This window comes from Thalassospira sp. CA1 (genome assembly GCF_059052855.1).
This window is the reverse complement of record NZ_JBZCIA010000007.1, coordinates 1-115,343: the sequence shown is the minus strand read 5'-3', so window position 1 is coordinate 115,343 and position 115,343 is coordinate 1. Positions and strand designations below refer to the sequence as shown.

101 protein-coding genes are annotated in these 115,343 nt (G+C 55.4%); 38 read left to right on the top strand and 63 right to left on the bottom strand.

The features are described from left to right. Positions 1-21 precede the first annotated feature (21 nt). The 5 genes from AC5Q5A_RS13230 to AC5Q5A_RS13210 all read left to right on the top strand — a co-directional run bounded on the left by AC5Q5A_RS13230 (position 22) and on the right by AC5Q5A_RS13210 (position 3,454). Positions 22-816: a thymidylate synthase gene (locus AC5Q5A_RS13230; RefSeq protein ID WP_063090308.1), complete on the top strand. Its 795-nt coding sequence runs from the start codon at positions 22-24 to the stop codon at positions 814-816. Further along, on the top strand, positions 816-1,376 hold the full coding sequence (locus AC5Q5A_RS13225; protein WP_493895562.1) for a dihydrofolate reductase: 561 nt from the start codon (positions 816-818) through the stop codon (positions 1,374-1,376). The genes AC5Q5A_RS13230 and AC5Q5A_RS13225 overlap by 1 nt, the downstream gene beginning before the upstream one ends. Before the next feature lie 81 nt (positions 1,377-1,457). Further along, a complete protein-coding gene (locus AC5Q5A_RS13220) occupies positions 1,458-2,039 on the top strand; it encodes a TetR/AcrR family transcriptional regulator (RefSeq protein ID WP_493895561.1) in 582 nt (193 codons plus the stop codon). 109 nt (positions 2,040-2,148) lie between these two features. Continuing rightward, the gene (locus AC5Q5A_RS13215; protein ID WP_493895560.1) at positions 2,149-2,772 is read left to right on the top strand and encodes a class I SAM-dependent methyltransferase; all 624 of its coding nucleotides are present in this window, start codon (positions 2,149-2,151) and stop codon (positions 2,770-2,772) included. Positions 2,773-2,896: 124 nt separating this feature from the next. Beyond that, a complete protein-coding gene (locus tag AC5Q5A_RS13210) occupies positions 2,897-3,454 on the top strand; it encodes a peroxiredoxin-like family protein (protein ID WP_008892058.1) in 558 nt (185 codons plus the stop codon). A gap of 92 nt (positions 3,455-3,546) precedes the next feature. Here AC5Q5A_RS13210 and AC5Q5A_RS13205 read toward each other — a convergent pair whose 3' ends face one another. After that, positions 3,547-4,185 carry a glutathione S-transferase family protein gene (locus tag AC5Q5A_RS13205; protein WP_493895559.1) on the bottom strand — a complete coding sequence of 213 codons (639 nt, stop codon included), beginning with the start codon at positions 4,183-4,185 and terminating at the stop codon, positions 3,547-3,549. A gap of 269 nt (positions 4,186-4,454) precedes the next feature. Between AC5Q5A_RS13205 and AC5Q5A_RS13200 the strand changes: the two genes are divergently transcribed. Next, positions 4,455-5,708, top strand: coding sequence for a T6SS phospholipase effector Tle1-like catalytic domain-containing protein (locus AC5Q5A_RS13200; RefSeq protein ID WP_493895558.1), 1,254 nt, complete (start codon positions 4,455-4,457; stop codon positions 5,706-5,708). Positions 5,709-5,716: 8 nt separating this feature from the next. Here the strand turns inward: AC5Q5A_RS13200 and AC5Q5A_RS13195 are convergent, their stop codons facing one another. The 5 genes from AC5Q5A_RS13195 to cyoA all read right to left on the bottom strand — a co-directional run bounded on the left by AC5Q5A_RS13195 (position 5,717) and on the right by cyoA (position 10,824). After that, complete coding sequence (locus tag AC5Q5A_RS13195; protein ID WP_493895557.1) at positions 5,717-6,415, bottom strand: SURF1 family protein; 699 nt, start codon at positions 6,413-6,415, stop codon at positions 5,717-5,719. A 170-nt stretch (positions 6,416-6,585) separates the two neighbouring features. Further along, entirely contained in the window at positions 6,586-6,966 is a 381-nt protein-coding gene (locus AC5Q5A_RS13190; protein WP_120225290.1) for a cytochrome o ubiquinol oxidase subunit IV, read from the bottom strand. Continuing rightward, positions 6,963-7,583 (bottom strand): cytochrome o ubiquinol oxidase subunit III, encoded by a 621-nt coding sequence (gene cyoC, locus AC5Q5A_RS13185; protein ID WP_493895556.1) that lies wholly within the window; start codon positions 7,581-7,583, stop codon positions 6,963-6,965. The genes AC5Q5A_RS13190 and cyoC overlap by 4 nt, the downstream gene beginning before the upstream one ends. 10 nt (positions 7,584-7,593) lie before the next feature. Beyond that, the gene (gene cyoB / locus AC5Q5A_RS13180) at positions 7,594-9,603 is read right to left on the bottom strand and encodes a cytochrome o ubiquinol oxidase subunit I (protein WP_210520496.1); all 2,010 of its coding nucleotides are present in this window, start codon (positions 9,601-9,603) and stop codon (positions 7,594-7,596) included. A gap of 90 nt (positions 9,604-9,693) precedes the next feature. Then, complete coding sequence (gene cyoA / locus AC5Q5A_RS13175; RefSeq protein ID WP_246879228.1) at positions 9,694-10,824, bottom strand: ubiquinol oxidase subunit II; 1,131 nt, start codon at positions 10,822-10,824, stop codon at positions 9,694-9,696. Positions 10,825-11,273: 449 nt separating this feature from the next. On the opposite strand from cyoA, the gene AC5Q5A_RS13170 reads away from it, so the two are divergent. Then, positions 11,274-12,614: an MFS transporter gene (locus AC5Q5A_RS13170; protein ID WP_063090329.1), complete on the top strand. Its 1,341-nt coding sequence runs from the start codon at positions 11,274-11,276 to the stop codon at positions 12,612-12,614. An 80-nt stretch (positions 12,615-12,694) separates the two neighbouring features. Here the strand turns inward: AC5Q5A_RS13170 and AC5Q5A_RS13165 are convergent, their stop codons facing one another. Next, positions 12,695-13,387: a glutathione S-transferase family protein gene (locus AC5Q5A_RS13165; RefSeq protein ID WP_493895555.1), complete on the bottom strand. Its 693-nt coding sequence runs from the start codon at positions 13,385-13,387 to the stop codon at positions 12,695-12,697. Positions 13,388-13,541: 154 nt separating this feature from the next. On the opposite strand from AC5Q5A_RS13165, the gene AC5Q5A_RS13160 reads away from it, so the two are divergent. Then, positions 13,542-14,243 (top strand): glutathione binding-like protein, encoded by a 702-nt coding sequence (locus tag AC5Q5A_RS13160; protein ID WP_120225292.1) that lies wholly within the window; start codon positions 13,542-13,544, stop codon positions 14,241-14,243. 86 nt (positions 14,244-14,329) lie between these two features. On the opposite strand, the gene AC5Q5A_RS13155 is transcribed toward AC5Q5A_RS13160, so the two are convergent. Beyond that, positions 14,330-16,021, bottom strand: a complete 1,692-nt coding sequence (locus AC5Q5A_RS13155) for a methyl-accepting chemotaxis protein (RefSeq protein ID WP_493895554.1) — start codon at positions 16,019-16,021, stop codon at positions 14,330-14,332. A 343-nt stretch (positions 16,022-16,364) separates the two neighbouring features. Here AC5Q5A_RS13155 and AC5Q5A_RS13150 point away from each other — a divergent pair, with 343 nt between their 5' ends. Both AC5Q5A_RS13150 and AC5Q5A_RS13145 read left to right on the top strand, forming a co-directional pair. Beyond that, the gene (locus AC5Q5A_RS13150) at positions 16,365-17,540 is read left to right on the top strand and encodes an alpha/beta hydrolase (RefSeq protein WP_493895553.1); all 1,176 of its coding nucleotides are present in this window, start codon (positions 16,365-16,367) and stop codon (positions 17,538-17,540) included. Positions 17,541-17,561: 21 nt separating this feature from the next. Then, positions 17,562-18,086 (top strand): TspO/MBR family protein, encoded by a 525-nt coding sequence (locus tag AC5Q5A_RS13145; RefSeq protein WP_493895552.1) that lies wholly within the window; start codon positions 17,562-17,564, stop codon positions 18,084-18,086. Here the strand turns inward: AC5Q5A_RS13145 and AC5Q5A_RS13140 are convergent. Both AC5Q5A_RS13140 and AC5Q5A_RS13135 read right to left on the bottom strand, forming a co-directional pair. Then, a complete protein-coding gene (locus tag AC5Q5A_RS13140) occupies positions 18,083-18,925 on the bottom strand; it encodes a DUF3750 domain-containing protein (protein ID WP_493895551.1) in 843 nt (280 codons plus the stop codon). The genes AC5Q5A_RS13145 and AC5Q5A_RS13140 overlap by 4 nt on opposite strands. 137 nt (positions 18,926-19,062) lie before the next feature. Beyond that, positions 19,063-20,037: a helix-turn-helix domain-containing protein gene (locus tag AC5Q5A_RS13135; RefSeq protein ID WP_493895550.1), complete on the bottom strand. Its 975-nt coding sequence runs from the start codon at positions 20,035-20,037 to the stop codon at positions 19,063-19,065. Positions 20,038-20,429: 392 nt separating this feature from the next. Here AC5Q5A_RS13135 and AC5Q5A_RS13130 point away from each other — a divergent pair, with 392 nt between their 5' ends. After that, positions 20,430-21,887, top strand: coding sequence for an aldehyde dehydrogenase (locus AC5Q5A_RS13130; protein WP_493895549.1), 1,458 nt, complete (start codon positions 20,430-20,432; stop codon positions 21,885-21,887). A gap of 131 nt (positions 21,888-22,018) precedes the next feature. Here the strand turns inward: AC5Q5A_RS13130 and AC5Q5A_RS13125 are convergent, their stop codons facing one another. The 6 genes from AC5Q5A_RS13125 to AC5Q5A_RS13100 all read right to left on the bottom strand — a co-directional run bounded on the left by AC5Q5A_RS13125 (position 22,019) and on the right by AC5Q5A_RS13100 (position 26,765). Further along, the gene (locus tag AC5Q5A_RS13125; protein ID WP_008892041.1) at positions 22,019-22,492 is read right to left on the bottom strand and encodes a YaiI/YqxD family protein; all 474 of its coding nucleotides are present in this window, start codon (positions 22,490-22,492) and stop codon (positions 22,019-22,021) included. 38 nt (positions 22,493-22,530) lie between these two features. Further along, on the bottom strand, positions 22,531-23,787 hold the full coding sequence (locus AC5Q5A_RS13120) for an MFS transporter (protein WP_493895548.1): 1,257 nt from the start codon (positions 23,785-23,787) through the stop codon (positions 22,531-22,533). 127 nt (positions 23,788-23,914) lie between these two features. After that, the gene (locus AC5Q5A_RS13115; protein ID WP_493895547.1) at positions 23,915-24,643 is read right to left on the bottom strand and encodes an amino acid ABC transporter ATP-binding protein; all 729 of its coding nucleotides are present in this window, start codon (positions 24,641-24,643) and stop codon (positions 23,915-23,917) included. Further along, a complete protein-coding gene (locus tag AC5Q5A_RS13110; RefSeq protein WP_296991986.1) occupies positions 24,630-25,283 on the bottom strand; it encodes an amino acid ABC transporter permease in 654 nt (217 codons plus the stop codon). Before AC5Q5A_RS13110 ends, AC5Q5A_RS13115 begins: the two co-directional genes overlap by 14 nt. Beyond that, the gene (locus AC5Q5A_RS13105) at positions 25,276-25,947 is read right to left on the bottom strand and encodes an amino acid ABC transporter permease (RefSeq protein WP_338182860.1); all 672 of its coding nucleotides are present in this window, start codon (positions 25,945-25,947) and stop codon (positions 25,276-25,278) included. Before AC5Q5A_RS13105 ends, AC5Q5A_RS13110 begins: the two co-directional genes overlap by 8 nt. Before the next feature lie 35 nt (positions 25,948-25,982). Next, positions 25,983-26,765 carry a transporter substrate-binding domain-containing protein gene (locus AC5Q5A_RS13100; protein ID WP_064789896.1) on the bottom strand — a complete coding sequence of 261 codons (783 nt, stop codon included), beginning with the start codon at positions 26,763-26,765 and terminating at the stop codon, positions 25,983-25,985. A gap of 209 nt (positions 26,766-26,974) precedes the next feature. Here AC5Q5A_RS13100 and AC5Q5A_RS13095 point away from each other — a divergent pair, with 209 nt between their 5' ends. Next, positions 26,975-27,652, top strand: coding sequence for a FadR/GntR family transcriptional regulator (locus tag AC5Q5A_RS13095; protein WP_493895546.1), 678 nt, complete (start codon positions 26,975-26,977; stop codon positions 27,650-27,652). Between the two features lie 92 nt (positions 27,653-27,744). Here AC5Q5A_RS13095 and AC5Q5A_RS13090 read toward each other — a convergent pair whose 3' ends face one another. The 5 genes from AC5Q5A_RS13090 to AC5Q5A_RS13070 all read right to left on the bottom strand — a co-directional run bounded on the left by AC5Q5A_RS13090 (position 27,745) and on the right by AC5Q5A_RS13070 (position 33,963). Next, on the bottom strand, positions 27,745-27,954 hold the full coding sequence (locus tag AC5Q5A_RS13090; protein ID WP_008892034.1) for a cold-shock protein: 210 nt from the start codon (positions 27,952-27,954) through the stop codon (positions 27,745-27,747). Between the two features lie 78 nt (positions 27,955-28,032). Then, a complete protein-coding gene (locus AC5Q5A_RS13085; RefSeq protein WP_493895545.1) occupies positions 28,033-29,850 on the bottom strand; it encodes a DEAD/DEAH box helicase in 1,818 nt (605 codons plus the stop codon). A 965-nt stretch (positions 29,851-30,815) separates the two neighbouring features. Then, positions 30,816-32,027 carry a YeeE/YedE family protein gene (locus AC5Q5A_RS13080; RefSeq protein WP_064781933.1) on the bottom strand — a complete coding sequence of 404 codons (1,212 nt, stop codon included), beginning with the start codon at positions 32,025-32,027 and terminating at the stop codon, positions 30,816-30,818. A gap of 106 nt (positions 32,028-32,133) precedes the next feature. After that, a complete protein-coding gene (locus tag AC5Q5A_RS13075; RefSeq protein ID WP_493895544.1) occupies positions 32,134-33,057 on the bottom strand; it encodes a sulfurtransferase in 924 nt (307 codons plus the stop codon). A gap of 171 nt (positions 33,058-33,228) precedes the next feature. Beyond that, the gene (locus tag AC5Q5A_RS13070) at positions 33,229-33,963 is read right to left on the bottom strand and encodes a TetR/AcrR family transcriptional regulator (RefSeq protein WP_493895543.1); all 735 of its coding nucleotides are present in this window, start codon (positions 33,961-33,963) and stop codon (positions 33,229-33,231) included. A gap of 213 nt (positions 33,964-34,176) precedes the next feature. Here AC5Q5A_RS13070 and AC5Q5A_RS13065 point away from each other — a divergent pair, with 213 nt between their 5' ends. Beyond that, positions 34,177-34,944: an NAD kinase gene (locus AC5Q5A_RS13065; protein ID WP_493895542.1), complete on the top strand. Its 768-nt coding sequence runs from the start codon at positions 34,177-34,179 to the stop codon at positions 34,942-34,944. Then, complete coding sequence (gene argE, locus AC5Q5A_RS13060; RefSeq protein ID WP_493895541.1) at positions 34,941-36,119, top strand: acetylornithine deacetylase; 1,179 nt, start codon at positions 34,941-34,943, stop codon at positions 36,117-36,119. Before AC5Q5A_RS13065 ends, argE begins: the two co-directional genes overlap by 4 nt. A 5-nt stretch (positions 36,120-36,124) precedes the next feature. Here argE and AC5Q5A_RS13055 read toward each other — a convergent pair whose 3' ends face one another. Genes AC5Q5A_RS13055 through AC5Q5A_RS13040 form a run of 4 tightly spaced genes read right to left on the bottom strand, consistent with a single transcriptional unit; the run spans position 36,125 to position 41,176 of the window. Then, entirely contained in the window at positions 36,125-36,667 is a 543-nt protein-coding gene (locus AC5Q5A_RS13055) for a sarcosine oxidase subunit gamma (protein WP_493895540.1), read from the bottom strand. Then, positions 36,660-39,635: a sarcosine oxidase subunit alpha family protein gene (locus AC5Q5A_RS13050; protein WP_493895539.1), complete on the bottom strand. Its 2,976-nt coding sequence runs from the start codon at positions 39,633-39,635 to the stop codon at positions 36,660-36,662. Before AC5Q5A_RS13050 ends, AC5Q5A_RS13055 begins: the two co-directional genes overlap by 8 nt. Continuing rightward, a complete protein-coding gene (locus AC5Q5A_RS13045) occupies positions 39,632-39,910 on the bottom strand; it encodes a sarcosine oxidase subunit delta (RefSeq protein WP_493895538.1) in 279 nt (92 codons plus the stop codon). The genes AC5Q5A_RS13050 and AC5Q5A_RS13045 overlap by 4 nt, the downstream gene beginning before the upstream one ends. 12 nt (positions 39,911-39,922) lie before the next feature. Then, entirely contained in the window at positions 39,923-41,176 is a 1,254-nt protein-coding gene (locus AC5Q5A_RS13040) for a sarcosine oxidase subunit beta family protein (protein WP_493895537.1), read from the bottom strand. 151 nt (positions 41,177-41,327) lie between these two features. On the opposite strand from AC5Q5A_RS13040, the gene AC5Q5A_RS13035 reads away from it, so the two are divergent. The 4 genes from AC5Q5A_RS13035 to AC5Q5A_RS13020 all read left to right on the top strand — a co-directional run bounded on the left by AC5Q5A_RS13035 (position 41,328) and on the right by AC5Q5A_RS13020 (position 46,742). Further along, positions 41,328-42,338 carry a GlxA family transcriptional regulator gene (locus AC5Q5A_RS13035; RefSeq protein ID WP_493895536.1) on the top strand — a complete coding sequence of 337 codons (1,011 nt, stop codon included), beginning with the start codon at positions 41,328-41,330 and terminating at the stop codon, positions 42,336-42,338. A gap of 292 nt (positions 42,339-42,630) precedes the next feature. Then, positions 42,631-43,977: an ammonium transporter gene (locus tag AC5Q5A_RS13030; RefSeq protein ID WP_493895535.1), complete on the top strand. Its 1,347-nt coding sequence runs from the start codon at positions 42,631-42,633 to the stop codon at positions 43,975-43,977. A 36-nt stretch (positions 43,978-44,013) separates the two neighbouring features. Beyond that, positions 44,014-44,178 carry a hypothetical protein gene (locus tag AC5Q5A_RS13025; protein WP_165374900.1) on the top strand — a complete coding sequence of 55 codons (165 nt, stop codon included), beginning with the start codon at positions 44,014-44,016 and terminating at the stop codon, positions 44,176-44,178. A gap of 179 nt (positions 44,179-44,357) precedes the next feature. Then, complete coding sequence (locus tag AC5Q5A_RS13020) at positions 44,358-46,742, top strand: trimethylamine N-oxide demethylase (RefSeq protein WP_493895534.1); 2,385 nt, start codon at positions 44,358-44,360, stop codon at positions 46,740-46,742. A 126-nt stretch (positions 46,743-46,868) separates the two neighbouring features. Here AC5Q5A_RS13020 and AC5Q5A_RS13015 read toward each other — a convergent pair whose 3' ends face one another. The 5 genes from AC5Q5A_RS13015 to AC5Q5A_RS12995 form a co-directional block, all read right to left on the bottom strand. Next, positions 46,869-48,230, bottom strand: a complete 1,362-nt coding sequence (locus tag AC5Q5A_RS13015) for a trimethylamine monooxygenase (protein ID WP_417837533.1) — start codon at positions 48,228-48,230, stop codon at positions 46,869-46,871. Between the two features lie 75 nt (positions 48,231-48,305). After that, positions 48,306-49,346, bottom strand: coding sequence for a heme-dependent oxidative N-demethylase family protein (locus AC5Q5A_RS13010; protein WP_493895533.1), 1,041 nt, complete (start codon positions 49,344-49,346; stop codon positions 48,306-48,308). Positions 49,347-49,360: 14 nt separating this feature from the next. Continuing rightward, entirely contained in the window at positions 49,361-50,326 is a 966-nt protein-coding gene (locus tag AC5Q5A_RS13005; protein WP_493895532.1) for a PDR/VanB family oxidoreductase, read from the bottom strand. Further along, a complete protein-coding gene (locus AC5Q5A_RS13000) occupies positions 50,323-50,934 on the bottom strand; it encodes a dimethylamine monooxygenase subunit DmmA family protein (RefSeq protein ID WP_493895531.1) in 612 nt (203 codons plus the stop codon). Before AC5Q5A_RS13000 ends, AC5Q5A_RS13005 begins: the two co-directional genes overlap by 4 nt. A gap of 81 nt (positions 50,935-51,015) precedes the next feature. After that, on the bottom strand, positions 51,016-52,149 hold the full coding sequence (locus AC5Q5A_RS12995; RefSeq protein ID WP_008892015.1) for an aminomethyl transferase family protein: 1,134 nt from the start codon (positions 52,147-52,149) through the stop codon (positions 51,016-51,018). A 394-nt stretch (positions 52,150-52,543) separates the two neighbouring features. On the opposite strand from AC5Q5A_RS12995, the gene AC5Q5A_RS12990 reads away from it, so the two are divergent. From AC5Q5A_RS12990 to purU, 6 genes are all read left to right on the top strand, one after another. Then, a complete protein-coding gene (locus AC5Q5A_RS12990) occupies positions 52,544-53,248 on the top strand; it encodes a helix-turn-helix domain-containing protein (RefSeq protein ID WP_338186067.1) in 705 nt (234 codons plus the stop codon). 118 nt (positions 53,249-53,366) lie between these two features. Next, positions 53,367-54,263 (top strand): class II glutamine amidotransferase, encoded by an 897-nt coding sequence (locus tag AC5Q5A_RS12985; RefSeq protein WP_064781945.1) that lies wholly within the window; start codon positions 53,367-53,369, stop codon positions 54,261-54,263. An 83-nt stretch (positions 54,264-54,346) separates the two neighbouring features. Next, on the top strand, positions 54,347-55,033 hold the full coding sequence (locus AC5Q5A_RS12980; protein ID WP_063090378.1) for a GltB/FmdC/FwdC-like GXGXG domain-containing protein: 687 nt from the start codon (positions 54,347-54,349) through the stop codon (positions 55,031-55,033). Between the two features lie 66 nt (positions 55,034-55,099). Further along, a complete protein-coding gene (locus AC5Q5A_RS12975) occupies positions 55,100-56,428 on the top strand; it encodes an FMN-binding glutamate synthase family protein (RefSeq protein ID WP_063090379.1) in 1,329 nt (442 codons plus the stop codon). Positions 56,429-56,515: 87 nt separating this feature from the next. Beyond that, a complete protein-coding gene (gene glnT / locus AC5Q5A_RS12970; RefSeq protein ID WP_063090381.1) occupies positions 56,516-57,820 on the top strand; it encodes a type III glutamate--ammonia ligase in 1,305 nt (434 codons plus the stop codon). A gap of 82 nt (positions 57,821-57,902) precedes the next feature. Then, positions 57,903-58,787, top strand: a complete 885-nt coding sequence (purU, locus tag AC5Q5A_RS12965) for a formyltetrahydrofolate deformylase (protein WP_008892009.1) — start codon at positions 57,903-57,905, stop codon at positions 58,785-58,787. Positions 58,788-58,870: 83 nt separating this feature from the next. On the opposite strand, the gene AC5Q5A_RS12960 is transcribed toward purU, so the two are convergent. After that, the gene (locus AC5Q5A_RS12960; protein ID WP_493895530.1) at positions 58,871-61,033 is read right to left on the bottom strand and encodes a dihydroxy-acid dehydratase domain-containing protein; all 2,163 of its coding nucleotides are present in this window, start codon (positions 61,031-61,033) and stop codon (positions 58,871-58,873) included. Between the two features lie 72 nt (positions 61,034-61,105). Beyond that, entirely contained in the window at positions 61,106-61,867 is a 762-nt protein-coding gene (locus AC5Q5A_RS12955) for an SDR family NAD(P)-dependent oxidoreductase (RefSeq protein WP_008892007.1), read from the bottom strand. A 241-nt stretch (positions 61,868-62,108) separates the two neighbouring features. On the opposite strand from AC5Q5A_RS12955, the gene xylF reads away from it, so the two are divergent. From xylF to AC5Q5A_RS12930, 5 genes are all read left to right on the top strand, one after another. Continuing rightward, entirely contained in the window at positions 62,109-63,140 is a 1,032-nt protein-coding gene (gene xylF / locus AC5Q5A_RS12950; RefSeq protein ID WP_336233591.1) for a D-xylose ABC transporter substrate-binding protein, read from the top strand. Positions 63,141-63,241: 101 nt separating this feature from the next. Continuing rightward, the gene (locus AC5Q5A_RS12945; protein WP_081579325.1) at positions 63,242-64,507 is read left to right on the top strand and encodes a sugar ABC transporter permease; all 1,266 of its coding nucleotides are present in this window, start codon (positions 63,242-63,244) and stop codon (positions 64,505-64,507) included. A gap of 11 nt (positions 64,508-64,518) precedes the next feature. Beyond that, entirely contained in the window at positions 64,519-65,346 is an 828-nt protein-coding gene (locus AC5Q5A_RS12940) for an ATP-binding cassette domain-containing protein (protein WP_008892004.1), read from the top strand. A 17-nt stretch (positions 65,347-65,363) separates the two neighbouring features. Next, positions 65,364-66,545 carry a fumarylacetoacetate hydrolase family protein gene (locus tag AC5Q5A_RS12935; protein ID WP_008892003.1) on the top strand — a complete coding sequence of 394 codons (1,182 nt, stop codon included), beginning with the start codon at positions 65,364-65,366 and terminating at the stop codon, positions 66,543-66,545. A gap of 58 nt (positions 66,546-66,603) precedes the next feature. Then, positions 66,604-67,863 carry an ROK family protein gene (locus AC5Q5A_RS12930; protein WP_493895529.1) on the top strand — a complete coding sequence of 420 codons (1,260 nt, stop codon included), beginning with the start codon at positions 66,604-66,606 and terminating at the stop codon, positions 67,861-67,863. A gap of 91 nt (positions 67,864-67,954) precedes the next feature. Here the strand turns inward: AC5Q5A_RS12930 and AC5Q5A_RS12925 are convergent, their stop codons facing one another. From AC5Q5A_RS12925 to araD, 3 genes are all read right to left on the bottom strand, one after another. After that, complete coding sequence (locus AC5Q5A_RS12925; RefSeq protein ID WP_120225326.1) at positions 67,955-69,469, bottom strand: aldehyde dehydrogenase (NADP(+)); 1,515 nt, start codon at positions 69,467-69,469, stop codon at positions 67,955-67,957. A gap of 69 nt (positions 69,470-69,538) precedes the next feature. After that, positions 69,539-70,258, bottom strand: coding sequence for a ribonuclease activity regulator RraA (locus tag AC5Q5A_RS12920; protein WP_064781953.1), 720 nt, complete (start codon positions 70,256-70,258; stop codon positions 69,539-69,541). Between the two features lie 11 nt (positions 70,259-70,269). Further along, positions 70,270-72,003 carry an L-arabinonate dehydratase gene (gene araD / locus AC5Q5A_RS12915; protein WP_008891999.1) on the bottom strand — a complete coding sequence of 578 codons (1,734 nt, stop codon included), beginning with the start codon at positions 72,001-72,003 and terminating at the stop codon, positions 70,270-70,272. A 227-nt stretch (positions 72,004-72,230) separates the two neighbouring features. Between araD and AC5Q5A_RS12910 the strand changes: the two genes are divergently transcribed. Then, positions 72,231-72,941: a GntR family transcriptional regulator gene (locus AC5Q5A_RS12910; RefSeq protein ID WP_493895528.1), complete on the top strand. Its 711-nt coding sequence runs from the start codon at positions 72,231-72,233 to the stop codon at positions 72,939-72,941. A gap of 25 nt (positions 72,942-72,966) precedes the next feature. On the opposite strand, the gene AC5Q5A_RS12905 is transcribed toward AC5Q5A_RS12910, so the two are convergent. The 8 genes from AC5Q5A_RS12905 to AC5Q5A_RS12870 form a co-directional block, all read right to left on the bottom strand. Continuing rightward, the gene (locus AC5Q5A_RS12905) at positions 72,967-73,878 is read right to left on the bottom strand and encodes a dihydrodipicolinate synthase family protein (RefSeq protein WP_493895527.1); all 912 of its coding nucleotides are present in this window, start codon (positions 73,876-73,878) and stop codon (positions 72,967-72,969) included. A gap of 237 nt (positions 73,879-74,115) precedes the next feature. Then, positions 74,116-74,925 carry a formate dehydrogenase accessory sulfurtransferase FdhD gene (gene fdhD / locus AC5Q5A_RS12900; RefSeq protein WP_493895526.1) on the bottom strand — a complete coding sequence of 270 codons (810 nt, stop codon included), beginning with the start codon at positions 74,923-74,925 and terminating at the stop codon, positions 74,116-74,118. After that, a complete protein-coding gene (locus AC5Q5A_RS12895) occupies positions 74,922-75,146 on the bottom strand; it encodes a formate dehydrogenase subunit delta (protein ID WP_493895525.1) in 225 nt (74 codons plus the stop codon). The genes fdhD and AC5Q5A_RS12895 overlap by 4 nt, the downstream gene beginning before the upstream one ends. A 93-nt stretch (positions 75,147-75,239) precedes the next feature. Continuing rightward, the gene (gene fdhF, locus AC5Q5A_RS12890) at positions 75,240-78,119 is read right to left on the bottom strand and encodes a formate dehydrogenase subunit alpha (RefSeq protein ID WP_493895524.1); all 2,880 of its coding nucleotides are present in this window, start codon (positions 78,117-78,119) and stop codon (positions 75,240-75,242) included. A gap of 4 nt (positions 78,120-78,123) precedes the next feature. Continuing rightward, positions 78,124-79,680 (bottom strand): formate dehydrogenase beta subunit, encoded by a 1,557-nt coding sequence (locus AC5Q5A_RS12885; RefSeq protein WP_493895523.1) that lies wholly within the window; start codon positions 79,678-79,680, stop codon positions 78,124-78,126. Further along, positions 79,677-80,141: a formate dehydrogenase subunit gamma gene (locus tag AC5Q5A_RS12880; RefSeq protein WP_064781958.1), complete on the bottom strand. Its 465-nt coding sequence runs from the start codon at positions 80,139-80,141 to the stop codon at positions 79,677-79,679. Before AC5Q5A_RS12880 ends, AC5Q5A_RS12885 begins: the two co-directional genes overlap by 4 nt. Before the next feature lie 111 nt (positions 80,142-80,252). Continuing rightward, positions 80,253-81,146: a LysR family transcriptional regulator gene (locus tag AC5Q5A_RS12875; RefSeq protein WP_493895522.1), complete on the bottom strand. Its 894-nt coding sequence runs from the start codon at positions 81,144-81,146 to the stop codon at positions 80,253-80,255. 307 nt (positions 81,147-81,453) lie between these two features. Continuing rightward, positions 81,454-83,178 carry an OFA family MFS transporter gene (locus tag AC5Q5A_RS12870; RefSeq protein WP_493895521.1) on the bottom strand — a complete coding sequence of 575 codons (1,725 nt, stop codon included), beginning with the start codon at positions 83,176-83,178 and terminating at the stop codon, positions 81,454-81,456. A gap of 408 nt (positions 83,179-83,586) precedes the next feature. Here AC5Q5A_RS12870 and AC5Q5A_RS12865 point away from each other — a divergent pair, with 408 nt between their 5' ends. Then, complete coding sequence (locus tag AC5Q5A_RS12865) at positions 83,587-84,153, top strand: GNAT family N-acetyltransferase (protein WP_493895520.1); 567 nt, start codon at positions 83,587-83,589, stop codon at positions 84,151-84,153. 23 nt (positions 84,154-84,176) lie between these two features. On the opposite strand, the gene AC5Q5A_RS12860 is transcribed toward AC5Q5A_RS12865, so the two are convergent. From AC5Q5A_RS12860 to AC5Q5A_RS12845, 4 genes are all read right to left on the bottom strand, one after another. Next, positions 84,177-86,189: a sensor histidine kinase gene (locus AC5Q5A_RS12860; RefSeq protein WP_493895519.1), complete on the bottom strand. Its 2,013-nt coding sequence runs from the start codon at positions 86,187-86,189 to the stop codon at positions 84,177-84,179. Further along, positions 86,186-87,619: a sigma-54-dependent transcriptional regulator gene (locus tag AC5Q5A_RS12855; RefSeq protein WP_120225335.1), complete on the bottom strand. Its 1,434-nt coding sequence runs from the start codon at positions 87,617-87,619 to the stop codon at positions 86,186-86,188. Before AC5Q5A_RS12855 ends, AC5Q5A_RS12860 begins: the two co-directional genes overlap by 4 nt. 138 nt (positions 87,620-87,757) lie before the next feature. Next, on the bottom strand, positions 87,758-88,516 hold the full coding sequence (locus tag AC5Q5A_RS12850; RefSeq protein WP_493895518.1) for an SDR family oxidoreductase: 759 nt from the start codon (positions 88,514-88,516) through the stop codon (positions 87,758-87,760). 39 nt (positions 88,517-88,555) lie between these two features. Beyond that, the gene (locus AC5Q5A_RS12845; protein WP_493895517.1) at positions 88,556-89,290 is read right to left on the bottom strand and encodes a TSUP family transporter; all 735 of its coding nucleotides are present in this window, start codon (positions 89,288-89,290) and stop codon (positions 88,556-88,558) included. A 196-nt stretch (positions 89,291-89,486) separates the two neighbouring features. Here AC5Q5A_RS12845 and aptA point away from each other — a divergent pair, with 196 nt between their 5' ends. Continuing rightward, positions 89,487-90,806, top strand: coding sequence for an omega-aminotransferase AptA (gene aptA / locus AC5Q5A_RS12840; protein ID WP_493895516.1), 1,320 nt, complete (start codon positions 89,487-89,489; stop codon positions 90,804-90,806). Between the two features lie 70 nt (positions 90,807-90,876). Here the strand turns inward: aptA and pdxR are convergent, their stop codons facing one another. Beyond that, the gene (pdxR, locus tag AC5Q5A_RS12835) at positions 90,877-92,391 is read right to left on the bottom strand and encodes a MocR-like pyridoxine biosynthesis transcription factor PdxR (protein ID WP_493895515.1); all 1,515 of its coding nucleotides are present in this window, start codon (positions 92,389-92,391) and stop codon (positions 90,877-90,879) included. 234 nt (positions 92,392-92,625) lie between these two features. Here pdxR and AC5Q5A_RS12830 point away from each other — a divergent pair, with 234 nt between their 5' ends. The 4 genes from AC5Q5A_RS12830 (at position 92,626) to AC5Q5A_RS12815 (ending at position 97,115) form a co-directional block, all read left to right on the top strand. Beyond that, positions 92,626-93,768 carry a substrate-binding domain-containing protein gene (locus AC5Q5A_RS12830; RefSeq protein WP_493895514.1) on the top strand — a complete coding sequence of 381 codons (1,143 nt, stop codon included), beginning with the start codon at positions 92,626-92,628 and terminating at the stop codon, positions 93,766-93,768. Positions 93,769-93,926: 158 nt separating this feature from the next. Continuing rightward, positions 93,927-95,024, top strand: a complete 1,098-nt coding sequence (locus AC5Q5A_RS12825; protein ID WP_064789941.1) for an ABC transporter ATP-binding protein — start codon at positions 93,927-93,929, stop codon at positions 95,022-95,024. Between the two features lie 13 nt (positions 95,025-95,037). Continuing rightward, positions 95,038-95,958 (top strand): ABC transporter permease, encoded by a 921-nt coding sequence (locus AC5Q5A_RS12820; protein ID WP_064781968.1) that lies wholly within the window; start codon positions 95,038-95,040, stop codon positions 95,956-95,958. Further along, the gene (locus AC5Q5A_RS12815) at positions 95,955-97,115 is read left to right on the top strand and encodes an ABC transporter permease (protein ID WP_493895513.1); all 1,161 of its coding nucleotides are present in this window, start codon (positions 95,955-95,957) and stop codon (positions 97,113-97,115) included. Before AC5Q5A_RS12820 ends, AC5Q5A_RS12815 begins: the two co-directional genes overlap by 4 nt. A gap of 85 nt (positions 97,116-97,200) precedes the next feature. Here the strand turns inward: AC5Q5A_RS12815 and AC5Q5A_RS12810 are convergent, their stop codons facing one another. From AC5Q5A_RS12810 to AC5Q5A_RS12740, 15 genes are all read right to left on the bottom strand, one after another. Continuing rightward, entirely contained in the window at positions 97,201-97,596 is a 396-nt protein-coding gene (locus AC5Q5A_RS12810) for a RidA family protein (protein ID WP_063090420.1), read from the bottom strand. Continuing rightward, on the bottom strand, positions 97,589-98,065 hold the full coding sequence (locus tag AC5Q5A_RS12805; RefSeq protein ID WP_493895512.1) for an acyl-CoA thioesterase: 477 nt from the start codon (positions 98,063-98,065) through the stop codon (positions 97,589-97,591). The genes AC5Q5A_RS12810 and AC5Q5A_RS12805 overlap by 8 nt, the downstream gene beginning before the upstream one ends. Then, complete coding sequence (locus tag AC5Q5A_RS12800; RefSeq protein WP_120225342.1) at positions 98,022-98,711, bottom strand: ABC transporter ATP-binding protein; 690 nt, start codon at positions 98,709-98,711, stop codon at positions 98,022-98,024. The genes AC5Q5A_RS12805 and AC5Q5A_RS12800 overlap by 44 nt, the downstream gene beginning before the upstream one ends. Before the next feature lies 1 nt (position 98,712). Beyond that, a complete protein-coding gene (locus AC5Q5A_RS12795; protein WP_493895511.1) occupies positions 98,713-99,462 on the bottom strand; it encodes an ABC transporter ATP-binding protein in 750 nt (249 codons plus the stop codon). Further along, positions 99,455-100,441, bottom strand: coding sequence for a branched-chain amino acid ABC transporter permease (locus AC5Q5A_RS12790; protein ID WP_493895510.1), 987 nt, complete (start codon positions 100,439-100,441; stop codon positions 99,455-99,457). The genes AC5Q5A_RS12795 and AC5Q5A_RS12790 overlap by 8 nt, the downstream gene beginning before the upstream one ends. Next, positions 100,441-101,358 (bottom strand): branched-chain amino acid ABC transporter permease, encoded by a 918-nt coding sequence (locus AC5Q5A_RS12785; protein ID WP_008891972.1) that lies wholly within the window; start codon positions 101,356-101,358, stop codon positions 100,441-100,443. The genes AC5Q5A_RS12790 and AC5Q5A_RS12785 overlap by 1 nt, the downstream gene beginning before the upstream one ends. A 78-nt stretch (positions 101,359-101,436) precedes the next feature. Beyond that, complete coding sequence (locus AC5Q5A_RS12780) at positions 101,437-102,576, bottom strand: ABC transporter substrate-binding protein (RefSeq protein WP_008891971.1); 1,140 nt, start codon at positions 102,574-102,576, stop codon at positions 101,437-101,439. A 137-nt stretch (positions 102,577-102,713) separates the two neighbouring features. Further along, positions 102,714-103,562, bottom strand: a complete 849-nt coding sequence (gene kynA, locus AC5Q5A_RS12775; protein ID WP_493895509.1) for a tryptophan 2,3-dioxygenase — start codon at positions 103,560-103,562, stop codon at positions 102,714-102,716. Between the two features lies 1 nt (position 103,563). Then, positions 103,564-104,757, bottom strand: a complete 1,194-nt coding sequence (gene kynU / locus AC5Q5A_RS12770; RefSeq protein WP_493895508.1) for a kynureninase — start codon at positions 104,755-104,757, stop codon at positions 103,564-103,566. Then, positions 104,754-106,379 (bottom strand): AMP-binding protein, encoded by a 1,626-nt coding sequence (locus AC5Q5A_RS12765; RefSeq protein WP_008891968.1) that lies wholly within the window; start codon positions 106,377-106,379, stop codon positions 104,754-104,756. Before AC5Q5A_RS12765 ends, kynU begins: the two co-directional genes overlap by 4 nt. A 25-nt stretch (positions 106,380-106,404) precedes the next feature. Further along, on the bottom strand, positions 106,405-107,556 hold the full coding sequence (locus tag AC5Q5A_RS12760) for an acyl-CoA dehydrogenase family protein (RefSeq protein ID WP_493895507.1): 1,152 nt from the start codon (positions 107,554-107,556) through the stop codon (positions 106,405-106,407). Beyond that, complete coding sequence (locus AC5Q5A_RS12755) at positions 107,556-108,368, bottom strand: enoyl-CoA hydratase family protein (RefSeq protein ID WP_493895506.1); 813 nt, start codon at positions 108,366-108,368, stop codon at positions 107,556-107,558. Before AC5Q5A_RS12755 ends, AC5Q5A_RS12760 begins: the two co-directional genes overlap by 1 nt. Further along, positions 108,361-108,855, bottom strand: a complete 495-nt coding sequence (locus AC5Q5A_RS12750; RefSeq protein WP_245227956.1) for a MarR family winged helix-turn-helix transcriptional regulator — start codon at positions 108,853-108,855, stop codon at positions 108,361-108,363. The genes AC5Q5A_RS12755 and AC5Q5A_RS12750 overlap by 8 nt, the downstream gene beginning before the upstream one ends. 2 nt (positions 108,856-108,857) lie before the next feature. Next, a complete protein-coding gene (locus AC5Q5A_RS12745; RefSeq protein ID WP_493895505.1) occupies positions 108,858-109,616 on the bottom strand; it encodes an SDR family NAD(P)-dependent oxidoreductase in 759 nt (252 codons plus the stop codon). Positions 109,617-109,622: 6 nt separating this feature from the next. After that, complete coding sequence (locus tag AC5Q5A_RS12740) at positions 109,623-111,917, bottom strand: bifunctional salicylyl-CoA 5-hydroxylase/oxidoreductase (RefSeq protein WP_493895504.1); 2,295 nt, start codon at positions 111,915-111,917, stop codon at positions 109,623-109,625. Between the two features lie 180 nt (positions 111,918-112,097). Here AC5Q5A_RS12740 and AC5Q5A_RS12735 point away from each other — a divergent pair, with 180 nt between their 5' ends. Together AC5Q5A_RS12735 and AC5Q5A_RS12730 are read left to right on the top strand one after the other, a co-directional pair. After that, the gene (locus AC5Q5A_RS12735; protein WP_493895503.1) at positions 112,098-112,934 is read left to right on the top strand and encodes a hormone-sensitive lipase; all 837 of its coding nucleotides are present in this window, start codon (positions 112,098-112,100) and stop codon (positions 112,932-112,934) included. 1 nt (position 112,935) lies between these two features. Then, a complete protein-coding gene (locus AC5Q5A_RS12730) occupies positions 112,936-114,897 on the top strand; it encodes a 3-hydroxyacyl-CoA dehydrogenase NAD-binding domain-containing protein (RefSeq protein WP_493895502.1) in 1,962 nt (653 codons plus the stop codon). Positions 114,898-115,343: the final 446 nt, after the last annotated feature.

The window sequence follows — 115,343 nt, the reverse complement described above, 5'->3', positions numbered from 1 at the left end:
TCTTAAAATGCAGGACTGAGCATGCAGCAATATCTTGATCTGATGCGTCTGGTGCGTGACACCGGCACGCGCAAGGAAGACCGGACGGGTACTGGCACGGTTTCGATCTTTGGTCACCAGATGCGCTTTGACCTTTCCAAGGGCTTCCCGCTGGTCACCACCAAAAAGCTGCATCTGAAGTCGATCATTCATGAATTGCTGTGGTTCCTTGATGGCGACACCAACGTCAAATACCTGCAGGATAATGGTGTGCGCATCTGGAACGAATGGGCCGATGAAAATGGCGACCTTGGCCCGGTTTATGGTGGCCAGTGGCGTTCATGGCGCGGCGCGAACGGCGAAACCATCGACCAGATCACCGGCCTAATTGACCAGATCAAAAACAATCCCGATTCCCGCCGCCTGATCGTATCGGCCTGGAACGTTGCAGACGTGCCCAACATGGCGCTGCCACCATGTCACTGCCTGTTCCAGTTCTATGTTGCTGATGGCAAATTGTCCTGCCAGCTCTATCAGCGCAGTGCGGATATTTTCCTGGGTGTGCCGTTCAACATTGCATCCTATGCGCTGCTGACCATGATGATTGCGCAGGTCTGTGATCTGGACGTGGGTGATTTTGTCCATACCCTTGGCGATGCGCACCTCTACACCAACCACCTTGATCAGGTCGAAGAACAGCTGTCGCGTGATACCCGCCCGCTTCCGACCATGAAGATCAATCCCGCCGTCAAATCGATCTTTGATTTCAAGTATGATGATTTCGAACTGACCGGCTATGACCCGCATCCGCACATTGCTGGCAAGGTTGCTGTCTGATGTCGGGTCCGAAGATTGAACGGGTTGCCGTGGTTGCGGCGGCCGCCAATGGCGCAATTGGCAAGGATGGCTGGATGCCGTGGGAACTGCCCGAAGACCTCAAACGGTTCAAGGCGCTCACCCTTGGCAAACCAATGATCATCGGGCGCGTAACGTTCGAGGCGATCGGTCGCCCCCTTCCGAAACGCACATCGATTGTTGTCACCCGCGACACCGACTGGTCCTTTGACCACGAAAATGTGAGGGTTTGTAACAATATCGAAGAAGCCATTGAATTGGCAGACGAAATCGCGGTGCGGGATGGCGTCAATGAAGTGATCATTGGTGGGGGTGCGCAAATCTATCACCTCGCCCTGCCGTTCACGACCCGTTACGAGCTGACCGAAGTCCATGCCGAAATTGAGGGCGACACCTTCCTTGATCCGCTGCCCGCCGATCAATGGCGCGAAACCAAGCGTCAGAAGATCGATAATCCTGACGGCCCGGATTACAGCTTTGTAACCCTGGATCGGATCGCGTCGCAACCCCAAGATTACGGGCAAATCACAAGCTCTTATTGATTTTGCGGCCAGGTCAGCCCATCTTCAAAGCAATTACAGAACATTCGTTCCAAAGTACGGATCTGATCGAAGGAACTGCCAATGCCACGGCCACGTGCGTTTGATGAAGAAAGCGTTCTTGATAACGCCATGAACATCTTCTGGAGCAAGGGGTTTGAAGCGACCTCTATTCAGGATCTGGTCAATGAAACCGGCCTGAACCGGGCGAGCATGTATGCAAGCTTTGGCGACAAGAAGGCGCTGTTCCTGCGTGTCCTTGATCATTACAGCCAGAAAATCAGCACTGAACGCTTTGCCGATCTGCGCAATATCGAAGATGGTCGCGCCGCGATTGAAAAGACATTCCGTGACGCGGCCAAAACCGGCACCGCAGAAGGACGGCACAAAGGCTGCCTGATGGTGAATTCAGGCATGGAGCTTGCCCCGCACGATCCGGAAACCGCCGCCATCGCCCATCAGGCATTCCGTCGGGCTGAGGATACCTTTGCCGCCGCACTGAACCGCGCAGTTGGTCAGGGCAAAATTGCCAAAGGCAAGAATGTCCGCGCCCTTGCGCGCTTCTTGGCTGGATCGTTTCAGGGGGTTCAACTGATGTCGCGCCGTGGTGCGGATCAGGAAACCTTGAACGACTATTGCGAAACCATTCTGGCAGCACTCGACTAAACCTGCGCGATTTTTCGTAACCGTTTCTGGTTGCGCATTTTCCTGCACTCCTTGATAGTCACGCGCTTGTTTCAATGCCCACACATCGGGTGCAAAAGCCGGATATATCATGATACGCAGCGACACGTTCTGGGACTCGGCCGCCGACAAATACGCCCGCAAACCGATCGGCAATGAAGCCGCCTATGCGCAAACCCTTGATCGCACGCGCGCCTATCTTTCCCCGGATCAGAACGTCCTGGAAATCGGGTGTGGCACTGGCACCACGGCCCTGAAACTTGCCCATAGTGTCGGGCAGCTGACCGCCACCGATATTTCCGCACGCATGATCGAAATTGCCCAGGGCAAGGCCAAAGATCAGGCGACCAACAATGTCACCTTTGCCCAAAAGACGATTGATGACATCGCCCAAGGGTCAGAGCGCTTTGACGTGGTGCTTGGCTTTAACATCCTGCATCTGCTTGATCAGCCGAAAGTTGCCATTGCCGCGCTACATAAGGTCATCAAGCCGGGTGGCATGTTCATCACCAAAACACCCTGCCTTGGTGAAAAGCTTTGGTATCTCAAGCCCCTGATCTGGGTCATGCAGAAACTTGGCAAGGCGCCGCGCGTTCATTTTCTGAATTATGCCCGCCTTGAGGGCATGATCCAATCTGCCGGATTTTTGGTGATCGAAACCGGCTCCTATCCGGCCAGCACAGGATCACGTTTCATCGTCGCCAAACGGGTATAACAACACTTCCCGAGACAACATCCTCCATCACGGTTCAGTGATGACGGTTCTTTGTTGTTGATTTATAGAATGATCGTTCCATAATTGATCTCAATTAAACCTGACCCAAGTCATGAGGAACGAAATGTCTGCAATTACCCCGCTGATGCCGCGCCAAAAGGTGCCATCCCTGTCCGTCCCGCTTGTTGGTGGCGGCACATGGTCGCTTGCCGACCAAAGTCCGGAAAACTTCACCATGGTCGTTTTCTATCGCGGCCTGCATTGCCCGATCTGCGGCAAATACCTCAAGGACCTCGATACCAAGCTGGCAGACTTTGCCAAGCGCGGTGTGAACGTCGTTGTCGTCTCGTCCGATGGCGAAGATCGCGCGACCGAAGCCAAGGCGAAGTGGGAGCTTGAGAATATTGACCTTGGCTATGGCCTTGATCTTGATAACGCGCGCGAGTGGGGTCTTTATATCTCGACCTCGAACGGTGTGACGTCGAGTGGCTATGAAGAACCTGCTGTTTTCTCGGAACCTGGTCTGTTTTTGGTGCGTCCGGATGGCACGCTTTATTTCGGGACTGTTCAGACCATGCCGTTTGCCCGTCCGGCATTCGATCAGATCCTTGGCGCGCTGGATTTCGTGATAGCCAAAAACTATCCGGCACGCGGCGAAGTGATTGATCATACCAATCCCTAAACCCACGACCAAAAGCCGATAAAATGCCAAAGGGCCGGTTCCAAGGCGCAGGAACCGGCCCTTTTATTCTTCATACAATTGGATTGATTCGATTAACCCGCCATTGCAGCGGCAAAATGCGGTGCATCCAGTTCCTGTGCACGCTGATAGGCCGGGCGGGCATCAATCCGGGCGATGTAGGCCTCGAATTCCGGATACTTCGGAAGAATGCCAAACATGCAGCCAAACCGAATGGTCGAACCAAACACCACATCAACGGTGGTGAAGTTCTTCCCCATCAGCCACGGGTCGGCCTTGCCAACAAAATCGACCAGAATGGGCACCAGCGTTTCCCAGTCGCGATAGGAATTCTGGCTGCTGTCTTCTGCCGTGTACTGACGCACGCGGTCGATCATGGCCGGTTCGATGGTGGACGGTGAAAAGAACAACCAGCGCAGATATTCACCGCGTTTCGGATCATCCAATGCCGGGGCCAGGCCGGCCTCGGGATACAGATCGGCCAGATAGCAGCAAATGGCGGCAGCCTCGGTTACGACCGTGTCGCCATGCACAATGGTTGGCACCTTGCCAAGCGGATTGAGTGCCAGGAATTCCGGCGTTTGCCCTTCGCCACCCCGGATGTCGACAAGTTTGACATCAAACGGAATGCCCAATTCCTGCAACATCCAATGTACCGTACCGCTTCGTGATGGTACGGCGTGATAAAAGGTCAAGTTCCGCTGTGATGGCATTCTTAAGGCTCCTGCGTTTGCACGTATGATTATGTTTGAAACCCGGCGGCAATTTCCCCTTGTTTCCCAACAATGTAAACCACATGAAAGACAGGTTCCTGACAGCTGTATGTCAGTAGGATATCCACCCTCAAATTGACCACCACACCACATCAGCAGCATTTTATTATATTTAATATTCCTTAATAAAATCACCCCTGAGTTGTATAGTAGCACCCGAAACGATCCAAAGAAGGTCGCCCAGCATCACATCACACAGGGGACTTCACATGGCCAAACGCAGACTGATTGTATTTTTCGACGGCACCTGGCAGGAACCCGCCAACACGCCTGAACCGACCAACGTCGTCAAACTTCTGCGCGCGGTGCCGAGCAGCGACAAGGATGTTTCGCAAATCGTGTTTTATGATCGCGGGGTCGGGACCGGGGGCTACATTAACAAACTTGTTGGTGGCGCCTTTGGCAGCGGCTTGCAGGAAAACGTCATTGATGGCTATCGTTTTTTGGCCAACAATTACCAAAAGGGCGATGAAATCTACATTTTTGGGTTTTCGCGCGGCGCCTTTACCGCGCGCAGTCTGGCCGGACTGATCGGTTTGTGCGGTCTTTTGACTCCGCCTTATCTCGGCCATCCACTTCAAAAGGATGTAGCGAGTATTGTCGGGTCCGACCTGTCATCTGAGGAAAAGAAAGCTCGCGTCGACGCATTACCGGTCAAAGCCCAGAAGGACATCCCCATCGAATGTGTTGCCGTATGGGATACCGTTGGTTCGCTCGGCATCCCAGGCGATTGGGGGCGTTTGGTTATCCCCAAGAACTATCATTTTCATGACGTGGAACTGGGCAAGCACATTCGCGTCGCATTGCATGCAATGGCAATTGATGAAAAACGCAGCGCCTTCTCTCCGACCTTGTGGGTTAAGAAGATCGGCGAAGCGCCGCCCCAAAACCAGATTGTCGAACAAGTCTGGTTCCCCGGTGTCCATAGCAATGTCGGTGGATCTTATGATGATTGCGGACTTTCAGATATCACACTTGACTGGATGGCAAAGCGGGTAGCCAAGCATACCGGTCTCAAGCTTGATAATGCGGCGCTCAAATCACAGATTTCACCAGCCGTTGATGGACGTGGTTACGAAAGCCGGACCAAGATGTACTTTTCATCACACATCTATCCCTACCAGCGGCTGATCAATCAGATCGCGCCAGAAGGAAAAGGCTATCTTGATAAATTGCGTCTAAAATGCCCGAAACTTGATCGCCGCAACATCATTCCCAAAGGTCTTGAGACGATTAATGAGGCCATTCATGTGAGTGCGTTGGAACGCTGGAACATCTCGACCGGTGTTCTCCACGATAACTCAGACGAAGGATCAATCGAACGTATCCTTTATCGCCCATCGAACCTGAATGCGGTGCTTAAGGCCCATTATGCCGGTAAACGTACGCCCAACATCATCAACTGGAGCGGTGCGACCATGCGCAAGGACATTCCATGGCCCGATCAATCGACCCTGGAATAATCGGCGGATCAATCGTCGCCATCTGATCTCTTGCGCGGGCGTAGTACAATCCAAGCCGCGACAAGTGTCAGCAATGCCAAACCAAACCATGTCAGGGCATAGGTCAGGTGGTTGTTGGGGAAGCGAATTTTGGTCAGGCCACCCAGTGGCAGCTTGGCCGGGTTTTCTGCCCCATCACCGTCAATAAAGTATGGTGCAACATTGGTGGCATCCAGCCCCCGCTTGGTCGCCATCGCCTTTACATCGCGCGAATACCAGCGTTCGTCGGACGGCACATTATCGCGCATGAAGGTGCCGACCGGCTCGTTGATGCGAAGCAGGCCGGTGACAGTGACTTCGCCCTCGACCATGCCTTCAGCCCGGGTATCAGGGTCGCGCTTTTCGGTGGGAACAAAACCGCGGTTGATCATGACAATCGTGTCATCATCCCGCAACAGCGGGGTCAAAACCCAGTATCCTGCCCCGTAATCAGTGGCAGTATAGACCTGACTTTCAAGATCGTTGCGATAGGTGCCCGTCACACTCACCTTGCGATATTCATCGCGTGCGCGGGTTACATTTTCCCAGTCATCACGCGCGGGTGCGGCAACCGCATCGCCATGCACGCGCGCATCGACCCGTTCGATCAGATCAAGCTTCCAGGCCCGACGTTCGACCTGCCAATATCCAAGGGCACAGAACCCCGAAAACAATATGGCGGTCAGCATCAGGACAACAATCCGGGTTGTTATGGAGGGGCCTTTTTTCGGGTTATCAGTTGCTTGAGCGGAAACATGGTCGTCGGACATGCCGGGTTCTTTCAAAAAGCAATCTGGTGAAACAAAAAGGGCGCGATCCCCCTAAAGGTATCGCGCCCCCTTCACATATCAAGCAGTCCCTAGCCGAAGCTCGGGATCATGTCGTGATCCATCTGCGGCATCATGTTGGTGTTGAGGTGATACATAACCCACAGTGAACCGGCGATGGCGATTGCCACGATCACAAGGGTAAAGATCAGCGCCAGGAAGTTCCAGCCACCTTCGGATTTGGTGTTCATGTGCAGGAAATAGACCATATGAACAATGATCTGAATAACCCCAAGACCCATCACCCAAAGGGCTGTTGCAACCTTGCTGTCAAGAACACCATCCATGACAAGCCAGAACGGGATCGCGGTCAGAATGACCGAGAGGACAAACCCGATCACATAGCTTTTATAGGTGCCATGTGAGGCCCCACCATCATGATGGTCATCATGTGCGTGTGAATGTGCGCTCATCCCAGAACTCCCAGCAGATAAACAACGGAGAAGACACCGATCCAGACGACGTCAAGGAAGTGCCAGAACATCGACAGGCACATCAGACGACGCTTGTTCTCGACGATCAGGCCGCGCTGGGCCACCTGAACCATAAGAGTTACAAGCCAGATGATGCCAAACGTCACGTGCAGACCGTGGGTCGCCACCAGCGTGTAGAACGCCGACAGGAAACCACTGCGCATCGGGGTCGCACCCAGGCTCCAGAGGTGATGGAACTCGTAAATTTCCAGCCCCACGAAGGCGATACCAAACAGACCGGTAATCGCCAGCCACAGCTGCGTACCTGCGAGATTGCCCTTTTCCATCGCCAGCATGGCAAAGCCATAGGTGATGGACGAGAACAGCAGCATGGACGTGTTGATCGCGACCAGTTCAAGGTCGAACAGATCTGCCGGTGCGGGACCAGCAGCATAGTTCTGACCAAGAACGGCATAGGTTGCAAACAGGATCGCAAAGATGAGGCAATCGCTCATCAGATAGATCCAGAAGCCGAGCATCGTACCCGTTTCCGGGTGATGCTCTTCTTTCAGGTAGAAGACCGGCGCTTCGGTCTGAGAGGCATTTGTATTCGCCATTGTCATTCCTTTACGCCTGCTGTTTTGCCAGAAGGGCGGTACGTTCTTCTTCGGTCTTCACAACTTCAGATGCCGGGATGTGATAATCGCGGTCATAGTTGAAGGTGTGGGCAATGGAACCGGCAATCAGAACGATGAAGCTTGCCGCAACAAGCCACCAGATATGCCAGACCAGTGCAAAGCCAAGAACGAGCGAGATCGCAGCCAGGATAAAGCCAGCGCCGGTGTTTTTCGGCATATGGATATCCAGGAAGCCCGACGTCGGACGGACGTAACCACGTTTCTTCATGTCTGCCCAGGCGTCCAGATCATGGACAACCGGGGTAAAGGCGAAGTTGTAGGCCGGGGGCGGCGAGGACGTCGACCATTCCAGCGTACGACCACCCCACGGGTCACCGGTTTCATCACGCAGCTTGTCGCGTTTGATCACCGCAACAACGATCGACATGATGAACGAACCGATACCACCGGCAATCAGAAGCGCACCAAAGGCCGCAATGATGAACCAGATCTGAAGCGACGGATCGTCAAACTGGCTCATACGGCGGGTGACGCCCATCAGGCCGAGAACATAAAGCGGCATGAAGGCAAAGTAGAAACCGATCGTCCAGAGCCAGAAGGACATCTTGCCCCAGAACTCGTCGAGCTTGAAGCCGAAGGCTTTCGGGAACCAGTAAACGATACCGGCAAACATCCCGAAGACAACACCACCGATAATCACGTTATGGAAGTGGGCAATCAGGAACAGGCTGTTATGGAGCACGAAGTCGGCCGGCGGAACAGCAAGCATAACACCGGTCATGCCACCGATCACGAAGGTCAGCATGAAACCGATCGTCCACAGCATCGGGACATCAAAGCTGATGCGGCCCTTATACATGGTGAACAGCCAGTTGAAGACCTTGGCCCCCGTCGGGATCGAAATGATCATGGTCGTGATGCCAAAGAAGGCGTTCACACTTGCACCCGACCCCATGGTGAAGAAGTGGTGCAGCCAGACGATGTAGGACAGGATGGTAATAACCACGGTGGCATAAACCATCGAGCTGTAACCAAACAGACGCTTGCGGCAGAAGGTCGACACAACTTCGGAAAACACACCAAACGCCGGCAGGATCAGGATGTACACTTCCGGGTGACCCCAGATCCAGATCAGGTTGATGTACATCATGGCGTTACCGCCAAGATCGTTGGTGAAGAAGTTGGTGTCTGCGTAACGGTCAAGACCGAGCAGAACCAGAACCGCGGTCAGAACCGGGAAGGCTGCAACAATCAGGATGTTGGTGCAAAGTGCGGTCCAGGTAAAGACCGGCATCTTCATCATCGACATGCCCGGTGCGCGCATCTTTACGATGGTCACAATCAGGTTCACACCCGAAAGAAGCGTACCGACACCGGCAATCTGCAAGGCCCAGATATAGTAATCAACCCCGACCCCCGGACTGTAGACAATGTCAGACAGCGGCGGATAGGCCAGCCAACCGGTCATTGCGAATTCGCCGACAAACAGCGACGCCATGATCAGCGCGGCACCACAGGTGGTCATCCAGAAGCTGAAATTGTTCAGGAACGGGAAGGCAACGTCGCGCGCACCGATCTGCAGCGGCACAACGAAGTTCATCAGACCGGTCACCAGTGGCATCGCAACGAAGAAGATCATGATCACGCCATGGGCGGTAAAGATCTGGTCGTAGTGGTGCGGCGGAAGGAAACCTTCGGCACCGTTGAATGCGATGGCTTGCTGGGCACGCATCATGAGGGCATCGGCAAAGCCACGCAGAAGCATGATAATTGCCAGAATGATGTACATGATGCCGATCTTTTTATGGTCGATCGACGTGATCCACTCGCGCCAGAGGTATCCCCACAGACGGAAGTAGGTCAGACCACCGACAACGGCGATGCCACCCACAACCACACCCAGAAACGTCACAAGAATGATCGGATCATGGAGAAACGGGAAGGAGTCGAGGGACAGCCGGCCAAATATAAAATGTAAAAGGTCCGGATTGGAGAACATCGGATTACTCTTCTTTCAAATGCAGAATGGCACCGCAACCGATGCCGAAACTGCGAAGGGCCGGTTGGCATTCACCAACCGGCACTGCTTTTAGAACCCTGTCGAAACACCTGCGGGTGCAACACTCATCGCGCGCGAGACCGGCCCGTTGTCAAACAACGGAAGGTTCGCGATTTCGCCAGACAAGCCACCCTCCGGGGTGGTGCACAGCGTCGCAACGAACGACTTGCTATCAGGCAACGGCTGACTGCCGCGCATCTGCGGAACGTCATAGGTCAGTGACATGACGTTGTAGACACCGGCAAGACCGCCACCGCCATTTTCGTCAATGTGCATCATCTCGTTCATGCACATTTTCGACTGGTCAACGCACATGTTGAGAATGGCCTGATAGAGTTCCGGGTCCACAGAGCTGTAATAGCGGACCGGTTCCTTCACACTCGGCTTTTCAAGTTCGAGATATTGCGAACGGCCCAGGAAGTTCTCGTCGGACTTCACATCATTGACCCAGGCATCAAAGCCGTCCTGGCTCAGACCATGGAACTTGAAGCGCATGTGAGAGAAGCCCTCACCGCTATAGTTCCCGGAGAACCCGTCATACACGCCTTCTTCGTTGATCACGGCATGGAGCTTGGTTTCCATACCCGCCATCGAATAGATCTGCCCCGCAAGGGCCGGAATGAAGAACGAGTTCATGATGCCCGAAGATGTAATCTTGAACTGGATCGGCGTATCGACAGGAGCTGCAAGCTCGTTGACCGTCGCAATGCCCTGTTCCGGGTAGATGAACAACCATTTCCAATCGAGGGAAACGACTTCAACCACCATCGGCTCATGATCTTTGGGCAATGGACGTTCAGCATCAATACGGTCGAGCGGACGATACGGATCAAGCGTATGGGTCGTGACCCAGGTAATCGCCCCAAGAGCAATAATGATCACCAGCGGCGCGGACCAGATGACAACTTCCAGCTTGGTGGAATGGTGCCATTCGGGATCGTATTCTGCATCCTTGTTACCCTGGCGGTATTTCCAGGCAAAGAATACCGTCAGTGCCATGACCGGAACGATGATCAGCAACATCAGGATGGTCGAAACGATAATGAGGTCGGCCTGCTGGGACGCAATATCACCCGACGGATCGATCACAACCAGGTTGCAACCGGCCAGAAGCGAGAACATCGAGGTCAAGGCGACGCCACGTACAAGTTTTGAAAGCATGCGCTTCATACTTCCTCAGTCTCTGGAAGATGTTCTCACAGACAACCATATGCCTGCGAGCCGCATAGCGACCCACCAAAGATCGCCACGCGTCGTACCCTGCCGCACACGCATATAGGAATTATAATTCCAGACATCCACGGAAAGGGCACAAAGAAAGCAATTTTTTTTCAAAAAAATGCCAAATCGGAAATTCGCGGGAATTGCTATAGCTGCGTTGCAGCAATGTCAAGCTACCCGCGGCGCATAGCAGGGTCGTAATGACAATTATCATTCGGATGTAAACCACGCGTTGTGCGGTGCATCACAATAATTGACACTGACGTTTGCAATTCACATGTCTATAATTAGACTCGATCCAAAGTCGTATCGTCCTTTGATCCGAATTTGTGATCCAATCAAAAGCAGTTAGGGCCAAAAGGCCCGACCAGTGAATAAGGGAGAACGGCGTGACCCAAACAACAGAACACTACGCGACCGCCACCTCTTCGGGTTTGGAACGCGATGCGCGGCATCACAATGCCGACGCCACCAATGATCCGGGACAAATCGCGCTTGGCGTGATCATCGGCCGGACATCAGAGTTTTTTGACTTCTTCGTCTATTGCATCGCATCGGTACTGGTTTTCCCACAATTGCTGTTTCCGGGTGAAACTGCACTGATGGGCACCATGTATTCCTTTGCCATCTTCTCTCTGGCCTTTATCGCCCGCCCTGTCGGGTCGCTTGTCTTTATGACCGTTGACCGGCAATACGGACGCGGCGTGAAACTGACGATTGCCATGTTCCTGCTGGGCGGTTCAACCGCTGCGATGGCATTCCTGCCAAGTACGGCTTCGGCCGGGATCCTTGCGATTTACCTTCTGTGTGCCTTCCGCTTCCTGCAGGGTCTTGCATGGGGTGGCGCATGGGATGGCCTTGCGTCGCTTCTGGCACTGAACGCACCCGATAACCGCAAGGGCTGGTACGCGATGATCCCGCAGCTGGGCGCGCCGCTTGGCTTCATGCTGGCATCTTCGCTGTTTGCTTATTTGCTGCTGACACTCCATCCCGACGACTTCCTGGCCTTTGGCTGGCGCTATGCGTTCTTCGTTGCCTTTGCAATCAACGTTGTTGCGCTGTTTGCCCGCCTGCGTCTGGTGGCAACGTCCGAATTCGGCCATCTGCTTGACAAGAACGAGCTTGAGGCAGCCCGTGTCATCGACACGCTCAAACATAACGGTCGTACCGTTGTGCTGGGTGCGCTGGTCCCGATGGTCAGCTACGCGCTGTTCCATCTGGTAACGGTCTTTGCGCTGACTTGGGTCTATCTTTATGCCAACGGCAATCCGGGGCAGTTCCTTCTGACCCAGGGTGTTGGTGCGGTGCTGTGTGCCTTTGGCATCATTGCATCGGGCTTCATTGCCGATCAGCTCGGCCGTCGTCGTCTGCTTGGTTACAGTGCGGGGATCATCCTTCTGGGTGCGATCCTGACACCGCTGCTTTACACCTATAACATCATCAATGAAGGCATGATTGTTCTGGGTGGCTTTGCGGTTCTTGGCCTGTGCTTTGGTCAGGCAGCCGGTACGCTGGCATCGAACTTCAAGCGTGAATATCGCTATACCGGATCGGCCCTGACATCCGACCTTGCATGGTTGCTGGGTGCTGGTTTCGCACCGCTGATTGCACTTTATCTGTGTGACAAGTTCGGTCTTGCCGGTGTTGGTGCCTACCTGCTTTCGGGCGCGGTTGTCACCCTGCTGGTGTTGCAATTCAACAAGCAGTTCGGGGCAAAAACCACCGACTGATTGCCAAGACATACACATCAAAGCAAACACCCCGGCCAATCTGGCCGGGGTGTTTTCGTTTGCTGAGCCGTTTCGTCGGCTTATGCGTAGTTCGACGGGAACATGGCGCGTTTTGCGTCTTCGTCCATTTCCGTCTTAAAGGTGTGGTCCTTGCCAACCTCGCGCGCACTGACGGCTGCCGGCAGGCGATTGATCGCATCAAACCAGCGTTTGATATTGGGATACTTGTCCCAGACATCCGGGTTCTTGTGCACGAAAGGGGCCTTGTCGATCCAGCCCCAGGCAGAGATATCAACAATCGTCAGTTCATCGCCGACGATGAATTGGCGACCTTCCATATGGTCTTCCAGCACCTGATAGTGGCGGGCGATCTCGTTGCGATAACGGTTTACGCCATAGTCACTGCCCTCAGGTGCGACATGCTGGAAATGCACTGCCTGCCCTGAAAACGGCCCCAGACCGGTGGCAATGAACATCAGCCACGACAGGAATTCACCGCGATCTTCGGGCTTGCCCAGGAACTTGCCGGACTTTTCGGCGAGGTACAGCAGGATCGCGTTTGAATCAAACACGCGCACTTCCTTGCCCCCTGGTCCGTCGGTATCGACGATCGCCGGGACCTTGCCATTCGGGTTGATCGCGCGGAAGGCCGGGTCATGCTGCTGACCTTTGCGGGTATCAACCGGCAGGACCTCATACGGCAAACCGCACGCCTCAAGCATCATCGAGATTTTCTGCGGGTTGGGTGTGGGATGGTAATAGAAGCGGATCATGACACGTCTCCTTGCCAGGTATTGCCGTTACACAATGGCGTGACCGGCTCTTGCATTTTGGAATGATCGTTTTAAATTGACCGATAACAACCTGATTGGCAAGCTTCGATTATCGAATTCGCCATCACGAATAGTTTAAAGGAGCCTTTGGCCCATGATTGATCTGTATTACTGGCCAACCCCGAACGGCCATAAAATCACACTGTTCCTTGAAGAAGCCGGACTGGACTACAAGATCGTGCCGGTCAATATCGGCACGGGCGATCAGTTCAAACCGGAATTCCTGGCCTTTTCGCCCAACAACCGTATGCCCGCGATCATCGATCACGATCCGGCCGATGGCGGTGAGGACATCACGGTGTTTGAGTCTGGTGCCATCTTGCAATATCTGGCCGAGAAAACCGGAAAGTTCATCCCGAGTGATGTGCGCGGGCGCAAGACGGTGATGGAATGGTTGTTCTGGCAGATGGGCGGCCTTGGCCCCATGGCCGGTCAGAACCATCATTTCGGCACCTACGCACCGGAAAAGATACCGTATGCGATTACCCGTTATGTCAACGAGACCAACCGTCTTTATGGTGTGCTGAACAAGCGTCTTGAGGGCCGAAAATTCATTGCCGGTGATGACTACACGATTGCCGATATGGCCTGCTATCCATGGATCGTCAGCCACGAAAAACAGCAGCAGGACCTCAATGAATTCCCGAACCTGAAACGCTGGTTCGAAGCCATACAATCCCGTCCGGCAACGATTGCCGCCTATAAGGCGGGCGAAGGTCTGCGCGCTGGCGAAATGAGTGAAGAAGACAAAAAGGTCCTGTTTGGTCAGACGGCGAAAAGCACCCAGAAATCCTGACCAGATGGAATAAGCCACAAGATCATGAAAAAACCGCCAGCCCTGCTAGAGGACTGGCGGTTCTGTTTTGCGCGAACGTCTCAGGCTTAGGCGTTACGCACTTCGGCCAGGAACGATTCAACAGCTTCGTTCAGAACAGCCGCCTGCCGTCCAAGCCCTTCGGCAAGGCCAAGCACCTCGCCCGAAAGCTTTTCGGCATCATTTGCCGCCGTCGACACGCCCGAGATATTTTCAGATACATCGCGGCTGCCGTGTGATGCCTGTTCGACGTTGCGCGCGATTTCCTGAGTTGCGGCCCCCTGCTCTTCAACGGCGGACGCAATTGTCGTCGTCGCCCCGTCGAGGCTTCGGATAGTTTCGGCGATTTCGGCAATCGCATTCACGGCATTGGATGTGGCGACCTGAATGTCGCTGACCTGGGAGCGGATATCCTCGGTTGCCTTTGCCGTCTGGTTTGCAAGGTTCTTGACCTCGTTGGCGACCACGGCAAAGCCCTTGCCGGCATCACCAGCACGCGCGGCCTCGATCGTTGCGTTCAGGGCCAGAAGGTTCGTCTGTTCGGCAATGTCGGTGATCAGCGACACAACTTCACCGATCTGGTTTGCCGCCTCTGCCAGCAATTCGATCTTCTGATGCGTTTCTTCCGAGGTTTGAACCGCACCTTTGGCGATGGTTGCGGACTGTGCGACCTGATTGCTGATTTCGGCAATAGACGTGCTCAGTTCCTCTGCCGCCGAGGCAACCGTTTCCACGTTGGTCGACATTTCCTGCGATGCTGCCGAGACAACCGTTGAACGTTCGCCGACCTGCTTGGAGGTATCGGTCATCGCATTGGCAGAGCTTTGGATATTGCCCGATGCCTCGATCACCTGGGCGACAACCTGCCCGACACTGGCTTCGAAACTGTCGGCCATTTTGCGAAGGGCCGCACGTTTGTCTTCTTCGGCGATGCGTTCCTGCTCTTCACGTTGGGTGCGCATTTCTTCCATTTCGATGGTTTTCGATTTGAAGATATCCATCGCCCGCGCCAGATCGCCGATCTCGCTTTTCTGGTGGGTGTAATTAACCTCGATATTGTGATCACCCTGCGACAGACGCAGCATGTTTTCCGAAATATCGAAAAGCGGGCGGGTAATCCCGCGGCTGATCATCAACGAGACGCCGACAACCGCGACCAGAATTGCCAAGGCAACACCACCCATCACCAGCATGATTTGCATGAAAACAGCGTTTACATCATCAATGTAAATACCGGTGGCAACGATCCAGCCCCATGGCTTGAAATCCTTGACGAATGAAAGCTTCGGACGAAGATCATCCGAATTCGGCACCTTGTAGGTATAATCGACAAAACCCTCGCCCTTCTCTTCGGCGACGCGCACGAACTCGCGATAAAGGAATTTGCCCGATCCATCGACATTGTCGGTCAAGTTCTTGCCGACAAGATCCTTCTTGATGTCATGGATCAGAAGAACCGGCGTGTGATCAAACACAAAGAAATAGTTCTTCTCATCATAACGAAGGGCTGCAACAGCGCCTTTGGCGGCATTTTGCGCCTCTTCGGTGGTCATTTCGCCGGACTGTTCCAGCGCATGATAATGACCAATCAAATTGATTGTGGATTCAACAAGGTTCTTCGTTTTTGTCTTGCGATCCTCAAGCATGTTTTGGCGCAATTCGGTCAGGCCGAACGCCCCAACCAGCAACACCGCAAGAACCGCGCCCGCGACAATAATCAGCATACGTGTGCCGATTTTCACCGAACTCAGTGACAACATGGCATTCCCCTTCCCCTTGGATATTCCTTGCCAAGGTAGCGGCAAGGTTTTCTGTTTTAGAACCACTTCACAAACACTGAAGTCGGCAGCCCGTGACCATGTCACAAATCATCATACCAATTGAATCGCATATATTATGCATTATCTCTTTGCTGTGACGGCCATCACAGTTGCTTGCCATTTCAGCTTGGCATCCGGTAATCTTCCTATCGCTATCCGGGCACACCAACGCACGATAAGACACCCCAAACAAGTGATCTGTCGTGCGACGTTTGACGTAGTCATTTCAGTGATTTACATCAAAACGAAACAGTTTCTCAGCATCACGGCCAAAGGACACCTCATGCGCCCACTTCGCACAATCCTGTTGGCCCTGATCCCGGCAAGCCTGCTTGCGGCCTGTGCATTCCCGCCAGAAAACGCGCTTTATGATCAGTCACCGGGTATCCCGCCCTACATGCAGGATAATTTCGACGATTACGTATCTGAAACGCGTGACTGGATCGCCACCCATCGGGTTTTTCTGACCGATGACCACGAAATGGAAATTGCGCGCAACATTCCGTTTGAAGTTCGTCCGGATACACCAGATACAATGGCTGCGAACCGGCCCAGCCGCGGCGTTCTGTTTGTGCATGGTCTGGGATCAAGCCCTTGGTACTTCCAAGATATTGCAGTGGCGATGGCCAGGGACGGCTGGCTTGCACGGTCGATGTTGCTGCCTGGCCACGGCACCCGCCCGGGGGATCTCAGCCTGCCCGATTATGACGACTGGACTGGATCGGTCGCGCATCAGGTTGCGCTTCTGGAACGCGAGGTGGATGAAGTCTGGCTGGGCGGCTTTTCAACCGGTGGTAACCTTGTCACCAGTTACGCGGCCCGGAACCCGGAAATTGACGGGTTGTTGCTGTTTTCGCCGGGCATCGAGCCGGGCAGTGATCTGTTATTCCTGACACCACTGGTCCAGTATCTGTGGGATTGGGTCGATGCCGATCCGGAAGACAATGTGATCAACTATCAATCCCTGTCGACCAAGGCATCGGCACTTTATTACCGCAGCGTCACCGACGTTGATGATGCGCTTGACGCAAAGCCGTTTGACCGCCCCGCCCTTGTGACCATGAGCGCGGATGACAGCGTGCTCGATCCAATTGCAATGCTTCGTCGCTTTGAGACGCATTTCACCAACCCGGCTTCACGCCTGGTCTGGTATGATGAAGTCAACGCACCAAGCAACGACAGCCGGATTGAGAACCTCAACAGCAATTTGCCAGATCAACAGATCAGCAGTTTCTCACATCTGAGCGCCCTGTTCTCGCCCGACAATCCGTATTACGGTGCAAAGGGAAGCTTTGTCTTCATAGAGAACGGTCAGGAAGACATCGAACGACCGACGGATCGGGCACAACTCTGGCGCAGTGCATGGGGATATATGGAACCGGGCAAGTATCATGCCCGCCTGACATGGAACCCCTATTTTGATGCCTTGATCGACGCAATCGGCGACGTCACCAACTAGGCCAAAGGACCCGGCAACACCATGACCAACAGCGAACAGGAAACGATGAGTGCAGAACACATTCATCACCCCAACCATCGCACCCGTGTCTTTGCCCTGATTGCGTTTATGGTGTTGTGCCTGATCATATCGGCATTTGGCGGGGCGGTGACAGCCACCAGCGTCAATGACTGGTATGCGGAACTGAACAAGCCGTTCTTCCGCCCGCCCAACTGGGTTTTTGGCCCGGTATGGACCGTCATTTATTTCATGATCGCCTTTAGCGGCTGGCGCGCCTGGCTTAAGGTGGGCATTGCCAATGCCAAAGGCGCCTTTGGCCTTTATGCAGGCCAATTGACGCTTAACCTTGCATGGTCGTTTTTATTCTTTGGCGCGCAGTCGCCCCTATTGGGCCTGATCGATATCGTCATCCTGCTTGGCCTGATCATCGCCAACATGGTTGCATTCTGGAAGATTGACCGTCTGGCCGGGATGCTATTGGTGCCCTACGCCCTTTGGGTGGCTTTTGCCACCCTGCTTAATGCCGCGATCTGGCAGCTTAATTAACTGCTTGGTTCTGCGGGGACATCAGTTGCGGTTTCGGTGGCCGCACGATCACTTTTGGGATCCGCAGCATCAGTTGTTTGCGCAACACTATCCATGCCCAATCGACCGATGGAGGGCAAACGCAGTGCCGGACGGTTGAAATCAATCCCGAAGTTCAGCCCCAGCAGGTTAAGCTCGATCCCCTCTTCCAGACCAAGCGACATACCAAGAACGCCCAGCAGGTTCGCCTGCACGCCCTGTCCGCTTGAAGAAAGCCCAACCGGATTTGTGATCGGGCGATAATCCTTGCCGATTGCATTGGCCGGCATATCAAGGTTCAACCCCGGCACTTCCCGGCCGATATGGGCGATAAAAGTGTTGCTGTTCGGGCCCGGATAACTGCGATATTCGCGCGGGAACGGATAGGATTTGATCGCCTGTTCGATCTCGGGGATCAGCTTTTCGGCCGACTCGCCCCGATGGGCCGCCAGAAGTTCCGGCTTCGAGCCATACCAAAGACCATCCGGGATCGCGTAATTCTGGCGCACAACATTGCCGCTGCCCCACCCCACCACGTCATAGCGGGTATAACGGGTTTCACCGGCACGCTTATAGATGATCCATGGATGAACTGCGAAATAGGCCCGCCAGCCAAATGTTTCGGCCGCCATCACCATGACAATCGCCTGATCCCGGTTGGCGACAGCATCAGGCGCCACACCCGAAGAATGGCGCGGCGCATTGCGCCACGTATAGCGTTCCTTGGCTTTTTCGCCCGGTGGGTCTTCTGCCAGGCTGATGCCAAATGGCAGGACAAGAACGGCCAAAAGACCAAGAAACAGGGTTTTGCCTTTACGCAAGGTCGATCCAATCAAACTAACAGGTCATGACTTTATTGTTACGGTTAAAGCAGACAAGTAGGATCAAAAAAAGGCAACGCAACCTTCTATTCTGAGGGGAATTCGGCGGCATTCCACCTGAAGTGGCGAAACCGGGCCTATGGCCAGGCCGCAAAAGTATCATCACGCACACGCTCGTGTGCGCGCCGCAACCGGCGATAGCCACCGGGCGCCTCCCCCATATAACGTTTGAAGAACCGGCTGAAATAAGCCGGATCGCGAAAGCCCAAACCATAGGCAATCTGCGCCACACCAAGCGGGGATTGTTCCAGACGCATGCAGGCCTCGCGCAGGACACGTTCATGGATAATCGTTAAGGGCGGCTTGCCGGTTGCGCGCAACACAGCAGACCCCAATCTGCGTTCGCTGACACCAAGGGCCTTTGCATAATCGGCAACATTCCAATGTTCACGAAAATGCAGCTCCAGCACCTGCAAAAATCGCTGAAAGGTGATTGAGCCCGGACCGTGCTGGTTACGTTGCGCCATCACGCCTTCCGCCAGACGCAGAACCATGGTCAGAATAATCTGTAAATGCGCGCCAACCACAAGACTGGCACCAAGCGCATTTCCCATCAGCTCAGATCGGATGGCTTCAAAGCTGCGTTCAAGCAACACCAGATTGCCACTGCCCTCTTGCGGGGTAACGTTATGAACGGTGTCTGCGGCAAGGCGCAAAGGCAAGCCGTTCCCGGCGAGACCACCTGCCACTGAACTGCCATCACCGCAATGGCGTGCCACCAGATCCTCGGCAACCGAAAGCAAATAACCGTCACTGCCGGGACCAACGCTGAAGCGCTGCGTTTCACCAAGTGGCAACCAGACAAGGGCTGGGGCCGTACACCTGATCGTGCCATGCCGCAAGCCAACCTCGGCCCGGCCACTTTGCAGCAATACAGCATAACAGCGATCTCGCCGTGCCGGATCGTTCATCACCCAGGCCTGTTGCGACAACGGGTGATCGAAACGATCCATCATTGCCTGTGCTGCGACAGGGACAAGATCCGTAAACGGGCTTTTGGTACCTTCGCCCCGGTCGGAGGCCGAAAACGGATGACCTTGTCGATCAATCATGCCTTTTTATCGCCCATCTATTCCCAAATAGTTATAGGTATAAATGTACAATTTTTCGTCTTAAATTGTCAATTTAGGCACCTTTACATTGGAACCGTTCCATTGCTTACTGGAAAAAAGGTCAAAGAAACCGTCAAAAACAAAAAAAATGTAACGAATACAAACCTGTTATTTTGAAACATCAAAACAACAGTGGGGAGGATAACCACCAATTTTACTTCGTTATGCGAAGTATCTTGGTAAAAATGCGACCGTATCCTCCGAAAACACATCAACCGGGCCAAGGTCCGGGTCATCACCCTGCTGCGTCAGGCGACGCTTGACCACTTGGTCATGCGCAACATTTTGCTTCGTCGCAGGCCGGCAGATAATGAAAATTCAGGAGAAACGTCATGAATCAGGCCCAACTTTTGATCAACAATCAGGACGTAAGTGCGTCAAGCAACCGCACTTTTGAACGCAAGAACCCGGTCACTGGCGAAGTCGCAACCGTGGCGGCGGCCGCCAATGCCGCCGATGCCCGCAAGGCCGCCGATGCAGCTGCCGCGGCCTTTCCGGAATGGTCAAAAATGGGTCCGGGCGCACGGCGCAAGATCCTGCTGAAGGCCGCCGACATCATGGAAGCCAAGGGCGATCAGTTCGGCCAGCTGGTGCTTGATGAAACCGGCAGCACGCGCATGTGGGGTGGATTTAACGCCCATCTTGCCGCCAATATGCTGCGTGAAGCCGGTGGCATGACGACGCAAATTCAGGGCGATGTCATTCCGTCTGACACGCCCGGCCTGATGGCCATGGGCATTCGTCAGCCTGTTGGTGTGGTTCTGGGCATTGCGCCCTGGAACGCCCCGGTGATCCTTGGCACGCGTGCGATTGCCATGCCGCTGGCCTGTGGCAATACCGTCATCCTTAAGGCATCCGAACTTTGCCCGGCCCTGCATCGCCTGATCGGTGATTGCCTGGTCGAAGCCGGCGCGCCTGAAGGCGTTGTTAACGTTGTGACCAATGCCCCGGAAGATGCCCCGGAAATCGTCGAAACCCTGATTGCCCATCCGGCCGTGCGCCGCATCAACTTTACCGGCTCGACCCGCGTTGGCCGCATCATCGCCAAGCTTGCGGCTGAACACCTTAAACCGGTTCTGCTTGAACTGGGTGGCAAGGCACCATTCCTTGTGCTTGATGATGCCGACCTTGATGAAGCGGTCAATGGCGCGGCCTTTGGCGCCTATATGAACCAGGGCCAGATTTGCATGTCGACCGAACGCCTGATCGTTGACAATGCGGTTGCTGATGACTTTGTCGCCAAACTGGCCGCCAAAGCCAAAACGCTGACCGCCGGTGATCCGGCCAAGGCCGAAAACATCCTTGGTGGTGTTGTCAGCATCGAGGCGGTCAATCGCATCGAGGAACTGGTCGAAGACGCCGTTTCCAAGGGTGCTAAACTGGTTGCCGGTTCCGGCAAGGCCAAGGACGGCGTTCTGATGGATGCCACCCTGCTTGATCACGTCACCCCGGCGATGAAAATCTATTCCGAGGAAAGCTTTGGCCCGATCTGTGTCGTCATTCGTGCAGGCGACGAGGACGAGGCCGTTCGCATCGCCAATGACAGCGAATATGGTCTGTCATCTGCGGTCTTCTCGACCAACATTCCGCGTGCCATGGAAGTTGCCAAACGTATTGAAAGCGGCATCTGCCACATCAACAGCCCGACCGTTCAGGACGAGGCACAGATGCCGTTTGGCGGTGTAAAATCATCGGGTTATGGCCGTTTCGGATCCCAGGCATCGATTGATGAATTCACCGAAATGCGCTGGATCACGATCCAGAGCGGCAAGCGCCACTATCCGTTCTAAGCCTTGCCGTTCATGAAGATACGCAGGGGGGAAGCCTGATTTCGTGGGAACTGTTCCCTCACCAAATCAGGACCTGTGTGCGGGCCGTCAGATTATATATCTGGCGGCCCGTGTCTTTGGAGGATGTCTGATCAACCGCGCAGAACGGCCTGCACCAGAACTTCCAACGCGCTTGAAAACTTCGATCGGTCTTTCTGGGTAAAGGCGGCATTGCGCCCCTGCTCGCCGGTGACTTCGCGCATGTGGGCGGCAATTTCACGCCCGGCCAGCGCATTGCCAATATTGGCCTCGGTAAATTCCTGTCCATTGGCTTTCAGGACCCGCGCACCAATTTCAATCCCGCGCGATGCCAGCGGAATATCATTGGTGATGATCACATCACGCGCGCGCGCGTTTTCCGCAATCCAGTCATCGGCGGCATCGGGTTCCGGCGGGACAATGACGATCTTGATCAACGGATTGCGTGACGGGCGAATGCCGCCGTTTGATACCATGATCATTTCGATCCGGTGGCGTTCGGCCACACGTTCGCACTCTGCCTTGACCGGGCAGGCATCGGCATCAACAAACAAACGTGGACGGGTATTTTCAGTATTTTCGTTCATGGCGCGATAATCGCCGGGACGCGATCAAAGTCAAGCCATCATGAACCCTGCCCGACCGGCGCAGAATGCTTTGCATCGCGCATGACCGCCAAAACCAATGCCCCGACAAAGGCAAAGCTGCATGCCATCAAAACGGTTGTCTGGAAATCAAAGGCACTGGCCACCACCCCGGTCAAAAGGTTGCCGATCAGCCCCCCGACAAACAGCGTGCTGACATAGTAACTGGTCGCAACACCGGGCTGATCGGTGGCGAAGTTTTGAACGAACGTCATGCTGATCCCGGCAAAGATACCGTAATAAAGCCCATCGATCGCGGCGAGTGCCAGCACATCGACAAGTGTTGTGGCGTGATAAATCAGGCCAAAGAACACCGCCCCCAGAAGGGCTGCGATCAACATGCCCTTACGCTCGCCCACCCGTTTGATCAGCGTTGCGCAGAAATAGATCACCACCACTTCGACAAAGCATTTCACCGTCAGGGCAAATCCGGCTGAAGACGCCACCAGCCCCAACTCGATCGAGAAATAAAGCGGCATTGCCGAAACAAACACCACATTGGCCGCCCCGATGAAAAACACCGGCACGCAGGCCGACAACAAGCCAAAGTTAAATGGTACTTTCTGCCCGGTTTTCAGGCTGTTGGGATGATGGGTTTTAAATGCGCCCGGCACAATCACCAAACAGGTCACACACCAGATCGCGGCAAGTCCGGCAATTGCGTAATAGGTCGGCGCAAAACCATAGACACCGTAAAATGATAAAGACGCCGCCGGCCCAACCATCCAGCCAAGCGATGTCTGGATGCGCAGAAAGCCATTGAACTTGACGACATCACGCCCGGTCTGTTCGGCAAATAGGCGCCCGAATGAATACATCACCGAAAGCGCACCGGATCCAATCCCAAGCAGGATCGATGCAATACAAAGATAAACCCAGTAAATCTGAAACAGACCCAGCAGGGTCATACCAATGCCAAAGCACAGAATACTGGTCACCAGCAGGAACTTGATCGGCACCGCCCGGTCAATCGCGCGGCCAAATATGCGGTTCACAATCAGCGTCACACACACCTGGACAATCGCCACCAGGCTAAGCTTCCAGGGGGCTTGCCCCAATCCTTCGACAACATAAAGCCCGGCCAAGGGTGCCGCACTCGACGAGGCAAAAGCCCCAACGAGGAGCAAGCCAAGCACAAGAAACGGATAGCGATCGAGAACCGCCATGATTGGCGACAACCCGGCCTTTTGACCAGACCCAACATCGCTTACGCCATCACCTGCCCTATCACCCTGCATCGAAACCGTCCCCTCACCTGTCATGGCATCACGGGAACCGTTCTAGCGCTTCAACCTGAAATCGTTAAACATTTCCGCGCCTTGCGCATCAGATGTCATAAAAGCATCACGAAACACATAGGGATGATCAGGCAAGGCCGCCGACGAAACTTGCAAGCTCCGGGGTTTTGGGGTTGGCAAAGACCGTTTCCGGATCGCCGGTTTCATGAATGCGGCCCTGATGCATAAAGACCAGCTTGTCGCAGACTTCACGCGCAAAACGCATTTCGTGTGTGACCATGACAAGCGTCATGCCTTCTTCGGCCAGTTGGCGGACAACCGCCAGCACCTCGTTGACCAGTTCGGGGTCAAGTGCCGATGTCACTTCGTCACACAAAAGAACCTTTGGCTTCATCGCCAGTGCACGGGCGATCGCCACGCGCTGTTGCTGCCCGCCTGACAATTGATCGGGGTAATGCATCATCTTGTCCGCCAAGCCGACCTTGGCCAGCATTTCCTCGGCGATTTGCTTGGCCTCGGCCTTGGACTGCTTTTTGACGACCTGCGGGGACAGCATGACGTTCTCAAGGGCCGTGTAATGCGGGAACAGGTTGAACTGTTGAAACACCATGCCGACCTGAAGTCGAAGGCCAAGCAGATCCGCATCACGGTCGCTGATCTTTTTGCCGTCAACAATGATTACACCATCATCAATGACCTCAAGCCCGTTGATTGCCCGCAACAGCGTACTTTTGCCCGATCCGCTTTTACCAATCAGGGCAATGACCTGCCCCTCGTCGATTGAAAGATCAATGCCCTTGAGAACTTCGAGCTCGCCAAAGCTTTTATGGATGGCATGCAATTCAACGAGCGACATGGCGGAACTTTCCTTCGAGGTGACGGGCAAAAAGCGATAGTGGATAACAAATCAGGAAATACATCACCGCCACACAGCCATAGACCGTAAACGGTTCATAGGTGGCATTGGTGATCATGGTGCCGGCCTTGGTCAGTTCAACAAAGCCGATGATTGATGCCACGGCTGTTCCCTTGACCACTTGAACCGAAAAGCCCACCGTTGGCGGGATGGCAATGCGAAGCGCCTGGGGCAAAACGATATAGCGCATCTGTTGGGTAAAATTCATGCCAAGGCTTGCCGATGCTTCCCATTGGCCCTTGCCGATTGATTCAACACATCCGCGCCAGATTTCGGTCAGAAACGCACTGGTAAACAATGTCAGGCCAAGGGTTGCCGCCACCCATGGCGACACATCCAGCCCGATCAGTGGCAAGCCGAAAAAGACAATGAATAACTGCATCAAAAGCGGCGTGCCCTGAAACAGTTCGACATAACCACGCACCAGTCGGATCACCCACGGATTACCCGCCGTGCGCACCATCAAAAGCAACAAGCCAACCAGCCCGCCAAGCACAAAGGCGGTAAGCGACAGCAACACTGTCCAGCGCGCGGCAAGCAACAGGTTATAAACAATATCCCACAGGGAAAATTCAGACATGATGCCGCCGTTCAAACAGGAAGTTACCGAGAACCTTCAAGCCCATCCGAAGCAGGATCGACATCACAAGATACAAACCCGTCACCACGAAATAGACCTCAAATGCCCGGAAATTAAGCGCCTGAATATAGTTCGCGCCGAATGTCAGTTCCTCGGCCGCGATCTGTGAACAGACCGACGATCCCAGCATGACAATCACAATCTGACTGGAAAGGGCCGGCCAGATTTTCTTGAGTGCCGGTAAAATCACGACATAGCGGAAAATTTGCACCCGGTTCATTGCAAGACTTTGCGCTGCTTCGATCTGGCCTTGCGGGATAGCCTGAATGCCAGCCCGGATAATCTCGGTTGAATAGGCACCAAGATTGACGATCATCGCCAAAACAGCCGCCTGAAACTCCGTCAGCTTCACGCCAAGTGCGGGAAGCCCGAAGAAAATAAAGAATAACTGCACCAGAAACGGCGTGTTGCGGATCAGCTCCACATACACACCGACAATCTGGCTGATCACCGGGGCGCGCGACGCACGCGCCCACGCCCCCATGATCCCGAGCCCGACGCCAACCACAGCACCGATGACTGTTAACTCCGTGGTCAGAATGACCCCGTCAAACAGCAGTTGCCAATGCGGCACGATGGCCCCGAAATCGAATTTATATGCCATTGATCTATAACGATCCTGTCAGTCAGCCAAAAAGCCTAGAGTTTTTCCGGAAGCGGAATACCAAGCCACTTTTCGGCAATCGCATTCAAACGACCATCGGCGATTGAAGCGGCAATGATCTCATTGACCTTGGCCATGAGCTCCGGCTCATCCTTGTTCAGGCCGACATAGCAGGGCGAGTTTTTGATCAGGAATTTCGGCTCCGGTTTGCGCGGCGGGTCGCGTTCGATGATGGCGGCTGCCGTCACGTTCCCGGTCGCGATCAGATCAACCTGACCTGACAGGAAGGCCGAAATCGTGCCGTTATTGTCTTCGTAGCGTTTGATATCAACGTCAGACGGCGCAATCTTGGTCAGTTCAAGATCTTCGATCGCACCACGGGTCACGCCAACCGACATACCCGCAAGGTCTGCTGCCTTTTCGACCGAAAAATCAGCCGGGCCAAAGACGCCGTTATAGAACGGCGCATAGGGATCGCTGAAATCAATCACCTTTTCACGGTCCGGGTTCTTGCCGAGGCTGGAAATCACCAGATCAACCTTGCCGGTGTTGAGATATGGGATGCGGTTGCTCGAGGTGACCGGTACCAGTTCAAGCTTTACACCAAGCTCTTCGGCGATCAGGGCCGCCATATCAATGTCATAGCCCTTTGGCTGCATATCGGTCCCGACCGAACCAAATGGCGGAAAGTCCTGCGGCACGGCAACCTTGAGAACACCGGCCTCGGAGATGCTGTCGAGCGCGCTGGCAGACGCTGCCCCAAGCGGTGCAGCAAGCATTGCCACCGCAGCAATCGCAGTTTTGAAGAATTGTTTCATGAGCCTCTACCCGTCTGTCTAATCGTTTCTGAAATTATGTGCGTTATTTTTAGCCTGATCTTGACGCTGCACATTTTTTGATCTTTTGTCTATGAATAATTTTTTCTTCAGCGTAAATTCAGCATGTGATTGATCATAATCCTTTAAAAATCAGCATTTTTTGAATATCAAAAACCATTCAACTGGTCTGACCAGATGCGGGACAATATATGACACGCAGTGAAACCGCCCCGGAACGCGCCGCACGTGACATCCGGAACCTGATAAAAAACAGGGGCCTAAAGGCAGGTGACTCGCTGCCAGCCCAGCGCAATCTGGCGAGCGAACTGGGTATCAGCCGCACCAGCCTGCGCGAAGCTCTTGCCACACTCGAAGCGCTTGGACTGATCCACATCCACGCCGGAAAAGGCGTATACATTACCGATCGCCAGAACTTGCCGCCGATTGGTCAGGACCGAAATCGCCAGGCCGGACAGGTTTATCAGTTCCGACTTGCGATCGAGCCCTATGTTGCCGGCCTCGCAGCCCAGATGCGCAGCAAGGATCACCTCGATGCGCTTGAGACCAGCATCACCGATATGCGAAACGCGCTAGAGACAGATGACCTGATTGCCGCTGCCACCGCCGATACGGAATTTCATGAAGTTCTTCTTTTGGCGTCAGGCAATCCGATGTTTGCCAAGGCCATGCATCCCGCAGCCCAGATCATTCACGAGAACCAGATGCTGCCCTTTGCCAACAGCAAGGCGATTGCCGCCCCGCTTGCCGAGCACGAGCAAGTTTTGCGTTATGTGCGTGAACACAATCCATCCGGCGCGCGCGATGCCATGCATTTCCATGTCCTGAGTGCTGCCACCCGCGCCAAGATCGCCTTCTTGCGACCTTAAGCACAACTTTTTGGCAAAACAAAACCCCCACCCGGTTTCCCGGATGGGGGTTTCGTTAATACGGTGCCCTTCACAAGGAAGGACAAGCCGAATTAGGCAGCGGTCAGATCATCTGCCGAAACGCGGCCCGAACGTGAGTCGGTGCGCAGTTCGTAGTTGATTTTGTCGCCTTCCTGCGGGTGGCCCATGCCAGCGCGTTCAACGGCGCTGATGTGCAGGAATACGTCATTTCCGCCTTCGTCCGGCTGAATGAAACCAAAACCTTTAGTTGCGTTGAACCATTTAACGGTACCAGTTGCCATCTTTAGATCTCCTATCGAGTATTGATTGGCGTTTCGACACACCCCGCGTGGGTGCGCCTATAGGGGTTTGAAAAACAATCAGGCGCGTTCACGCCTCGGCTGTTTTCCAGAAGTGTTTTCGCGGCCCGCACCACCCGGCTGCCCGCCGGACTGTGCGCCACGATGATTGCGATTGCGGTTTACACCGCCGCGCTTGCCTTGCGGTCCGGTATTTCGGGCACTATTGCTCCCGTTACCAGTCGCGCGGCGTTCCTCGGCACTGCCCATAAAGGACAAACCGGAAGAAATTGAATTGTCAGCTTTCGCCCCGTCGCGACGATTTCCATTGGAATCAACGCGTTTCGTCGGGCGCTTGCCACCATCATTCTGACGGGGGCCATTTTCAGGGTTTCCGCCACGACCATTGGCAGGTTTCGACTTCAGGCCACCCTTGTAACGGCTTTTGGATTTTTCCAGTGCCGGGTTCGAAGGGGCCTTGTCAGCCGATGCTCTTGAAGCATTGTCTGCGCCATCGCGGCTTTGTGTCGTTTGTTTGCGGGCATCGTCACGATCACGACGCGGCGCAGAAGTGCGCGCATCACTGCGATCCGAACGATCATTGCGGGCATTCCGGCCATTGGCCGGACGACCACCGCGACCATTGCCGCCCGATGCACCACGTCCACCATTTCCGCGCGACTGACCACCACCATTGCCACCACTAGTGCGGCGGCCACGGTTGCTTTCACGCGCTTCGTCGGAAAGTGCTTCCTGCTCGGCTGCGGCCTTTGCATCACGGCGATCAATCACCGGAATGCTCTGGCGGGTGGTTTTTTCGATATCGCGCAGCAGGCCACGTTCTTCTTCATCACAAAACGCAATTGCCGATCCGCTGGCACCACCGCGGGCCGTACGACCGATACGGTGAACATAGCTTTCGGGCACGTTCGGGAGTTCGAAGTTCACAACGTGGGTCACGCTATCGACGTCGATACCGCGCGCGGCGATATCGGTTGCGACAAGCACGTTGATCTGACCATCCTTAAAGGCGTTCAGAGCACGTTCACGCTGGTTCTGGCTTTTGTTGCCATGAATGGCAGCCGCACTGATTTTATTGGCTTCAAGATGGCGCGCGACACGGTCGGCACCGCGCTTGGTCCGGGTAAAGACCAGGGTGCGCTTGAAAGCCGGATTATCAAGAAGCTCTGCCAGCAACTGACGCTTGCGCGTGCGTTCGATCAAATAGACCGACTGCTCGACACGTTCCTGGGTGGTAGCAACCGGGGTTACCGACACCTTGACAGGATCAGACAGCATGTCGCCTGCCAGCTGACCAATCTGGGTCGGCATGGTGGCAGAGAAAAACAGGTTCTGGCGATCACGCGGCAACATCTTGATGATCCGCTTGATCGGCGGCAAGAAGCCAAGATCAAGCATGTGGTCGGCTTCATCAAGCACCACCACTTCAACATGTTTAAGGCTGAGCTTGCCGCTATCAACATGGTCAAGCAAACGACCAGGTGTTGCGACAAGAACCTCGACGCCGGGGGTTATTGCCTTGATCTGCGGACCAGGGGCAACACCACCAACAACGACAGCCGTGCGAACATTGAGAAAGCGGCCATAGGCACGGAAACTTTCGCCAATCTGGGCGGCAAGTTCACGCGTCGGCGCAAGAACAAGTACACGGCATGCCCCTTTGGGCGTGCGGATTTGGGATTTGGAAAGGCGGTCAAGGATCGGCAATGCGAACGCTGCCGTCTTGCCGGTACCGGTCTGCGCGATACCAAGTAGGTCCTTACCGTCTAGAAGAGAGGGAATGGATTGTGCCTGGATCGGGGTCGGCGCGTCGTAGCCTTCTTGGGCAAGCGCGCGAAGGACCGGCTCGGCGAGGCCGAGTTCGGAAAACTGGGTCAAATAAGGGTAACTCGTAAATTGGAGGCTGCAGACAGCTGGGACTTCGCCCGGTGAAAATTAGTAATCAGGTCTGCGCCTTGCAGTTCTGGAAGCACCCGCGTAGCTGGATACTTCAATGCGTTCTTGGGTTAACCACTCGACAGTAGGGGCGTCAATTCCCCTCTACGCTTCTGGAGCGATCAAATAACAGCCACACCATGCGCAGAGTTTTACCCCCTTGTCAAACAGCTTATTTTTGACAGTCCCGCGTTTTACGCACAACGGCATGGCAGAATTGCGCTGCCATGCCGTTGTAATTTCAAATGCATACTGCCTTTCCCGACATCAATATGCCGCACACGGGTTCCCTGCACCGCACGGATTATAGGCTGCACACGGATTGCTGGAGGCACATGGGTTACTTGCCGCTGGCGCGCACGGAGACGCGGCACAGGGCAAGGCTGCACACGGGTTATAAGCGGTACACGGATTTCCTGCCGCACAAGGGTTGGAAGCGTCGCAAGGATTGAATGCGGCGCAGGGATTGGCGCTGCATGGCGAAGCCGCACATGGGTTAGCTGACCGCACACCGCAGGGGTTAAAACCACCGCACGGACTGGAAGGACTGCAAGGGTTGCCTACCGCACATGGGTTGTAGGCTGCGCATGGATTGGCACCACACGGGCTTGCCGCACAAGGATTATAGCCCGCACCACATGGATTCGCACCGCACGGGTTATAGCCAGCCGCACAAGGGTTGGCTGAACACGGGTTTGCTGCACATGGGTTCGCGGCACACGGGTTGGCCCCGCAGGGGTTTGCGGCACAAGGATTGGCAGCGCACGGGTTACTGCCCGCTGCCGGAAGTTTGGCCGGGGCCGGATTGGCAACGGCTGGGATGTTTGCGGTGTGGCTATAGTGATCCAGCGCGACGGCACCGGTTGCCGCAAGGAAGACCGCACCAAACAGGAGTGTGTTTTTCTCGCTCATTTCCGGAAACCATCCATTCCAAAGACAGGACGCAGCGCAATGCCGATCCAGCTGCCAGCAAAGGCCAGCACAAACCACAGCCAACCATGCACACTTCCTGATGCGATCCCGCTAAAGAACGCGCCGATATTGCAGCCAAACGCCAGACGCGCACCATAGCCCATCAAAAGCCCGCCAATGGCGGCCGCGATAAGGGAGGCAACCGGAACGGAAACCTTGGGTGCGAACTTGCCAGCAAGGGCTGCGGCAAACGCCGCCCCGATCACGATGCCGAAATTCATAACCGACGTATTATCCTGCAGGACCGAATTGCCAAGCGCCCGCGCAGGACCAGCCCAGTTCCAGAATTCCCAGGTTTCAACCGGAACACCAATCACCTGCGCGATCTTTGCGCCCCAAAGGCCAAAGCCAAAAGTGATCGACCACGGATGGCCCGCAATCAGAAGCGTCGCAACATTAAGCCCGGCCAAAAGCAGGCCGGTCCAGATCATCGGCCATGGACCATGGATGAAACGCGCCAGACCTTCGCGCGGTGCCGTTGAAACAACTTCCAGCCCGCCATGGGCGCGCTTTTCAACGAATACGGTCAGCAACGCCACCAGCGCCAGACCACCAAACGTCACGGCAAGCCCGCCGCCAATGCCATATTCACGGCCAAGGCTCATCGGCGGCAAGGAGGGCAGCTCAAGCCACATCGGCAAATGAGCCGTGCCGATCACCGCACCAATAATAAAGAAGACAAGCGTGACCAGCATGCGCGCACTGCCGCCACCAACCGTGAACAAGGTGCCAGAACCACAGCCCCCGCCAAGCTGCATGCCAAGCCCAAACAGAAACGCCCCGATCAGCACCGACATGCCGACAGGCGCAACCGCCCCAACGACCGATCCGCCAAACGGATTGCCAAGCGAGAGCAACGGGATAAAGGCCGCCGCCGCAACCCCGATCATCAAAAGCTGCGCACGCAAGGCACGCCCGCGCTTTTCAACCGAAAAGCGGCGCCAACCGCCGGTGAACCCGAAGGACGCATGATAAAGCGCAATGCCCAGCAATCCGCCAAGGCCATAAAGCACGGCCTGTTTAAGATCGACCGCCTGTGAAATCGCAATACCGACAAGGACAAACAGGACGGCGGTGATGGCAGCCGGTCCTTTGTCAAAGGTGAAACCCGGTGTTGCCGGATTTGCTTTTAAGGTCGTTTCAGACATGGTGAGGCTCAATAACCTGAAATCAGATATCTAAATGAAAACGGAACCGGCTGCCCGGTTCCGTCCAGAATGTTCGCGGCTTGGTGGAAGCCGTATGGCGATCCGGTTATTCCGGGATCACCATTTCACGGTTCGGATCCGCCGCCCATTCGGTCATGGAGCCATCATACATCGCCGTGTTCTTGTTGCCCATCACTTCGGAAAGGCCAAACCATGCGACCGATGCCCAGTGACCGGTGTTGCAATAGGTGATTTCCTTGCTGTCCTTGGAAACACCCGCATCTGCGACAAGGTTTTCGATCACGTCAGCGGCAACAAAGGCGCCATCCTGATCGTTGTAAAACTTTGACTGCGGAATGTTTTTCGCCCCCGGAACAGCACCCGGACGGGCGACAACACCGCTTTTTGCTTCGCCTTTGTACTGCGAAATCGGACGGGCATCGACAAGTGCAACACCCTCTGCGCGCGCCTTGGCAACATCATCGGCGGTCGCAACAAGTTCAGGACGGAAATTGGCATTAAAGGCAACGGCCTTTGGCACGACCGGATCGGTTGAGACTTCCTTGCCAGCCGCCAGCCAAGCGCGCTGACCACCATCAAGGATGGTAACCGCGTCATGACCAAGCACCTTGAAGGTCCAGTAAACGCGGGTGGCAGAACCGAAGTCCGAGCTGTTCTGGCCGGCCGGAACGACAACAACCTGTTTGTCATTATCGATGCCAAGTGCACCGATGCGTTTGGAAATCACATCAACCGGCGGCAGCATGCCAACCACATCATTGACCTTGGCCCGCCAGCCAAACTTGCCATAAGGCGCAAAGACCGCACCCGGAATGTGACCAGCTTCATAAGGGTTGCCGTCCTTGGTAAGCGAGCGGATATCAACAACAACCATCGACGGGTTATCAAGATTGTCCGCAACCCAGTTGGCATCAACCAGCGGCTTTTCGGTAAGACGTTCCGCCTGCGCAGCACTGCCCGCAAAGGCAAAAGTGACCGCCGCAACGGCAGAAAGGATAAGGGAACGCATGGGGCTGTCTCCAATGATCAATTCATCATGATTTTGTGCAATATACCTAATTCATCACAAATAAATGTCAATGCAATCAATATTACATTTATTATTTGTATTAACGACTGACGACACAAGAATGTACGTGCCGCGCAATTCAGAAAGAAGGGCTTTAGGGATAAAGCGTGATCAGGGCCGAAGATTATTGAGATAGCGGGCAAATTCGCGCGCAAATGAATCCTGGGTTTCCAGATTGCGCAAGGCAGGCGGGCGGGTCAGGAACCCGTGCAGGGCGGCAATGATGAATTCCGCAACGGCGGAGGGTTCGATATCGGTGCGGACGGTTTTGTCGAACTGGGCCTTGCCAATGCGGGACGCAAGCCCGCGCCGCCAATAGCGATACACACCGTCAATACGCTTGCGCAGGCTTTCATCAAGTTCCCCGGCACCGGATGCCAGACGCGCCAAGGGGCATCCGCCGGCCAGCATTGCCGGTGCATTTTCACTGCCCAATCGATCCACCTGCCCCATCAAGACGGGCAATATATCCTCTGCACCCTCAAGATCATCCAGCCAGACCTCATCAACATAGCCCGGCAAGCATTCCTCGATCACGGCGTTGATCAGCTTGGCCTTGCCGGAAAAGTGGTGATAAAGCGCACCTTTCGTACAGCCGCTTTGTTCAAGGATGTTGCTGATTGACGCCCCGCCGAACCCGGCGCGGCGGATTTCGCCAAACGCAGCGTCCAGAAGCTTCTGACGGGTGGCATCCGGGTTGCGGACCCGTTTGGGGACGAGGGCTGTTTCGGACGCACCATCAAGCTCCATGCTTTCGCCGACTTCCAGCACATCATCATCATGACCTTCATCAGGACGTGAAATGCGGGAAAGGGCGGCAGAGAAGCTGAATGGTTCTTTTGACATCGCGCCGTTCTGTTTTTTTGATTTGAACCGGGGATTGGAACCCGTAACTTTCAGGTTCCACTGTTTTTTTCGTGCCGTCAATCATACTGGTGTTTAGTCAAAACATCTGCATGGGGACGAACATCACGCAGCCCCTTGCAATTCAGTGCAAAGCGTACTCTATTGTTCGGCCATGCCATTTCGGGCGAGCCCCAAACATCCGTTGGATCGAAGATGCAGCTTGATTCCATCGCCTTCGTTGCAGCCGAAACCAAAATCGCACAGGATGCGATGTACCGGCTAAAACACAGATACGGCCACATTGCGCCCGACAAGGCCGACGTGATCGTAGCCCTTGGCGGCGACGGGTTCATGCTGGAAACCCTGCACCGTTATATGGGCCGCAAGGTGCCGATCTATGGCATGAACCGGGGCACGGTCGGATTTCTGATGAATGAATTCCGTGAAATGAATTTGACCGACCGCATCGCAGAGGCCCAGACCGTTGAGCTGCATCCCCTTCAGATGGAAGCCCATACTGTTTCTGGCGAAAGCCTGTGTGCGCTTGCGATTAACGAAGTATCGCTTCTGCGTGAAACCCGTCAGGCGGCAAAACTGCGCATCAAGGTTGATGGCGTGGAACGCCTGGCCGAGCTTGTTTGCGATGGCGCACTTGTATGCACGCCTGCGGGAAGCACGGCTTATAACCTGTCGGCACATGGCCCGATCCTGCCGATGGGAAGCGGATTGCTGGCACTGACCCCGATCAGCCCGTTTCGCCCGCGTCGCTGGCGTGGTGCGCTTTTGCCGCACGGGGCCGAAGTCGTGTTTCAGATCGAAAACCCGGAAAAACGCCCGGTATCTGCCGTGGCCGACTATACCGAGGTCCGTGACGTATCCCATGTGAAGATCCGCGAAGACCGCAGCATGAAGATCAAGCTGCTGTTTGATCCGGAACACAATCTTGAAGAACGTATCCTCAAGGAACAATTCGTCGAATGACCACCGCCGCACTTGCCCCGTCAGAAAATACCATTGAATGGTGCCGCAAACTGATCCGTCACCAATCCGTCAGCATGACGCCCAATCTGGCGCTGATTAACGAGGTAAAGGCGTTCCTTGACGGTTTGGGCTATGACACGCTGGTTGTGCGCGACCCGACGGATACCAAGGCCAATCTTTATGCCACCATCGGCCCGGACGTTGCGGGTGGTGTGATCCTGTCAGGTCACAGTGACGTGGTCCCGACCGAGGGCCAGAACTGGGCATCCGATCCCTACGAGATTGATATCCGCGACGACAAGCTTTACGGCCGCGGATCGTGTGACATGAAGGGTTTTCTCGCCTGCCTTCTGGCCAAGGCGGAAACCTTCAAGAACGCCAACCTTCGAGTACCGATCCATCTGGCCTTCACCTATGACGAGGAAGTCGGCTGTCTGGGTGTGCCCAGTTTGGTTGAGGCGATCAATAACCTGCCGCACAAACCGGCCATGTGCATCGTTGGCGAACCGACCGAGATGAAGGTCATCACCCAGCACAAGGGCAAGTTTTCGGCGCGCGCGCATTTCACCGGCCGTTCGGGGCATTCGTCTTTGCCGCGCGAAGGGGTCAATGCGGTTGAATTTGCCGCCGAATTGGTGGTGTTCCTGCGCAAGCTTGGCCACGAATGCCGCGAAAACGGCCCGCATGATGACGAGTTTGAACCAAACCACACCACCTTCCATACCGGTGTGATCAAGGGCGGTACGCAGCTCAACATCATTCCGCAGAATTGCTTTGTCGATTTCGAATTCCGCAATCTGCCCAACGATGACCGCGAAGCGCTTAAAGCCAAGATTTACGATTACATCGAAAATACCCTTCAGCCCGAAATGCGCGAGATTTACGACGATGTCGGTATCGAGGTTGAAGTGATTTCCGATATGCCGGGCCTTGCCACCGGCGATGACGAGGAAGTCACCAAACTTGTCATGGCGCTCACGGGTGCCAACACCACCGGCAAGGTCAGCTTCGGCACAGAGGCCGGCGCATTTTCGGCCCTTGGCGATATCCCGACCGTGGTCTGTGGCCCGGGCAGTATCGAACAGGCCCACAAGCCCGACGAATTCATCGAGCTTGATCAGTTGGGCCGTTGCGAAGTGTTCCTCGACAAGCTTCTGGCTGTATTGGCCAAGTAACCGGCTTAGCGGAACTCGGCCGCCATATGGTGCAATTCGTCCCAGAGGCTGCCAGCAAAGCTGCGCAAAACAATCAGCTCGAAACTGTCATCTTCAATCCGGGTGATCATTGCGCCGATATGCCCGATCTGGGTCATGGCCGACCTACCAATTGCAAACATCTCTGGCGATAGATCGACCATGGTGCCCTTGGCCAACACGATCCGCGATGAAGCGCCGGAAAGCACCATGCGTAATCGCCCATGCGTCTGATCGGCCAGTGCAAATTGGCTGGGGAGCCCCGCCTGAATTTCTACCAGCCGGTCAGAAGAAACATCAGCATCCCCCACCCAGAACCACTGATTTGGCGCGGATTTGCGTAAATCAGTGCCAAGCTCCGGGGCAATCGTTTTGATTGCCTTGCTTAAGGCAACTTCATCGCTTTTGGCATCCCCCAGCACATGGATGACAAAGCCACCTGTCACCGGCGCGAGATTGATCGATGCACCAGCGCCCGTCGCGACGTTGGGCAGAAATGCGCTACGGTTTTCGAGTGGATAATCACGCATGGAGTTTCTCATTTTCCGGATCGACAAAGGCAGGATTGCACAGGATGCCGGTGACAGTCGTTCCGGCCAAACCATTCCAGATGACCACTTCCTCACCAACGCGCTCGGGGCCGTTTTTCACCAGCGCCAAACCAATCGCATGGCCCAATGTTGGTGAATGACACATCGAGGTGACATACCCCTGATCATTGGCAAGACTGACATCATCACCGGGATTAAGGATATGCGATCCGGTGGCGAACTTGTCAGATGCTGATTTCGGTTTGATCCCGACCAGTGCCGGGCGCGATGGATCCATCAGCCCTTCACGCAGGTTCATCACCCGGCCAATGAAATCATCCTTCTTGGCGGACACCATCTTGCCCATGCCAAGATCGGCTGGTGTGACCGTACCGTTGATTTCCGCGTGGGTGACATGGCCCTTTTCAATCCGCATGACGCCAAGTGCCTCTGTGCCATATGGCGTGATACCGAATTCTTCGCCCGCCAACATAACGGCATCAGCAACGCTTTCGCCATATCCGGCCGGCACTGCTATCTCGTAGGCCAACTCGCCCGAGAACGAAATTCTGAACAACCGCCCCTTAAGCCGCCCGCCAAACATCGAGACTTCGCGCGCCGCCAAAAACGGAAACGCCTCGTTCGAAATATCGTCATCAATGATCTTGGACAGAACATCACGGGACTTCGGCCCGGCAATCGCCATCTGCGCCCATTGATCGGTTGCCGATGCCAAACGCACATCCAACTCCGGCCACAACACCTGCGCACAGAATTCCAGATGGGTCAAAACCCCGGCGGCAAGCGCGGTTGTCGTCGTCATAAAATAATGATTTTCGCCCAGACAACTTGTCGTGCCGTCATCATACACAAAGCCATCCTCGCGCAGCATGATGCCATAGCGCGCCTTGCCCACGGGCAGCTTCAGAAACGCATTGCAGTAAACCCGGTTCAGGAACTCTGCCGCATCCGCGCCAAAAATCTCGATCTTGCCAAGGGTCGACACATCACAGATGCCGACCTTGCTCCGCACCGTGTTGACTTCACGATCCACGCTGTCACGCCAGAAGGTTTCCCCATCCTTCGGAAACCAGCTTGACCGATACCAAAGGCCGGTTTCGACAAACTTCGCACCATTGCGTTCGGCCCAGCCATGCAGCGGGGATTTACGCACCGGCTGAAATTCAAAGCCCTTTGATGCCCCCACCAGCGCCCCAAATGACACGGGCGTATAAAACGGGCGGAAGGTTGTCGTCCCGATGTCGCCCGGCGAAACACCCTTGTTCTCGGCCAAGATGCCAATCGCGTTTACATTCGATGTCTTGCCCTGATCGGTCGCCATGCCATTGGTGGTATAGCGTTTGGCAAGTTCGACATGATCATACCCTTCGCGCATGGCAAGGGTGATGTCAGACGCCGCAACATCATTCTGATAATCAACAAAGGCCTTGCCCCTGCTTGATGCCACCATCCAGACCGGCTGAACGGGGTCGGCTTTTTCGTCACCTTGCGTAACACCCGGAAGAGATGCCGCAACACCCGAAAGGCCAAGCTTCGCCAAGGCATCCACCGCCGCCGCACCACCGGCGGCGAAGCAGGCGGCAATACCCGATTTCCCGGCGACCGCCCCGCAGGGCGTCATGCCATCGGTATTTTCCGGCGGCATGAACCCGACATGGTCATCTGACCAGACGGGCTTGCCCCCGCGATGACAGGCCAGATGGACAATCGGGCTATAGCCCCCCGATACCGCAAGCGCATCGACCGCCATCACCTCGTCACGGCCATCATTGTGCTGGACGGTGATGGATTTGACCGCCTTGCGGCCAGCCGTATCACGCACCATCGCACCGGCAATCAGGCGCGCCTTGCCATCATAATCAACATCCGGGCTGACGCGCGGATCAATGATCGCCGTGACCTCAACCCCGCGTGCCTCCAAATCAATCGCCGTCTGATAAGCCTGATTGTTATTGGCAAACAGCGCCACCCGTTTGCCCGGCGCAACGCCATATGCATTAAGGTAGGTCCGCATGGCGCCCGCCATCATCACGCCCGGACGATCATTGCCGCCAAAGACAATCGGCCGTTCTTCCGCCCCGGTCGCCAGAACGACCTGCTTGGCGACAATCCGCCACAGCCGTTCCATGGCGCGATGGGGATTGATTTCATGGTCGGGCAGATGTTTTTGCACGCGCTCAACCGCGCCAAACACCTGATCATCATAGGCGGCAAAAACCGTGGTCCGCTTTTTGATCTCGACATTGGGAAGGGCGTGCAATTCACCAACAAGATCACCAAGCACCGCATCGGCGGGCTTGCCGCCAATCGGGCTGCCCTCGGCGATCAAACCGCCACCAAGCTGCGCGCCTTCATCGGCAATAATCACCCGCGCACCGGCCCGACCAGCCGTCAGGGCTGCGGCCAAACCAGCCGGCCCCGCCCCGATCACCAAAACATCACAATGCGCCCAGCATTTTTCGTAATAGCCCGGATCGGGATCATAGCTTGCCCGGCCAAGCCCCGCGGCCTTGCGGATCAGCGGCTCATAGACCTTTTCCCAAAAGGCCGCTGGCCACATGAATGTCTTGTAATAGAACCCGGCCCCCAAAAGCGGCCCCAGCAACCCGTTCATCGCCCCGATATCAAAATTGACATTCGGCCAGCAGTTCTGCGACCTGGCTTCAAGCCCGTCAAACAGCTCCGCCATGGTCGCACGGGTATTGGGATCACGCCGCCCGTCCCGCCCGATGGTCAAAAGCGCGTTGGGTTCCGCCGCACCGGCGGTCAGGATGCCGCGCGGACGGTGATATTTGAAACTGCGCCCGACCAGTTGCCTGCCATTGGCCAACAGGCCTGATGCAACCGTATCGCCACCAAAGCCAGTGAGTGCCTCGCCATTGAACGTAAAGCGGCGCACATCATTGCGATCAATCAGTGTCCCGCCATCAATCCGGAAACTGGTCATACCCCGGCCTCCGTTTTAAGCGTACTGGCATCAACCACCTCGGTGGTTTCATGGGTCACGGTATTGCGGCTTAGAACCAGCCACCGACGACAGCCGCCGGAATGATGCCAGTATTCGCGATGTTCGCCGCGTGGATTATCGCGCAGGTAAACATGATCAAACCAAACGGCTTCATCGGCACCGGCATCCGGGCGCGGGGTGGCAACTTCGCCACGGATTGTAAATTCCTCCCGCGGGCGCAAACCACAATGCGGACATTTGACAAGACTACTCATTTCCAAATTTCCTCAATGCAGGTTGGCCTGGGCGCCAACGCCCTTTTCATCCAGAAGATACCCGCGCGCAAAACGGTCCATGCGAAACGCGGTTGCGGTTTCATGCGGCGCATCGGTTGCCAGTAAATGGGCAAAGCAATATCCCGACGCCGGGGTCGCCTTGAACCCGCCATAACACCAGCCGCCATTGAAATAGAGGTTGGATAAATGCGTGCGATCCATGATCGGCGATCCATCCATACTCATATCCATGATCCCGCCCCAACTGCGCAGGATACGCACCCGCGACAGTGCAGGGATCATCGCCATACCCGCCTCGGCCACATGTTCCACGCACGCAAGGTTCCCGCGCTGGGCGTAGGAATTATACCCTTCGATATCCCCGCCAAACACCAGACCGCCCTTATCGGACTGCGACACATAAAAATGCCCCGCGCCAAAGGTGACCACCGTATCGATAAACGGTTTCAACCCTTCGGACACAAAGGCCTGAAGCGCGTGGCTTTCAATCGGCAGGCGCATATCGACCATGTTCGCGACATGGCTTGAACTGCCCGCCACCGCCATCGCCAGCTTGTTGCATTTGATAGCACCCCGTGTGGTTTGAACGCCGGTGATCTGATCCCCATCGCGGTCAATGCCGGTCACTTCGCAATTCTGGATGATATCAACACCGTTTTGATCGGCCCCGCGCGCAAAGCCCCACGCCACCGCGTCATGGCGCACCGTGCCGCCGCGCGCCTGCATCAACCCGCCCATGATCGGGAACCGGGCATTCTCATAATCAAGAAACGGCAGCTTTTCGCGCAACTGGTCACGGTTCAAAAGCTCCGCATCCACCCCGTGCAGGCGCATGGCATTACCACGCCGCGTATAGGCATCGCGCTGGGCATCGGAATGGAACAGATTGATCACACCGCGCTGGGATACCATGGCGTTGAAATTGAAATCCTGCTCAAGGCCTTCCCACAGCTTCATCGAAAATTCGTAGAACGGGTTATTGCCTTCCAGCAGGTAATTGGATCGAATGATCGTCGTATTTCGCCCGATATTGCCCGATCCAAGATACCCCTTTTCAAGCACGGCAACATTGCGCACGCCAAACACCTTTGACAGGTAATAGGCCGTTGCCAATCCATGCCCGCCACCACCGATGATGATCACATCATAATGCGGTTTCGGGTCCGGATTGCGCCAGGCCGGCTTCCAGTTCTTGTTCTTGGAAAACGCATTGCCAAGCAATGACAGGGCTGAATAACGCATCATCGATCTTTCGCTGTTGCCCGCATCGGTTATGTGCGGTCAGGACCAATCAATCTTGACAGAGACGGCAATTGCAGCTTGTCTATTAAAGACATCCAATAACACAAATGCGACATCGCGATAATATTGTCGCCCAACGCAGGATACCGGCGTCATGCGCTCAGCCCCCCAAAACAGAACCACACGCACCGCGCGCACCGGACAGCTTGATGCCAAACCGGTCCCGGCGACCCAGAATATCGGTTTCATGTTGCTGCCTGATTTTGCGTTGATGTCCTATGCCTCGGCGATTGAGCCACTGCGCGCCGCCAACCTTCTGGCCGGGCAGCCGATCTACAAGGTTCTGAATTATTCCGCAGCAGGCCGGAATGTGACATCCTCGTCCGGGACCATGGTGCCGACCACCCCGCTGTCGCAGGCACCCACCAGCCTTCATACCCTGTTTGTCTGTGCCGGGGGTCATCCATCGCAATGGCAGGCACCGGGCATGCTGGGGGATTTGCGCAAGCTGGCGCGCTGGGGTGTGCGCATGGGCGGTATATCCAGTGGGGCTTATGTTCTGGCCGCCGCCGGGCTTCTGGGGCAGCGTCAATTCACCATTCACTGGGAACATGCCCCTGCCCTGATCGAAGCCTTTCCGGATCTGGAACCCCAACGCGCACGGTTTGTCATTGACGGGGATCGCATCACCTGCGGCGGCGGGGTGGCACCGCTTGACATGATGCATGCCATGATCGCCGAAAACCTTGGCGCGGATTTCGCAACCCGGGTGTCGGACTGGTACCTGCATACGCAAGTCGGACAATCGGGCGGACCACAGCGGGCATCGCTTGCCGAACGCTATAACGTCCATCATGCCGGATTGCTTCGGGTTCTGGAAAAGATGGAAACCACCATCGAAGATCCGAAAACCCGCGACGAAATGGCGCGCTTTGCCAGACTTTCAACACGGCAGCTTGATCGCCTGTTTGATCAGCATCTTGGCACGTCGTTTCTTGAAACCTATCGCCAGGTCCGGCTTGAACATGCCCGCAAGCTTTTGACGCAAAGTGCCCTGACCATTTCCGAGATCGCCTTTGCCACCGGCTTTTCCAACAGCAGCCATTTTTCACGCAGCTACAAAGACGCTTACGGCGTGAAGCCAAGCGAGGCGCGCGGTCTCTGACCCGAACCCTCTCCACATAGAAAACCCAACCCAAAGATGCATTTCCCACCCCGGGAAATAGACGGAATCGGCACGACTCCGGCGATCTGCATATTTGATATGCATTGAATTTTAGCGTCTATTTTTTGTTCAAATTTTCTCTTGATCGATTCTATATTTTTTTAGATCATTGATTTTCCTGTAATTTTTGCGACGCACAATAAAAAACACATTTGCGCTTGTTCACTACAGGGAATTGAATTTTAATAAAAGGAATGTCCATCGGGGGGCATTTTGTGATGGAGAGACTAAAATGGAACAATCCGTACCAGAGTTGATGGCGAGGCTGGACAGCCTTGAAGCATCGCTCAGCATGGCAACGACCATCAATTCCGAAGTTTTCTATTGGTGGTGTACTGCACTGATGCTTGCAATTCACGCAGGCTTCCTTGCGTATGAAATGGGTGCATCGCGTGCGAAGAACGCACTGGCATCCGGTATGAAAAACCTGATCGCTTTCGCATTCCTGATCCCGGCCTTCTATTACATCGGCTGGTGGATCTATCTTGCGTTCCCGACCGGCTTCACCATTTCCGACGGTTCCGAGGCAGGCCTGCCCTGGAGCGAATATATGGGTCCGAACCTGACGGATAACGCATCGGGTATCTTCTATGCGGCCTTCACGCTGTTTGCGGCAACCACCGCCTCGATCATGTCGGGCTCGGTGATCGAACGTATCCGTATTTCCGGCTTCACCATCCTTGCCCTGTTCCTCGGCGCTGTTGTCTGGGTATTTGGCGCATCCTGGGGCTGGCATCCGGATGGCTGGCTCACCACCGAGTGGGGCCTGCACGACGTTGGTGCGGCGGGTGCCGTTCACACCATCGCCGGCTTCTTCACCCTTGGTGTTCTGATCAACCTTGGTCCGCGTATCGGTCGCTTCAATGCCGACGGTACCGTCAACAATATCAACGGCCACAACATGCCGATGTCGCTGATTGGCCTGATGCTTATCGTTATGGGCTTCTTCGGCTTCCTTGGCGGCTGCATCATCTATACCGGCGATACCTGGATGACCATTTACAACACCCCGGCAACCCTGTCGGCATTCGCATTCAACACCTTGATGGGCGTTGCAGGCGGCATGATCGGTGCGTATCTGGTCACCCGTGATCCGTTCTGGATGATGTCTGGTGCCCTGATCGGTGTGATTTCCTCTGCACCGGCACTTGACCTTTACTATCCGGGTCTTGCCTTCCTCGTCAGCTTTGGCGGCGGTTGCGTCATGCCGAAACTCAACGACATCCTTGTTGAGAAATTCAAGATCGACGATGCGGTTGGCGCGGTTGCCGTCCACGGCTTTGGCGGTGTCTGGGGTCTGGTCATGGCCGGTGTCTTTGCGTCTGGCTATCAGAACGTTGCCGGTCCGGAGATCTCGTTTGTTGGTCAGCTTTCAAGTGCTGTCGTCTTCATGATCCTTGGCTTCGCACCGGGTTACGTTCTGTCCCTGGTGCTGAAGCTTGTTGGTCTGCTGCGCGTGTCTGAAAAGGCAGAAGTGGCTGGCCTCGACAAGGCTGAAGTACCGGTAAGTGCATATCCGGAAAGCACCGTTCCGGCGGCATTCGCCAACGATCCGACTTCGCCGACCCCGGCTGAGTAAGATCATTCTGACACATCGAAACAAGGAAACTGAAACATGAACTCAGCTCCGATTACCAGTTGGGAAGGTGCAGAAGCCTACTTCACCTTTGCTGACAAACCGGCTCTGCTCGTGGCGCTTACACTTGTTGGTGTTGGCGTGTGCATCTGGACCATCGCCTCGATGGCCATTCACGAGAACAAAGCCTACAAAGACATGTAATCTGATTGACGCAAAGCAATACAATGACGCCCTGAACCCTTGGGTTATTGCTTTGCTCAACTGACACAGCGAGAGGCCAGTGTCAAAACTGGCCTCTCTGCCTTTTCCCGATAAAGTAAAAACACCAAATACCCTTCAGGCCTGCCACTTTCAGATCATTCACCGCACACGAGGCCACAATGATCGACCTTGCCCGAACACCGGAAACCTATCCGCACGCTGTCCGCGCTGCGCGCCCCAGTCGCATCATCAATGCCGGACGAACTGCGATGGCACGCAACCTCGAACGCTATGAAATTCCCGGACGGGGCGCGATCATGATATCGGTGCGCGAGGGCGATCAACTCGCACTGCGCAATTGTGAAGGCATGCAATCGGTCGAGCTGATCGGCCTGACACCATCCGGTGCCGCACGGCCCGAGATTTTTGAACCTTTGGCACATGGCGCGCCAAAAGGTCTGATGGATCTGCTGTCTGATCCGTTTGATGACAGCCTGACGCGCTTTGCCAAGACCTTGCGCAAACGCGATATCAAACTTGAAACCTGTCTTGCCCATCGGCTTTTTGGCAATGCCAGCCCACCCGGTGATACGGTCGAACTGACCATCCAGCTTGACGGGTTTGTCATCATCGCCACCCCGGCACCGCTGATGCGGATTGATGCCCATAATACCGCAACACCGATCACGGCCCTGATCAAACGCGCCCATCATTCTGATACCTACAGCTTCGCCCTGCCCGACCCGCTGGCCGATCCGGTTGTGGATTTACGCGTGCATTCCGCCACCGCCGAGGCTTATGAAATCAAGGCCGGGGATTACATCCAGATTCTTGATGTTGATGGACGGCAATGCACCGATTTTCAGTGTTTTGATGCGCGCAAACTTGATCGCGGCATTCAGAACCCGCTGGATGTGACCACCACACGCACATTGATGGGCCATGCCTATCCGATGCCGGGCCTGCACGGAAAATACTATGATCAGGACATGGATCCACTGGTCGAGGTCATTCAGGACACCTGCGGGCGTCATGATGCCTTTGCCATGGCCTGTGCGGCAAAATATTACGATGATATCGGCTATCCCGGTCATGTGAACTGCACGGACAATTTCAACGCGGCCCTTGCCAAACATGGCGTTGATCCGCGGGCGGGCTGGATGGCGATCAATTTCTTTTTCAATACCGGCATCGATGATCACGGCGTGATGTATGCCGATCAGCCCTGGTCGCGTCCGGGCGATTATGTTCTGTTGCGTGCGATGACCGACCTTGTCTGTGTGTCATCGGCCTGCCCGGATGACACGTCCGCGGCCAATGCCTGGAAACCGACCGACATCCATATCCGAAGTTACGATGGTGCTGAAAAATTCAGCCACGCCGTTGCCTGGCGCCCGACTGCAGAGGCCGAAGCAAAAATGACCAAAGAAACTGCCTTCCACCCGCGTTTAAGCGAACTGACCCGCAACTTCGTCGAATATAAGGGTTTCTGGCTGGCGCATGAATATACCGGCCATGGCATGATCGAAGAATATTATGCCTGCCGAGAAAAGGCCGTGGTCATTGATCTGTCGGCCTTGCGGAAGTTTGAAATCACCGGTCCGGACAGCGAAGCGCTGATGCAATATTGCCTGACGCGCAATGTCAAAAAACTTGGCATTGGACAGGTCGTCTATTCTGCGATATGCTATCCGCATGGCGGGATGATTGATGATGGCACATTACTGCGTCTGGGGCAGGATAACTTCCGCTGGATTTGTGGCGATGATTACAGCGGTGTCTGGCTGCGTGAACAGGCCGAAAAACTTGGCCTTCAGGTCCTGATCCGTTCATCGACCGATCAGATGCACAACATCGCCGTTCAGGGCCCCAAAAGCCGCGATATCCTGCGCGAAGCCATCTGGACCCCACCCCATCAGCCGTCCATGGATGAAGTCGACTGGTTCAAATTCACCATCGGCCGGATTGGTGACGCCAAAGGCGTGCCTGTTGTCGTCTCCCGCACCGGCTATACCGGCGAACTTGGTTATGAAGTCTGGTGCCATCCCAAGGATGCCCTCACCGTCTTTGACGCCATCTGGGCGGCCGGCAAACCACATGGCCTGACGCCGATGGGATTGGGAGCCCTTGATATGGTTCGGATCGAGGCGGGCTTGATCTTTGCCGATTACGAGTTTTCAGATCAGACCGATCCGTTTGAAGCCGGGATCGGCTTTACCGTGCCGCTAAAATCCAAGGAAGATGACTTTATTGGCCGTGACGCCCTGATCCGGCGCAAGGAACATCCATCGCACAAACTGGTCGGGATCGAGATTGATGGCAATGTCACCGTCGGTCATGGCGACTGCGTCCATATCGGACGTGCGCAGATCGGTGTGATCACAAGTGCTGTGCGATCCCCCATTCTGGGCAAGAATATCGCGCTGGCGCGGGTAGATATCGCGCACGCCGATATTGGCACCGAGGTCGAAATTGGCAAGCTTGACGGACATATGGTCCGCCTGCCCGCCATCATCACCGCCTTCCCGCATTATGATCCCAAAAAGGAGAAGCCGCGGTCCTGAAACCCGCGGCTTATAACCCCAAAAGAAACCCCGCAGCCATATCGACTGTGGGGGTGACTGCGAGTTTGATTAAGGGAGACGGCGGACTTGCGCCCGCTTCTTTGAAAGTCCTGAAAGTTCGGCTGCCTATTCGGCAGCCGTTTTCTTTTCAACCTGCAAATAGGCTTCAAGGCTGTCATCAAGTTCGTCCAGCCAAGGCGTGTGATGGGCCGGTGACATATTGCCCGTCATCAGCGAGCGATAGGACTTGTTGCGATAGCCCATGATGTCGTCGGCCTTGTCATGTTCCCATTCCTCGAAGGTCTTGTTCACCCCTTCGATGTCGAACATCGGATAGTCCGTCATCTCGATCAGATGGGCGGTGTAATCGCCCTGGAACCAGATCATGTCGTGATCGTCCTTAAGACCCTCTTCGCGATCCCGCCATGCTTTGCTGTCGGCCTTCATCTCATCCCTGGATGGCAAGGGAATGCGGCCCATGATGACATCACGGGCAAACCAGGCCTGCGCATCAAACATGTTGAAGGTATAGAACTGGTCCTGCATGCCGAGATACATCATCTTCGGATTTTCTTCCCAGACGACACCTTTATAAAGACCAAGCGGCCACAGGCGGTTATCGGTCTTAAGACGCAGATCATCAGTCAGGAACGGGAAGTGATGCTGATAGCCGGTGCACAGAATGATCGCATCGACGTCACGTGATGAGCCATCCTTGAAATAGGCCGTATTGCCATCAACCTTGGTCAGAAGCGGGACCTCTGCCCAGTTATCGGGCCAGTCAAACCCGATCGGGTTGGTGCGATGGCTGACCGTGACCGACTTGCAGCCATATTTATAGCATTGCGATCCGATATCTTCGGCCGAATAGGACGTACCGATGATCAGGATATCCTTGCCCTTGAATTCCAGTGCGTCACGGAAATCATGGGCATGCAAAACACGCCCGCCAAAGGTATCAAATCCCGGGAATTCCGGCACATTCGGGGTGGAGAAATGACCATTGGCAACAATGACGTGATCAAATTCCTCGGTCGAAACCACATCATTTTTCAGATCGTGGGCGGTCACCAGAAACGTTTGGCTTTCTTCATCAAACTCGACACTGCGGACCGGGGTTCTGAAACGCACCCACGGGCGGACATTGGCCTTTTCAACGCGGCCCTTGATGTAATCCCAAATCACTGCGCGCGGCGGATAGGATGCGATGGGTTTGCCGAAATGTTCCTCAAACGTGTAATCGGCAAATTCCAGACATTCCTTGGGGCCGTTTGACCACAGATAACGATACATCGACCCGTGGATCGGTTCGCCATATTCATCAAGACCGGTGCGCCAGGTGTAGTTCCACAAACCACCCCAGTCTTCCTGACGTTCAAAACACACAATCTCGGGGATTTCGGCCCCTTTGGCGGCGGCAGATTGAAATGCACGCATCTGCGCCATGCCTGACGGACCGGCGCCAATAATCGCAACACGAAGTGTCATAGCCTTAAATCCCCAATAAAAGCGTTATGCCGTTTATGCGTCTCCTCTGCCCGGCTTGTGCCGGTTCGTTCTTCGTTAATCGGGGAAGATCCCCGGTGACGTCGGCGCCCCGTCGTCAAATTGTGAAAGCCACTCGACCAGGATCGGGTGGTAGCGCGACAGCCCCTTGTAATCGACAAGTTCGGGCCGCAAATCGCGCATGACACGATGCAGGCGACGACCCCATTTCGGCTGGGTCACCACTTCGTTCATCGCCATCAAATATGTTCGGATCGGAAACAGGATTGCGTTGGACCGCGGCAGACGCCAAAACGTCTGAAGCTCCACACGCAGATGGACCTTTTCACCAATATTTTCCGGCGTCACGGTCATCCGGTCCGGGCCCCATTTGGGATAATTTTCCGGGCTGGTATCGAGACGCGGATTGACCGTCAACGTCCAGTTCAGGCGCCGGGATGGCTGCCCCTGTGGCAGGGTCAAAAGGAATTTCAGCGCACGCTGGAACACACCCAGTTCGTGGGCCAGCGGCACGGGTGCATGCCATTCAAAGAAATTCATGCCAATGTCGAAATCAAGCGACCAGTCGGCCTGTGCCGTAATGATCCCGGCATCCATCCAAAGGTTGCCGTCGCGCTGATCAAGGATGGCATGATCGCCTTGTACCTGACGTCCGATATATTCCATCGGATGGCAGGGCAGTGTCGAACTGTCGCCAAAGGTAAAGGTATCGTCGATCTGAAGCGGTTTGTTGATCCAGTGCCAGCGATCCCCATCCATGGTCAGTTTGAACAGATCAGGATAATCGCGTACCTTGGATACCATCACCAGTTCAAGGAAATCCCACCCCGCCGTTTCCATATGCGGCAGGCCCTGACACCGACCGGGGTCCTCGGCCAGAACAAGGGCACGGTCCTTCATTTCCGCGACATAGTGTTCATCAACATCAAACGCATTTTCAAACGGGCTGCCGACACGCGCAGCATGATGCGGTTCGATATTGGTCGAATACATGTATTCGTCTTCCGGGAACGGGAACGGAAAACGCGGGATGTTTGAAGGGCTGTTGGCGTAGGTGAAATCACCGCGGAAGCTCTCGTCCTTAAACTGGATGGTCATGACTGAAATCCCCCTTACAGATCAAGTTCAAGGCGTTTGCCACGGAACCGCGAAACACAGGGCATGATCCGTTGCTTTGCCGCACGCTGTTCTTCGTCAAGCCAGTGGTCGTTGTGCATGATCTCGCCGTCGCAGGCGACAACCACCGTTTCGCACTGACCACACGCCCCGCCCCGGCACATGCAATTGATCGGGGTTCCGGATGCCTCGACCGCCTCAAGCAGGCTCTGTTCTGCACCCACCGTGATATCAATCCCGGCCTTGGCCAGATGCACTTCAAACGGTTCGCCAACCGGCGGGGCCAGGAAGTGTTCGAAATGAACGTGTGCTGCGGGCCAGCCAAGACTGGTTGCGGTTTCAACCACCCGTTCGATCATGCCCTTTGGGCCGCAGACATAGACATGTGTGCCAAGGGGCTGACTGGACAAAAGCATTTCCAAATCAACGCTTTCGCCCTGATCATCGCAATAGCACGACACGTTATCGCCAAAACGATCGGCAAGGCTGTCCATATAGGCCGCCTGTGATACTGATCGCGCGGCATAGTGCAGTTCAAACGGCACACCAAGTTTATCGGCCTGGGCCATTTGTGCGATAAACGGCGTGATCCCAATGCCGCCCGCAATCATCAGGTGCTTTCGCGCCCGCAGATCCAATGCGAAGAGATTGACCGGGGCAGAGATTTTCATCTGCATGCCAGGTCGCACCTGTTCATGCATGAATTTCGATCCGCCGCGCCCGGTATCGTCACGGCGCACCGAAATCGCATATTGGTCGCGCTCGAACGGGGAACTCATCAGCGAATAGGGATTTTTGCGTTTCGTACCGTCATCAAGCATTTCGACAACGATATGCGCCCCACCCGAAAAGGCGGGCAGTTCATCGCCATTTACATGCTTGAATTCGAACCGTTTGATGATCGGATTGACCTCGACCACCTTGCTGACAACCACCGGAATCAAATGATCGGACGCACTCATTTGAACACCTCCTTGATTTCGATTTCTTCAGACGGGTCTTCGGCATTGATGCAGACACCCTGGAATGCCGCCAGACGTCGGGAATAGTGATCACGCACGAGCAACAGCAAATCGCAAGACGGGCATTTGACCGGCTGGGTCGTGACATCCTCGATCATGGTTTTGCAGTGGACGCATTGAACGCGACGGGCCAGACTGCCGCGATGCTCACACTGCACCGCTGTATGATCGAGACCGCATGCCTCACCCTTGGCAACGCCCTGCCCCACAAGGCCTTCGGTCCCGGCGAGATACAGCTGCGTCCCCATCTTGGCATCCGATAGCCAGTCACCGAGTTTTGCGACGGCTTCTTCGATGGTCGGGAAATGTTCGAACCGCTTGGCTCCCAGCGCATAAAGCGACGTTATCAGGGCCGCCTCGCCCGGGGTTGGCACATACAGGATATGTACCTTTTCCATCATGTCGCGCGGCAGTTCCTGCACGACCCGGATAACGCATTCGGCACCGGATGCATCGGCCAGAAAATAATGCGCCAGACCCGGCACGATTTTAAGCGTGCCGTAGGTCGGACGGGAAAGAATGCTTTCTTCGATAAGACTCTCAGACATGGTAGCGGGTCCCATTCTGTCAGAAACCTCAAGGATCAGGCGTTTGATCCGGGGGCCTCTGACAGCCCCCGGTCGTGTGGCTTAACCCTTGGCTGTTCTTTTCAATTTTTTGGGGTCGTCAAATGGCATGGTATGGGCCATTCCGCCAAGCATGCCTTTTTCACCTGTGACTTCGAGCTTCACACCCTGTTCGGCGCAATCGACCGCCAGACGGGCGATGGCCATCGTCTGATCCTTAAGCGGTGAATACATCGCACAGGTCACAACGCCGACCTTGGCCCCGTCCTTGAACACTTCCGCCCCTTCGGCCGGGACTTCCTTGCCATCAAACAGGATGCCAAAGATCTTGAAGCGTTCCTTGCCTTTCAGGCGGTAATGTTCCTCGGCACCGCGGAATCCGGTCTTGCCCGGACTGACGGTGAAATCAAGGCCAAGCTCCCACAGGGTATCGCCCGGTCCTTCGTTTTCAAACGGGTACATCTGCGAGTTATCGTAAGGGTAAAACAACAGGTAGCTTTCAACACGCAGCATATCAAGTGTCGTAAAGCGGGTCGGGATAATGCCCATATCCTTGCCCTCAGCAACGATGCGATCCCAGATCATCCCGGCATCCTGACCACGACAGAAAATCTCATAGCCGCGTTCACCGGTATAGCCGGTGCGCGAAATCATTACTGGTGCGCCAAACAACTGCGTCTGCGTATGATGAAAATAGGGCAGATCGCGAATACCCGGTACATATTCCGCCAGATAATCCACCGCAAGCGGCCCTTGCAGAGACAAATCATGAAGGTTGTCATCAAAACGAACCGATACATCACGGCCCATGGCGGCCTTGGTCAGTTCTTCATGCCCGGTACCCGATCCGTGCACCACCATCCATGAATTGGGCCCCATGCGATAAATCACGCAATCATCGGTAAACTTGCCCTGATCATTCAGCATGCAGGCATAGACAGACTTGCCCGGATAGATCTTTTCGACATTGCGCGTGGTGGCATAGTCGATCACGTGGGATGCATGCGCGCCGGTGATGTGAACCTTTTTCAGGCCTGAAACATCCATGATCCCGGCCTTGGTGCGGATCGCGATATATTCCTCGTCCCAATCCTTGTCATAGGTCCAGGCGGTGCCCATCCCGCTCCAGTCTTCAAGATTGGAACCAAGCGCGCGATGCCGATCGGCAAGGGCTGAAAATCTCCAGCTTGCAGTCATAGTGATGGCCTCCTGATATGATTGCCTTTGCGCACAATCAGCGCGCTATTATCGGCTTATTTTGTTCCATATTTTGGCGGCATCTTGTTCGCGAACGCAATAATTATTTTTCATATTATTCAATTTTTATTCCTTAAAGGCTATTTTATACGGCATTGCAGCAACTTCCATCCCCACCCCTCATATCGCCTTTCCGGAAATTTATTTTCCCTGGAGTTGATAAATATTTCCTGCCAGTGTAAGTCATGCCTATGGCGTATGGCCGACCAATAAGGGCAAAAGCCCGGGCGCATACGACCGATAAAAAAGCAGGCCGCATCAAGTGGCCGTTCGAGGAAACCAGAAACGAGCGGACCCGCACCGGGACAAAACCGGTGACGGAGGACAAGCCAGCATGGCAAATAGCAAAACAACACAAGCACTGCAGACCACCGCCAATAGCGAGCAAGGATCAGGCATGGACACCAAGAGCAAACCCGCCGCCCTCACCCAGGACCCGCACGCGCTTCGTGAACCCAAGGAAAACAATCTCGAAATTGCCATCGGCCATGAAGTCCGAGCGCTCCGCAAGAAGCTTGGCATTACGATTTCTGATCTGGCGTCGGCAACCGGGATCTCGATGGGGATGCTTTCCAAGATCGAAAACGGCGTGACCTCGCCATCCCTGACCTCGCTTCAGGCGCTGGCAAGTGCGCTGGGTGTGCCGGTGACCGATTTCTTTCGCCGTTATGAAGAACCGCGCAATGCGGTGTTTGTAAAATCCGGTGAAGGTGTTGCGATTGAACGCCGCGGCACGCGCGCAGGCCATGAATATAACCTGCTGGGTCATATCGATAACAACACCAGCGGTGTGGTGGTCGAACCCTATTTGCTAACGCTTACCGAGGAGTCGAGCAGCTTCCCCGCATTCCAGCATGAAGGCATGGAATTCATCTATATGCTTGAGGGTGAAGTTCGTTACCGCCATGGCGATCAGCTTTACTACATGAAAGAAGGCGACAGCCTGTTCTTTGACGCCGATGCCCGCCACGGACCGGAAGAACTTCTTTCGTTTCCAATACGTTACCTATCGATCATCTGCTATCCCGCCCGGGGATAAGCATTCACTCTGGTGAAAACATCAATTCACTGAGAAGAAATTTTTATTCTTCATAGTTGATTCCGCATTCGCGAACAGTTAGTCTCCGTTTCAGAAACAGAATGGAGACTGTCCTGCCATGTGCGGCATTGTTGGTTTATTCCTTAAAGATAAAAGTCTGGAACCACAGCTCGGCGCGTTGTTGTCTGAAATGCTGGTGACCATGACCGACCGTGGTCCCGATAGCGCGGGCATCGCAATCTATGGCGCAGATCAGAATGATCTGGTCAAACTCACGATCCAGTCTCCGGAGCCGGAAACAGATTTTGCCGGCCTGACCGAAGACCTGCGCAAAGCCGGGATCAAAAACGCATCCATCCTGCCCAAAAACACCCATGCGGTGATTACGGTTTCAAGCGATCAGATCGATGCGACCAGAAGCGCACTTGAAGACCTTCGTCCGAATGTGCGCGTCATGGGAACGGGTACGGCGATGGAGATTTACAAGGAAGTCGGCCTGCCAAAGGACGTGCTGGAACGTTTCAAGATTTCCGACATGAGCGGCACCCACGGGATCGGCCATACCCGCATGGCGACCGAAAGTGCGGTGACCACCCTTGGCGCCCACCCGTTTTCGACCGGTTCGGACCAATGCCTTGTGCATAATGGTTCGCTGTCGAACCATAACAACCTTCGCCGTGAACTGACCCGCGAAGGCATTCGCCTTGAAACCCAGAACGACTCAGAGGTCGCAGCCGCCTATCTGACCGGCGAAATGGCCAAGGGCAAAAACCTGGGCGAAGCCCTGACAAGTGCGCTTGATGACCTTGATGGCTTCTTCACCTTTGTGGTTGGCACCAAATCGGGCTTTGGCGTTGTGCGCGACCCGATTGCCTGCAAACCGGCCGTGATGGCGGAAACCGATGCCTATGTCGCATTCGGCTCCGAATACCGTGCACTGGTCAACCTGCCGGGCATCGAAGACGCCAAGGTGTGGGAACCGGAACCGGCCACGGTTTATTTCTGGGAACACTGATTAACACGAACCCTGTCGGCTGCTGCGATGCGCGCACCGACCCGACTGCACTCACCCCGCAGTCCTATGAGGAAGGAACACAAATGCCAGTGTTTGATCTTGCAACCACCGAACTGCGCGCGCTCAATCAGGCGCTTCATGCGCTTGATAAAAGTGGTGTGCCTGAGGATTTCGAAATCACCAATCCGCGCGGCGCACATGCCGTGGCTGTCGGCATCGACGCACCGGTCAATGTCACGATTAATGGCAGCGTCGGTTATTACTGTGCGGGCATGAACGAACAGGCCACCGTCACGGTCAATGGCAATGCCGGTCCGGGTGTGGCGGAAAACATGATGTCGGGCAAAGTCGTGATCAAGGGCGATGCCAGCCAGTATGCCGGGGCCACCGCCCATGGCGGGTTGCTGGTGATCGAAGGCAATGCGTCGTCACGCTGCGGCATTTCGATGAAAGGTGTCGATATCGTCGTTAAGGGCAATATCGGCCACATGTCGGCCTTCATGGCGCAGTCAGGCAACCTTGTTGTCCTGGGTGATGCCGGTGACGCGCTTGGTGATTCGCTTTATGAAGCGCGCCTTTTCGTGCGTGGCACGGTCAAAAGCCTCGGTGCCGATTGCGAGAAAAAGGAAATGCGGGCGGAACATATCGACCTTCTGACCAAGCTTCTTGCAGATGCAGGCATCACGGATGTGAAGCCCGAGGAATTCACGCGATATGGCTCGGCCAGAACGCTTTACAACTTCAGTGTCGATAATTTCGACGCCTATTGATGCGGCACGCTGAACGCCGCGCGGATCAAAAATCCGAGCGCGTCAGCCCAAAGACAGGATCAGACCATGACCTACAAAAATCCCGTTACGACGCCGCGTAAATCGGCAACCTTTGATGACTACACCCTTTCGGAAATCCGCCGCGCAGCCGCGACCGGCATCTATGACATCCGCGGTGGTGGCGCGAAACGCCGGGTTCCGCATTTCGATGATTTGCTGTTCCTTGGCGCATCCATGTCGCGCTATCCGCTCGAAGGCTACCGCGAGAAATGCGAAACCGCCGTGACGCTCGGCACCCGTTTTGCCAAGAAACCGATCGAGCTTAAAATTCCGATTACCATTGCCGGTATGAGCTTTGGCTCCCTTTCCGGCCCGGCCAAGGAGGCGCTTGGACGCGGCGCATCTGCTGCTGGCACATCGACCACGACGGGCGATGGCGGCATGACCGAAGAAGAGCGCGGCCATTCGACCCAGCTTGTTTATCAATACTTGCCGTCACGTTACGGCATGAACCCGCGCGACCTGAAACGCGCCGATGCGATTGAAATCGTTATTGGCCAGGGCGCAAAACCGGGCGGCGGCGGTATGTTGCTGGGTCAGAAGATCTCTGACCGCGTTGCCGAAATGCGCAACCTGCCGATGGGCATTGATCAACGATCCGCATGCCGTCATCCGGACTGGACCGGCCCGGATGATCTTGAGATCAAAATTCAGGAAATCCGCGAAATCACCGATTGGGAAAAGCCGATCTTCATCAAGGTCGGCGGCGCACGCCCCTATTATGACGTTGCCCTTGCGGTCAAGGCCGGTGCCGATGTCATCGTGCTGGATGGTATGCAGGGTGGCACGGCCGCAACCCAGGAAGTCTTTATCGAACATGTCGGCCAGCCGACCCTTGCCTGCATCCGCCCGGCGGTAAAAGCATTGCAAGACATGGGCATGCACCGCAAAGTACAACTGATCGTTTCGGGCGGTATCCGCAACGGTGCCGACGTTGCCAAGGCGCTTGCCCTTGGTGCGGATGCGGTTTCCATCGGGACCGCGGCCCTGGTCGCGATTGGGGATAACGACCCGAAATGGGAAGCAGAATATAACGAACTTGGCACCACGGCTGGTGCCTATGATGACTGGCATGAAGGTCGTGATCCCGCAGGCATCACGACACAGGATGCCGACCTGATGAAACGGGTTGACCCGATTGCCGCCGGACGGCGACTGGCCAACTATCTGAAGGTCATGACCCTTGAAGCGCAAACAATTGCGCGCGCCTGCGGCAAAAATCATGTGCACAACCTCGAACCCGAGGATCTCTGCGCACTGAATATCGAAGCGGCCGCCATGGCTGGTGTACCGCTTGCCGGAACCAACTGGGTTCCGGGTCAGGGAGGATTCTAGAACAGCTAACCTACCACCGGACCGGGTGCGCCCCAAGGCGTGCCCGGGGAACCGATGGTTATTGATAAAATTCGTCAGGGGACTTCGATGACCAAGGATCTATCAGCCTTTGCCCGGGAACGCGGCATCAAATACTTCATGATCAGCTTTACCGACCTGTTTGGCGGTCAGCGCGCCAAACTTGTCCCGACCCAGGCAATTGCCGACATGCAGGAAGAAGGTGCAGGCTTTGCAGGCTTCGCGACCTGGCTTGACCTGAGCCCGGCCCACCCCGACATGTTCGCCATTCCTGATCCTAGTTCTGTCATCCAGTTGCCCTGGAAACCGGAAGTCGCCTGGGTTGCCGCCGATTGCATCATGGAAGGCACACCGGTCGAACAGGCCCCGCGCAACGTTTTGAAAGCCCAGATCGCCAAGGCCGCCGAACTTGGCCTCAATGTCAAAACCGGGGTCGAGGCGGAGTTTTTCCTTGTCACCACCGATGGATCGGAAATTTCTGATCCGGCCGATACGGCGGAAAAGCCCTGTTACGACCAGCAGGCCGTCATGCGCCGCTATGACGTCATCGCCGAGATTTGCGATTACATGCTTGAACTTGGTTGGGGTGCCTATCAGAACGACCATGAAGACGCCAATGGTCAGTTTGAAATGAACTGGGAATTCGATGACGCGCTTAAAACCGCCGACAAGCATTCCTTTTTCAAGTTCATGGTCAAATCAATCGCCGAAAAACACGGTCTTCGCGCAACCTTCATGCCCAAGCCCTTCCCCGGCCTGACCGGCAATGGCTGTCACTGCCATGTGTCAGTCTGGGATAATGATGGTGCCAATGCCTTTGCCGATAACGACATGCCATTTGGTCTGTCGGCCAAGGGCAAGCATTTCCTTGGCGGCATCATGAAACATGCCTCTGCCATGGCGGTTATCACCAACCCGACGGTCAATTCCTACAAGCGTATCAATGCTCCGCGCACCATGTCGGGCGCGACCTGGGCGCCGAACACGGTGACCTGGACCGGCAACAACCGCACGCACATGGTTCGCGTTCCGGGGCCGGGGCGTTTCGAACTGCGCCTGCCCGACGGGGCAACCAACCCGTATCTTCTTCAGGCCGTGATCATTGCAGCCGGTCTTGATGGCATGGCAACCAATGCCGATCCGGGACCGCATTACGATATCGACATGTACAAGGAAGGGCATTCGATCAAGGATGCACCGCGTCTGCCGCTGAACCTGCTCGATGCCCTGCGTGAAATGGGCTCTAACGAAGAGCTCCAGCTTGCGATGGGCAAGGAATTCTCAAGTGCCTATCTCAAACTTAAACAAACCGAGTGGAATTCTTACGTTTCTCACTTTTCCCGCTGGGAACGTGAGAACACACTTGATATTTAATACTTCTGCCCGGCCTTATCTCATTCCCCGATGGACGGGGCCGGGCAATTTTTGATTATTCCAAACGAGAAAGCCAGACGCGATGAAAAGCTACGTTCTGACTGTTTCCTGCGATTCTCAGCGCGGGGTGGTTGCTGCTATTTCGACCTATTTGGCAGATAACGGCTGCAACATTACCGATAGCTCCCAGTTTGACGACCAAGAAACCGGCTTGTTCTTTATGCGGGTTGCCTTCGTCAGCGAAGAAGGTGTTGATCAGGAAACCCTGATTGCAGGCTTTGAGGGTCCGGCAGCAGAACTTGGCATGAAGTACGAAATCCATGACAGCTCCGAGAAGATGAAGGTTCTTCTGATGGTGTCGCGATTTGGTCATTGCCTCAATGATCTGCTGTATCGTTGGAAAATCGGGGCGCTTCCGATTGATATCGTTGGCGTGGTGTCAAACCATCTTGATTATCAGAAGGTTGTCGTTAATCACGATATTCCCTTCCACCACATCCCGGTCACCAAGGAAAACAAGCCCGAAGCCGAGAAAAAGCTTCTTGATGTTGTTTCTGACTATAATGTCGAACTGATCGTTCTGGCCCGCTACATGCAGGTCCTGTCAGACAGCCTGTGCAAGAAGATGAGTGGCAAGATCATCAATATCCACCACTCCTTCCTGCCAAGCTTCAAGGGGGCCAACCCGTATCAACAGGCCTATGTGCGCGGGGTCAAACTGATTGGCGCAACGGCACATTATGTCACCGCTGACCTTGATGAAGGCCCGATCATCGAACAGGACATTGCGCGCATCACTCATGCCCAGAACTCTGCCGATTATGTGTCGATTGGCCGCGATGTCGAAAGCCAGGTGCTGGCGCGTGCGGTGCATGCCCATATCCACCACCGTTCGTTCATCAACGGCAACCGCACGATTGTCTTCCCGCCAAGCCCGGGAAGCTACGCGTCGGAGCGCATGGGCTAAGCCCAGCACCTGCGACAATCAAAAACGCCCCGGCCAGATATGGCACGGGGCGTTTTGCATTTTGGTGTGCGAAACCTTGTAGCTTAGCGCCAGGATTTGGTTGCGCGACGATCAACAGCCCGGGGCACAATACCGCGTGCGGCATTGCCAATCCCGTCAAGCACGTTGCTTGCGGCGATATCGCACTGGCGATCGGCCATGCGCTTGAACCGTGCATCAAAGACCGGCTTGCGATCTGCAATGTCGCGGGGATCGGATGCGACCTCTTCCCCACGTTTAAATGCCTCGGGATCGAGCCAATCCAGCGTTAACCCGGTCAGATCAAGGCGCAGCACATCGCCATCCTTAAGATAGCCGATTGCACCACCTGTAAAGGCCTCCGGCACCATATGACCGATACAGGCCCCCTTGGTCACCCCGGAATAACGTCCATCGGTGATCAGCATGGATGATGCTTCGAGAATGCGGTGATGGCGCAAGTTCTGCGACGGCGAAAACATTTCCGGCATGCCATAGGCTTCCGGCCCCTGCCCGCCGATGACAAACGCAAAGGACAGATGGCCCTGTTCGAACATGTCCTTTGGCGCATCCATATCGACACGGTTTCCGCCGTTGCGGCGCACGACTGCGGCAATCAATTCCTCATCAACGCCATCGGTTTCAATCAAACGCGTGATCAGATCGGGCGAGGCAAAGTCGGCATTACAGACATGTTCGTTTTCGTAATAGCGCACGATGAAAACATGATCATCAAAGTGCGATAACAAACGGTCGCTCATGCCCGATGTCTTGACCGCGCAGTTTTCAAAGAAACTGCCGGTGATGACATCAACACCTGAACGCTGCCTGACCGGGTTGGCGCGAATGACCGATGCATCGCCCAACGACAGATCAACCGGATTTTCAAGATTGGCGATGCGTTCCGCCCAGGTTTTTCCGAGGATGGTCGGCGCATCAAGATCCATCGCCACACCAAGGTCGGCCAGAATGCGATAGATGCTTTCCATACCGCGGTTTTTGCCTTCGGCCATTTGCTGGGCCAAAACAAAAGTGTCGCGGTTCTCCGTCAGGCTGTGGGCGAAAATTTCCGGTACCGGGGTTTTGGTGCGCACATCCTGATAATCATCAATCGAGATATCAAAACCGGCATAGCGCATCATGAATGGCAGATGCAAAAGCATGTTGCTGCTTGATCCCGTAGCATTATGAACACGCACGAAATTGGCGAAGTTGGCCTTCAGCAAATTGCCAATCGCATATTCCGGCTTGTTGAAAACACCAAACAGGGCATCGATCCCGGCTGCCACGGCCTCGAACGGCGGGACATCGGTCAGCAATTCGAGTTCCGGCGGGGTCAGGCCGAAGGCCGCCAACATGGTGCGCGATGAATTGCCCGTGCCGTTAAACGCACAAATGCCGCCCTTGGAATCACAGGTCGCCGTTGCGAGTTCGTCCAGAACCCGGCGTTCAAGCGCCCCGTCGATAATCCCCAGAAGCCGGGCACGTTCGAGCAACCCGGCAAACGCCTCGTCCGACGTGCATTGCAGGATATAGCGCATGTTTTCGCGGATATCGGCACCCAGATCATCGTGGCCCGCCGCATCGGAGTCAGCAGCGATATTATCCAGCAAACGACGCGTGCCTTCGGGAATTTCACCGCCTTTTAGAACATGCGACGGTGCAAACACCGCCCAAACGGGCGCCTGATCGCCGCGCCAGGCGCGTGCATGATCGGCCGCGGCCAGACCGGCCACCACCGCGGCGGGAGACTTGTCACAGCCGGCAATCACATAGGCCGCATGATAGCTGTGGCCTTCAAAGGTAATATTGACCGCCGCCGCCGTATGGTTGCGCGATGCCAGCGAATAGCTTTGCCCGATATTGTTTTGCGCCGTGCCATCGCAAATCACCGGTACATGGAACAGGAACGGAACCCCACCCATTTCCCAGATGCGCAGGGCAGCCATCAGCGCCTGCGGACGATCCAGAAGATGGGCCGGATGATCCGGCGCACCGGCAATGATCGCGATGCGCGGGCGGTTTTCCACCAGACGGCCGACCACGTCCTTGATTTCAGGAACGGCAAACTTGCGACCACTGGCCACAACCGGGTTTTCGTTCACCGCATCGCGCAGCAACCGGACGACTGTGATCGGCTGGTTGGCGAGACCCTGAATGCAGTCGCGATACGGGTTGGCTTTTTCATCGATGATGATTGGCTGATCAGAGAGATTTGCAGGCGACATATACTGTTTTTTCCAAGTTCGAGCAGTGGTCTCGGGGCGAGCAGCGGTCTTGGCACCCGTCGAAACACACGATCAGACGATGCCGCCATCCACGATGAAGTTCTGTGATGAACAGGCCGACGAAACATCAGATGCCAGGAAAAGAACCATCTGTGCAACATCATCCCCCACCAGCCGGCGTTTGACGCATTGCTGCTCCTGAATGCGTTCTTCATCCTCGGGAGAAATCCAAAGATCAAGCTGGCGCTGTGTCATGATGCAGCCCGGCGTCACCGCATTGACGCGAATGCCATATTCACCCCAGTCCCGGGCAAGTGCACGCGTCAGTCCGATAATACCGGCCTTTGCGGTCTCGTACGTTACCAGATCCGGCAGGCCCATCATATAACTCACAGAACTGAAATTGATAATACTTCCGCACCGTTTTTCCTTCATGCCCGGTGCGACTGCCTGGGCACAAAAGAAATGATGGTTCAGGTTCACATCCAGGCCATCACGCCACTTGTCAGGACTGATATCTTCGGGCGAATGCCGATCATCGCGCGCCGCATTGTTTACCAGAACGTCAATCGGGCCAATCGCAACTGACATGTCGCGAACCGCATCGGAAATAGATGATTGGTTGCGCAAATCAAGCGATTTGTAGACCGGGGTTACGCCGTGCTCTTCCTTTATGGAGGCGATCAGTTTTTGCGCGGCGGCATCATCGATATCGAAGAACCCGACCCGTGCCCCCTGCGCACAGAATGCGCGCACAATCGAGGCGCCAATCCCGGATGCACCGCCGGTTACAAGCACGGATTTACCGTCAATGTCGTGATAACTCGCTGTCATAACGTTCCCTGTCTCTTTTCATATTATTTTAGGTGAATAAATTAATTGCTGCAGCGCACCACATTATAAACACCGACAATTCAACCCTCAATCGCAAACTGCGATATAAAAATGCGTGAAAAGCGATGAATTTAATTTATTCACTAAAAAATATTTGACAGGACGCCTTCTTCACGTCAACATTTTTTCGATAACAAAAATAAATGTCACCAGAAGACACATTTATTCAGGGAAGAAACCGATGAAAAAACTCCTATCAACGGCCATGTTGGCCGGAACCGTTCTGCTGTCTGCAAATGCCTTTGCTGCTGATCTGACTGTTGGTGTCAGCTGGTCGAACTTCCAGGAAGAACGCTGGAAAACCGATGAAGCCGCAATCAAGGCAGCTCTGGATGCTGCGGGGGCTGAATACATCAGCGCAGATGCCCAAAGTAATCCGTCCAAACAGCTTTCCGATATCGAAAGCCTGATCGCACGTGGTGCCGATGCCCTGATCGTCCTGGCTCAGGACTCAGCATCAATTGGCCCGGCTGTCGAAAAGGCCCTGAACGAAGGCATTCCGGTCGTTGGCTATGACCGCCTGATCGAAGACTCGAACGCCTATTACATTACGTTCAACAACAAGGAAGTCGGCCGCCTTCAGGCCGAGGCCGTTTTTGCCGAACAACCGAAAGGCAACTACGTCTTCATCAAGGGCGCACCGACCGACCCGAACGCAAACATTCTGCACGAAGGACAGCTTGAAATCCTGCAGAAGGCAATTGACGCAGGCGACATCAAAGTTGTTGGCGAAGCCTATACCGACAGCTGGCAGCCAGCGATTGCGCAGCGGAACATGGAACAGTTCCTGACGGCTGCGGACAACAAGGTTGATGCCGTTGTCGCATCCAATGATGGCACGGCCGGTGGTGTTGTTGCAGCATTGTCTGCTCAGGGCATGCAGGGCATTCCTGTATCGGGTCAGGACGGCGATCACGCTGCACTGAACCGTGTGGCACTCGGCACCCAGACGGTTTCGGTCTGGAAAGATGCCCGTCTTCTTGGCAAACGTGCGGCTGAGATCGCCGTTGAACTTGCCAAGGGCGCCAAGCTTGACGAGGTTGACGGTACCGAAGATTGGCAGAGCCCGAATGGTGTGACCATGAAGTCTTACTTCCTTGATCCGGTTGCGATCACCCAGAACAAACTTGATCTGGTGATTGATGCTGGCTGGGTATCCAAAGACGTGGTTTGCCAAGGCGTAACCAACAGCAAGGTTGCGGCCTGCAACTAGGCCAACCTGTTTCCTCCGACCTTGCATAAACCCGGGGCCGACTGCATTCCACATATCGTGCAGATATCGCAGTTCGGCCCCGCTGCTTTACGAGCTTTTTCATGTCACGACTACTTTCGAAAATGGAAGTCGACCGTCGTCTGGTTGGCCTCGCCGTTGTCCTGCTGATTATCTGGGTGGGTTTTGACATTGCCTCGGGCGGTCGCTTTATCACGCCCCGAAACATCTTTAACCTGTCGGTTCAGACTGCCTCTGTGGCAGTGATGGCGTGCGGCATGGTCCTGATCATTGTCACCCGCCATATCGACCTTTCGGTCGGGGCGGTCCTGGGTGTTCTGGCCATGATCATGGGGGTCGTTCAGACCGATGTCCTGCCACAGTTTCTTGATTACAACCATCCCCTGACCTGGGTGCTGACGCTTCTGGTTGGCATTGTTGTCGGCGGCCTGATCGGTTCTATTCAAGGTGTTGCAGTGGGTTATCTTGGCGTCCCGGCATTCATCGTGACACTTGGCGGGCTTTTGGTCTGGCGCGGATCGGCATGGTGGGTCACACAAGGGCGCACGGTTGCCCCGCTTGACCAGAATTACATTCTGCTGGGCGGCGGCATCGAAGGAACGATTGGCGCGACCTGGAGCTGGATCGTCGCCTTGATCGCCATTCTTGCGATCATTTACGCCGCGATCATGGAACGCCGTCGTCGCCTGTCCTTCGAATTTCCGGTCAAACCAATCTGGGCCGAATACACCAACACGATCATCAAGGCAGGTTTGGTCCTGATTGTTGTCGCGACACTGAATGCCTATCACCTGCCAACGCGCGCGGCAGAACGCCTTTTGGAAAACAAGGGCATTCCGGTCACGCCAGAAAACCTTGAAATTTCGCACGGCATTCCAATCCCGCTTCTGATTGTTGCGCTTGTCGCGATCATCCTCACCATTGCGGTTAAACGCACCCGTTTCGGTCGCTATGTCTTTGCGATTGGCGGCAACCCGCAGGCGGCCGAACTGGCCGGGATTAACGTCAAACGCATGACGGTGGCAGTCTTTGCCCTGATGGGTGTTCTTTGTGCGATCAGTGCGGCGATTTCATCGGCCCGCCTGCAGTCAGCCGGCAACGATCTGGGCACGCTTGACGAACTTCGCGTGATTGCAGCCGTGGTCATTGGCGGCACGTCGCTTGCCGGTGGGCTTGGGACAATCTATGGCGCGCTGATTGGTGCGCTGGTGATGCAAAGCCTGCAAAGCGGCATGGCGCTTTTAGGGGTGGATACCTCGTTGCAAAGCATCGTCATCGGCCTGGTTCTTGTCGTCGCCGTCTTTAGCGACAAGTATTTCCATCGCCGTTACAGCGACCCGACCGCGTAAGGAGACCCGTGATGACTGATCCAAACATGACCAAAGATCCGCTGGTCGAAATGCAAGATATCCATATCAGCTTTGGCGGTGTAAAGGCTGTTGATGGCGTATCCATTGATCTTTATCCCGGCGAAGTGGTTGGCGTTCTGGGCCATAACGGTGCAGGCAAATCAACGCTGATCAAAATTCTTTCGGGTGCCTATCAGGCCGATAGCGGCCAGATCATTGTTGATGGCAAGGAAGCCAAGATCGAGAATGCGCGTGATGCACGCGACAACAACATCGAAACGATCTATCAGAACCTGGCACTTGCCGACAATCTTGATGCCGCCCAGAACCTGTTTCTGGGACGTGAAATCACTGACAAGTTCGGGTTTCTTGATGATGCCGCCATGGAACACAAGGCGCGTGAAGTCCTTCATCGCCTGAACCCGAACTTCAAAAAGTTCACCTCCCCCGTATCGGCTCTTTCGGGCGGGCAGCGCCAGTCGGTTGCGATTGCACGTGCTTTGTTGTTTGAAGCACGCGTGTTGATCATGGATGAACCCTGTGCGGCCCTTGGGGTTCATGAAACAAAGATGGTCGGCGAACTGATTGACCAATTAAAGCGTGACGGTTTGGGTATTTTGTTGATTAGCCACGATCTTCATGATGTGTTTGACCTTTCTGACCGGTTGCATGTCATGAAGAACGGAAAACTGGTTGGCAGCGTTAGAACCGAAGATGTCACACATGACGACGTACTTGGGATGATCATTCTGGGCAAAATGCCCGAGCACCTTCTGCATCTGGCTGGCCCCGGCGCAACCAATGCAACGGGTGCCGCGAATGGCACCACCCACAGATAAACAAGCGAGACACCGAGATGACCACAGGCTTCCCCATCAACGCCCAAGACATCCTGCCCGATGACGCAAGTAATGCCGTCCTGATCGGGCGCATCTGGGACCCGCGCGTTTCCGGACCGACACCGGTGCTTCTTGATGGTGAAACGCTGCGCGATATCAGCAGTGTCGCACCGACCGTCAGCGAAATCCTTGAACTTGATGACGTTCTGGCAAAGCTTTCAAATCCGGCAAGCTTCCCGACTGTCGCCACACTCAGTGATATTCTGGACCAGTCCCGTCCGGGGGCCGATGAAAACACCCCGCACCTTCTGTCCCCCAATGATCTGCAGGCGATCAAGGCAAGCGGCGTGACCTTTGTCGCAAGCCTTCTTGAACGCGTGATCGAGGAACAAGCGCGCGGCGACTCAAGCAAAGCCGATCAGATCCGCACCGAAATCACCGGCATTATCGGTGATGACCTCTCGCAGATCGAACCGGGTTCGCAAAAGGCCGCCGATATCAAGACCGTGCTGCTCGAAAAGGGCGCCTGGTCGCAATATCTTGAAGTCGGTATCGGTCCGGATGCGGAAATCTTTACCAAGGCGCCGGTCATGTCGGCTGTCGGGCATGGCGCGCATGTCGGCCTGCATCCGATTTCAACCTGGAACAACCCGGAACCCGAAGTGGTTCTGACCGTGACATCAAAGGGCAAGATCGTTGGTGCCACGCTCGGCAACGACGTCAACCTGCGCGATGTCGAAGGGCGCTCTGCCCTGCTACTCGGCAAGGCAAAGGATAATAACGCATCCTGCGCCATTGGTCCGTTCATCCGCCTGTTTGACGGCAAGTTCACGCTGGAAACAGTCAAATCGGCCGATATCGCCATGGCTGTTGATGGACCCGAGGGATATCACCTCGATGCGGTCAGCTCCATGAGCCAGATCAGCCGCACACCCGAAAGCCTTGTTTCACAGGCGATCGGCAAACATCATCAATATCCGGACGGCATCATGCTGTTTCTGGGAACCATGTTTGCCCCGACCGATGACCGGGGTGGTGCCGGCAAGGGCTTTACCCATGAAATGGGCGACCTTGTCAGCATCTCGACGCCAAGCCTTGGTAAACTGGTCAATCAGGTCGACCGATCAGATGCCATTAAACCCTGGACGTTCGGGATCAGCGCGTTGATGAACAACCTTGCGCGTCGCGGATTGCTCTGACCGCTCGCACATATAAATTGCCCGAACGGGCATGTTAACAAGGATACTGATCAACCACATGATGCGCCGTACAGAAAGCGAAACACCGCGCCAGCCCTCCCAGACGGCGATCTTGCGCTATCTGCGCATGCATGGCCCCGCTGCGCGCATTGATATCGGTACGGCAACCGGACTAAGCCCTGCGACTGTCACGTCGCTAACCGCCGACTTGATGGCGCAGGGTTTGGTGAAGGAAAGCGAAGGCAGTAACAATAACGGCACCGCAAACGGCAACAGCAATGGGAACGGCACCACGCGTGGCCGTCCCAAGGTATTGCTGGATCTGGTGCCGAATGCGGCCTGCGTCATCGGGGTCAAAATCACCATCAATCTGATCGAAATTGCGCTGGGCAATTTCAAGGGCGAGATTGAACGCAGCATCGAACACTGCATCAATACCCGCGATCTTGGCGCAGAAGAACTCACCAGAACCCTGATTGCCTTGATTGATCGCTTTCTCGAACGCAATCGCGATTTCTGCATCCATCCGCCCGCGGGCATCAGCATCGCCATTCAAGGGGTGACTGATAGCAACAGCGGCGAGATCATCTGGTCGCCCGCCTTGCGTCATCGCCATATTCCCTTGGTCAAATCACTCAGCGAACGATATGGCAGCGCTGTTCAGATGTCGAACGATGCAAACTGCATCGCAACGGCGATCTCGCAAAACACCAACCTGCATAATGATGGCGACTTTGCCGTGATCATGCTGGGCTACGGGATCGGTATGGGATTGGTTCTGAATGGCAAGGTGTATAACGGTGACTTTGGCACTGCTGCGGAATTCGGACATACCAAATACCAACCCGACGGGCCACTGTGCAATTGCGGCCGACGTGGATGTCTTGAAGCCTATATCGGGGACTATGCCATCCTGCGTGACGCACGCGGCGTGATTGACCTGCCCGATACTAACAACCTGCACCCCAGCGAAGAACAGATGATGGATCTGGTTGCCCGCGCCCGCCGCGGCGACACCGGTCTTGCCGAACTTTTCCGCCATGCTGGCAAAGTATTGGGATATGGCATCGCAAACCTGATTGCCCTGCTGGGCCCCAAACAGATTTTCATTACCGGATCGGGTGCGCGGGCATTCGACATGATGGAACCGGAACTAAGGCGCGGTCTGGACGAGGCACAGGTACCTGAACTCAGCCGAAACCCGACCATCACCTATCTTCCGTGGGACAAGGATCTGGCCCTTCAAGGGGCAATTGGCCAAAGCCTGCTCAGGCATGATGAAAACATGTTTCAGGCCACCGCAACAGTCCGCGACTGACAAATCCGCGACTGACAAATCCGGGATTGACAAAAAAGCCGCCCAAACGGGCGGCTTTTTCTTTTCAGCAACGCTGTCGCGAAGATATCGCTTAGGCGATGTCTTTGGGCAGAACATCGGTCGGGATGTTCTGATAGCAGACCGGACGCAGGAAGCGACGGATCGCCATGGTCCCGACAGAGGTTGCCCCGAAGTTGGTCGATGCCGGGTATGGTCCGCCATGAACCATGGTATCGGATACTTCCACACCGGTCGGGAAACCGTTGGCCAGAACGCGGCCTGCCTTGTGTTCAAGGATCGGCAGAAGCGAACGGGCATCCGCCGCATCGGCTGCATCAAGATGTAGCGTGCAGGTCAACTGGCCTTCAAGCGATTTGGCAATCTTGCGCATTTCAGCAACGTCCTTGACGCGAACGACAAGGCCGAGCGGACCAAAGACTTCTTCGCCAAGCTCATGGTTGGCAAGCCAGTTTTCACCGGTGGTCTCAAACAGATACGGCGTCGCATTGCGCAGATCACAAGACGTGGTCAGAACTTCTTTGACACCCGAAGTCGCTGCGACACGCTTTGCACCGGCGCGATAGGTTTCTGCCATGCCATCGGTCAGCATGGTTTGCGGACCAACACCCGAAAGGCCTTCCTTGGCGGCGGCAACGAATGCATCCGCATCCGGACCTTCGATCACAACGGCAATACCCGGATTGGTGCAGAACTGGCCCGCACCCATGGTCAGCGACCCTGCCCAACCCTTACCGATTTCCGCACCTCGCGCCTTAACAGCAGCCGGCAGCAGGAACATCGGGTTGACCGAACCAAGTTCGCCAAAGAACGGGATCGGCTCCGGACGGGCAGCACACAGATCATAAAGCGCACGGCCACCGCCAAGCGATCCGGTAAAGCCAACCGCCTTGATCAGCGGATGCTGTACCAGGCTTTGGCCAACGTCACGTTTGCCGCCCTGGATCAGGCTGAACACACCGGGATGAACACCACATTTCTTGATCGCGGCATCAATCGCCTGGGCAACGATTTCACCCGTGCCCGGATGGGCAGAGTGGCCCTTGACCACGACCGGGCAACCAGCAGCCAGTGCCGATGCGGTATCACCACCCGCGACCGAGAAGGCCAGCGGGAAGTTGGACGCACCAAAGACAGCCACCGGGCCAATCGGACGCTGCATCAGACGCAGGTCAGGACGCGGCAGCGGCGCGCGATCCGGAAGAGCTTCGTCATAACGACGATCCAGATATTCGCCATCAAGGATGTGGCTGGCAAACAGGCGAAGCTGACCGACGGTACGGCCGCGCTCACCCTGAAGGCGTGCTTCGGGCAGGCCGGTTTCCTGGGTACCGATTTCGGTGATTTCATCGCCACGCGCGTCGATTTCATCCGCAATGGTGTTGATGAATTTCGCGCGCTCTTCGCGGGTTGAATAGCCGTAAGTCCAAAAGGCTTCTTCGGCGGCCTTTGCGGCCTGATCAACCAGGGCGGGCGTGCCGACCGGGAAGGTGTTGGCCGGGCCATGGGCCGGCTCGGACTGGAAGGTCGTCTCACCAGCGACCCATTCACCGGCAATCAGATGTTTTCCTGTCAGGGTATAAGACATTTCAATCGATCCTCTGGAATGCGTGGATAGGGGTAAATTGATTACATGAAGGTCAACGTAACCGCGATTTTACTGACTTGCCAGCCATTCCTCATACTTTTTGTGATTCTCTTCTTTGGTGCAGGGATAAAGTCCGATAATTGACGCCCCGTTGGCCACCTGTTCGATCACAAAGGCCTCGTAACTTTCCATGCCTGCACAGGCATCGGCGATCTCGTCTGCCAGATGTGCGGGGATCACCATGACCCCGTCCGTATCACCAACAAGAACATCACCCGGGAAGACGGCAACATCGCCACACGCGATCGGCACGTTGATATCAAGTGCTTCGTGCTTGGTCAGGTTGGTCGGGGCCGACGGGCCGGCACAATAGGCTGGCATGTCAAGTTCACCGATCCCCTCGGCATCGCGGAAACCGGCATCTGACACGATCCCGGCGCCACCGCGCACAGCCAGACGGGTAACAAGGATCGACCCGGCCGATGCCGCAGACGCATCCTTGCGGCCATCCATCACCAGAACATGACCCGGCGGGCAGGTTTCAATCGCAACACGTTGCGGATGGTCTTCGTTGCGGAACACCTCGATCGGGTTGCGGTCTTCGCGTGCAGGGATATAGCGCAGCGTGAAGGCCTGCCCGACCATGTTCTTCTTTTTCGGTGCCACGGGTCGGACACCCTGAATGAACTGGTTGCGCAGGCCCCGCTTGTAAAGCTGGGTGGCAACAGACGCCGTCGAGGTGCGCATCAGTTTTTCGCGCGTGGCATCAGACAATACATATTCCGTCATGGTCGGTGTCCTTAGAAAATGTCAGGTTCGCCGGCAGTTTTGCCGAAATCGGTTTCAAGGAAGTCAAAATCGCAGCCCTGATCGGCCTGGGTCACATGGCGCGAGAACATGTAGCCATACCCACGTTCGAAACGCGGTTCCGGCGGTGTCAGGGCCTTGCGCCGCGCTTCAAGCTCTTCCTCTGGGACGAGCATATCAAGCGAGCGATTTGGTAGATCAAGGCGGACAGTATCGCCATTTTTCAGAAGTGCGAGTGGCCCACCGATGTAGCTTTCCGGGCTGACATGCAAAACACACGCGCCGTAAGACGTGCCAGACATGCGGGCATCGGAAATCCGCAACATGTCACGATGGCCCTGTTTGATCAGCGCCTTGGGGATCGGCAGCATGCCCCATTCCGGGAAGCCGGGGCCGCCTTGCGGACCGGCATTGCGCAGAACCATCACATGATCCGGCGTGATATCAAGGTTCTCGTCATCAACGGCCTTTTTCATTTCCGGATAGCTGTCAAACACCAATGCCGGGCCTTCATGAACATGGTATTTCGGATCACAGGCGGCTGGCTTGATCACCGCACCGTTCGGGCAAAGGTTGCCCTTAAGCACGGCAAGCGAGCCTTCCTTATAGACCGGGTTATCGAGCGGGCGGATGACATCGTCATTATAAACCACCGCGCCTTCAAGGTTTTCACCAAGGGTCTTGCCGGTCACCGTCATGCAACTGGTATCGAGACGATCTTCCATCTGCTTCATCAGGGCGCGCAGGCCCCCAGCATAGAAGAAGTCCTCCATCAGGTAATCCTTGCCCGATGGCCGGACATTGGCGATCAGCGGTGTGGTGCGGCCAAGCTCATCAAGGTCTTCAAGCTTAAGACCCACACCGGCACGTTTGGCCATTGCAATCAGATGAACCACGGCGTTGGTGGAACAACCGGTTGCCATGGCGACAATGGCAGCGTTTCGGCAGGATGCATCGGTGATGATCTGATCGGGTGTCAGGTCTTCCCAAACCATCTCAACAATGCGGCGCCCGCAATCGGCCGACATGCGCTGATGACCACTATCGACGGCCGGGATCGAAGAGGCACCCGGCAAAGTCAGCCCCATTGAATCTGCAATCGCCGTCATGGTCGATGCGGTTCCCATGGTCATGCAGGTCCCGGCAGACCGGGCAATACCGCCCTGAATACCGAGCCATTCTTCATCGCTGATGTTACCTGCGCGCCGTTCATCCCAATATTTCCAGGCATCAGAGCCCGACCCAAGAATTTTGCCTGCATAATTACCGCGCAACATCGGCCCGGCAGGCAGATAGATCATCGGCACACCGGCCGAAATCGCACCCATGACCAGACCCGGCGTGGTCTTGTCACAGCCGCCCATCAAAACCACACCATCCAGCGGGTGGGACCGGATCATTTCCTCGGTCTCCATGGCAAGCAGGTTGCGATAAAGCATCGAAGTCGGCTTGGTGAAGCTTTCATCAACGGAAAGCGACGGCAGTTCGACGGCAAAGCCACCAGCCTGTGCAACACCGCGTTTCACATCAACAACACGTTCGCGGAAATGCGAATGACAGGTATTGAGTTCCGACCAGGTATTCAGGACACCGATGATTGGCTTGTCGCGAAAATCGTCTTCGGAATAGCCAAGCTGCATCATCCGTGATCGATGGCCAAATGTCCGCAGATCGTCGGGGGCGAACCAGCGTGCCGATCTCAGGTCCTGAGGCTGTTTCTTACTCATTGTCTTATCCTCGGAATGTAAAACGCGACCATGCTTGCAGCTGGCGGTACTCAGAAAGGCGATCTCCGGTCTTGGACGCAAACGCCGTGGCCTGAGGATTTCCGCCGCCGCTGACAGGCACAGAAAGATATTCACTTTTGTCTGCTTGATATAGTAATATATTAGTGCATGTCGGGCAAGACGCCTGTATACAAGTTGTGTGACCAGAAATGAATTGCGGGAACATCATGGTCGATAACCTGTTGAAAGACGCACCGATCGCCAAAAAGCGCCTGCCCAAACTCAAGCGGGGCTCGGCAAGCACGCAGCTCCACGATTCTTTGCGCAAGCGCATCATCGATTTGGAACTTGCGCCGGGCCAATACCTGTCTCGGGCCGAAATCGCCGAAGAATACGGCGTCAGCCAGACGCCGGTACGTGATGCGTTGCTCAAGCTTGAAGAAGAAGGCCTTGTTGACACCTTCCCGCAGTCCAAGACCGAGGTATCGCGGATTGATGTCGAGCAAGCGCTGGAAACCCAGTTCCTGCGTCTCTCGGTCGAGCTGGAGGTCACCCGCCGTCTCGCCAATGCCAAAGACCCTGCCCTGACTGTCAAAGCGCACTCCATCCTTGCTCAGCAAAATGCGGTCAGTGCCGCGAACGATCTTGATACCTTTGGCAAGCTTGATCGCGATTTCCATTACGCGCTCTATGAGGCTGCCGGTGTTGCCCAGCTTTACGGTGTGGTCGAAGCCAGGTCGGGTCATATTGACCGCCTGCGCAAGCTCAACCTGCCTGACCCGGGAAAATCGGCATCCATCCTTGATTGTCATGCGCGCATTCTGGCCGCGATTGACAAGGGTGACGCCGATACCGCCTGCGAGGTCGTTCGCGAACATCTGATGGGAACCCTTGCCACCGTCGATGCCATCCGCGAACGCCATCCGTCCTTCTTCTAGGACAGCACAGTTACCACCAGGCTACCTAACTGATCAGGCCGTTTCCCTTCATGAAGCTTGAAAGCTTTTCCTGCTGGGCCTCGGTCAACGGCCAGGCAGACGGCGGGCGCGTAGGACCGCAATCATCACCTAGTAATTTGAGCGCTGCCTTCACACCGGTCACGTTGGTGCCATTCATTTCCTCGGCCCGGACTTCTTCAAAGGCCTTCATTTCGGCGATCAACTGGCGGGCCTTGGCATAGTCGCCGGCCTCAAGGGCGGCGTGAATGGCAATGGAGCGTTCAGGCCAGACATTGATCAGGCCAGATGTAAATCCACGTGCGCCAACGGCATAGAACGCCGGTGCCCATGTTTCAGCAAGACCACCCACCCAGACGATATCCGGATCGCAGGCCTGAATTGCCTCGGCCAGCTTCATCGGGTTTGGCGTTGCCCATTTAACGCCAGCAACACCGTCGACCGCGCACAGTTCCGTAATAGCCTTGGTACCAATGGCGTCGTTACGCAGATACAGCATCATCGGCAAACCACCGGACGCATCAGCAATCCGTTTGATGTAGTCAACAACACCGCGCGGGGCGACAAACGGGTCTGGCGGTTGATGGATCATCAATGCCTCTGCCCCGGCCTCGGCCGATGCCTTGGCCAGCGCACAGGCATCGCGCACACCGCGACCAATTCCGGCCAGCATAGGGGCACGACCATCCAGCATTTCGGCAACCGACTTCGCCATCGTGATCGCTTCGTCGGTGGTCAGAGCATAAAATTCGCCGGTATTGCCATTCACAACCGGGAAATGCACCCCTGCGGCCAGCGCACGATCAATCACCGGCACGAGCTTCTTGGGCGCGACATCCCCATTGTCGTCATAGGGCGTGACAAGAATGCCCGAAATCCCCGACAAAACGGCGCGCAATTCAGTTTTTGAAAGTGCCATGGTTTCCTTATCCCCGTGCCGTGGCCCGCGTGCCGCGGATCAAAAATCCGACTGACCGGCGGGACCATCTTGTAATATTTACTTACATCTTGAATAACAAGTATGCGGGGATATGGCAATTCCAATTATGCGCTTAAGTTACCGGAAAGCGCGGTTCAGGCATACGTGTACAATTACACCTGTGTTGCAAACAGGTGATCATCAGAAAGTTACAAGTTGGAAAAAGCCGTTTACAGGTCAGGCAAAGCGGCGAAACAGACCACGCCGTTCGCGACATATCATGGTCAAGCCAGCCTTGCGCGCCAGGTTCACGGCCGTCAATGTCGGGCCCGAAAGGGTTACAAGTCCGCCCACCCCGAATTGCACGGTCTTGGTGACAATTTCATAGGAACAGCGGCTGGTCATCAGAATGAACCCACCGGTCGGATCGATCCCCTGTCGCGCCACAGCGCCAAGCACCTTATCAAGCGCGTTGTGGCGTCCGATATCTTCGCGGACCAGAACGATGTTACCGCTACCATCGACAAAGGCGCTGGCATGCAGCAACCCGCCTCCTTCGCGGTTGCGGGTCTGATATTCCGGAAGCGCATCAATCGCCCGCAAGACAACATCTTGTGTCATGTTGGATGGTGTGACCGTCCCGATCTTGTCCATGGCAACGGCTTCAAGCGATTGCACACCACACAATCCGCAACCCGACCGGCCTTCGAGTGTCCGTTGACGGTCGGCAAGACGATCAAAGACATCTTCATGCAGATCAGCCTCGATCACATACCCCTGCAGGGTCTTGCGCACGTCACGCAGCGTGATCTGGGAAATGTCATCGGCAATGCCTTCGGAAAGGGCAAAGCCGACCATGAAGTCTTCAAGATCATGGGGGGACACCATCATCACCGCGTGCGATTGACCATTAAACGTCAAAGCAGCCGGGACTTCCGGCTGCAACATCATCGGTGCATCATCATTACCATCATCGCCTGATACGGCACGCGCAAGATCGACGTCACGCCCGTCCAGAATGCGATTTTCCGATGGCTTGGCCATCATGCGGTTTCCTTGACCTTCCGGATTTTCGGCGCGGCCTTGACCACCAAAGGATGGAAGTCGGCCTTGCCTTCGGCGATCATGTCAAACAGCTGCTTGCGCATGCGCGGTTCCCAGAAATCGCTGATATGGTTGGCAACACCATCAACGCCCTCGCCCTCCGGCTGGGATTTGAAGAAGGTCGCGATCTGATTGGCCATATAGACAAGTTTGTCGGGTGCCATTGCGGTTCACTCTTTGACTGTAAACTTTGTATTCAAGCAGGACGTGCCAGACATCATGCCAAGGGAGTATAGCACAATGTCTGGCTCGTTATCCTATTCGGCGGCATCGACGCGCGGTTTGATCCGGCGTGACTGTTCGGCCTGACGATCATATTCGACCTGCCATTCGGTCGGGCCATTACTTGGCGAAACCTGAACCGCGGTAACCTTGTATTCCGGGCAGTTTGTCGCCCAGTCGGTATAGTCGGTGGTGATCACGTTGGCCTGTGTGCCCGGATGGTGGAAAGTGGTGTAAACCACACCCGGTGCGACACGGTCGGTAATGGTGGCACGAAGGGATGTCTCGCCCGACCGGGATGCCAGACGGATCCAGTCGCCTTCACGAATGCCCCGCTGTTCGGCATCATGCGGGTGGATTTCCAGCAAGTCTTCCTTATGCCAGGTCGTGTTTTCCGTACGCCTGGTTTGTGCACCGACATTATACTGACTAAGGATACGTCCCGTCGTCAGCAGAAGCGGGAAGCGCGGACCGGTACGTTCGTCGGTTGCGACATATTCGGTGACAACAAACTTGCCCTTGCCACGAACAAAGCCATCGATATGCATGACCGGGGTCCCTTCGGGGGCCTTGTCATTACACGGCCACTGGACCGAGCCCTTTTCTTCCAGCAGGTCATAGCTGACGTTGGCAAAGCTTGGCGTGGTCTTGGCAATTTCGTCCATGACCTGAGACGGATGGGTGTAGTTCCAGTCAAGACCCATCGCACGGGCGAGGTTCTGGGTAACTTCCCAATCGGCAAAGCCGTTCAGCGGTGTCATCACCTTGCGCACGCGGTTAATGCGGCGTTCGGCGTTGGTGAAGGTCCCGTCCTTTTCAAGGAAGGTCGACCCCGGCAGGAATACATGCGCGTAGTTCGCCGTTTCATTAAGGAACAGGTCATGGACGACCACACATTCCATTGCCGCCAGACCGGCCGCGACATGTTTGGTATCCGGGTCAGACTGAAGAATATCTTCGCCCTGAATATAGATGCCCTTGAACGTGCCTTCGACGGCAGCATCGAGCATATTGGGGATACGAAGACCCGGCTCGTCATCCAGTTTGACACCCCAGATATCTTCAAAAATATCGCGGGTGGCACTGTCCTGAATATGGCGATAGCCCGGCAGTTCGTGCGGGAACGACCCCATATCGCACGAACCCTGCACGTTGTTCTGACCACGCAGCGGGTTCACACCCACACCCGGACGACCGATATTGCCGGTCGCCATGGCAAGGTTGGCAATCGCCATCACGGTGGTGGAACCCTGGCTGTGTTCCGTGACACCAAGACCGTAATAGATCGCGCCATTGCCGCCGGTGGCAAAGGTGCGTGCGGCCTTGCGCATGGTTTCGCCGTCAACACCGATCATCTCGGCGATGGCTTCGGGGCTGTGTTTCGGATCGGAAACAAAGGTTGCCCAATCCTGGAATTCGTCCCAGTCGCACCGTTCACGCACGAACGCCTCGTCAAACAGGCCTTCGGTGACAATGACATGGGCAAGCGACGTCAGAACCGCAACGTTCGTCCCCGGGCGCAGCGGGATATGGGCGACGGCCTCGATATGCGGGGACCGCACAAGGTCAATCCGGCGCGGATCAATCACGATCAGTTTCGCCCCCTGACGCAGGCGCTTTTTCAGGCGCGAGGCAAAGACAGGATGGCCATCGGTCGGATTGGCCCCGATCAGGATGACGACATCGGTATGTTCAACAGAATCAAAATCCTGCGTCCCGGCCGAGGTACCAAACGTGGTTTTAAGGCCATACCCGGTCGGTGAATGGCAAACACGAGCGCAGGTATCGACGTTGTTATTGCCAAAACCGGCACGGATCAGTTTCTGAACAAGGAATGTTTCCTCGTTCGTGCAACGTGACGAGGTAATCCCGCCCAGCGCGCCCTTGCCGTATTTGGCCTGAATGCCCTTGAACTTTTCTGCGGTAAAGCGAAGTGCCTCTTCCCAGCTGACTTCCTGCCAGGGTTCATCCACACTTTCGCGGATCATCGGGTTGAGGATGCGGTCCTTGTGGTTGGCATAGCCATAGGCAAACCGCCCCTTCACACAGGAATGACCCCGGTTGGCCTTGCCATCCTTGTACGGCACCATGCGGACAAGTTCTTCGCCGCGCATTTCCGCCTTGAACGAGCAACCCACCCCGCAATAGGCGCAAGTGGTGACAACGGAGTGTTCCGGCTGGCCGATTTCAATGACCGATTTTTCCTGAAGCGTGGCGGTCGGGCAGGCCTGCACACAGGCACCACACGATACGCATTCGGAATCCAGGAAGTTTTCATGCATGCCCGGCGAGACGCGGGATTCAAAGCCACGACCTTCGATGGTCAGCGCAAAGGTGCCCTGCACTTCTTCGCAGGCCCGCACACAGCGCGAACAAACAATGCATTTCGACGGGTCATAGGTGAAATACGGGTTGGTTTCATCCTTGGCCATGTAGCGCGGATTTTCTTCGCCGTTCTGGCGAACCTGAACGTGGTTTTCACCCTCATAGCCATACCGCACATCACGCAGGCCAACCGCCCCTGCCATATCTTGCAATTCGCAATCGCCATTGGCCGCACAGGTCAGGCAATCAAGCGGATGGTCAGAGATATACAGCTCCATCACGCCTTTGCGGATTTTCTTAAGCCGTTCGGTCTGGGTATGGACAACCATGCCGTCAGCCGCCGGCGTCGTGCAGGATGCCGGTGTGCCGTTGCGGCCTTCGACCTCAACCAGACACAGGCGGCACGATCCGAATGCATCAACCATATCGGTTGCACACAGTTTCGGGACCTGAATGCCGGCCTCCATCGAGGCCCGCATGACAGAGGTGCCTTCGGGCACGGTAATGTCCTTGCCATCAATGGTCAGGGTTACCGTCTTTTCGGATTTCTTGGCGGGGGTTCCGTAGTCAACTTCTTTGATCAAGGACATCGTTTCACTCCGCAGCTATATCAAGCGCGCGTGGCTTGAAGTCATCAGGGAAATGGGTCAGTGCACTCAGGACCGGATACGGGGTAAAGCCGCCCAATGCGCACAGCGATCCGAACTTCATGGTCTCACACAGATCACGCAGCAGTTCGATCTGCAATTCAGGCTGCTCACCGCGTTCAAGCTTGTCGACCACTTCGGTGCCACGGATCGAACCGATGCGGCATGGCGTACATTTGCCGCATGATTCAATCGCACAGAATTCCATGGCAAACCGAGCCTGTTTCATCATGTCGACCGTGTCATCAAACACGACAACACCGGCATGGCCGATCAGGCCATCACGTTTGGCGAATTCTTCGTAGTCAAACGGCGTATCAAACAGTTCCTTGGGGAAATACGCCCCCAATGGACCACCGACCTGAACTGCCTTGACCGGACGCCCTGTGGCCGTCCCACCGCCGATCTGTTCGACGATTTCACCAAGGGTCAGACCAAAGCCAACTTCATAAAGCCCGCCATGTTTGACGTTCCCGGCAATCTGGATCGGGATGGTGCCGCGCGAACGGCCCATGCCATAATCGCGATAATATTCCGCACCCTTTTCCAGAATGACCGGCACAGAGCACAGCGAAATCACGTTATTGACCACGGTCGGTCGACCAAGGAAGCCTTCAAGGGCGGGCAATGGCGGCTTGGCACGGACGACACCGCGCTTGCCTTCCATACTATTCAGAAGCGATGTTTCTTCGCCACAGACATAGGCCCCGGCCCCCATGCGGACTTCCATATCAAACGCCTTGCCGGATCCAAGGACGTTATCGCCCAGAACACCGGCGGCACGGGCGACCTTGATCGCCTCGTTCATGACGTCAATCGCGGTCGGGTATTCCGAACGGGTATAGACATAGCCCTTGGTCGCGCCGGTGGCGAGACCGGCAATGATCATGCCCTCGATCAGGACAAACGGTTCACCTTCCATGATCATGCGATCGGCAAAGGTGCCGCTATCGCCTTCGTCGGCATTACAGACGATGTATTTTTGATCGCCTTTGGCTTCGCGGACTGTATTCCATTTAATGCCCGTCGGGAAACCGGCACCACCGCGCCCGCGCAGGCCGCTATCGGTGACGGCCTTGACGATTTCTGCGTCCGTCATCTTAAGCGCGTTTTCAAGACCGGTAAGACCATCGTTGGCGCGATAATCTTCAAGCGATACCGGATCAACAATGCCGCAGCGCTGGAACGTCAGGCGCGACTGGCTTTTAAGGAACGGGATATCCTGGGTGCGACCAAGATACAGTTTATGCGGGCCACCTGTCAGGAAGTCGGCCTCAAACAATGCGTCGATATCATCGGTGCTAACCGGGCCATAGGCGACCCGCCCGCGCGGGGTTTCGACCTCGACCATCGGTTCCAGCCAATACATGCCAAACGATCCGTTGCGCACGATCTTGACATCCGAACCGGCCTTGGATGCCTTGGCGGCAATCGCTGATGCAACATCATCAGCACCCAGTGCTACAGAACCGGAATCAAGTGGAACGTAAACCTTGATGCTCATGACCCCACCTTTTGAAGAATGCGATCCGCACTGACGCGACCAACAACCTTGCCATCAATCATCGCGGCTGGTGCGCAGGCACAGAGGCCAAGGCAGAAAACAGGCTCCAGCGTGATCTTGCGATCAGCGGTGGTCTGCGACCAGTCGACTTTCAAATGACGACGGATCTGATCACCAAGCGCATCGGCCCCCATGGCCTGACAGGCTTCGGCCCGGCAGATCTTGATGACATGCTTGCCCGCCTTTTCTTCGCGGAAGTCATGATAGAAGCTTGCCACCCCGTGGACTTCTGCCCGGCTGAGGTTCAGCTTCTTTGCAATTGTCTGAAGCGCGCCATCGGGGATATAGCCAAATTCTTCCTGCACTTCGTGCAGAATTGGCAATAACGGTCCTTCCAAAGTGATCAACTGATCACAAATGGCAGCGACGCGGACATTCTGGTCCTCGGTCGTTTCCGACATGCAAGCCTCTCTCTCAAGCATGTTATCAAATTCTTGTTTATTATGAACATTGTCGGGCATTGTCCCGACCTGTTCAATAAAGCCATCCCGTTACGCGATAGCGAAAACCTATCAAGCGGTTTGCAGCTCCGATATTCGGGCGGCTTCTTTCAAAAGTGCTGAAACCACAGGGGTCGCAGGTTCGCGTTTTGCCGCGATCAGGCCAACCGTGTGGGTCGCATCCGGCTCAATGATCGGGATCGATTTGACCCGGTCGCGCATCCCGAAACTTTCGACCATTTTTTCCGGCATGATGCTGGCCCAGTTGCCGGTTTGCACATGGGTAAACAGCGCAATCATGGAATCGCTTTCAAGCGTCGCACTGACCTTTGCGCCGACTGCATCAAGATGCTGATCAATGATGCGGCGGTTCTGCATATCAGGCGTCAAAAGACAAATCGGCAGTTTGGCGGCTTCGCGCCAGGTGATTGTGTCACGCCCGGCCAGATCATCCATGTTGGACGTCACCAGATGATAGCGTTCACGATACAGCGGAATGGCCGTGACACGCCCCAGTGGTTCGTTATCAAGGTAGGTAATGCCGGCATCAATGCGAAGATCATCAAGCAATGCCTGAATTTCGACAGAGGTCCGCGACAGGATGGCAAAGCTGACATCGGGGTGTTTTTCGCGAAACGGTGTGGTCAATTCATGGACCATCGCAAGGGCGGTCGGTATGACGGCAATCTGCACCTGCCCGGTCAGGCCAAAGCGCATGGCGCGCATTTCATCGCGCATGGATCGGGTGCTGCCAACGATATGGCGTGCCCATTCCAGAACCCGTTCGCCTTCGGGTGTCAGCCCCTGATAGCGCGACCCGCGTTTGACCAGCACGACGCCAAGATGATCTTCAAGCTGGCGCAAGGCACTTGAAAGGGTTGGCTGGGTCACGCCGCAATGTTCGGCAGCATGGCCAAAATGCTGCTCGCGGGCGAGAACCATAAACATTTCGAGTTTATCAATCATGGCGAATCCGGCATCGCAAGGCGGATGCTTTTTATGGCGGTGATCGCAATCCCGTTTTCGGGTCGCGTTATTATTGACTGAACACTCTACGTCGCGGGGAAGTGTTCTGGTTGCAGGATAACCGATTACCCCTTCGGGCATAAAGGTTATTCCTGCAACAGAACGCAGATCCGGGCCGGATGAACAGAGCCCGGATCTGCCCCTGACGCTTTGGCATGATGTCCCACTCATGCCCGGTTTTGCTGGAAAGTAGAACCGGCAAAACGGGCGCTGGCCATGGGTATGTTGGCCAGCGCCCTTGGTCAGGTTAGGCCTTGGACGGAGCCTCGCTTCCGGCAGCTTGCTGCGTTTCCATGTGATGCTTTTCATGGATCGGGCTGACCAGCTTGTTGGCGACCAACGCAATCGCAAGCAAAGCCGCCATGGCATACATGGTGGTGTTATAGAGGCTTGAGGTCGGATCAACCGTCCCAGCCGGTGCGATTTCCATCAGACGCCCGATGGTCACCGTTTTGGCCGCAACCAGTTGATCAAGCTGGGCAATGCCGGCACCGAACTTTTCCTGGAAAGCTGCCGGGTCGACCTTTGAGGCCAGATCCTTGATCGAACTTGTGACCGAGGCCTGACGCAACTGGGTGATGGCAAGCGGACCAAGAACACCGGCCGTGCTCCATGCGGTCAGAAGACGACCATGGATGCCACCGACATATTTGGTGCCAAAGATATCGGCAAGATAGGCCGGAATGGTTGCAAAGCCACCGCCATACATCGTGAAGATGATCATGGTTGCGGCATAGAACATGACAAGCCATGTCACAGCCGGATTGATGCTGACCTGTTCTGCGGCAAACGGGATCGACAGATAAAGCGCGATACCCAGAATAAAGAAGCAGTAATAGGTGTTCTTGCGCCCGATATAATCCGACATCGACGCCCAGAAGAAACGACCGCACATGTTAAAGACCGAAATCATGAACACATAGGTCGCCGCAAAGGCAGAGTTCACAACCAGCGGCAAGGTCGTGCCAAAGATTTCGGTCATCATGGTTTTGGCAACGCCAATCACCCCGATGCCCGCCGTCACGTTAAAGCACAGCACAATCCACAACAGATAGAATTGCGGCGTTTTAAGCGCCTGATCGATATGAACGTTGGCATGCGTGATCATGCGTTTGGATGCGGCATCGGCAGTCGGCGGCGTCCAGCCAGCCGGAAGCCAGCCTTCGCGCGGCACGCGATAGGAAAATGCCGCAATAACCATCACGATGAAATAGGCAACACCAAGCGTAAAGAAGGTCGCAGCCGCACCGGTGTTACCGGTTCCGACAACATAAACGCCCTCTTCGATGGGCACCGGGGCCGAGGCAACCTGTGCGGCACCTGCGACCACGACTTCAACCATCTGGCCACCGACTTCTGCCATCCGTTTGCCGCCCTCGGTCACAAGGTTTACGGCACTTTCCGGGCCAAGATATTCCGGCACCTTATAGAACGCGGATAGCAAGCCTTCCTTGATCGGGGTTGCGATCATCGCACCGCCGCCAAAGCCCATGATCGCCATGCCGGTCGCCATACCACGGCGGTCCGGGAACCAGCGAATAAGCGTTGATACCGGCGATACATAGCCAAGACCAAGACCACAGCCGCCAAGCGCACCATAGCCGAGATACACCAGCCAAAGCTGATGGGTCATGATGCCAAGGCCACCGATAATGAAACCACCACCCCAACAAAAGGCGGCAACGACACCGACCATGCGCGGGCCGACTTCTTCAAGCCATTTGCCGCCAAATGCCGCCGCAAGGCCAAGGAAGACGATGGCAACAGAGAAAATCCAGACAACGGATTGCAGGCCCCAGTCGCCGGAGCTTGCACTGACCACGCCAAATTCCTTGATCAGTGGCGGGTTGAAGATACTCCAGGCGTAGACGGAGCCAATACACAAATGAATAGCAATGGATGCTGGTGGAACTTTCCAGCGATTGAAATCGTCACCAGCGACGATGTGTTCTTTTTTGAGCTTGTCAAACATAGCGATGTTGTCCTCCCGGTCTTTGGATTTTCCTTGCCCTTCCCCGTCGCACGATGGTCATGGTGCAGGGCAAACACGGTTAAATCCGGAACTCTCAACATCGCAATCGCCATGCCATTGCATGACAAGCGCCGTTTTCTGTCATTCTTCCAAACTGAAATGGACTGCTGCAGCGCACACGCAGGGACAAAATGTCCATATCTTTTTTCGCGCATAACGTGCAAATGGACAAAATGTCCACTCGCAACCGCAGCAATTTCAATGCGATGTCCCAACGCGCGTTCCGGTTTGGACAGGATTTTGGGGGATTGAAAAATCACGCTGCGATAACCCTTTTCATTGCGCGTACCGCTTTAGTAAGAAAGGGCGATGAGTCTGTTACCATCCGCTTACCCGCGAAGGACGCATATGAGCGACATCATCACAGACAGATTGATCATCAGACCCTTTGTTGAAGCTGATGCCGCAGAACTGTTCGAGTACATTTCGAACCCGCGCGTAAACTGCTTCATGGATGACAAAGTCAGAACGCTGGAACAAGCGAAGGCAAAGGCGCGGAAACGTGCAAAGGATAAGACGTGTCTTGCGGTATGCCTGAAAGAAACAGGAGCCTTAATTGGTGAACTGTTGCTTCATCACGATGGCCCCGAACAAGCCGACACCTATTCCGTCGGCTGGAACTTCAACGAAAAGGTTGAAGGCAAGGGATATGCCAGTGAAAGCGCACAAGCCTTGTTTGAGCATCTGTTCACACAGCGCGACGCAAGAAGGCTTTACGACTATGTCGAGGACAACAATTTCAAATCGCAGAAGCTGTGCGAGAAACTTGGCATGCGCAAAGAGGCCTGCTTTGAGGAGTTTATTTCGTTTGTCAACAACCCGGACGGCACGCCGAAATACGAAAATACTTTTGTGTATGCCATTCTGAAAAAAGAATGGCTGCGCGCAGGCACACCGAAAAGCCCACCAAATTAATCGGCCCAGCCCCCGGTCTGGCCCTAATCCGCTTCCGGCAGCCAGATCATGAATGTGGTGCCCTTTCCGGGCTTGCTTTCCACTTCAAGCCCGCCACCCTGTCGATCAATCAGGGTCTTGGTAATCGACAGACCAAGCCCCGTCCCTTCCCGCCGTTTCGTGGTATAGAACGGATCAAAGATACGGTTCAGCACCTCGGCATCCATACCTGATCCGGTATCGCGCACCGTGATCAGAATACCCGGCAGGCCATCGCGATCCTGATCAATATCGGTCAGGGTCAACGTTCCGCGCTCGGACATGGCATGCAGGGCATTGACCATCAGATTGACCAGAACCTGTTGCAACTCGGTCCGGTTCATCAGAACCAGCCGAGTTGAATGATGTTCGCGCATGACGTCGATATCCGCCCGGCTCAGCAGATGGGCGACCAGTGGCATGCAATCGTCTATCACCTCGGCCACGCTATGGCGTTCGACATATCCGGCATATTCTTCGGGCTTGGCGAATTGCAGGAGCTTGGTCACGATCAGATTGATGCGATTGACCTGTTCATCAATCAGGCGGAATTCGGTATCGCCCAATCTGGCATGTTCGCCCAACAAATCGCGGAGGACATCCAGGTTGCCCTGAAGCACCGCCACCGGATTGTTGATTTCATGCGCCACACCGGCGGTGATTTCACCAATGGCCGCAAGCTTTTCGGACATGATCAATTGCCTTGTGGTGGCTTCGAGCTGTCGATTGGCTTCGCGCAACTCGCTGGTGCGGGCATCAACCCGTTCGTTCAGCTGATCGTTCCAGGCGCGCAAACGTTTATCGCGTTCCTGGACCTGATCAAGAAGATCATCAAGATGGTCGGCCACAAGGGCAATCTCGTCCTGAACCTGATCAATATTGGTTCTGGCCGACAGATCGCCGTTTTCGACCCGACCAATGGTATTGGCCATGCGTTCAAGCGGTTTGAATATCCCCCGCGCCCAGCGCAGGAAGATCGGCACCGACAGGGCTGCGACAAACAGAAACGCCCCGATCAGGATCAGAAGGCTTTCATACTTTGTCTGGGCAAACGGGGCTTCAAGAAACCCGACATAAAGCATGCCAACCCGTTTGCCATAGCTGTCCTTGATCGGCTCATAAGCCGATATATACCAGTCATTGACCACAAAGGCGCGATCAAGCCAGACTTGGCCGTCTTCAAGAACGGTTTTACGCACAGCACTGGAAACCCGCGTCCCAAGGGCGCGACGATCGGCAAACAGCCGGACATTCGTACTGACACGCACATCATCAAGGAAAAGGGTCGCCGTTCCCTGACTGCCTTCGGGCAGGCTGCTTTGGCGATAGACAAGATCGTTGATCGTATCGATGAACGCCAAATTCTGGTTGAGCAAAATCCCCCCGACCAAGGCGGCATTTTGTCCGTTTGGCAATTCAACATGACTTGCCGAATGCACAACCATGCCCCGCGTTTCCGCATTGCGTGTCGAGGGCACGGCATTGGGCGTATCAATCAGATCGAGATGGGCGCGTTCGGCCAGATCGGGCGAAATCGCCGCTAGGTCGCTGTTGCTGAAAATATCGATGCTGGTCATCGATTGCCCGCGCAAGGCACTGGCAATCACCGGCCAGTCCGCATCGGGTTGGCCAGAACCTGTGCTACCCAGCGCGGGTGACAGATAAAGGAAATCAAGGCCGAGCTTGCTTTGACGTTCTGCAAGCAGGCGGTCGACCTCCGCAACATCACCTTTGGCGAGCACTTCGCGAAAGGCGACCGATTGGCCAAGTGCCTGGATCTGTTCGCCGGTATTTTCAAGGATATGCGTGAAGTATTGATGGGCAATCGTCAGATCGCCACTGACCTTTGATGTTAACAGCGCATCGAACTTGGTATTCCACCGCACCATCATCACGCCAAGCAACAATGGCAGGATCACAAGCGTCGGCAAAAGCGCAATCGCCAGCAACTTAAAACGAACGGATCGTGTTCTTTTGGCGGGGGGCTTGGTGGCGCCCGACAATGACGCGTCGGTCATTCCTGTTCCCAGCTTGCGCATTTGCGATCAATGGTCTTGCGCGATACCCCCAACCGTCTGGCGGCTTCGTTGCGATTGCCATTGGTCTTGTGCAACATCGCCAGAATGTGACGACGTTCCATCTCATCAAGCGTTTCATCTCGGTCAACCTGCGATCCCTGATCGGCAAGTTCATCACGGAATTCCGCCGGGAACTTGCCAAGGATCAGGGTCCGTTCAATCAGGTTGCGCAATTCACGCACATTGCCCGGCCAGTCATAGCGTGTCAGTCCGGCGCGCACGGCCGCATCCATCGGCACGGCACGTACGCCAAGCTGCTTGGACAGTTTGGTCATGAACAGTTCGGCCAGTTCAAGGACATCATCCCCGCGTGCCGAAAGTGGGGGCATTTCGATATGCATGACATTGATGCGGTAAAACAGATCGGCACGGAAACGCCCGGCGTCGACTTCGGCCTCAAGATCGGCGTTGGTGGCAAAGATAAAGCGCAAATCAACAGGTGCTTCGCGTTCAGAACCCACCGGGCGGACACGGCGGCTTTCAATCGCGCGCAAAAGCTTGCTTTGGGTCGCAAGCGACAATTCACCGACTTCATCCAAAAACAGGGTTCCGCCCTGCGCATGCATGAAAAGCCCATCGCGTGCGGATTGCGCGCCGGTAAAGGCCCCTTTGACGTGGCCAAACAATTCCGCCTCGATCATCTCAGAGGGAATGGCGGCACAGTTGATCGGAACAAACGGCTTTTCGGCGCGGTCAGAAAGCGCATGCAGCGAACGTGCGGTGACTTCCTTGCCCGTGCCACTTTCCCCGGAAATCAGAATGGATGTCGGAAGGGGTGCCACGCGGGCAATGGTCTCACGGATTTCTTGAATTTGCGGCGAATAGCCAATCAGCTTGTCACGCAGCAACACATGATCGGATGTTGCGCGCAATTCGTGGCGCAGCACATGGTTTTCACGGCGCAACCGCATGCGATCCAGACAGCGCGCCACCGCGTTCAAAATCTGGTTGGAGCGAAATGGTTTCAGGACAAAGTCGACCGCCCCGGCACGCAGCGCCTTGATCGCGGTATCAAGATCGGCATAGGCCGTCATCAGGATGGCGTCGGAGAAAAAGCCGATTTCGCGCTGTTCGGTCAGCCATTCCACCCCGCTTTTGCCGGGCATGATGTTATCAAGGATGACGACATCAAAATGATGCTGATCAAGAAGGGCTGTGGCTTCTTCGCAGTCGGCGGCTTCCTCGACGCGCTTGGCACGTGGCCCCAGGGTACGGACAAGGAAATTGCGCATGCCCGGTTCGTCATCAACGATCAGGATGGATGCCTTTTCAAGCCACGGACCAAATTCAGGCCCCGGCCCGCCATGGCTTGCGTCATTGCCGGCAGGCGGCGCTGCCCCATCTGACGCGCCCAGAACGGTCGATCTCATGATGTCCCTCCGATGAAACATGCTTTTTGTTTTTTTAAAAGCTTAGTTCAGCGGAAAGAGAAAAGCAAAACCGTTGGTGAGGGTTAGCTCATTCTAACGCAGAAGTTACCTTCACCAACGGATGTGCAAAATATGGGATCAAGCTTGCTTGCGATGAATGGCAAATGGCGACCAGCTTTGGCTGACCGGCATGACTTCCAGCGAGTTGACATTCACATGCGCTGGCAAGTTCGCCACCCAGAAGATGCTTTCGGCAATGTCTTTGGGCTGGATCGGATCGGCACCACTGTAAAGCTTGTCGTAGGCTTCCTTGTTGCCACCAGTCCGCACCAGCGTGAATTCGCTTTCACAAAGCCCCGGCTCGATCGAGGTGACGCGAACGCCCGTTCCCGCAAGATCACAACGAATACCCAGCGAGAATTGCTGAACGAATGCCTTGGTCGCGCCATAGACATTCCCGCCCGGATAAGGCCAGTTCGACGCGATGGAGGCCAGATTAACAATCGCCCCTTTTCGTTCGATCAGTTTATCAAGCAGGATACGGGTGATGGCGACCAGCCCCTTGGTGTTGGTATCAATCATCGTCATCCAGTCTGACAGGTTGCATTCCTGTGCCGGACCAGTGCCCAGCGCCAAACCGGCATTGTTGACCAGGAGATCGATCTCGGCGAAGTCGGCCGGAAGGCTGTCAATTGCGTTCCGGGTCGCATCGGCATCCTGAATATCAAAGCAAAGCGCATGGGCAACCGATGCGCCACCGAGTTCATCGACAAGCGCGTCAAGCCGTTCGGCACGCCTGCCGGTTACGATGACTTTCCAGCCTTCCTTGACAAAACGCCGGGCCGTTGCCGCGCCAAAGCCAGAAGTTGCGCCGGTAATGAGTGCTGTTTTGGTCATGGGGATCTCCGGTGGTGTGAGTAGTAGATGGTAAATGTCTTACAGGCCAAGTGCGATGGTCTGAACGAAGCCGATAATGGCAATAAGAACGAGGCTGATGGCACAAACACGGCGCCAGGTGGTTGCCGACATCCGGCGATAGATCATCTCGCCGGGGAAATAGGCGATCATGGCAATCAGCAGCAACGGCAGGACAAGTGCGATGAAATTATCGGGCAACATGCCCGCGGCCGCCCGGGTGATAAATCCCAGAACATCGACCGCACCGAAATAGATCGCAAGCGTATTACGCACGCGGACATCCTGCGTGCCACCGGCCAAAAGCCAAGCTGCTACCAATGGTCCGCCAACGGCAAAGCCCGACATCAATATACCGACCGAACAGGCCAGAAGTGCCCCGATGACAAAATGTCCCATCCATTTTGGGGGATGGTGCAGCATGGCAACCAGTGCCGCCACCGCAATCGCAAGATTGGTGGCAATCCGGATGGTCTGATCATCCAGTGCAAAGGCGACATAAGGGCCAAGCACCGCCCCGAAAAGCCCGAAAGTCAGCAGGATCGAACAGGCCCGCCAGTCGACCTTGGCCCGATCAAAATCGCGCAGGATCAAGCCGGTCAGAACAATATCAATGATCAGGATGATCGGCGTTGCCGTTGCCGGGGTCAGCAAGCTTGACAGACCAAGGGCCGCCAGCAGTGCAAAGCCAAATCCGGTGACGCCACGAAACAGGGCGGCAACCGCGACGACCATGCCAGACAAGATCAGTTCCATGGAATTCCTCGTTGTTACAGACCTGAATTACGCCACTGGCGGCGTCGGCAATAGAGCCACATCGTCGCTTTTGATGGAGCCACATAGCGATCTGGACCTAAATATTATCGAGTTCTGGCACTAACGCGATGCGAGGGGACGGGTTTAGCTAGCAGCATAAGATTTCCGCCCCACACTCTTGCCGACAGGAGCCAGCATGAACGTGTCCGTCAAGCCGAACATGACCAACCATTGGATGCCTTTCACCAACAACCGTCTGTTTCATGAAGAACCGCAGATGTTTGCCAAGGCAGAAGGTGTGAAATACTGGACCCCGGAAGGCCGAGAAATTCTGGATGGTTCGTCGGGTCTGTTTTGCTGTGCGGCCGGTCATGGACGCCCGGAAATCGCCGATGCGGTTTATAAGCAACTCAGCACGCTGGACTATTCACCGCATTTCCAACGCGCCGCCCCCGTGTCGTTTGAATTTGCCGAAAAGCTGGCCGGTATCCTGCCAGACGGGCTTGATCGTGTGTTCTTTGCCGGCTCAGGTTCCGAGGCGGTTGATACCGCAATGAAGATGTGTCTGGCCTATCACCGTGCGACCGGCAATGCCCAGCGCACCCGGTTTGTATCCCGCGCATGGGGCTATCACGGGGTGAACCTTGGCGGTACGTCGCTTGCGGGGATGGTCAATAACCGCCGTGATTTTTCGGGGATTACCTGTGATGTCGTGCATATGCGCCACACTTGGACCGAAGAACAAAAATTCACCCGTGGCCAGCCGGAAACCGATGCCGATCTGGCCAACGATCTTGAAGAAATCTGCAAGACCTATGGCGGCGATACCATTGCTGCGGTCTTTGTCGAACCGATTGCCGGATCGATCGGCACCATCGTGCCGCCCAAAGGGTATCTCGAAAAGCTTCGCGCGATTTGCGACAAATACGGCATCCTGCTGGTATTTGACGAAGTGATTACGGGTTTTGGCCGAACAGGTTCTGCTTTCGCCTCCCAGGCATTCGCAGTCAAGCCGGACCTGATCACCATGGCCAAGGCACTGACCAACGGCGCTATTCCCATGAGTGCGGTTGCCACCAGTGACGAAATTCAGGCGGCTGTCTTTGACGCAGCCGGCGATGCGGACCGCCCGGAATTCTTCCATGGCTATACCTATTCCGCCCATCCGGTGGCCTGTGCGGCCGGGATCGCAGCACTTGATATCTATGCCAAGGACAAATTGTTCGAACGTGCCAACGAATTGTCTTCGCACTTTCTTGATGGTGTGTTTGGTCTGCGCAACCTGCCCCATGTCAGCGATCTTCGTGGCTATGGCATGATGTCGGGTATCCAACTGACCCCCGGTGATGCGCCGGGTGCAAAGGGCAGCTGGGCACAGCGTGCATTGTTCGACGAAGGCCTTCACGTCAAGGCGACCGGCGATGCGATCATTTTCGCGCCAGCGTTCGTCAGCACCGAACAGGACATCGACGACATGGTTGCCATCCTTCAGAAGGTACTTGGCGCACCAATGTAATCTGCTTTGCGGGGGACAGATTCCGATCTCGGGGGAGTGGGGTCGGGTTAAAGGGACCGCTATACACAGTTTACTGTGCAGCGGTCCCTTTCCTGTTTTCAGCAATCACTGCCATGACGGCATTGCGCAACTGAGTAATGCCGGGCGCAATCTGATCGCGTTCAATCACGGCAAACCCCAGTCTGAGACGATCACGCGGTGCGCGGTCGGGATCACAATAATGCACATCCCCCGGTTCGACCAAAACCCCGCGTTTGGCGGCTTCGCGATGGACGGCCCATGCATCGATATTGTCGGGCAGCTTAACCCAAACTGCCGACCCGCCCGTCGTCGGGGTGACATTCAATTCGGGTAATTGCCAGGAAATTTCGTTTTGCATCAGTTGCCACTTTTCCGACAGGCGATCACGTGTCCGGCGCAGGTGCGAGTCCAGATGACCTTCACCGATGAACAACGCCATGGCGCGCTGATCCTGCGCGGATGGGTGGCGGTAATTCAGGCGACGCAACGCACGCAATTCCTTGATCAGTTCACTGTCGGCAAGGATGTAACCAATCCGCAAGCCGGGGAACATCAGTTTGGTCAGACTGCCGATATAGATAATATGGCCGGAATTATCGTAGCTTTTAAGCGCCGCGCGCTGATGACCAAGGTAATTCAGCTCATGCTCGTAATCATCTTCAACCAGGATGAAGTCATCCTTGCGCGCCCGTTCAACAAGCTGAAGACGACGATCCAGTGACATGGTGACACTGGTGGGGCATTGGTGCGATGGCGTGGTGTAGACCATATCGCACTTCGACAGCACGGGTGCGTTGGCAAGACCTTCGCTATCAATCGGAAGCGGGCAGATATCAGCCCCCGTGGAGGCAAAGATATTGCGCGCATCCACATAACCCGGATCTTCGACGCCAACTGTCCTGCCCCGCCCTGCCAAAAGCTGCCCGACCAGAAACAGGGCGTTCTGCGCGCCAATGGTAATCAGCAACTGTTCCGGATGGGCGCGCAAACCACGATGGGGCAGAATGCGGGTGATGATCTGCTCAAGAAGTTGCGGGTCATCCATATCGACCTGATCGCCGACCCAGCTTTGCGAATGGGCAAGCGACCCGGCCAGCCGCATGGAATCGCGCCAGCGCGAAATGGTGGTTTTGTCAGGTGAAACCTGCCCGTAAATGAACGGATAGGGAAAATCGCGCCAGTTGGCCGGCTTGACGATATTGCGCGCCTCGGTCGGGCGGAACTGCAAATGGCGTCGCCACAAATCTGGATCGCGTTCCTTGGTAAACAGCGAGGCGGTCCGCGTATCCACACTCAGGCGCAGTTGCTGGCGAATATATTGCTCATTAACGAAATGCCCCCGCCGCCAAACGGCTGTCAGGTATCCATCATCGAGCAGGCGTTGATAAACCAGCACCACCGTATTGCGCGATACCTTAAGGGCGGACGCCAGATCGCGGGTCGATGGCAAGGGTTCATGCGACGGCAACCGACCTTCAAGAATCGCATCGACGAGGCCCTGATGCAGCTGTTGCTGAAGGGTTTGACCAGCAATTGCCGGATCCTCAAGTCGAATGTCGAGCATCGGTTATGCCCCTTTTATTCGGCACTGCAGCACGTTAACCGGCGTGGCACCATAGTTTTTGCCTTGTGGCTCTATTACTAGAGTAACCGGCAGATATACCATTTTGTCAATGCGATAAAGCAGGAACAAGAACCGCGATCATAATGCGGTCGGTTCAGGGAAGTTATGTCCACCAGGGAGGCGCATGGTGCGCCGCACATAAGGGAAAAATCCCGGCTATCAGGAGACATACGGATGACCAAGTTCACTTCCGGCCCGAAACTTAACCGGCGCACACTTCTTAAAGGTTCGCTTGCCGCCGGTTCGGCACTTGCAATGCCTGCAATTATCAGCAGAAAAGCACTCGCATCCTCTGGCGAAATCAACATTCTGATGTGGTCTGATTATCTGCCAGAGACATTCCTCAAATCGTTTACCGATGCAACGGGCATCAAGGTGAATTACACCGGCATCGGCTCGAACGAGGAAATCATCAACAAGATGAAGGCTTCCAAAGGTCGCGGCTTTGATATCGTATCGCCGACCAACAACCGTGCCCTTCAGTGGAAGGCACTGGAACTGCTTCAACCGTTTGACATGTCCAAAGTCGCCATTGAGGCCGTGAACCCGGCAATGGCCAAGATCGGCAGCACCGATTGGGCGTTTGAGGCTGGCTCCACCTATTGGCTGCCGCATATCTGGGGCACCGAAGGCATGGCGTGGCGTACAGATATGTTCCAGCCAGAAGGCATGTTCCCGTCCTATGGCGATGTCTGGTCCGAAGCCAACGCTGGCAAAACCATGGGCCGCGCACACTCCATGATGCTGGGTGCCGGTCTTTACATGGAAACCACGGGCGAACTGGCCCCGGGTTCGGTCTGGAAAGCCTACACCTCCGAAGAAGAAATGCGCCCGGTTTGGGAAAAGATCACCGAATGGTGCATCGCGCGTAAAGGCAACATCAAACTGATCTGGAACGATGCCGATACCCAGAAGAACGGACTTCTGAACGAAGGCGTCATCGTTGGTCAAACCTGGGATGGCCCGCCGCTTGCGCTTAAAACGGCTGGCGAACCGGTCATGTATCGTGCACCGAAAGAAGGTGCACTGGCATGGGTCGATGGCCTTGCCCTGCCGACTGGTGCCGAGAACATCGAACAGTCTTATGAGTTCATCAAATATGCCTACATGCCGGAACTGGCAGGTGAGGCAATTGACCATCACGGTTACAACTCCCCGGTTCTGGGTGCCGACAAGTTTGCAGGCGAAGCCTATGCCAAGAACTTTGCTGATGCCTATCCGGGCGAAGCATTGGCCAACCTCAACCCGTGGCCATCTGAACCGCAATGGTATGCCGACATGCGTACCGAATATGTGAACCGCTTCGAAAGCGCCTGATTCCGATCTTTGGGGCGGCACGACTTTGCGCGTGTCGCCCTTTTTGGGTTTCTAGGGACATGATCCTAGGGCCGATGCATTTCAAACAACAATAATTCCGGTATCGCCTGTCTTTGCGGGCGAACGGGCTTTGACGTTTTCAGGGGGTTGTCAGTTCTATGACCAAAGAAATTTCGCTTGAGCATGTCTGGGTAGAGTTCGGCGAATTCACCGCTGTCCATAAAGCAAATCTGAACATCGCGGGTGGCGAGTTCTTTTCATTCCTGGGCCCATCGGGCTGCGGCAAGACAACGCTTTTGCGCTGTATTTCCGGTTTTCAGGAACCGACACGCGGCAAGGTCAAAATCGGTGGTCAGGACATGCGTGGCGTTGGCCCGAACAAACGTCCCACCGCGCTTATTTTCCAGAACTTGGCGCTTTTTCCATTACGTTCGGTCGCTGATAACATCGCCTTCCCGCTTGAAGTACGCGGTGTGGACAAGAAAACCCGGCGCAAACGTGCCGATGAGTTACTTGAACTGATTGCCCTGCCCGGTCAGGGCGACAAGAAAGTCAGCGAACTTTCCGGTGGCCAGAAACAGCGTGTGGCGATTGCCCGTGCCCTTGCGGTTGAGCCAGATATCCTGCTTCTTGATGAACCGTTGTCGGCCCTTGATCTTAAACTGCGTCAACACATGCGCACCGAATTGCGCGCCATTCAAAAGCAGGTCGGTCTGACCTTTATCTACATCACCCACGATCAGGGTGAGGCCCTGACCATGTCAGACCGCATTGCGGTGATGAACAAGGGCAAGATCGAGCAAATCGGCGATGGCAAGGCGATCTATGATCACCCGACGACAAGCTTTGTCGCGTCATTTGTCGGTGAAAACAATGTGCTTGATGGCACGGTTTTGTCCAATGACGGCAAGACAATGAAAATCGATGCGGGTCTTGGCACCCCCTTTACGGTCGAAAACCATCCGGCGGGCGGCCCTGCCCTTGCGCCCGGGGATGCCTGCCATCTGTTCGTCCGTCCCGAAGCGCTTCGGCTTTCGAAGGACGATAGTGCGATTAATCAGTTCGAAACCAACTTCGTCACCGAAGAGTTCGAAGGCAATATGCGCCATATCGTGATGAATGCGAGTGGCACGGACCTTAAGCTTTCGCTGATCAATGATGGCACCAACGCGATTGATGCCAATGCCCCGGTCAAACTCGATTTCGCACCGGAAATGGGCATTGCGCTCAAACCGGGCGAATTGGCCAGCGCGTAAGGGGACCCGTATCATGCGTGATCTTTTTTACGACCTTGTCAGACGCAACGGGATGGCGGTCTCGATCTATCTGATGCTTGCGGTCAGCCTTTGGGTATTCATTCTGATCATCCTGCCGCAACTGACCATGCTGGATTACTCGTTCCGATTTAACCTGCCACCGGCCAAAATTGGCGGCCCGGAAGACGTTTATACCCTTGAGCAATATCGCTATTTCTTCCAGGGAAGTGGCGCGTCCGACGGGTTAAATACCCTTGATATCGGCATCCTTTTCAAGACACTGCTTGCGGCGGTGTTTGTCACAGTGTTCGATTTGATCATCTGTTACCCGGTGGCCTTTGTGCTGGCCAAATCATCGACCGGGGCCAAGGCGCGCTTGCTGGTACTGGCGCTTATCGTGCCCTATTGGATCAACGAAATCCTGCGTGCCTTTGCGTTTCGTATTCTGTTTGGCGCCACGGGTGTGATCAATGAAACCGGCATGGGGCTTGGACTTTGGGATACGCCGATTGACTTTATCCGTCAGGACGTCGCGCTCTATGCCGGGTTGGCTTATGCCTACATCCTTTTGATGATCTTCCCGCTTTATAACGCGATTGAAAGTCTTGATCGCAATCAGATCGAAGCCGCGCGTGACATGGGCGCCAACTGGTGGCAGGTCCATGCCAAGGTTGTCATTCCCTATGCCAAGCCGGGCATTGCATCGGGCATGACCATGGTCTTCATGCTGACATCCGGCGCACTTGCCGCACCGCAGATTTTGGGGGGCCCATCGAACCTGTGGTTCACGCAGTTGGTTTATCAATGGTTTAACTCCGGCGGCAACTGGCCGCGCGGATCGGCTTATGCGATGGTTCTGCTGATCGTCTGTATCGCGCTTGTGTTGCTGGTGATGCGCCTGTTCAAGGTTTCGATCGGGGAGATCAAACAATGAAGATGAAATCCCCGACTGCACTGATCCCCGGTCTGTACCTGACCCTGTTCTTTGCCTATTTGTTCGGACCGTTGATCATTATGGTGATCACTGCGTTCAACTCATCGACCTTCCCACGTGTCTCGCCGTGGGAGTGTTTTACCACCGACTGGTTTGGCAAGCTTGCCAGCGATGACAAGCTTCTTTCCGGACTTGGTAATTCGCTTTTGATCGGGGTGGGCGTTGTTTGTGTTGCCATTCCAATCGGACTGGCAGCCGCGATCACGCTGTCACAGGTTGGTCCGAAATTACGCGCAGCCCTTTATACGATCTTCATTGCGCCCATTCTGGTGCCCGGCGTTGTCATCGGTCTTTCGACCCTGATTTTCTGGGACAGGATCGGCACACTTTTCAATGCACCTTATGAGAGCTTCTTCTATGACGGAACGTTCCTGACCATCTTTGGTCAGGTGACCTTTATCGCCGCTTATTCGATGCTGGTGTTCCTGTCACGTATTCAGCGGTTTGACACCACGCTGACCGAGGCGGCTCTTGATATGGGTGCAACGCCCACGCAGGCATTTGTCAAAGTACTTTTGCCCTTCATGGCGCCGGCGATTGGTTCGGCCACGGTTCTGGCGTTTCTGGCATCGCTTGAAAACTACAACACCACCGTGTTTACGATTGTCTCAAGCAGCACCTTCACCACGGTTCTGTCATCGAAGGTGCGGTATGGTCTTGATCCGTCAATCTCGGCTGTGGCGGTGATTATCATCGCCATCACCCTGATCGGGGCGATCATTTATGAATGCCGCAATCGCTATTACACCAAGGGCTGGGCCCATGTGATTGCCGAACGTCCGGCTTTGAAAATCGCGACCCATCCGGGAACGGTGGCTGTGATTTTGGGGGTTCTGACACTTGCCGCGGTTCTGTTTATCCAGAACCATGATTCCAGTGTCTGCACGGCGCAAGTCCTCGAAGAAAAGCGCGCCCTGCAACAGCAGTTGATGGAACAACAATCGATCAACACACCACAACAGGCTGTGCCAGCCCCGACCATGCCCAACCTTGGTCCGGTTGGCGGTGATGAAGGCTCGGCATCGGCACCAAGCCCGTTTGGCAACAACATCTTCTCGCCCGAGAACCTCGGAACCAGCGCCCCGGAAGGCAATTAAACATTACCTTTCGGCAAGCTGATCAACAAAAAGGGCAGCACACGATGTGCTGCCCTTTTTTGTTCCGTCATGTCCTGATGCCTGATCAGGACGGAATGGCGGCGGTTGCTTCGATCTCGACCAGTGCTTCGTCTTCGACGAGTTCCTTGACCACAACCATGGTCATCGCCGGGAAATGCTTGCCAAGAACGCGTTGATAGGCCTGACCGACTTCGCGCTGATGGGCGAGATATTCCTTTTTATCCGTGACATACCAGGTCAGGCGGGCAATGTGTTCGGGCTTGCCGCCCGCGGCTTCCAGAACGGCGACAATGTTTTTAAGCGCCTGTTCCATCTGGCCGACAAAATCCTTGGCAACAAAGACCTGATCTTCGTTCCAGCCAATCTGGCCACCGATGTAAAGGCGGGCACCATCGGCCAAGACGCCGTTGGCATATCCCTTGGGCTGTTTCCATCCGTCAGGCTGAATGATTTTATGCATTGTTTTCTACCACTTGATTGATTTCTTTTTCGATTTTGGCACGCAAATCATCTGGCCATGCCACTGACTTTCCGGCCCCGTGTTTCGTAAAGACCAGGGTGACCGTTGTTTTCAGGCGTTGCTCGGCACCTGATCGTGCGGTGATTTCCAGCTCTAAACTGGAACGTCCGATCCGCGTCGGGATCAGACAGAATTCCAAAACATCGCCAAGCCTGCTTGGCGCAGTAAACGCTACACTGAGCGCCGCTGTCGGAACGGCAACCTTCATCGGGCCATGCATGGTCGGAAACCCGAACCCGATGACCTGATCAAACCATTCCTCGACCGTGGCATTCACCATCTCGAAATAGCGGGGATAGAAAACAATCCCCGCCGGATCGCAATGTTGGAACATAACCTTCTGAACATAGGTGAATGCCGCCATATCAGACCCCCAGATACCGGTCAGCCAGGTCGTCGGTGAGCTCATTCACCGCCCCACTCCAGGCCGTGATGCCCTTTTCGACAATCACATAGCGATCCGCGACACCCGAAAGTTCCTTAAGCGATTTGTCGACCACAAGGATCGTCAGACCCGATTGTTTAAGCTGATTGATCGCAGCCCAGATTTCCTGACGCACGACGGGCGCCAGTCCCTCGGTTGCTTCATCAAGGATCAGCAAACGCGGATTGGTCATCAGCGCCCGGCCAATCGCCAGCATCTGTTGTTCACCGCCAGAAAGGGTCATGGCCTTTTGATCGCGCCGTTCGGCCAGACGTGGAAATAATCCGGCCACACGATCAAAGTCCCATTCGCCCGGACGGGCAGCAGCAATCAGGTTTTCCGTCACGCTCAGCTGGGCAAAGCACCGGCGTCCTTCGGGCACCAGACCAAGACCAAGGCGGGCCGCCTTGTGCGATGGCATCTTTGCCAGATCCTGCCCGGCAAAGCGGATCGAACCATCACGATGTTCCATCATGCGACAGATGGTTTTGATCGTGGTGGTTTTGCCCATGCCGTTACGGCCCATAAGGGCGACGGCCTCGCCTTCGTTCAGGGACAAATCAATGCCAAACAGGGCCTGTGACGCGCCATAAAACGCGGTAACGCCACTAAGTTCGAGAAGTGCAGTCATATCAGGCTTCCTCCCCGAGATAGGCACGTTTGACATCATCATTGCCGCGGATTTCGTCCACCGTGCCGGTGGCAATGATCCGGCCATAAACCAGAACCGATATCCGGTCTGCCAGCGCAAAGACCGCATCCATGTCATGTTCGACCAGAAGGATCGGTGCCTGTCCTCGCAATCCATCAAGGAACCCGGTCAGACGTTTGGAACCCTCCGGCCCCATACCAGCCATTGGTTCATCCAACAGAAACGCCTTGGGCTCCAGGGCAAGGGCGACCGCCATTTCAAGCTGGCGACGTTCCCCGTGTGAAATGTCGGCTGCGCGCATTTGCGCACGATCCGCCAAGCCAACCCGTTCAAGCTGTGCCATGGCGGGTTCGACCAGCGACTTGTCACCCAGCACCGGCTTAAAGAACCGGAACACTTTGCCGCTGACCGACTGGCGCGCCAGCATGACGTTTTGCAGGACCGAAAATTCCGGCATCAAAGAGGACACCTGAAACGTTCGGGCCAGCCCCATGCGGGATCGCGCCACAGCATCAAGCCCGTTGATGTTCTGACCGTTGAAATGGATATCGCCGCGGTCAGATTTGATCTCGCCCGCGATCTGTTTGATCAGGGTGGATTTGCCCGCCCCGTTCGGACCGATCAGGGCGTGAATTTCGCCCGGCCGCAGATCAAGCGTGACACTGTCACTGGCAAGAAGGGACCCGAATTGCTTGGTGACATCGGAAAGCGAAAGAATGGCATCAGACATGTTTACGCTCCCCCGCCAGAACACCGACAAGTCCACCTCGCGCAAACAGCACGACCAGAAGCAGCAGGACACCCAACGGCAACTGCCAGAATTCCCAAACACCGCCCAGAAGGTGTTCCAGAATGATGTAAAGGGCCGCACCGGCAAGCGGGCCAAACAAACGCCCGACCCCGCCCAAAATGACAAACACCATGATTTCACCTGACATATGCCAGGACAGCATTGTCGGGCTGACAAAGCGGTTGAGATCGGCGTACAGCGCGCCGGCAAGGGCGGTGATCATCGCCGAAATCACAAACGCCACCAGACGAATGCGAAACGGCGCAATGCCAACCGCCGTCATGCGTTGCGGGTTCTGACGCGCGCCCTGAAGGGCAAGGCCAAAGCGCGAGCGGATCAGAACGGCCGAGAACACCATCGCAATTGCCAGCATCCCGGCACACAGGGCAAAGAAGCTGATCGGATCAAGGGTGTTGATCCCCGGGAAGCCATTGCGCACATAGATCGACAACCCGTCTTCCCCACCGTAAGCCGGCCAGGAGATCGCGAAATAATAGATCATCTGTGCGAAGGCCAGCGTGATCATGATGAAATAGACCCCGCTTGTGCGCAGCGTGATGGCGCCAATGACAAGCGCCACCAGTGCCGAGACCACAAGGGCGACGATCCAGATGATGATCATTTGGGTTGTGCCTTCGATCAGGAACGGGCTTTCCATGATCGGTTCATAGTTCAGCGCATGGCTGGCAAGGATACCGGCCGCATAACCGCCAATACCAAAGAACGCGGCATGCCCGAACGACACAAGCCCGCCATAACCCAGCACAAGGTTAAGCCCGACACCGGCCATGGCAAAGATCGCGACCTTGGTGGCCAGGGTGATGATGAAAGGTTCATCCATGCCAAGCGCGATCAGCGGAACAGCGATGAGCGCAATCGCAAGGATGGAATTAATCAGAAACTCGCGGTTCATGGTCATCAGGAAGTCGCCCCGAACAGACCGCTTGGCCGCAGGAACAGAACCAGCGCCATCACGATATAAATCAACATGGATGCCAGTGCCGAGCCAATCGCCGTGGCACTTGACGGATCAAGGAAGGTCGCAAACGCATGCGGCAACAGGAACCGCCCCATCGTGTCGGTAAACCCAACCAGCAAGGAGCCTACCAACGCGCCTTTAATGGAGCCGATGCCGCCAATGACGATCACGACGAAGGCCAGAATAAGAACCGGTTCGCCCATGCCAACCTGAACCGACTGGGTCGTGCCGACAAAGGCACCGGCCAGCCCGGCCAACGCAGCCCCAAGGGCAAAGACAATGGTGTAAAGACGATCAATATCGACACCAAGGGCCGCGATCATGCCACGGTCCGCCTCGCCCGCACGGATGCGGATGCCAAGACGGGTTTTGCCGATCAACAGGAACAAACCGACCGCAACAGCAAGCCCGGCGACAATGATAGCCAAACGGAAAAGCGGGTATTGCGATCCGCCCGGCAGGATAACAGTGCCGGTCAGGAAATCAGGCACGCTTAAAAACAGCGGGAAGGATCCGAAAATCCAGCGTGTGCCTTCGGAGAAAATCAAAATAAGCGCAAAAGTCGCCAGAACCTGATCAAGGTGATCACGGTTATAAAGACGGCGGATAATCAACATTTCGACCAGTGCACCGGCAATAGCAGCCGCCATCAGACTGGCGACAAGTCCCAGCCAGAAAGATCCGGTCCATGCAGCCACAGCCGCACAGGCAAACGCACCGATCATATAAAGGGAGCCATGGGCAAGGTTAATCAGCCCCATCACACCGAAAACCAGCGTCAGCCCCGATGCCATCAAAAACAGCATCACCCCGGACTGAAGGCCGTTTAACAGCTGCTCCAGAAAAAGAGAAAACATTATTGGAAACTCCGTCACAAGGTGGTCGGGGTCCGGTTAATAAATGGAACCGGACCCCGGCCTCTTGTCAGCTCTTTATTACATCGAGCATTCCGACGCATAGGCGTCAGAGTGATCCGTCAGCGCCGTACCGATGATCTTGTTCGTCAGCACATCGCCTTCTTTAACGACTTCACGGACATACAGATCCTGGATCGGATGCTGGTTCGGACCGAAGGTGAACTTGCCACGCACGGAATTGAAATCAGCCGCGCGCAGGGCTTCACGGAAGGCATCCTTGTCGGAAATGCTTGCCTTATCCATCGCCGACAACAGCAGATTGGCGGTATCGAAGCCAAACGATGCATAGAGCGACGGCAGACGACCGTATTCGGCCTGGAAGGTTTCAACGAAAGCCGCGTTGGTTGGGTTGTCGATGTCTTTCGACCAGTTCGAGGTGTTTTTCACACCAAGTGCTGCGTCACCAACGGCACCGAGAATGCCCTGATCCATCGAGAAGGCCGGACCAATCAGCGGCTTGTCGACGCCAGACTGGGCATACTGCTTCATGAACGCGATGCCCATGCCGCCCGGCAGGAAGAAGAATACGTGATCCGCATCCGACGCACGAATTTGTGCAATTTCAGCTGCGTAGTCAGTCTGACCAAGCTTGGTGTAAACTTCGTTGGTGATATCGCCAAAGAAGAAGCGCTTGAAACCGGTCAGTGAATCTTTACCTGCCGGATAGTTCGGCGCAAGGATGAACGCCTTTTCATAACCAGCACTCGAAGCATAGCCACCGGCGGCTTCATGCAGGTTGTCGTTCTGATAGGAAACGCTGAAATAGTTCTTGTTGCAGCCCTTGCCTGCCAGCTGCGACGGTGCCGCGTTAACCGACATGTAGATCTTGTCCTGAGCCACAGCAGACGGCACAACCGCCATCGCAAGGTTCGACCAGATGATACCGGTGAGAACATCAACCTTGTCCTGCTGGATCATTTTATCGGCCAGCTGAACTGCGATATCCGGTTTGCGCTGATCGTCTTCGATTACGACTTCAAGATCGGGATTGTTTGCCTGTTTGACAGCAAGCATGAAGCCGTCACGTGCATCAATACCAAGCCCTGCACCACCGCCAGAAAGTGTGGTGATCATACCCACCTTGACCGGCTCTGCCTGCGCAGCTCCGGCTGCAAGCAAAGCAGCAGCTGCTGCGATGGTTGTCTTAATACCCTTCATTTAAGCCTCCGTGTTTATACAATTTTTCATTTAGCAACACGTTGATCCCGCGACATTTATGTCTTTATGCGTCACGGTTTTAGTGAACCTGATGCCTGCCCCTGATTTTGCAGTATTTGCATCCGGTCCGTCCATCCTCAAAGCGCGGTTCTAACCCGCCAGAGTTCCGGAAACAGTTCTACTTCCAACATTTTCTTCAGGTAACTGACGCCTCCCGTGCCGCCAGTGCCACGCTTGAACCCGATCACGCGTTCGACCGTCGTGACATGGTTAAAACGCCATCGCCGGAAATAGTCTTCGAAATCGACCAGCTTTTCCGCCAATTCATAAAGCGACCAGTATCTGCCCGGATCGCTGTAAACCTTTTGCCAGGCTGCGATGACTGCGTCATCGGGCGCATAGGGTGCCGACACATCACGGTTCAGAACGGCTGCTGGCACCTCAATCCCGTCCTCTGCATTCAGCAAGCAAAGGGCTTCATCATAAAGGCTTGGTGTTGCGAGCTCCGCCTTCAGCATTTCGGTGATGTCTTCGCGGTGCGCATGCGGGCGCAACATCGCGTGGTTGCGATTGCCCAGCATGAATTCGATCAGACGATACTGATAGGACTGGAACCCCGATGACGGGCCAAGCGCATCGCGAAACGTCGTGTAATCGCTTGGCGTCATGGTGCGCAGGACATCCCATGCGTTGTTAAGCTGCTCGAAAATACGCGACACACGCGCCAGCATCTTGAACGCCGGACGCAGATCACCACCATGGATCGCCTTGCGGGCCGCACTGATTTCGCGAATGGCAAGCTTCATCCAAAGTTCGGACGTCTGGTGCTGAATGATGAAAAGCATCTCATCATGGGCATCGGACTGCGGATGCTGGGCCGTCAGGATCGCATCAAGTGACAGATAATCCCCATAGGACATCTGATCGGAGAAATCCGTGCGCGCACCTTCCGTGCTTGGATCATATGGCGAGGTCTGCTTTGCCATCTCAGGTCACCGCGTTGCGTTTGTGGAATTCCGGCTTGTCCCAAGCGCGGGTTTCCATGATTTCAGCCAAAATTTTCACCGCACCATCAACATCACCCTTGTCGATATAAAGCGGGGTGAAGCCAAAACGGATCACATCCGGTGCGCGGAAATCACCAATCACACCTCGCGCAATCAAGGCCTGCATGACGGCGTAGCCCTGATCAAACCTGAACGACACCTGCGATCCACGTTCTTCGGGATTGCGCGGACTTGCCAGTTCCAGCATCGGGCAATTTGCCTCGACCCCGGCGATAAATTGTTCACACAGCTCAATACTGCGTTTGCGGATATCGGCCATGTCAACGCCGTACCATGCCTTCATGGCTTCTTCCAGCACGGTCATCTGAATGACCGGCGGCGTGCCGACACGCATGCGCGATACATCCGTTGCCGGGGTGTAATCGGGATCAAAGGCAAAGGGTGCTGCGTGCCCCAACCAGCCCGAAAGTGCGGGGCGGGCAGATTTTGCATGATCCGGGCGGACATAGATAAAGGCCGGCGCACCGGGACCACCATTCAGATACTTGTATGTACAGCCCACAGCGAAATCGGCATTGCATCCCGTCAGATCAACCGGCACAGCCCCGGCCGAATGCGCCAAATCCCAGATCACCAACGCACCAGCAGCATGGGCCAGATCGGTAAGGCGTTTCATGTCGTGCATCCGGCCCGTGCGGTAATCCACCTGGGTCAGCATCAGCACCGCCAGATCTTCGTTGATCAGGCTTTCGACGTCTTCCGGGTTCGGTGTTTTCAACACATGACCACGATCAAGCGACTTGATCAGGCCATCTGCCATATAAAGATCGGTCGGGAAGTTTCCATTATCAGAAACGATCACCTTGCGATCCGGGCGCATTTCAAGCGCACTTGCCAAGGCCTGATAAACCTTGATCGACAGGGTATCACCCATCACCACAGTACCGGGTGCCGCCCCGATCAAACGTGCGACAAGATTGCCGACACGTTCGGGTTGCTCCATCCATTTGGCATCGTTCCAGCCACGGATCAGCATTTCCCCCCATTCCTGTTCGATCATCTCCTTGGCGCGGTTGGCCGCCGTTTTCGGCAGCACACCAAGCGAGTTCCCATCAAGGTAAATCACACCTTCCGGTATATGGAACAGGGATTTGGTGGCGGCAAAGTCGGTCATGCAGACGGTTCCTGTTTCAGTCTGAAGCGCTGGATTTTTCCAGTCGCGGTTTTTGGCAACGCCTCGATAAAGACGACGGAGCGCGGATATTTAAACGGCGCGATGGTCGCTTTTACATGATCCTGAAGCGCTTTGGCCATCTCGGGCGTTGGATCGAACCCTTCGGCCAGCACAATATGCGCCTGAACGATCGTTCCGCGTTCTTCATCGGGCGCGCCAACAACCGCACATTCCGCCACCGACGCATGTGCTAACAACGCCGCCTCGACCTCTGGCCCGGCGATGTTATAGCCCGACGACACAATCATATCGTCGTTGCGTGCCGCGAAGTGATAGTAGCCGTCTTCATCAACAAAGAACGCATCCCCCGTCAGGTTCCAGCCATCGCGGACATAGACGCTTTGACGCACGTCATCCAGATAACGGCATCCCGTGGGACCACGAACCGCAAGGCGCCCGACAGTTCCGACAGGCACTTCGTTCATTTTGTCATCGACAATCTTGGCTTCGTATCCGGTTACCGGCCGACCTGTGCAGGCCGGGTGGCTGTCACCAAATCGGTTGGAAATAAAGATATGGAGCATCTCGGTCGCACCGATGCCATCAAGCATCGGCTTACCTGTTTTTGCCATCCACGCTTCATATACCGGGGCTGGCAGGGTTTCACCGGCCGACACGGCGGCGCGCAGCGATGACAGATCAGCACCATCTTCCATGGCTGATAACATCACGCGATACGCAGTCGGTGCGGTAAAGCAGACCGTTGCCTTATAGGTTTCGATGATTTCGATCATGTTGGGCGGCGATGCCTTTTCAAGCAAGGTCGCCGTCGCCCCGAACCGCAACGGAAAGATCGCAAGCCCGCCAAGCCCGAATGTAAAGGCCAGCGGCGGGGAGCCGACAAACACGTCATCAGGGGTGACATTCAGCACTTCCTTGGCATAGCCATCGGCAATGATCAGAAGGTCCCGATGGAAATGCATGGTGGCCTTGGGGCTGCCGGTGGTGCCCGATGTAAAGCCAAGCAACGCAACATCATCGCGCCCGGTCTTGACCGCTTCGAACTTGACCGATTTGGTCAGCGCAATGCGATCAAGCTCCGCATCATGATTGGCAGTACCGTCAAAGCCGATCACCTTTTTAAGGAACTTGCTGTCCTTGGCGCACGCCACCAGTTCATCCATCAGGCGCGTGTCGCACAGGGCAAATTCGATCTCGGCCTTGTCAACGATCTGACCCAGTTCACCGGCACGGAGCATCGGCATGGTATTAACCACAACCGCCCCGGCCTTGGTTGCCGCCAGCCAGCAAGCCACCATTGCGGGGTTATTGGCCGAGCGGATCAGGATGCGGTTGCCCGGTTTAACACCGTAATCCTCAGCCAATGCATGGGCGATCCGGTTGGTCCAGTCTGCCAGTTCCTTATAGGTACGCTGGCGACCATTGCCGATCAGGGCAGTGTTATCGCCAAATCCCTGTTCGACCATCTTGTCGGTCAGTTCGACCCCGGCATTCAGATATTCGGGATAATCAAACCCATCCAGATTGATATCCGGCCATTCTGCAAACGGGGGCAATTTATCCCGTGTGAAGCTATCGGTATGTGCGGTTGGTCCGAGCATTGTGAAGTCCCTGATACAGCCATTATTACGCCAGCGTTTGCCGTGCGATGATTATTTTCTGGACGTCGGATGCGCCTTCATAAATACGAAGGGCGCGAATTTCCCGGTAAAGCGATTCAACGATGTGCCCGCTGCGCACACCATCGCCGCCATGAATTTGCACCGCCTTATCGATGACGGTTTGTGCATGATCGGTTGAATAAAGTTTGGCCATCGCCGCTTCGCGACTAACCCGCGCAGCACCACTGTCCTTAAGCCAGGCGGCGCGATAAACCAGAAGGGCCGAGGCATCGATATCAAGCGCCATGTCCGCGACATGCCCCTGCACCATCTGCAGATCAAAAAGTGGCGCGCCAAACAGTTCGCGTTCCTGAACGCGGGTGATGGTTTCATCAAGTGCCCGACGGGCAAAGCCAAGGGCGGCTGCGGCAACGGTCGATCGGAAAACATCCAAAACCGACATCGCGATCTTGAACCCATCCCCACCCTTGCCCATCAGGGCGGAGGCCGGAATACGGCAATCGGTAAATTTCAAACGTGCCAACGGATGCGGGGCGATGGTGTGCAGGCGTTCCGCGATTTCAAAGCCAGGCACGTTCGCCGGCACGATGAAGGCTGAAAGCCCCTTGGCACCGGGGGCCTCGCCCGTGCGGGCAAAGACGCAATAGAAATCGGCAATGCCACCGTTTGAGATCCAGGTTTTTTCACCGTTCAGGACGAAGTCATCACCATCACGCTTTGCCTCAAGCGCGATATTGGCAACGTCCGAGCCCGATTGCGGTTCGGTCAGTGCAAAGGCGGCAATCGCCTTGCCGGAACGTACTTTTGGCAACCAGTTATCTTTCTGGTCGTTTGTTCCGAACAAGGAGATTGCGCCACTCCCCAACCCTTGCATCGCAAATGAAAAATCAGCAAGCCCATCATAACGCGCCAGTGTTTCACGGATCAGGCAAAGCGATCTGACATCAAGCTTTGATCCCGCGTCAACCGGATCAATCGCGGCATGGTGCAACCAATCGCCACTGGCAAGACTAGCAACAAGGTCACGGCAGGCAGCATCGACATCCTCATGATTGATGCCCTTGATGTTGCTTGCGGCCCAATCATCAAGCTTTGCCGCCAGTTCACGATGGCGGTCTTCAAAGAATGGCCAATCAAGATAGGTCTTATCTGCCATCAGTCGCCCTCGAACACCGGTTTTTCCTTGGCAACGAATGCCTTGTAGGCGCGATTGAAATCCTCGGTCTGCATGCAGATCGCCTGCGCCTGCGCTTCGGCCTCGATCGCCTGTTCGATCGACATATTCCATTCCTGGGCCAGCATGGTTTTGGTCATCATGTGACCAAAGTTCGGGCCCCGGGAAATGCGGGTTGCAAGTGCAATCGCTTCGGCCTCAAGCGCATCCGCTTCTACCAGACGATTATAAAAGCCCCAACGCTCGCCTTCCTCAGCCGACATGGATCGGCCGGTATAAAGAAGCTCTGCCGCGCGGCCCTGTCCGATGATGCGCGGCAGGATGGCGCACGCGCCCATGTCACATCCGGCAAGCCCGACCCGGGTAAACAGGAACGCGGTTTTGGATGCTTCGGTCGCCAGTCGCAAATCAGATGCCATGGCAATGATGGCCCCCGCCCCGACACAAACACCGTCTACCGCGGCAATAACAGGTTTGCCACAGCCAATAATCGCCTTGACCAGATCACCGGTCATGCGGGTGAATTCCAGAAGGCCCTTCATGTCCTTGTCGATCAGCGGACCGATAATGTCATGCACATCCCCGCCAGAGCAGAAATTGCCCCCGTTCGAGCCAAACACGACCGCCTTGACGTCTTCGGCATAGACCAGATCGCGGAACGTATCGCGAAGCTCGGCATAGCTTTCAAAGGTTAGCGGGTTCTTGCGATCCGGGCGATCAAGCGAAATGACCACAACGTCGCCTTCCATGCGCCAGTTGAAATGTTTGGGCGTGATGTTTGCCATCTTAGTCATGGTGGGGCGCCTCGTTATGATGGGAAATGTTGCGCAGGATGCGGATCAGGGCATCGGCATCGCCAGACGACAGATCGGAAAACAGATCCGAAACCCAACCTTCATGCACCAGCGCACGTTCAGCGAAATCCTTTTCACCCGCCGGGGTCAGACGGACAATCGATGCCCGACGATCATTTTCAACCGGCATGCGAACAACCAGTCCCTCTGCCACCAGACGATCAACGATCCCGGTGACATTGCCGTTTGATACCATCAGCGACTTTGAAAGCTCGCTCATGCGCATGCCATCGCGTTCGCGATAAAGGGCGGCCAAAACGTCAAAGCGCGGCAAGGTAGATCCGAACTCAAGGCGCATCTTTTCGCGCAGCTCGCCCTCGATCTTGCGCGACACCTTCAGGATTTGCAGCCAAGCGCGTAACCGTGCCTTCGACAGATCAGACGTCTCATTTCCTGCCCGTTCGGAAAGTGCTTCGGATTTGTTCATGTTCATACTTCTCCTCCCGAAACGGAAATCGTCTGTCCCGTTATCGATGCCGTCTTGGGGCTGCAAAGCCACATGACGGTTTCAGCAACCTCTTCAGGCTGAATGAACCGGTTTTGCGGATTGATTTTGGCAAGGCTGGCGCGCGCGGCGTCCTTGCTCATGCCGGTTTTGGCAACGATGTTTTCCACCGACTTTTCCAACATCGGGGTTTCCATGAAGCCCGGACAAACCGCATTGATCGTGATCGGGCTGTTGGCCAACTCTGCTGCCATACCCTTGACCATGCCCACAACGCCATGCTTTGCCGCACAATAAGCCGTGACATAGGCATAGCCCTTAAGCCCGGCGGTCGAGGCAATTGAAATCAGCCGACCCGGCTTGGTCTTGTCCATTGCAGCCAATCCTTCTCGGAACGTCAAAAACGTTCCGGTCAGATTGACATCCATGGTCCGCTGCCAAAGATCGACCGATGTTTTGCCAATCGGTGCACTTTCGGCCATGCCGGCATTGGCGATCACCAGATCAGGTGTGCCGACCACATCGACCATGGTCGTGAACATATCTTGTACTGATGTTTCATCGGTGACATCGGCCACGATGGCAGTGATGTTTTCATGTTCGGCAACTTCGGCCAGCACATCTGATCGCCGTCCGGATACCACAACCTTCACACCGGCATCGGCCAGCATCCGGGCCATCACGGCCCCGACACCAGAACCGCCGCCGGTGATCAATGCGTTATGAACGGCAAGATCGCGCATGTGTGCTTATACCTTTCCGGTCATGGTTTCTGCCCGCTCGGCAAGACGGCACATCTGATCACGCCCGGCATAGTATGGCGCCGGCCAGTTTTCTGTGCGGTTGCCAAGGCTGGCTGCCTGATGCAGCGTCCAATACGGATTGGCCAGATGCGGTCGCGCCAGACAAACAAGGTCAGCACGCCCGGCCATCAGGATCGAATTGACGTGATCGGCCTCATAGATATTGCCAACCGCCATGGTCGGAATACCGGCTTCGTTGCGGATACGGTCGGAAAACGGCGTCTGGAACATACGGCCATAAACCGGCTTGGCATCCGTTGTCGTTTGCCCTGCCGATACGTCACAAATATCGACGTCATTGGCCTTAAGCATTTTGGCGATCTCAACCGCTTCTTCGGGCGTAATGCCCGCATCACCGACCCAGTCATTGGCCGAAATACGCACCGACATCGGCTTATTCTTGGGCCATGCTGCACGAACGGCATTGATGACTTCAAGCGGATAACGCATCCGGTTTTCAAGCGATCCACCATATTCATCGTCGCGGATATTGCTGACCGGGCTGATGAAAGATGACAGAAGATAGCCATGCGCGGCATGAACCTCGATCATGTCAAAGCCTGCGCGATCGGCCATTTCGGCCGATGCGACAAACTGATCACGAACCATATCCATGTCTTCACGCGTCATGGCCTTTGGCACCGCATTGCGGTCCGACCATGCGATGGCAGATGCCGACATCAGCGGCCAGTTGCCATCCTTTAATGGTGCATCCATTTCTTCCCAGCCAAGCTGGGTCGAGCCCTTCCGCCCGGAATGACCGATCTGCATGCAGACCTTGGCATCCGTCTCGGCATGGATGAAATCCGTAATCCGCGCCCAGGCCTTCTCGTGGCTGGCATCATAGGCCCCCGGGCAACCCGGCGTGATGCGACCTTCCGGCGAAACACAGGTCATCTCGGTATAAACCAACCCTGCCCCGCCTTTTGCGCGCTCGGCGTAATGCACCAGATGCCAGTCGGTCGGGCAGCCATCAACCGCCTTGTACTGTGCCATCGGCGAGACAACGATGCGGTTCTTAAGCGACATGTCGCGCAACTGATAGGGCACAAACATCGGATGGCGAACCGGTGCACTTTCCGAAAGGCCCGCCTGCGTCTGGAACCATTTTTCCGCACCTTCAAGCCATTTGGCATCGCGCAGGCGCAGGTTTTCATGACTGATGCGCTGCGATCTGGTCAAAAGCGAATAGGTAAACTGGGTCGGATCAAAATCGAAATAGCGTTCGATTTCCTCAAACCACTCCATCGAGTTGCGCGCTGCCGATTGCAGACGCAGGACCTCAAGACGGCGCTCGTCTTCATATTTGCCAAAGGCGGACTTAAGGTCGCCTTCGGAATGCAGGTAGTTCGCCAGTGCAATCGCGCTTTCAAGCGCAAGCTTGGTCCCCGACCCGATGGAAAAATGTGCCGTCGCCGCCGCATCGCCCATCAGGACGATGTTTTCATGTGACCAGCTTTTACACAAAACCCGCGGGAAGCTCAGCCAGGCCGAACCACGAATATGATGCGCATTGCTGATCAGATTGTGACCGCCAAGATGATCCTTGAAGATATCCTCGCAGGTCGCAATCGACTCTTCCTTCGACATCTCGCCAAAACCGTAGGCATCCCAGGTTTCCTGCGTGCATTCGACAATAAAGGTCGCGGTTTCGTCATCAAACTGATAGGCGTGCGCCCAAACCCAACCCTTGTCTGTTTCCTCAAAGATAAAGGTAAAGGCGTCATCGAATTTCTGATGCGTGCCCAGCCAGACGAACTTGCATTTGCGCGTATCGATATCGGGCTGGAAATGTTCGGCAAATTCGGTGCGGGTTCTGGAATTCAGGCCGTCACTGGCAACGACAAGATCAAATTCCTTGGCGTAATGCGCAGCACTTTCGGCCTCTGTCTCAAACCGAAGCTCCACACCAAGTTCGCGTGCCCGATCTTGCAACAGGATCAGAAGCTTTTTACGCCCAATGCCACAGAACCCGTGACCAGTGGAAATCGTCTTTTCGCCGCGATACTGAACCGCAACGTCATCCCAATAGGAAAAGTTGGCGCGAATGGCCTCGGCACTTTTGGCGTCATTCTCGGCCAGATTGTCCAGCGTCTCGTCAGACAGCACCACGCCCCAGCCAAATGTGTCATCAGGCTTGTTGCGTTCAATCACAACAACCTCATGCGCGGGGTCGCGCAATTTCATCGAGATTGCAAAATAAAGCCCCGCAGGACCGCCACCCAGACAAGCTACTCTCACCAGCTTTTCCCTTCCTGATTTGTTTGGTTGTTTCGGGAAACTGATAAAACGGTACGCCTCGTTTTATTTTATTTCAAGCACAAATATTTTAAGTTTGAAATATCTACGGATTTGCCTAGAATTTGATCCATAACCAGAATGCATCAGACAGGTGCTGCACGAAATTTCAGGGAACCGACCATGATTACCGACTGGGATGATGCTTATGCCAATGGCGATTACATTGCCGATGCCGCAACCTATCCGGAACTTTGGGCGACCCAATCGGCAAAGTTTCGCGACGAGCTGAGTGGCGACAATCGTGCCCGGATTGACATCGCCTATGGCAACGCCCCCCGCGAAAAATATGATCTTTTCCTCCCGGCCGGCACGCCAAAGGGCTTGGCCGTGTTCGTGCATGGTGGCTACTGGAAGGCGTTTGATAAATCCAGTTGGTCGCATCTGGCGAATGGTGCCGTTACGAAAGGCTGGGCTGTCTGCATGCCAAGCTATACACTCGCACCCGATGCACGCCTTTCTGACATTACCCGCCAGATCGGGGCTGCCATCACCCATGCCGCGGATCAGATTGCGGGTCCGATCCACATCACGGGGCATTCGGCCGGCGGCCATCTGGTTAGCCGCATGGTCAGCCACACGTCGCCGCTTTCGTCCTCCGTTCTGGCACGGATTGAAAACACGGTTTCCATTTCCGGCCTTCATGATCTTCGCCCGCTGCTGAGGACTTTGATGAACAATACCCTTGGACTGGACGCGGCCGAAGCCGAACATGAGAGTGCCGCCCTTCTGAAGCCCGCCTTACCATGTTCGATCACCTGCTGGGTCGGGGCGGATGAACGCCCGGAATTTGTTCGCCAGAATGATCTGCTGGCCAATATCTGGACCGGCCTAGGTGCTCGCACGCGAAGTGTGCATGCCCCGGACAAACATCATTTCAATGTGATTGCCGATCTCGCCAACCCGGATTCTGATCTCGTTGCCTGTCTGCTTACCCCCATCAGTGCGGAGTACGCATAAAATGTCGACCGTCACACTGACACTTGAAAACGCCATTGCAGTTATCACCGTCAACAACCCGCCGATTAACGCGACCAGCCACGCAGTTCGCAGCGGGATCGTCGATGCACTGGATCAGATTGATGGCAATGATGACATCTGCGCCGCAATATTGATTTGCGACGGCAAGACCTTCATTGCCGGTGCCGATGTCAGCGAGTTTGGCCAACCGCCCAAGGCGCCGATCCTGCCCGACGTGATCAAACGCATTGAGGCCACAACCAAACCGGTCATCGCCGCCATTCATGGTCACGCCCTTGGTGGCGGACTGGAAGTGGCCCTTGGCTGTCATTATCGCATTGCCAATAGCACGGCCAAACTCGGCCTGCCGGAGGTTAATCTTGGCCTGATCCCGGGGGCGGGCGGAACGGTCCGCTTGCCACGACTTGTCCCGGTCACAGAGGCCATCTCGATGATTACCAGCGGCAAACCGGTTTCGGCTGCCAAGGCCAACGAGATAGGCTTGATTGATGCGATTACCCACGGTGCCTTGGGCGATGCCGCACGCGACTTTGCCAAGACCATCCTCAATCGGGAAACACCGGCGTCGCTTCTTGCCCGGAATCCCATCGATGCGCCGAGCTCTGCGCAATGGGATGACATAACATCCGCGACGAAAAAGAAGGTCCGTGGTCAGGTCGCCCCGCTTGCCGCCATTTCCGCCATCCGAAATGGCATCGAACACGGCCCGGATGCAGGCCTTGATTTTGAGCGCGAAAAATTCATCGAACTGCGTGACAGCGATCAGTCAAAGGCGCTGCGCCACATCTTCTTTGCCGAACGTTCAGTTGCCAAACTGCCCGAACTTAAAGGTTTTGAACCCAACCCGATCCGCCAGGTTGGCGTGATTGGCGGCGGCATCATGGGGGCAGGCATAGCCACGGCATCCCTGCTCGCGGGCTTTGATGTCACGATCATCGAACGAGATGAAGCTGCATGTGAAAATGGCCGTGCGACGGTTGAAAAACACCTTGCCGGCAGCCTCAAGCGCGGCCTGATCACTCAGGATCGCCTTGATGCGCTGATGGCCTCCCTTTCGACCAGCATTGATTACGCTGCCTTGTCTGATGCCGATCTGGTGGTCGAGGCCGTGTTTGAAGATATGGCTGTCAAACATGATGTCTTTGGCAAACTAAGTCTTCATTGCAAGGCCGATGCGGTGCTTGCGTCCAACACATCCTATCTCGACATCAATGAAATTGCCGCGCGCTGCGTCAACCCGCAGCGCTTGATTGGCCTGCATTTCTTCTCGCCCGCCCATATCATGAAGCTGCTTGAGGTTGTCCGAACCGACAAGGCCGACGCCAAAAGCCTTGCAACCGCGTTCGAGTTTGCCCGCGCCCTTGGCAAGATTGCGGTTCCGTGCGGGGTTTGTGATGGTTTTATCGGCAACCGGATCATGTCCGCCTATCGCAAGCATTGTGAATACATGCTCGAAGACGGCGCACTCCCCCATCAGATTGATGCCGCGATGGTTGAATTCGGCTTCCCGATGGGCCTGTTTGCCATGCAGGATATGGCGGGCCTCGAAATTTCATGGGCCACCCGCAAACGCCTCGCCCCGTTCCGCGATCCCTCCGAACGTTATGTCGCTTTGGGTGATTACCTCTGCGAGATGGACCGTTTTGGCAAAAAGAACGGCCTTGGCTGGTATCGTTATGATGAAAACGGCAAGGCTCAGCCTGATCCGGAGGTCGATGCATTGGTGATCGCCGAATCAGCTAAAAAAGGCATTACCCGGCGCGACTTCACCAGCGCGGAAATCATGGATGTCATTCTGACTGCTATGCGTAATGAAGGCGACAAGATCCTGTCAGAAGGGATCACCAACAATACTGATGCCATCGATGTTGTCATGGTCAATGGCTATGGCTTCCCAAGGCACAAGGGTGGGCCGATGTTTATGACTGCTAAGAAAGATTAGGTGAGAGCTTGCTACCCCAGCGCAGTCTGCGCGCGGCTTCGCCGTGCTCGACCTTCAGACTAAAAACGTGCCACCGGCACGTTTTCTATACGTCTTCAGCCTTCAAGTTATGAGAAGGCTCATAAGCCAAGGAAGGTTGCAGGTTCAAGTTCTGACCCAATACTAAAACGACAAAACCCCGCTATTGGCGGGGTTTGTTGTTTTGGTTGCGGGGGCAGGATTAGTCTACGCCCTATGGGCTCCGCCAGCTCCGGCCAGAGGCCTACGCAAAGAACCTGCAAACAGGCATTGACCTGTTTGCGATGTTCCAATCCGTATGCACCCGGCAATCGAACATTAAAAAAGCCCGCCACAAGGGCGAGCTTTATCAATGTTGGTTGCGGGGGCAGGATTTGAACCTGCGACCTTCAGGTTATGAGCCTGACGAGCTACCGGGCTGCTCCACC

What these genes read in the sequence shown, in the direction of transcription:
- xylF (WP_336233591.1), top strand. Translation starts at nt 62,109, where the DNA reads ATGAAAAAACTCCTATCAACGGCCATGTTGGCCGGAACCGTTCTGCTG.
- AC5Q5A_RS13015 (WP_417837533.1), bottom strand. Translation starts at nt 48,230, where the DNA reads ATGACACTTCGTGTTGCGATTATTGGCGCCGGTCCGTCAGGCATGGCG.
- AC5Q5A_RS13155 (WP_493895554.1), bottom strand. Translation starts at nt 16,021, where the DNA reads ATGTTGTCACTGAGTTCGGTGAAAATCGGCACACGTATGCTGATTATT.
- fdhD (WP_493895526.1), bottom strand. Translation starts at nt 74,925, where the DNA reads ATGATGGCCAAGCCATCGGAAAATCGCATTCTGGACGGGCGTGACGTC.
- argE (WP_493895541.1), top strand. Translation starts at nt 34,941, where the DNA reads ATGACCACCGCCGCACTTGCCCCGTCAGAAAATACCATTGAATGGTGC.
- kynU (WP_493895508.1), bottom strand. Translation starts at nt 104,757, where the DNA reads ATGACCGACTTTGCCGCCACCAAATCCCTGTTCCATATACCGGAAGGT.
- AC5Q5A_RS12810 (WP_063090420.1), bottom strand. Translation starts at nt 97,596, where the DNA reads ATGCATAAAATCATTCAGCCTGACGGATGGAAACAGCCCAAGGGATAT.
- AC5Q5A_RS12895 (WP_493895525.1), bottom strand. Translation starts at nt 75,146, where the DNA reads ATGGCACCCGACAAACTTGTCTATATGGCCAATCAGATCGCGACCTTC.
- AC5Q5A_RS13130 (WP_493895549.1), top strand. Translation starts at nt 20,430, where the DNA reads ATGAATCAGGCCCAACTTTTGATCAACAATCAGGACGTAAGTGCGTCA.
- AC5Q5A_RS13010 (WP_493895533.1), bottom strand. Translation starts at nt 49,346, where the DNA reads ATGACCATCCAGTTTAAGGACGAGAGCTTCCGCGGTGATTTCACCTAC.
- AC5Q5A_RS13125 (WP_008892041.1), bottom strand. Translation starts at nt 22,492, where the DNA reads ATGAACGAAAATACTGAAAATACCCGTCCACGTTTGTTTGTTGATGCC.
- AC5Q5A_RS13230 (WP_063090308.1), top strand. Translation starts at nt 22, where the DNA reads ATGCAGCAATATCTTGATCTGATGCGTCTGGTGCGTGACACCGGCACG.
- fdhF (WP_493895524.1), bottom strand. Translation starts at nt 78,119, where the DNA reads ATGTCCTTGATCAAAGAAGTTGACTACGGAACCCCCGCCAAGAAATCC.
- AC5Q5A_RS12745 (WP_493895505.1), bottom strand. Translation starts at nt 109,616, where the DNA reads ATGCGCGATCTTGCCGTTCATAACGCATTGATCACCGGCGGCGGTTCT.
- AC5Q5A_RS12865 (WP_493895520.1), top strand. Translation starts at nt 83,587, where the DNA reads ATGAGCGACATCATCACAGACAGATTGATCATCAGACCCTTTGTTGAA.
- AC5Q5A_RS13165 (WP_493895555.1), bottom strand. Translation starts at nt 13,387, where the DNA reads ATGATCCGCTTCTATTACCATCCCACACCCAACCCGCAGAAAATCTCG.
- AC5Q5A_RS13135 (WP_493895550.1), bottom strand. Translation starts at nt 20,037, where the DNA reads ATGATTGATCGACAAGGTCATCCGTTTTCGGCCTCCGACCGGGGCGAA.
- AC5Q5A_RS12850 (WP_493895518.1), bottom strand. Translation starts at nt 88,516, where the DNA reads ATGACCAAAACAGCACTCATTACCGGCGCAACTTCTGGCTTTGGCGCG.
- AC5Q5A_RS12765 (WP_008891968.1), bottom strand. Translation starts at nt 106,379, where the DNA reads ATGCTCGGACCAACCGCACATACCGATAGCTTCACACGGGATAAATTG.
- AC5Q5A_RS12955 (WP_008892007.1), bottom strand. Translation starts at nt 61,867, where the DNA reads ATGACAGCGAGTTATCACGACATTGACGGTAAATCCGTGCTTGTAACC.
- AC5Q5A_RS13110 (WP_296991986.1), bottom strand. Translation starts at nt 25,283, where the DNA reads ATGTCTGAATTTTCCCTGTGGGATATTGTTTATAACCTGTTGCTTGCC.
- purU (WP_008892009.1), top strand. Translation starts at nt 57,903, where the DNA reads ATGAAAAGCTACGTTCTGACTGTTTCCTGCGATTCTCAGCGCGGGGTG.
- AC5Q5A_RS12755 (WP_493895506.1), bottom strand. Translation starts at nt 108,368, where the DNA reads ATGACTAAGATGGCAAACATCACGCCCAAACATTTCAACTGGCGCATG.
- AC5Q5A_RS13025 (WP_165374900.1), top strand. Translation starts at nt 44,014, where the DNA reads ATGAACTCAGCTCCGATTACCAGTTGGGAAGGTGCAGAAGCCTACTTC.
- AC5Q5A_RS12945 (WP_081579325.1), top strand. Translation starts at nt 63,242, where the DNA reads ATGTCACGACTACTTTCGAAAATGGAAGTCGACCGTCGTCTGGTTGGC.
- AC5Q5A_RS13095 (WP_493895546.1), top strand. Translation starts at nt 26,975, where the DNA reads ATGACACGCAGTGAAACCGCCCCGGAACGCGCCGCACGTGACATCCGG.
- AC5Q5A_RS13190 (WP_120225290.1), bottom strand. Translation starts at nt 6,966, where the DNA reads ATGAGCGCACATTCACACGCACATGATGACCATCATGATGGTGGGGCC.
- AC5Q5A_RS12990 (WP_338186067.1), top strand. Translation starts at nt 52,544, where the DNA reads ATGGCAAATAGCAAAACAACACAAGCACTGCAGACCACCGCCAATAGC.
- AC5Q5A_RS12985 (WP_064781945.1), top strand. Translation starts at nt 53,367, where the DNA reads ATGTGCGGCATTGTTGGTTTATTCCTTAAAGATAAAAGTCTGGAACCA.
- AC5Q5A_RS12805 (WP_493895512.1), bottom strand. Translation starts at nt 98,065, where the DNA reads ATGAGCTCACCGACGACCTGGCTGACCGGTATCTGGGGGTCTGATATG.
- AC5Q5A_RS13090 (WP_008892034.1), bottom strand. Translation starts at nt 27,954, where the DNA reads ATGGCAACTGGTACCGTTAAATGGTTCAACGCAACTAAAGGTTTTGGT.
- AC5Q5A_RS13150 (WP_493895553.1), top strand. Translation starts at nt 16,365, where the DNA reads ATGCGCCCACTTCGCACAATCCTGTTGGCCCTGATCCCGGCAAGCCTG.
- glnT (WP_063090381.1), top strand. Translation starts at nt 56,516, where the DNA reads ATGACCAAGGATCTATCAGCCTTTGCCCGGGAACGCGGCATCAAATAC.
- AC5Q5A_RS13065 (WP_493895542.1), top strand. Translation starts at nt 34,177, where the DNA reads ATGCAGCTTGATTCCATCGCCTTCGTTGCAGCCGAAACCAAAATCGCA.
- AC5Q5A_RS12875 (WP_493895522.1), bottom strand. Translation starts at nt 81,146, where the DNA reads ATGATTGATAAACTCGAAATGTTTATGGTTCTCGCCCGCGAGCAGCAT.
- AC5Q5A_RS12855 (WP_120225335.1), bottom strand. Translation starts at nt 87,619, where the DNA reads ATGAGATCGACCGTTCTGGGCGCGTCAGATGGGGCAGCGCCGCCTGCC.
- AC5Q5A_RS12935 (WP_008892003.1), top strand. Translation starts at nt 65,364, where the DNA reads ATGACCACAGGCTTCCCCATCAACGCCCAAGACATCCTGCCCGATGAC.
- AC5Q5A_RS13040 (WP_493895537.1), bottom strand. Translation starts at nt 41,176, where the DNA reads ATGATGCGTTATTCAGCCCTGTCATTGCTTGGCAATGCGTTTTCCAAG.
- AC5Q5A_RS13055 (WP_493895540.1), bottom strand. Translation starts at nt 36,667, where the DNA reads ATGCGTGATTATCCACTCGAAAACCGTAGCGCATTTCTGCCCAACGTC.
- AC5Q5A_RS13030 (WP_493895535.1), top strand. Translation starts at nt 42,631, where the DNA reads ATGGAACAATCCGTACCAGAGTTGATGGCGAGGCTGGACAGCCTTGAA.
- AC5Q5A_RS13050 (WP_493895539.1), bottom strand. Translation starts at nt 39,635, where the DNA reads ATGACCAGTTTCCGGATTGATGGCGGGACACTGATTGATCGCAATGAT.
- AC5Q5A_RS12880 (WP_064781958.1), bottom strand. Translation starts at nt 80,141, where the DNA reads ATGTCGGAAACGACCGAGGACCAGAATGTCCGCGTCGCTGCCATTTGT.
- AC5Q5A_RS12920 (WP_064781953.1), bottom strand. Translation starts at nt 70,258, where the DNA reads ATGACGGAATATGTATTGTCTGATGCCACGCGCGAAAAACTGATGCGC.
- AC5Q5A_RS13105 (WP_338182860.1), bottom strand. Translation starts at nt 25,947, where the DNA reads ATGGCATATAAATTCGATTTCGGGGCCATCGTGCCGCATTGGCAACTG.
- AC5Q5A_RS13070 (WP_493895543.1), bottom strand. Translation starts at nt 33,963, where the DNA reads ATGTCAAAAGAACCATTCAGCTTCTCTGCCGCCCTTTCCCGCATTTCA.
- AC5Q5A_RS12910 (WP_493895528.1), top strand. Translation starts at nt 72,231, where the DNA reads ATGGTCGATAACCTGTTGAAAGACGCACCGATCGCCAAAAAGCGCCTG.
- AC5Q5A_RS12780 (WP_008891971.1), bottom strand. Translation starts at nt 102,576, where the DNA reads ATGAAGGGTATTAAGACAACCATCGCAGCAGCTGCTGCTTTGCTTGCA.
- cyoC (WP_493895556.1), bottom strand. Translation starts at nt 7,583, where the DNA reads ATGGCGAATACAAATGCCTCTCAGACCGAAGCGCCGGTCTTCTACCTG.
- AC5Q5A_RS13160 (WP_120225292.1), top strand. Translation starts at nt 13,542, where the DNA reads ATGATTGATCTGTATTACTGGCCAACCCCGAACGGCCATAAAATCACA.
- AC5Q5A_RS13005 (WP_493895532.1), bottom strand. Translation starts at nt 50,326, where the DNA reads ATGAGTGCGTCCGATCATTTGATTCCGGTGGTTGTCAGCAAGGTGGTC.
- AC5Q5A_RS12975 (WP_063090379.1), top strand. Translation starts at nt 55,100, where the DNA reads ATGACCTACAAAAATCCCGTTACGACGCCGCGTAAATCGGCAACCTTT.
- AC5Q5A_RS12830 (WP_493895514.1), top strand. Translation starts at nt 92,626, where the DNA reads ATGACCAAGTTCACTTCCGGCCCGAAACTTAACCGGCGCACACTTCTT.
- aptA (WP_493895516.1), top strand. Translation starts at nt 89,487, where the DNA reads ATGAACGTGTCCGTCAAGCCGAACATGACCAACCATTGGATGCCTTTC.
- AC5Q5A_RS12795 (WP_493895511.1), bottom strand. Translation starts at nt 99,462, where the DNA reads ATGTCTGATGCCATTCTTTCGCTTTCCGATGTCACCAAGCAATTCGGG.
- AC5Q5A_RS12940 (WP_008892004.1), top strand. Translation starts at nt 64,519, where the DNA reads ATGACTGATCCAAACATGACCAAAGATCCGCTGGTCGAAATGCAAGAT.
- AC5Q5A_RS13080 (WP_064781933.1), bottom strand. Translation starts at nt 32,027, where the DNA reads ATGTCTGAAACGACCTTAAAAGCAAATCCGGCAACACCGGGTTTCACC.
- AC5Q5A_RS13145 (WP_493895552.1), top strand. Translation starts at nt 17,562, where the DNA reads ATGACCAACAGCGAACAGGAAACGATGAGTGCAGAACACATTCATCAC.
- AC5Q5A_RS12980 (WP_063090378.1), top strand. Translation starts at nt 54,347, where the DNA reads ATGCCAGTGTTTGATCTTGCAACCACCGAACTGCGCGCGCTCAATCAG.
- AC5Q5A_RS13045 (WP_493895538.1), bottom strand. Translation starts at nt 39,910, where the DNA reads ATGAGTAGTCTTGTCAAATGTCCGCATTGTGGTTTGCGCCCGCGGGAG.
- AC5Q5A_RS13215 (WP_493895560.1), top strand. Translation starts at nt 2,149, where the DNA reads ATGATACGCAGCGACACGTTCTGGGACTCGGCCGCCGACAAATACGCC.
- AC5Q5A_RS13210 (WP_008892058.1), top strand. Translation starts at nt 2,897, where the DNA reads ATGTCTGCAATTACCCCGCTGATGCCGCGCCAAAAGGTGCCATCCCTG.
- AC5Q5A_RS13115 (WP_493895547.1), bottom strand. Translation starts at nt 24,643, where the DNA reads ATGTCGCTCGTTGAATTGCATGCCATCCATAAAAGCTTTGGCGAGCTC.
- AC5Q5A_RS12800 (WP_120225342.1), bottom strand. Translation starts at nt 98,711, where the DNA reads ATGACTGCACTTCTCGAACTTAGTGGCGTTACCGCGTTTTATGGCGCG.
- AC5Q5A_RS13220 (WP_493895561.1), top strand. Translation starts at nt 1,458, where the DNA reads ATGCCACGGCCACGTGCGTTTGATGAAGAAAGCGTTCTTGATAACGCC.
- AC5Q5A_RS12860 (WP_493895519.1), bottom strand. Translation starts at nt 86,189, where the DNA reads ATGACCGACGCGTCATTGTCGGGCGCCACCAAGCCCCCCGCCAAAAGA.
- AC5Q5A_RS12750 (WP_245227956.1), bottom strand. Translation starts at nt 108,855, where the DNA reads ATGAACAAATCCGAAGCACTTTCCGAACGGGCAGGAAATGAGACGTCT.
- AC5Q5A_RS12790 (WP_493895510.1), bottom strand. Translation starts at nt 100,441, where the DNA reads ATGACCATGAACCGCGAGTTTCTGATTAATTCCATCCTTGCGATTGCG.
- AC5Q5A_RS13225 (WP_493895562.1), top strand. Translation starts at nt 816, where the DNA reads ATGTCGGGTCCGAAGATTGAACGGGTTGCCGTGGTTGCGGCGGCCGCC.
- kynA (WP_493895509.1), bottom strand. Translation starts at nt 103,562, where the DNA reads ATGGCAAAGCAGACCTCGCCATATGATCCAAGCACGGAAGGTGCGCGC.
- AC5Q5A_RS13020 (WP_493895534.1), top strand. Translation starts at nt 44,358, where the DNA reads ATGATCGACCTTGCCCGAACACCGGAAACCTATCCGCACGCTGTCCGC.
- AC5Q5A_RS12925 (WP_120225326.1), bottom strand. Translation starts at nt 69,469, where the DNA reads ATGTCTTATACCCTGACAGGAAAACATCTGATTGCCGGTGAATGGGTC.
- AC5Q5A_RS13200 (WP_493895558.1), top strand. Translation starts at nt 4,455, where the DNA reads ATGGCCAAACGCAGACTGATTGTATTTTTCGACGGCACCTGGCAGGAA.
- AC5Q5A_RS12905 (WP_493895527.1), bottom strand. Translation starts at nt 73,878, where the DNA reads ATGGCACTTTCAAAAACTGAATTGCGCGCCGTTTTGTCGGGGATTTCG.
- pdxR (WP_493895515.1), bottom strand. Translation starts at nt 92,391, where the DNA reads ATGCTCGACATTCGACTTGAGGATCCGGCAATTGCTGGTCAAACCCTT.
- AC5Q5A_RS13120 (WP_493895548.1), bottom strand. Translation starts at nt 23,787, where the DNA reads ATGCAGGGTGATAGGGCAGGTGATGGCGTAAGCGATGTTGGGTCTGGT.
- cyoA (WP_246879228.1), bottom strand. Translation starts at nt 10,824, where the DNA reads ATGCTTTCAAAACTTGTACGTGGCGTCGCCTTGACCTCGATGTTCTCG.
- AC5Q5A_RS13205 (WP_493895559.1), bottom strand. Translation starts at nt 4,185, where the DNA reads ATGCCATCACAGCGGAACTTGACCTTTTATCACGCCGTACCATCACGA.
- AC5Q5A_RS12885 (WP_493895523.1), bottom strand. Translation starts at nt 79,680, where the DNA reads ATGAGCATCAAGGTTTACGTTCCACTTGATTCCGGTTCTGTAGCACTG.
- AC5Q5A_RS12815 (WP_493895513.1), top strand. Translation starts at nt 95,955, where the DNA reads ATGAAGATGAAATCCCCGACTGCACTGATCCCCGGTCTGTACCTGACC.
- AC5Q5A_RS12930 (WP_493895529.1), top strand. Translation starts at nt 66,604, where the DNA reads ATGATGCGCCGTACAGAAAGCGAAACACCGCGCCAGCCCTCCCAGACG.
- AC5Q5A_RS13035 (WP_493895536.1), top strand. Translation starts at nt 41,328, where the DNA reads ATGCGCTCAGCCCCCCAAAACAGAACCACACGCACCGCGCGCACCGGA.
- AC5Q5A_RS12845 (WP_493895517.1), bottom strand. Translation starts at nt 89,290, where the DNA reads ATGGAACTGATCTTGTCTGGCATGGTCGTCGCGGTTGCCGCCCTGTTT.
- AC5Q5A_RS13000 (WP_493895531.1), bottom strand. Translation starts at nt 50,934, where the DNA reads ATGTCTGAGAGTCTTATCGAAGAAAGCATTCTTTCCCGTCCGACCTAC.
- AC5Q5A_RS12995 (WP_008892015.1), bottom strand. Translation starts at nt 52,149, where the DNA reads ATGACTGCAAGCTGGAGATTTTCAGCCCTTGCCGATCGGCATCGCGCG.
- AC5Q5A_RS12760 (WP_493895507.1), bottom strand. Translation starts at nt 107,556, where the DNA reads ATGGCAGATAAGACCTATCTTGATTGGCCATTCTTTGAAGACCGCCAT.
- AC5Q5A_RS12730 (WP_493895502.1), top strand. Translation starts at nt 112,936, where the DNA reads ATGTCGACCGTCACACTGACACTTGAAAACGCCATTGCAGTTATCACC.
- AC5Q5A_RS12825 (WP_064789941.1), top strand. Translation starts at nt 93,927, where the DNA reads ATGACCAAAGAAATTTCGCTTGAGCATGTCTGGGTAGAGTTCGGCGAA.
- AC5Q5A_RS13100 (WP_064789896.1), bottom strand. Translation starts at nt 26,765, where the DNA reads ATGAAACAATTCTTCAAAACTGCGATTGCTGCGGTGGCAATGCTTGCT.
- AC5Q5A_RS12960 (WP_493895530.1), bottom strand. Translation starts at nt 61,033, where the DNA reads ATGTCGCCTGCAAATCTCTCTGATCAGCCAATCATCATCGATGAAAAA.
- AC5Q5A_RS13195 (WP_493895557.1), bottom strand. Translation starts at nt 6,415, where the DNA reads ATGCTGACCGCCATATTGTTTTCGGGGTTCTGTGCCCTTGGATATTGG.
- AC5Q5A_RS12820 (WP_064781968.1), top strand. Translation starts at nt 95,038, where the DNA reads ATGCGTGATCTTTTTTACGACCTTGTCAGACGCAACGGGATGGCGGTC.
- AC5Q5A_RS13075 (WP_493895544.1), bottom strand. Translation starts at nt 33,057, where the DNA reads ATGCGTTCCCTTATCCTTTCTGCCGTTGCGGCGGTCACTTTTGCCTTT.
- AC5Q5A_RS12735 (WP_493895503.1), top strand. Translation starts at nt 112,098, where the DNA reads ATGATTACCGACTGGGATGATGCTTATGCCAATGGCGATTACATTGCC.
- araD (WP_008891999.1), bottom strand. Translation starts at nt 72,003, where the DNA reads ATGAGTAAGAAACAGCCTCAGGACCTGAGATCGGCACGCTGGTTCGCC.
- AC5Q5A_RS12785 (WP_008891972.1), bottom strand. Translation starts at nt 101,358, where the DNA reads ATGTTTTCTCTTTTTCTGGAGCAGCTGTTAAACGGCCTTCAGTCCGGG.
- cyoB (WP_210520496.1), bottom strand. Translation starts at nt 9,603, where the DNA reads ATGTTCTCCAATCCGGACCTTTTACATTTTATATTTGGCCGGCTGTCC.
- AC5Q5A_RS12870 (WP_493895521.1), bottom strand. Translation starts at nt 83,178, where the DNA reads ATGTTTGACAAGCTCAAAAAAGAACACATCGTCGCTGGTGACGATTTC.